The organism is Halomonas saccharevitans (assembly GCF_032333995.1).
GTDB lineage: Bacteria > Pseudomonadota > Gammaproteobacteria > Pseudomonadales > Halomonadaceae > Halomonas > Halomonas saccharevitans.
Map to the genome: position 1 here is coordinate 226,507 of NZ_JAVXUR010000004.1, position 110,540 is coordinate 337,046.

At 67.1% G+C, this 110,540-nt stretch carries 99 protein-coding genes and 7 tRNA genes (1 of these 106 running past the window's edge); 61 read left to right on the forward strand and 45 right to left on the reverse strand.

The features are described from left to right. The 4 genes from guaA to RSO68_RS11505 form a co-directional block, all read left to right on the forward strand. On the forward strand, positions 1-350 hold the end of the coding sequence (gene guaA / locus RSO68_RS11490; RefSeq protein ID WP_315586678.1) for a glutamine-hydrolyzing GMP synthase. It extends 1,228 nt beyond the left edge of the window; 350 of the gene's 1,578 nt are visible here — the last part of the coding sequence; its start codon lies beyond the left edge, outside the window; the stop codon is at positions 348-350. A 365-nt stretch (positions 351-715) separates the two neighbouring features. Continuing rightward, a complete protein-coding gene (locus tag RSO68_RS11495; protein ID WP_315586679.1) occupies positions 716-1,348 on the forward strand; it encodes a hypothetical protein in 633 nt (210 codons plus the stop codon). Further along, a complete protein-coding gene (locus RSO68_RS11500) occupies positions 1,348-1,890 on the forward strand; it encodes an ImmA/IrrE family metallo-endopeptidase (protein WP_315586680.1) in 543 nt (180 codons plus the stop codon). The genes RSO68_RS11495 and RSO68_RS11500 overlap by 1 nt, the downstream gene beginning before the upstream one ends. Beyond that, complete coding sequence (locus RSO68_RS11505; protein ID WP_315586681.1) at positions 1,887-2,960, forward strand: beta family protein; 1,074 nt, start codon at positions 1,887-1,889, stop codon at positions 2,958-2,960. Before RSO68_RS11500 ends, RSO68_RS11505 begins: the two co-directional genes overlap by 4 nt. On the opposite strand, the gene RSO68_RS11510 is transcribed toward RSO68_RS11505, so the two are convergent. Together RSO68_RS11510 and RSO68_RS11515 are read right to left on the reverse strand one after the other, a co-directional pair. Next, positions 2,931-3,563 (reverse strand): sce7726 family protein, encoded by a 633-nt coding sequence (locus tag RSO68_RS11510; RefSeq protein ID WP_315586682.1) that lies wholly within the window; start codon positions 3,561-3,563, stop codon positions 2,931-2,933. The genes RSO68_RS11505 and RSO68_RS11510 overlap by 30 nt on opposite strands. 508 nt (positions 3,564-4,071) lie before the next feature. After that, positions 4,072-4,281 (reverse strand): hypothetical protein, encoded by a 210-nt coding sequence (locus RSO68_RS11515; protein WP_315586683.1) that lies wholly within the window; start codon positions 4,279-4,281, stop codon positions 4,072-4,074. A 238-nt stretch (positions 4,282-4,519) separates the two neighbouring features. On the opposite strand from RSO68_RS11515, the gene RSO68_RS11520 reads away from it, so the two are divergent. Continuing rightward, positions 4,520-4,810 (forward strand): YkgJ family cysteine cluster protein, encoded by a 291-nt coding sequence (locus RSO68_RS11520; RefSeq protein WP_315586684.1) that lies wholly within the window; start codon positions 4,520-4,522, stop codon positions 4,808-4,810. A 109-nt stretch (positions 4,811-4,919) separates the two neighbouring features. Here RSO68_RS11520 and msrQ read toward each other — a convergent pair whose 3' ends face one another. After that, positions 4,920-5,540: a protein-methionine-sulfoxide reductase heme-binding subunit MsrQ gene (msrQ, locus tag RSO68_RS11525; protein ID WP_315586685.1), complete on the reverse strand. Its 621-nt coding sequence runs from the start codon at positions 5,538-5,540 to the stop codon at positions 4,920-4,922. Beyond that, positions 5,540-6,556: a protein-methionine-sulfoxide reductase catalytic subunit MsrP gene (gene msrP, locus RSO68_RS11530; protein ID WP_315586686.1), complete on the reverse strand. Its 1,017-nt coding sequence runs from the start codon at positions 6,554-6,556 to the stop codon at positions 5,540-5,542. The genes msrQ and msrP overlap by 1 nt, the downstream gene beginning before the upstream one ends. A gap of 182 nt (positions 6,557-6,738) precedes the next feature. Here msrP and RSO68_RS11535 point away from each other — a divergent pair, with 182 nt between their 5' ends. After that, complete coding sequence (locus RSO68_RS11535; RefSeq protein ID WP_315586687.1) at positions 6,739-7,185, forward strand: DUF6789 family protein; 447 nt, start codon at positions 6,739-6,741, stop codon at positions 7,183-7,185. Positions 7,186-7,297: 112 nt separating this feature from the next. Here the strand turns inward: RSO68_RS11535 and RSO68_RS11540 are convergent, their stop codons facing one another. Then, complete coding sequence (locus tag RSO68_RS11540) at positions 7,298-8,914, reverse strand: sensor domain-containing diguanylate cyclase (protein WP_315586688.1); 1,617 nt, start codon at positions 8,912-8,914, stop codon at positions 7,298-7,300. 250 nt (positions 8,915-9,164) lie between these two features. Here RSO68_RS11540 and RSO68_RS11545 point away from each other — a divergent pair, with 250 nt between their 5' ends. Beyond that, positions 9,165-9,920 (forward strand): TIGR01458 family HAD-type hydrolase, encoded by a 756-nt coding sequence (locus RSO68_RS11545; RefSeq protein ID WP_315586689.1) that lies wholly within the window; start codon positions 9,165-9,167, stop codon positions 9,918-9,920. Positions 9,921-9,937: 17 nt separating this feature from the next. Here the strand turns inward: RSO68_RS11545 and RSO68_RS11550 are convergent, their stop codons facing one another. Continuing rightward, positions 9,938-11,830, reverse strand: a complete 1,893-nt coding sequence (locus tag RSO68_RS11550) for a methyl-accepting chemotaxis protein (RefSeq protein WP_315586690.1) — start codon at positions 11,828-11,830, stop codon at positions 9,938-9,940. A gap of 314 nt (positions 11,831-12,144) precedes the next feature. Between RSO68_RS11550 and yghU the strand changes: the two genes are divergently transcribed. Together yghU and RSO68_RS11560 are read left to right on the forward strand one after the other, a co-directional pair. After that, positions 12,145-13,014 carry a glutathione-dependent disulfide-bond oxidoreductase gene (gene yghU, locus RSO68_RS11555; RefSeq protein WP_315586691.1) on the forward strand — a complete coding sequence of 290 codons (870 nt, stop codon included), beginning with the start codon at positions 12,145-12,147 and terminating at the stop codon, positions 13,012-13,014. 71 nt (positions 13,015-13,085) lie between these two features. Continuing rightward, a complete protein-coding gene (locus RSO68_RS11560; RefSeq protein WP_315586692.1) occupies positions 13,086-14,366 on the forward strand; it encodes a dicarboxylate/amino acid:cation symporter in 1,281 nt (426 codons plus the stop codon). A 153-nt stretch (positions 14,367-14,519) separates the two neighbouring features. Here the strand turns inward: RSO68_RS11560 and RSO68_RS11565 are convergent, their stop codons facing one another. Beyond that, positions 14,520-15,437 (reverse strand): DMT family transporter, encoded by a 918-nt coding sequence (locus tag RSO68_RS11565; protein WP_315586693.1) that lies wholly within the window; start codon positions 15,435-15,437, stop codon positions 14,520-14,522. A 201-nt stretch (positions 15,438-15,638) separates the two neighbouring features. On the opposite strand from RSO68_RS11565, the gene RSO68_RS11570 reads away from it, so the two are divergent. From RSO68_RS11570 to RSO68_RS11580, 3 genes are all read left to right on the forward strand, one after another. Then, a complete protein-coding gene (locus tag RSO68_RS11570; protein WP_315586694.1) occupies positions 15,639-16,643 on the forward strand; it encodes a putative RNA methyltransferase in 1,005 nt (334 codons plus the stop codon). Next, positions 16,640-16,987: a thioredoxin family protein gene (locus tag RSO68_RS11575; protein ID WP_315586695.1), complete on the forward strand. Its 348-nt coding sequence runs from the start codon at positions 16,640-16,642 to the stop codon at positions 16,985-16,987. The genes RSO68_RS11570 and RSO68_RS11575 overlap by 4 nt, the downstream gene beginning before the upstream one ends. Positions 16,988-17,176: 189 nt before the next feature. Beyond that, complete coding sequence (locus RSO68_RS11580; protein ID WP_315586696.1) at positions 17,177-18,766, forward strand: glutamate synthase-related protein; 1,590 nt, start codon at positions 17,177-17,179, stop codon at positions 18,764-18,766. 54 nt (positions 18,767-18,820) lie between these two features. Here RSO68_RS11580 and RSO68_RS11585 read toward each other — a convergent pair whose 3' ends face one another. The 4 genes from RSO68_RS11585 to RSO68_RS11600 all read right to left on the reverse strand — a co-directional run bounded on the left by RSO68_RS11585 (position 18,821) and on the right by RSO68_RS11600 (position 21,749). Continuing rightward, positions 18,821-19,036, reverse strand: coding sequence for a TIGR02450 family Trp-rich protein (locus tag RSO68_RS11585; protein ID WP_315586697.1), 216 nt, complete (start codon positions 19,034-19,036; stop codon positions 18,821-18,823). 182 nt (positions 19,037-19,218) lie between these two features. Then, positions 19,219-20,217, reverse strand: a complete 999-nt coding sequence (locus RSO68_RS11590) for an NADP-dependent oxidoreductase (protein WP_315586698.1) — start codon at positions 20,215-20,217, stop codon at positions 19,219-19,221. Positions 20,218-20,408: 191 nt separating this feature from the next. Next, on the reverse strand, positions 20,409-20,720 hold the full coding sequence (locus tag RSO68_RS11595) for a hypothetical protein (RefSeq protein ID WP_315586699.1): 312 nt from the start codon (positions 20,718-20,720) through the stop codon (positions 20,409-20,411). Between the two features lie 159 nt (positions 20,721-20,879). Continuing rightward, positions 20,880-21,749: a LysR family transcriptional regulator ArgP gene (locus tag RSO68_RS11600; RefSeq protein WP_315586700.1), complete on the reverse strand. Its 870-nt coding sequence runs from the start codon at positions 21,747-21,749 to the stop codon at positions 20,880-20,882. A 134-nt stretch (positions 21,750-21,883) separates the two neighbouring features. Here RSO68_RS11600 and RSO68_RS11605 point away from each other — a divergent pair, with 134 nt between their 5' ends. Next, positions 21,884-22,498 (forward strand): LysE/ArgO family amino acid transporter, encoded by a 615-nt coding sequence (locus tag RSO68_RS11605; protein WP_089851650.1) that lies wholly within the window; start codon positions 21,884-21,886, stop codon positions 22,496-22,498. Between the two features lie 15 nt (positions 22,499-22,513). On the opposite strand, the gene mltF (RSO68_RS11610) is transcribed toward RSO68_RS11605, so the two are convergent. From mltF (RSO68_RS11610) to RSO68_RS11630, 5 genes are all read right to left on the reverse strand, one after another. Next, positions 22,514-23,920 carry a membrane-bound lytic murein transglycosylase MltF gene (gene mltF, locus RSO68_RS11610; protein ID WP_315586701.1) on the reverse strand — a complete coding sequence of 469 codons (1,407 nt, stop codon included), beginning with the start codon at positions 23,918-23,920 and terminating at the stop codon, positions 22,514-22,516. An 82-nt stretch (positions 23,921-24,002) separates the two neighbouring features. Further along, a complete protein-coding gene (locus RSO68_RS11615; RefSeq protein ID WP_315586702.1) occupies positions 24,003-24,686 on the reverse strand; it encodes a DUF6064 family protein in 684 nt (227 codons plus the stop codon). Between the two features lie 3 nt (positions 24,687-24,689). Continuing rightward, complete coding sequence (locus RSO68_RS11620) at positions 24,690-25,628, reverse strand: aldo/keto reductase (protein ID WP_315586703.1); 939 nt, start codon at positions 25,626-25,628, stop codon at positions 24,690-24,692. A gap of 10 nt (positions 25,629-25,638) precedes the next feature. Beyond that, complete coding sequence (locus tag RSO68_RS11625) at positions 25,639-25,812, reverse strand: hypothetical protein (protein WP_315586704.1); 174 nt, start codon at positions 25,810-25,812, stop codon at positions 25,639-25,641. A 2-nt stretch (positions 25,813-25,814) separates the two neighbouring features. Continuing rightward, complete coding sequence (locus tag RSO68_RS11630; protein WP_315586705.1) at positions 25,815-27,278, reverse strand: dihydrolipoyl dehydrogenase; 1,464 nt, start codon at positions 27,276-27,278, stop codon at positions 25,815-25,817. Positions 27,279-27,510: 232 nt separating this feature from the next. Here RSO68_RS11630 and dbpA point away from each other — a divergent pair, with 232 nt between their 5' ends. The 4 genes from dbpA to RSO68_RS11650 all read left to right on the forward strand — a co-directional run bounded on the left by dbpA (position 27,511) and on the right by RSO68_RS11650 (position 30,761). Further along, on the forward strand, positions 27,511-28,905 hold the full coding sequence (gene dbpA, locus RSO68_RS11635; protein WP_315586706.1) for an ATP-dependent RNA helicase DbpA: 1,395 nt from the start codon (positions 27,511-27,513) through the stop codon (positions 28,903-28,905). 65 nt (positions 28,906-28,970) lie between these two features. Beyond that, a complete protein-coding gene (locus RSO68_RS11640) occupies positions 28,971-29,873 on the forward strand; it encodes a PA4780 family RIO1-like protein kinase (RefSeq protein WP_089851636.1) in 903 nt (300 codons plus the stop codon). 116 nt (positions 29,874-29,989) lie between these two features. Further along, positions 29,990-30,187 (forward strand): tautomerase family protein, encoded by a 198-nt coding sequence (locus RSO68_RS11645; RefSeq protein ID WP_089851634.1) that lies wholly within the window; start codon positions 29,990-29,992, stop codon positions 30,185-30,187. A gap of 139 nt (positions 30,188-30,326) precedes the next feature. Continuing rightward, a complete protein-coding gene (locus RSO68_RS11650) occupies positions 30,327-30,761 on the forward strand; it encodes a DUF4399 domain-containing protein (protein ID WP_089851632.1) in 435 nt (144 codons plus the stop codon). Between the two features lie 73 nt (positions 30,762-30,834). Here RSO68_RS11650 and RSO68_RS11655 read toward each other — a convergent pair whose 3' ends face one another. Next, positions 30,835-31,563 carry a YebC/PmpR family DNA-binding transcriptional regulator gene (locus RSO68_RS11655; protein WP_315586708.1) on the reverse strand — a complete coding sequence of 243 codons (729 nt, stop codon included), beginning with the start codon at positions 31,561-31,563 and terminating at the stop codon, positions 30,835-30,837. A 148-nt stretch (positions 31,564-31,711) separates the two neighbouring features. On the opposite strand from RSO68_RS11655, the gene RSO68_RS11660 reads away from it, so the two are divergent. The 4 genes from RSO68_RS11660 (at position 31,712) to RSO68_RS11675 (ending at position 34,106) form a co-directional block, all read left to right on the forward strand. Beyond that, positions 31,712-32,899, forward strand: coding sequence for a M24 family metallopeptidase (locus RSO68_RS11660; RefSeq protein ID WP_315586816.1), 1,188 nt, complete (start codon positions 31,712-31,714; stop codon positions 32,897-32,899). A gap of 89 nt (positions 32,900-32,988) precedes the next feature. Next, on the forward strand, positions 32,989-33,423 hold the full coding sequence (locus RSO68_RS11665) for an META domain-containing protein (RefSeq protein WP_315586709.1): 435 nt from the start codon (positions 32,989-32,991) through the stop codon (positions 33,421-33,423). Between the two features lie 222 nt (positions 33,424-33,645). Next, on the forward strand, positions 33,646-33,867 hold the full coding sequence (locus RSO68_RS11670) for a hypothetical protein (RefSeq protein ID WP_315586710.1): 222 nt from the start codon (positions 33,646-33,648) through the stop codon (positions 33,865-33,867). 65 nt (positions 33,868-33,932) lie between these two features. Continuing rightward, complete coding sequence (locus RSO68_RS11675) at positions 33,933-34,106, forward strand: hypothetical protein (RefSeq protein WP_315586711.1); 174 nt, start codon at positions 33,933-33,935, stop codon at positions 34,104-34,106. A 42-nt stretch (positions 34,107-34,148) separates the two neighbouring features. Here the strand turns inward: RSO68_RS11675 and RSO68_RS11680 are convergent, their stop codons facing one another. Further along, entirely contained in the window at positions 34,149-35,429 is a 1,281-nt protein-coding gene (locus RSO68_RS11680; RefSeq protein WP_315586712.1) for an MgtC/SapB family protein, read from the reverse strand. Positions 35,430-35,637: 208 nt separating this feature from the next. Here RSO68_RS11680 and RSO68_RS11685 point away from each other — a divergent pair, with 208 nt between their 5' ends. The 3 genes from RSO68_RS11685 (at position 35,638) to RSO68_RS11695 (ending at position 40,635) form a co-directional block, all read left to right on the forward strand. Then, positions 35,638-38,715: a bifunctional diguanylate cyclase/phosphodiesterase gene (locus RSO68_RS11685; protein ID WP_315586713.1), complete on the forward strand. Its 3,078-nt coding sequence runs from the start codon at positions 35,638-35,640 to the stop codon at positions 38,713-38,715. Between the two features lie 190 nt (positions 38,716-38,905). Next, positions 38,906-39,364: a LexA family protein gene (locus tag RSO68_RS11690; protein ID WP_315586714.1), complete on the forward strand. Its 459-nt coding sequence runs from the start codon at positions 38,906-38,908 to the stop codon at positions 39,362-39,364. Further along, positions 39,361-40,635 (forward strand): Y-family DNA polymerase, encoded by a 1,275-nt coding sequence (locus RSO68_RS11695; protein ID WP_315586715.1) that lies wholly within the window; start codon positions 39,361-39,363, stop codon positions 40,633-40,635. The genes RSO68_RS11690 and RSO68_RS11695 overlap by 4 nt, the downstream gene beginning before the upstream one ends. Positions 40,636-40,704: 69 nt before the next feature. Here the strand turns inward: RSO68_RS11695 and RSO68_RS11700 are convergent, their stop codons facing one another. Continuing rightward, a complete protein-coding gene (locus RSO68_RS11700; protein WP_089847308.1) occupies positions 40,705-41,379 on the reverse strand; it encodes a Fe2+-dependent dioxygenase in 675 nt (224 codons plus the stop codon). 147 nt (positions 41,380-41,526) lie between these two features. Between RSO68_RS11700 and RSO68_RS11705 the strand changes: the two genes are divergently transcribed. Next, a complete protein-coding gene (locus RSO68_RS11705) occupies positions 41,527-42,543 on the forward strand; it encodes a hypothetical protein (RefSeq protein WP_315586716.1) in 1,017 nt (338 codons plus the stop codon). Positions 42,544-42,691: 148 nt separating this feature from the next. Next, positions 42,692-43,198, forward strand: coding sequence for a hypothetical protein (locus tag RSO68_RS11710; protein ID WP_315586717.1), 507 nt, complete (start codon positions 42,692-42,694; stop codon positions 43,196-43,198). 232 nt (positions 43,199-43,430) lie between these two features. Here RSO68_RS11710 and RSO68_RS11715 read toward each other — a convergent pair whose 3' ends face one another. From RSO68_RS11715 to RSO68_RS11725, 3 genes are all read right to left on the reverse strand, one after another. Next, positions 43,431-45,866: a diguanylate cyclase gene (locus RSO68_RS11715; protein WP_315586718.1), complete on the reverse strand. Its 2,436-nt coding sequence runs from the start codon at positions 45,864-45,866 to the stop codon at positions 43,431-43,433. 497 nt (positions 45,867-46,363) lie between these two features. Beyond that, positions 46,364-46,439: transfer RNA gene (locus tag RSO68_RS11720), tRNA-Thr, on the reverse strand. A gap of 59 nt (positions 46,440-46,498) precedes the next feature. Further along, positions 46,499-47,314 (reverse strand): acyl-CoA thioesterase, encoded by an 816-nt coding sequence (locus RSO68_RS11725; protein ID WP_089847337.1) that lies wholly within the window; start codon positions 47,312-47,314, stop codon positions 46,499-46,501. Between the two features lie 85 nt (positions 47,315-47,399). Between RSO68_RS11725 and tadA the strand changes: the two genes are divergently transcribed. Then, positions 47,400-47,888 (forward strand): tRNA adenosine(34) deaminase TadA, encoded by a 489-nt coding sequence (gene tadA / locus RSO68_RS11730; protein ID WP_089847340.1) that lies wholly within the window; start codon positions 47,400-47,402, stop codon positions 47,886-47,888. A 14-nt stretch (positions 47,889-47,902) separates the two neighbouring features. Here tadA and mltF (RSO68_RS11735) read toward each other — a convergent pair whose 3' ends face one another. Further along, a complete protein-coding gene (gene mltF, locus RSO68_RS11735; protein ID WP_315586719.1) occupies positions 47,903-49,366 on the reverse strand; it encodes a membrane-bound lytic murein transglycosylase MltF in 1,464 nt (487 codons plus the stop codon). Between the two features lie 157 nt (positions 49,367-49,523). On the opposite strand from mltF (RSO68_RS11735), the gene purL reads away from it, so the two are divergent. After that, positions 49,524-53,459 (forward strand): phosphoribosylformylglycinamidine synthase, encoded by a 3,936-nt coding sequence (gene purL, locus RSO68_RS11740; protein WP_315586720.1) that lies wholly within the window; start codon positions 49,524-49,526, stop codon positions 53,457-53,459. 146 nt (positions 53,460-53,605) lie between these two features. On the opposite strand, the gene RSO68_RS11745 is transcribed toward purL, so the two are convergent. After that, complete coding sequence (locus tag RSO68_RS11745; RefSeq protein WP_089847346.1) at positions 53,606-53,818, reverse strand: hypothetical protein; 213 nt, start codon at positions 53,816-53,818, stop codon at positions 53,606-53,608. Positions 53,819-54,046: 228 nt separating this feature from the next. Here RSO68_RS11745 and RSO68_RS11750 point away from each other — a divergent pair, with 228 nt between their 5' ends. The 8 genes from RSO68_RS11750 to nadA all read left to right on the forward strand — a co-directional run bounded on the left by RSO68_RS11750 (position 54,047) and on the right by nadA (position 60,940). Further along, positions 54,047-54,562 (forward strand): AmiS/UreI family transporter, encoded by a 516-nt coding sequence (locus RSO68_RS11750; protein ID WP_089847348.1) that lies wholly within the window; start codon positions 54,047-54,049, stop codon positions 54,560-54,562. 68 nt (positions 54,563-54,630) lie between these two features. Next, the gene (locus RSO68_RS11755; protein ID WP_315586721.1) at positions 54,631-56,496 is read left to right on the forward strand and encodes a DEAD/DEAH box helicase; all 1,866 of its coding nucleotides are present in this window, start codon (positions 54,631-54,633) and stop codon (positions 56,494-56,496) included. A 146-nt stretch (positions 56,497-56,642) separates the two neighbouring features. Beyond that, complete coding sequence (locus tag RSO68_RS11760; RefSeq protein ID WP_315586723.1) at positions 56,643-57,611, forward strand: segregation and condensation protein A; 969 nt, start codon at positions 56,643-56,645, stop codon at positions 57,609-57,611. Further along, a complete protein-coding gene (gene scpB / locus RSO68_RS11765) occupies positions 57,608-58,513 on the forward strand; it encodes an SMC-Scp complex subunit ScpB (RefSeq protein ID WP_315586724.1) in 906 nt (301 codons plus the stop codon). Before RSO68_RS11760 ends, scpB begins: the two co-directional genes overlap by 4 nt. After that, a complete protein-coding gene (gene rluB, locus RSO68_RS11770; RefSeq protein ID WP_089847356.1) occupies positions 58,510-59,367 on the forward strand; it encodes a 23S rRNA pseudouridine(2605) synthase RluB in 858 nt (285 codons plus the stop codon). Before scpB ends, rluB begins: the two co-directional genes overlap by 4 nt. Positions 59,368-59,448: 81 nt before the next feature. After that, positions 59,449-59,524 (forward strand) — tRNA-Lys (locus tag RSO68_RS11775). Positions 59,525-59,565: 41 nt separating this feature from the next. Next, positions 59,566-59,641, forward strand: a tRNA-Lys gene (locus tag RSO68_RS11780). Between the two features lie 270 nt (positions 59,642-59,911). Beyond that, positions 59,912-60,940, forward strand: a complete 1,029-nt coding sequence (gene nadA / locus RSO68_RS11785) for a quinolinate synthase NadA (protein WP_315586725.1) — start codon at positions 59,912-59,914, stop codon at positions 60,938-60,940. 146 nt (positions 60,941-61,086) lie between these two features. Here nadA and RSO68_RS11790 read toward each other — a convergent pair whose 3' ends face one another. Then, positions 61,087-62,595 carry a M48 family metalloprotease gene (locus tag RSO68_RS11790; protein ID WP_315586726.1) on the reverse strand — a complete coding sequence of 503 codons (1,509 nt, stop codon included), beginning with the start codon at positions 62,593-62,595 and terminating at the stop codon, positions 61,087-61,089. Positions 62,596-62,737: 142 nt separating this feature from the next. On the opposite strand from RSO68_RS11790, the gene RSO68_RS11795 reads away from it, so the two are divergent. Beyond that, complete coding sequence (locus RSO68_RS11795; RefSeq protein ID WP_089847362.1) at positions 62,738-62,983, forward strand: sulfurtransferase TusA family protein; 246 nt, start codon at positions 62,738-62,740, stop codon at positions 62,981-62,983. Next, the gene (locus RSO68_RS11800; protein ID WP_089847364.1) at positions 62,980-64,080 is read left to right on the forward strand and encodes an AI-2E family transporter; all 1,101 of its coding nucleotides are present in this window, start codon (positions 62,980-62,982) and stop codon (positions 64,078-64,080) included. The genes RSO68_RS11795 and RSO68_RS11800 overlap by 4 nt, the downstream gene beginning before the upstream one ends. Positions 64,081-64,155: 75 nt before the next feature. On the opposite strand, the gene RSO68_RS11805 is transcribed toward RSO68_RS11800, so the two are convergent. Further along, positions 64,156-64,629, reverse strand: a complete 474-nt coding sequence (locus tag RSO68_RS11805) for a peroxiredoxin (protein WP_315586727.1) — start codon at positions 64,627-64,629, stop codon at positions 64,156-64,158. A 228-nt stretch (positions 64,630-64,857) separates the two neighbouring features. On the opposite strand from RSO68_RS11805, the gene dapA reads away from it, so the two are divergent. The 4 genes from dapA to purC are packed head-to-tail and all read left to right on the forward strand — an operon-like array spanning position 64,858 to position 68,297. After that, on the forward strand, positions 64,858-65,742 hold the full coding sequence (gene dapA, locus RSO68_RS11810) for a 4-hydroxy-tetrahydrodipicolinate synthase (RefSeq protein ID WP_089847368.1): 885 nt from the start codon (positions 64,858-64,860) through the stop codon (positions 65,740-65,742). Positions 65,743-65,789: 47 nt separating this feature from the next. After that, positions 65,790-66,758, forward strand: a complete 969-nt coding sequence (locus RSO68_RS11815; RefSeq protein ID WP_089847370.1) for a lipoprotein, NlpB — start codon at positions 65,790-65,792, stop codon at positions 66,756-66,758. Further along, positions 66,758-67,543, forward strand: a complete 786-nt coding sequence (locus RSO68_RS11820; RefSeq protein ID WP_315586728.1) for an MBL fold metallo-hydrolase — start codon at positions 66,758-66,760, stop codon at positions 67,541-67,543. The genes RSO68_RS11815 and RSO68_RS11820 overlap by 1 nt, the downstream gene beginning before the upstream one ends. A gap of 40 nt (positions 67,544-67,583) precedes the next feature. Continuing rightward, positions 67,584-68,297 carry a phosphoribosylaminoimidazolesuccinocarboxamide synthase gene (purC, locus tag RSO68_RS11825; RefSeq protein WP_315586729.1) on the forward strand — a complete coding sequence of 238 codons (714 nt, stop codon included), beginning with the start codon at positions 67,584-67,586 and terminating at the stop codon, positions 68,295-68,297. Between the two features lie 67 nt (positions 68,298-68,364). Here purC and tsaA read toward each other — a convergent pair whose 3' ends face one another. Further along, positions 68,365-69,093 (reverse strand): tRNA (N6-threonylcarbamoyladenosine(37)-N6)-methyltransferase TrmO, encoded by a 729-nt coding sequence (gene tsaA / locus RSO68_RS11830; protein WP_315586730.1) that lies wholly within the window; start codon positions 69,091-69,093, stop codon positions 68,365-68,367. 92 nt (positions 69,094-69,185) lie between these two features. Here tsaA and RSO68_RS11835 point away from each other — a divergent pair, with 92 nt between their 5' ends. Further along, positions 69,186-69,758: a GNAT family N-acetyltransferase gene (locus RSO68_RS11835; RefSeq protein WP_315586731.1), complete on the forward strand. Its 573-nt coding sequence runs from the start codon at positions 69,186-69,188 to the stop codon at positions 69,756-69,758. A 39-nt stretch (positions 69,759-69,797) separates the two neighbouring features. On the opposite strand, the gene nadC is transcribed toward RSO68_RS11835, so the two are convergent. Further along, the gene (gene nadC / locus RSO68_RS11840; RefSeq protein WP_315586732.1) at positions 69,798-70,649 is read right to left on the reverse strand and encodes a carboxylating nicotinate-nucleotide diphosphorylase; all 852 of its coding nucleotides are present in this window, start codon (positions 70,647-70,649) and stop codon (positions 69,798-69,800) included. Positions 70,650-70,727: 78 nt separating this feature from the next. Between nadC and ampD the strand changes: the two genes are divergently transcribed. The 6 genes from ampD (at position 70,728) to RSO68_RS11870 (ending at position 78,934) form a co-directional block, all read left to right on the forward strand. Further along, positions 70,728-71,291, forward strand: a complete 564-nt coding sequence (ampD, locus tag RSO68_RS11845) for a 1,6-anhydro-N-acetylmuramyl-L-alanine amidase AmpD (protein WP_315586733.1) — start codon at positions 70,728-70,730, stop codon at positions 71,289-71,291. Between the two features lie 351 nt (positions 71,292-71,642). Then, complete coding sequence (aceE, locus tag RSO68_RS11850) at positions 71,643-74,315, forward strand: pyruvate dehydrogenase (acetyl-transferring), homodimeric type (RefSeq protein ID WP_315586734.1); 2,673 nt, start codon at positions 71,643-71,645, stop codon at positions 74,313-74,315. A 75-nt stretch (positions 74,316-74,390) separates the two neighbouring features. Beyond that, positions 74,391-76,439: a pyruvate dehydrogenase complex dihydrolipoyllysine-residue acetyltransferase gene (gene aceF / locus RSO68_RS11855; RefSeq protein WP_315586735.1), complete on the forward strand. Its 2,049-nt coding sequence runs from the start codon at positions 74,391-74,393 to the stop codon at positions 76,437-76,439. A 236-nt stretch (positions 76,440-76,675) separates the two neighbouring features. After that, positions 76,676-77,332 carry an adenylate kinase gene (gene adk, locus RSO68_RS11860; RefSeq protein ID WP_315586736.1) on the forward strand — a complete coding sequence of 219 codons (657 nt, stop codon included), beginning with the start codon at positions 76,676-76,678 and terminating at the stop codon, positions 77,330-77,332. A 121-nt stretch (positions 77,333-77,453) separates the two neighbouring features. Next, a complete protein-coding gene (tsaB, locus tag RSO68_RS11865) occupies positions 77,454-78,170 on the forward strand; it encodes a tRNA (adenosine(37)-N6)-threonylcarbamoyltransferase complex dimerization subunit type 1 TsaB (protein WP_315586737.1) in 717 nt (238 codons plus the stop codon). Next, positions 78,167-78,934, forward strand: coding sequence for a class I SAM-dependent methyltransferase (locus RSO68_RS11870; protein WP_315586738.1), 768 nt, complete (start codon positions 78,167-78,169; stop codon positions 78,932-78,934). Before tsaB ends, RSO68_RS11870 begins: the two co-directional genes overlap by 4 nt. Before the next feature lie 44 nt (positions 78,935-78,978). Here RSO68_RS11870 and plsB read toward each other — a convergent pair whose 3' ends face one another. After that, positions 78,979-81,432, reverse strand: a complete 2,454-nt coding sequence (plsB, locus tag RSO68_RS11875; RefSeq protein ID WP_315586739.1) for a glycerol-3-phosphate 1-O-acyltransferase PlsB — start codon at positions 81,430-81,432, stop codon at positions 78,979-78,981. A gap of 126 nt (positions 81,433-81,558) precedes the next feature. Here plsB and RSO68_RS11880 point away from each other — a divergent pair, with 126 nt between their 5' ends. Next, positions 81,559-82,680 (forward strand): phospholipase D-like domain-containing protein, encoded by a 1,122-nt coding sequence (locus RSO68_RS11880; RefSeq protein ID WP_089847393.1) that lies wholly within the window; start codon positions 81,559-81,561, stop codon positions 82,678-82,680. A gap of 35 nt (positions 82,681-82,715) precedes the next feature. Here the strand turns inward: RSO68_RS11880 and RSO68_RS11885 are convergent, their stop codons facing one another. Continuing rightward, positions 82,716-83,366 (reverse strand): YecA/YgfB family protein, encoded by a 651-nt coding sequence (locus RSO68_RS11885; protein WP_315586740.1) that lies wholly within the window; start codon positions 83,364-83,366, stop codon positions 82,716-82,718. Positions 83,367-83,468: 102 nt separating this feature from the next. On the opposite strand from RSO68_RS11885, the gene RSO68_RS11890 reads away from it, so the two are divergent. The 3 genes from RSO68_RS11890 to RSO68_RS11900 all read left to right on the forward strand — a co-directional run bounded on the left by RSO68_RS11890 (position 83,469) and on the right by RSO68_RS11900 (position 87,027). Further along, on the forward strand, positions 83,469-84,029 hold the full coding sequence (locus RSO68_RS11890; RefSeq protein WP_315586741.1) for a SprT family zinc-dependent metalloprotease: 561 nt from the start codon (positions 83,469-83,471) through the stop codon (positions 84,027-84,029). Positions 84,030-84,192: 163 nt separating this feature from the next. Beyond that, positions 84,193-86,142: an acetate--CoA ligase gene (gene acs / locus RSO68_RS11895; protein WP_315586742.1), complete on the forward strand. Its 1,950-nt coding sequence runs from the start codon at positions 84,193-84,195 to the stop codon at positions 86,140-86,142. A 222-nt stretch (positions 86,143-86,364) separates the two neighbouring features. Beyond that, on the forward strand, positions 86,365-87,027 hold the full coding sequence (locus RSO68_RS11900; RefSeq protein WP_089847401.1) for a LuxR C-terminal-related transcriptional regulator: 663 nt from the start codon (positions 86,365-86,367) through the stop codon (positions 87,025-87,027). A 187-nt stretch (positions 87,028-87,214) separates the two neighbouring features. Here the strand turns inward: RSO68_RS11900 and RSO68_RS11905 are convergent, their stop codons facing one another. From RSO68_RS11905 to RSO68_RS11920, 4 genes are all read right to left on the reverse strand, one after another. Continuing rightward, on the reverse strand, positions 87,215-91,162 hold the full coding sequence (locus RSO68_RS11905) for a hybrid sensor histidine kinase/response regulator (protein WP_315586743.1): 3,948 nt from the start codon (positions 91,160-91,162) through the stop codon (positions 87,215-87,217). A 69-nt stretch (positions 91,163-91,231) separates the two neighbouring features. Continuing rightward, complete coding sequence (locus RSO68_RS11910) at positions 91,232-91,747, reverse strand: hypothetical protein (RefSeq protein ID WP_089847405.1); 516 nt, start codon at positions 91,745-91,747, stop codon at positions 91,232-91,234. A 114-nt stretch (positions 91,748-91,861) separates the two neighbouring features. Then, positions 91,862-93,658 (reverse strand): sodium:solute symporter family protein, encoded by a 1,797-nt coding sequence (locus RSO68_RS11915; protein ID WP_089847407.1) that lies wholly within the window; start codon positions 93,656-93,658, stop codon positions 91,862-91,864. A gap of 6 nt (positions 93,659-93,664) precedes the next feature. Beyond that, complete coding sequence (locus tag RSO68_RS11920; protein ID WP_138181370.1) at positions 93,665-93,925, reverse strand: DUF4212 domain-containing protein; 261 nt, start codon at positions 93,923-93,925, stop codon at positions 93,665-93,667. A gap of 527 nt (positions 93,926-94,452) precedes the next feature. Here RSO68_RS11920 and RSO68_RS11925 point away from each other — a divergent pair. The 3 genes from RSO68_RS11925 to ttcA all read left to right on the forward strand — a co-directional run bounded on the left by RSO68_RS11925 (position 94,453) and on the right by ttcA (position 97,981). Further along, entirely contained in the window at positions 94,453-96,276 is a 1,824-nt protein-coding gene (locus RSO68_RS11925; RefSeq protein ID WP_315586744.1) for a DUF294 nucleotidyltransferase-like domain-containing protein, read from the forward strand. A gap of 53 nt (positions 96,277-96,329) precedes the next feature. Further along, positions 96,330-96,956, forward strand: coding sequence for a 3'-5' exonuclease (locus RSO68_RS11930; protein ID WP_315586745.1), 627 nt, complete (start codon positions 96,330-96,332; stop codon positions 96,954-96,956). Positions 96,957-97,069: 113 nt separating this feature from the next. Continuing rightward, a complete protein-coding gene (gene ttcA, locus RSO68_RS11935; RefSeq protein WP_315586746.1) occupies positions 97,070-97,981 on the forward strand; it encodes a tRNA 2-thiocytidine(32) synthetase TtcA in 912 nt (303 codons plus the stop codon). 140 nt (positions 97,982-98,121) lie between these two features. On the opposite strand, the gene fnr is transcribed toward ttcA, so the two are convergent. The 11 genes from fnr to ccoN form a co-directional block, all read right to left on the reverse strand. Then, on the reverse strand, positions 98,122-98,865 hold the full coding sequence (gene fnr / locus RSO68_RS11940) for a fumarate/nitrate reduction transcriptional regulator Fnr (RefSeq protein WP_089847417.1): 744 nt from the start codon (positions 98,863-98,865) through the stop codon (positions 98,122-98,124). Positions 98,866-98,987: 122 nt separating this feature from the next. After that, complete coding sequence (gene hemN / locus RSO68_RS11945) at positions 98,988-100,316, reverse strand: oxygen-independent coproporphyrinogen III oxidase (RefSeq protein ID WP_315586747.1); 1,329 nt, start codon at positions 100,314-100,316, stop codon at positions 98,988-98,990. 96 nt (positions 100,317-100,412) lie between these two features. After that, the gene (locus RSO68_RS11950) at positions 100,413-101,111 is read right to left on the reverse strand and encodes a sulfite exporter TauE/SafE family protein (RefSeq protein WP_089847421.1); all 699 of its coding nucleotides are present in this window, start codon (positions 101,109-101,111) and stop codon (positions 100,413-100,415) included. After that, on the reverse strand, positions 101,111-101,326 hold the full coding sequence (gene ccoS, locus RSO68_RS11955; protein ID WP_089847423.1) for a cbb3-type cytochrome oxidase assembly protein CcoS: 216 nt from the start codon (positions 101,324-101,326) through the stop codon (positions 101,111-101,113). The genes RSO68_RS11950 and ccoS overlap by 1 nt, the downstream gene beginning before the upstream one ends. Then, a complete protein-coding gene (locus RSO68_RS11960; RefSeq protein ID WP_315586748.1) occupies positions 101,323-103,803 on the reverse strand; it encodes a heavy metal translocating P-type ATPase in 2,481 nt (826 codons plus the stop codon). Before RSO68_RS11960 ends, ccoS begins: the two co-directional genes overlap by 4 nt. Beyond that, positions 103,804-104,316: a FixH family protein gene (locus RSO68_RS11965; RefSeq protein WP_089847427.1), complete on the reverse strand. Its 513-nt coding sequence runs from the start codon at positions 104,314-104,316 to the stop codon at positions 103,804-103,806. Beyond that, a complete protein-coding gene (gene ccoG, locus RSO68_RS11970) occupies positions 104,316-105,749 on the reverse strand; it encodes a cytochrome c oxidase accessory protein CcoG (RefSeq protein ID WP_315586749.1) in 1,434 nt (477 codons plus the stop codon). Before ccoG ends, RSO68_RS11965 begins: the two co-directional genes overlap by 1 nt. Positions 105,750-105,891: 142 nt before the next feature. Continuing rightward, positions 105,892-106,821: a cytochrome-c oxidase, cbb3-type subunit III gene (gene ccoP / locus RSO68_RS11975; RefSeq protein ID WP_089847430.1), complete on the reverse strand. Its 930-nt coding sequence runs from the start codon at positions 106,819-106,821 to the stop codon at positions 105,892-105,894. Next, positions 106,818-107,030, reverse strand: coding sequence for a cbb3-type cytochrome oxidase subunit 3 (locus tag RSO68_RS11980; RefSeq protein WP_089847431.1), 213 nt, complete (start codon positions 107,028-107,030; stop codon positions 106,818-106,820). The genes ccoP and RSO68_RS11980 overlap by 4 nt, the downstream gene beginning before the upstream one ends. A 2-nt stretch (positions 107,031-107,032) precedes the next feature. After that, on the reverse strand, positions 107,033-107,641 hold the full coding sequence (ccoO, locus tag RSO68_RS11985) for a cytochrome-c oxidase, cbb3-type subunit II (RefSeq protein ID WP_089847433.1): 609 nt from the start codon (positions 107,639-107,641) through the stop codon (positions 107,033-107,035). Positions 107,642-107,664: 23 nt separating this feature from the next. Further along, entirely contained in the window at positions 107,665-109,089 is a 1,425-nt protein-coding gene (gene ccoN / locus RSO68_RS11990; protein WP_089847436.1) for a cytochrome-c oxidase, cbb3-type subunit I, read from the reverse strand. Between the two features lie 295 nt (positions 109,090-109,384). On the opposite strand from ccoN, the gene RSO68_RS11995 reads away from it, so the two are divergent. From RSO68_RS11995 to RSO68_RS12015, 5 genes are all read left to right on the forward strand, one after another. Further along, on the forward strand, positions 109,385-109,987 hold the full coding sequence (locus RSO68_RS11995; protein ID WP_315586817.1) for an alpha/beta family hydrolase: 603 nt from the start codon (positions 109,385-109,387) through the stop codon (positions 109,985-109,987). A gap of 149 nt (positions 109,988-110,136) precedes the next feature. Then, a tRNA-Val gene (locus RSO68_RS12000) sits at positions 110,137-110,212 on the forward strand. A 42-nt stretch (positions 110,213-110,254) separates the two neighbouring features. Beyond that, a tRNA-Asp gene (locus RSO68_RS12005) sits at positions 110,255-110,331 on the forward strand. Between the two features lie 28 nt (positions 110,332-110,359). Continuing rightward, positions 110,360-110,436 (forward strand) — tRNA-Asp (locus RSO68_RS12010). Positions 110,437-110,464: 28 nt separating this feature from the next. Further along, positions 110,465-110,538: transfer RNA gene (locus RSO68_RS12015), tRNA-Asp, on the forward strand. Positions 110,539-110,540: the final 2 nt, after the last annotated feature.

Here is a 110,540-nt window from a genome sequence, read left to right on the forward strand (position 1 = left end):
TGCGCATCCTCGGCGAGGTGAAGAAGGAGTACGCCGACATCCTGCGCGAGGCCGACGCCATCTTCATCGAGGAGCTGCACAACGCCGGCTGGTACCACAAGACCAGCCAGGCCTTCGCCGTCTTCCTGCCGGTCAAATCGGTTGGCGTGGTCGGCGACGGCCGCCGCTACGAGTGGGTGATCGCTCTGCGCGCCGTGGAGACCATCGACTTCATGACCGCCCGCTGGGCGCACCTGCCCTACGAGCTGCTGGAGAAGGTCTCCAACCGTATCATCAACGAGATCACCGGCGTCTCCCGCGTCACCTACGACGTGAGCAGCAAGCCGCCCGCGACCATCGAGTGGGAGTGATGCTAGCTTGATGTAAGTGATTTCCTACAGCTATGTAAGTAAAAAACCCGCCGTTTGGCGGGTTTTTTTATCTTAAGGGTTTTATAATGTGTTCTTTGTCGCTATCTTAGGGGGATCCTGCAAGGTTAAAAGCGAGTGGTAGAGGGTTCAGGACTTGTTATCTATCTTTTTAATCTATTTCATGGTGTTTTTTTTATTTTTTATAAATTATAAATTGTTTGCTCGGTTTGAGGTTGGTGGTGCAGCAAAGCGTTGGGGAAAGTTAAAAGCTGTAATGACGCATTTTGTTGCTGTGCTTTTTTATAAGTGTCGTGTGCCTGTTGTGAGAGGGTTCTGACATCGCCGCGGGGATTGAGGGAAGGGATATGGCATTAGAAAAATCATGCTGCACAACTAGAGTGGCTATTTTAGTTAGTGCTATTTCTTCGTTTGTTATTACCTTGGGTTGGCTTTCGCTATTTGTTTATTTTGGACCTAACCCATTTTCTGACTTCAGTTTTTCTGGGTATTTTCCTCTATCATATGCATCAGAAATAGACAGGCCTGCTACTTATAGCTTTTTGAGCCAGTTGATGGGCAGTGAAAGAGATAGCAATATTCAAGAGCTTTGGGGTTTTCAATCAGGATTGTATCAGACAATTATTACATTTCTGATTGCAATTAACGGTTTGATAGCCGCAATATCAGTTATTTATATAAAAAGTACGTCAGAAGAAAAAGCTGAAGACATAACAAAGAAATATATAGCGAGTGATTATTTTGATGTTTTACTCTCAAGGAAGTTATCGTCATTGAGTGAGAGTACTTTTCAAGAAGCACAAAAAGATTTTGAGAGTTCGGCTGAAAAAATATATGGCGCTCTGGATGCCTTGGAACGGTTGGAAAAAGAAAACGGAGAGCTGAAACAGCAGTTGAGAGTGGTTTCTGAAAAAGTTGCCAAACTTGATGATGGGGACTCTGAGGGTAAGAGTTTTAGCCTGACAAAAGGAGCTAAGTGATGGCGTTTATTAAACGTTCGGAACGGAAAAGCCGAAAGCCACCAGAGTTTGAAGACTTGACGACGCCTGAAGACCTCATCGCTTTGGCTGAAAAAAAAGGCTTAGAAACTAATCCTGTAAGTGTTTCGGAGTTAGCTAGCGAGCTTGGCATATCGGTGCGTTTCGAACCAATGCCTGATGATGATTCAGGGAGCCTTAAGAAAGAAAGAAAAACTGGCAACTGGATTATGACCGTAAACTCTCTGCATCATCCCCATCGTCAGCGTTTTACTATAGCTCATGAAATTGCACATCGAATAAGACATGCGGCTAATAGCGATTCTTTTGAAGACAAAACATTCTTTAGAAATGGTGAAAGTAACTGGATGGAAGCAGAGGCTAACCAGTTTGCCGCTGCACTGTTGATGCCAGAAAAATATTTTAATTATTTCATTGAAAACGAGTCTTCAACAGTAGAAGATGTTGCGAAATATTTTCAGGTTTCATCTATGGCAGTCAGGATTAGAGCGAAGAATCTTGGTTACGAAGGGCATAATTTATGAGTGACTTCCTCTATTTTCCTTTGATAAAGACTAGAGATGCTGAACTGCGTTGCTTTGGTAATATTGACGCCGAGTCATTTGGTAAGATGTTACCAATATATGAGCTGACAAAGTCGCGTAAAACAAAGAAAGCTCCTGATGGCGATATTTATCGGCGTATGAAGCAGATTGGAGAAATACAAGAAGATAGACCGTTTATTCTGGATTTGTGTACGGATAGCAAGTATATAAATCCACAGATTGAACAGTTGCTATCTGAGCAACATGGTTTCAGGGATTGGCAATATTTTATTTTTGATCTCCATAACGACCTTAACATTATCCCAATGGTGCATCTTTACGAGGATGATCAAGGCGTGATGCCAGATGTGGAGAAATTTGTACAAGCAGCATCTCTCCAAACTGATTTTTTAGCAGTACGTATGCCGTATGACCTTGGTGGGGAAGAGATTGGGTATTACCTGAATCCCATTGTCAAAAATATGGCTGATGGCTGTAAATTGTATGTGGTTATAGATGCCGGTTTTGTAAGAGAAGAGCCAGTAAGAAGTGTTGTTGATGCGTTTTTATACACTTGCTCTGGCGTAGAGGCTTTCGAGGAAAAAATAGAAGACGTAGTTATGTTGTGCACCAGTTTCCCTTCTAGTCCGGCTAATGAAGGGGGGGATGACATGGATGGTTCGTTTAGAATCTATGAAGAGGAGATTTTCCAGAAGCTGAAAGGAGATTTTCCGGTTAAGTATGGTGACTACGCTTCGATTAATACTGAGCAGATAGAGATGAAGGGTGGTACATTTGTTCCCAGAATAGATATAGCTTCTTTGGATGGCATGCACTTTACCTATAAAAGGCATCGGCGGCATAGTGGTGGATATGTCCGTTGTGCTAAACACACTTTGAGCGATAGCGAAAATTATACCCCCTTGGGCGTATGGGCTGATGAAGAAATTAGCCGTGCTGCGTCTTCCAAACCTTCTGGTATCAGCCCTGCTTTTTGGATATCAGTGCGCATGAACTATTATATAGAAACTAGGCTAATGTTAAGATCGCGTGAGTGTTTTTTTGATTAGTGTTGATGGTGGTGTTTTTGTGATGGTATAAATATCATCGGCGTTGATGGTGCTAGTGGTTTCTTGCCTCAAGATTCTAGAAACCACCCCATATTTCTCCTCGAAATCCATTCGCGAGATATTTCTTATCTCGCCAACTTTCTTTCCTTTGGCCAAGTTTTCGCAAAGCTCGCTTTTGGATTTTGATTTGTTGTTGCTATTTAATTTCCTTAGTTTGGTGGCGCTGAGTGTGCTAGCTAGTGACAATTTATCATGCATTTTAAAGTGCTTTGACTTTCTCACTTTTATGATCTTTTTGTTCTCTGCCAGCATTATTCCGAATTCTCTAGGTATGCTTTTTCTTACCTCATTTAGGTTTTCTTTTTCGCAAACAATAAAGCAGTAGTCAAAAAATTTTTTGTAGCTTTCAGTTTGGTAGCCGAGTCGTTTCACGTTATCGCTAGAGCCCTTTATCTCAAATGCGCTTAGATAGCCTGATTCTAAAAGTGCTATGTCGGCTCTTCTTTCTCCAAATTGAAAAGGCACCTCAGCACCTAATGTATATTCTTGGTGCTCTTCCATAATGTGTTTTACTAGTATTATTTTTATTTCAAGCTCTGTCATAACGATGTTCTGTGTCTTTGTCTGGATTCTTCATGATATTTTCATTAAATGAATTTTCGTTCGATGGCTTGGGAGGTGTAAGCGCTATGGTATCAGGTATTGAGAATGCTGGGCTACAGTTATTTCAAGTTCCTTGCTTGACTTTATTTTGTTGTTTTCTCTTTTGGTGATAGGGTTTGGTTTGATTTTTATTGGAAGTCGTATGCTTTTTTTCTATATGGCAGTGTGGTGAACCTGTGTTGTCGAAGACGAGCCACTCTCGTCATCCGAACACAGAGTCGCACTAATTATGGAATGGTTGCACTGAAAGTCACATTGGCAGCCGGGAGGACGCCATGATGGCCCTGCGGGGTGATGGCCGGTTTCACTGCCACGTTGGTCATCTGGTTGATACTGGTACTGCTCCTGGCGACGGGTATGTCCCTTGATAAGCTGGATAAACGTCATGACCTAGCAGCCCAAAACCGGGTTGGCGCGGTGTTGCTGTCTCGTGAGCCCGACCGTCAATCTAGTTGCTGATGAGCCATTGACGAAATTTGGGCAGGCTCCGAGCCACCGGCGGCAGGCAGGTTGCCATGATCAGGGCGGATGCGGTGGCGTACAGGGTCCACTCCCCGAGGTCGGCGCGCACCCCCCAGAAGAAGTGCAGCAGTATCAGCCCCAGGATGGGGTAGGAGAGCTTGTGCAGTGGCTTCCAGCGCTTGTCCAGCCGGCGCATTGACCAGCGGTTCGAGGTTGCGCCCAGGGCCGCCAGGCCTATCAGGGCGGGCAGGCCGGCGAGGATGGGGGATGAGGGACAGACTCCCCTTCTGTTACATGGGATGATGGCGGGGTCACGGCCTCCCCGGTCATCTCGTTGGCATGGGTGCTGCGGCCAGCGGCGGGCATCACCCCTTGGGGAGCACTGAGGGCCTGGCCCTTTAACCTCCACGGATCATTAACAGCTTAGTGACCTCATGAATATTCCCATTGAAAACACGTCTTCCTCGGATGTGTCGTGCGCAAACTGCAAGGCGTGCTGCTGTCGCCTCGAGGTCATGATCATTTCCGATACGGGCGTGCCGGAGGAGTTTATCCTGCGCGACCAGTACGGCGGTGAGACGATGAAGCGACTCGACGATGGCTGGTGCGCGGCCTTGGATAGGGAAACCTATATGTGCACCATTTACGAAAACCGGCCGTGGATATGCCGGGAGTTCGAGATGGGCTCTTATGAGTGCCTGGATGAGCGCGTGAAGTTTTTATAAGGCAGGGGTGAACATCTCGCAGGAGCCCCTTGGGGAAAGCCCCCACGTCAGGCCCTGGACGTGGGCACGTTCTCAGGGGCTGATGGTGCCGGCGAGTCCCCGCTGTCCATCAGGCGCTGGCGAGTCGTTGACGCAGCCTGGGAAGGCGGCTGGCCACCGGCGGCAGGCGGGTCGCCATGATCAGGGCAGACGCTGTGGCGTACAGGAACCACTCCCCGAGATCGGCACGCACCCCCCAGAAGAAGTGCAGCAGTATCAGCCCCAGGATGGGGTAGGAGAGCTTGTGCAGCGGCTTCCAGCGCTTGCCGAGCCGGCGCATCGACCAGCGGTTCGAGGTCGCGCCCAGGGCCGCCAGGCCGATCAGGGCGAGCATGCCGACGACAATGTAGGGGCGCTTGACCAGCTCGCTGCCGAGCATGGCCCAGTCGAGCCCCAGGATGAACAGCGCGTAGCTGAGCAGGTGCAGGGTGGCGTAGGCCAGCGTCCAGAGGCCGAGCTGCCGGCGAATCAGCGCAAAGCCCTTCCAACGTGTGAGCTTGGTGAGCGGCGTCAGGCACAGGGTGAGCAGCAGCATCCAGAGCCCCCCCAGGCCGATATTCAGCAGCAGGTAGCGCCCCGGTTCGGGGCCGGCGGCGTTGCTGGCGACCTGCCAGCCCCACATTACCAGGGGCGCCAGCGCCGCCAGGAACACGCCGATGCGCCATAGCTGCCATTTGCGCTGGGCGGCCATCAGAAGTGCTTCCGCAGATCCATGCCCGCGTACAGCTCGGCCACCTCGTCGGCGTAGCCGTTGAACATGCGGGTATCGAGGGTGTTGGGGTTGAACAGGCTGTTGGGCAGGCGCCGTTCGGTGGCCTGGCTCCAGCGCGGGTGGTCGACCTCGGGATTGACGTTGGCGTAGAAGCCGTACTCGTCCGGGGCGATCCGCTGCCAGGAGTTGACGGGCTGCTCCTCCACCAGCGAGATACGCACGATCGACTTGATGCTCTTGAAGCCGTATTTCCAGGGCACCACCAGCCGCAGGGGCGCGCCGTTCTGGTTGGGCAGCTCGCGGCCGTACATGCCGAGTGCCAGCAGCGTCAGCGGGTGCATGGCCTCGTCCAGTCGCAGCCCTTCCACGTAGGGCCAGTCGATCAGCGAGAAGGCGGAGTCTTGGGCGGGCATCTGCTCGGGGTCGACCAGGGTCTCGAAGCGCACGTACTTGGCCTTGCTGGTGGGCTCGGCGCGCTGGATGACGTCGGCCAGCGAGATGCCCAGCCAGGGAATCACCATCGACCACGCCTCGACGCAGCGCAGGCGATAGATGCGCTCCTCGAATCGGGAGGGGCTGGCGAAGTCTTCCAGGTTGAAGCGGCCGCCGTTATTCACCTCGCCGTCGATCACCACGCTCCACGGCTGGGTCTCCAGGCGGTCGGCGTGGCGGGCCGGGTCGGACTTGCTCGAGCCGAACTCGTAGAAGTTGTTGTAGCCGCTGGCGTCGCGGAACGGGGCGATCGCGTCCGTCTCGGGGTCGGCCGGCACGACGGCGCGCCGGCGGGAGCTATCGATCTTGCCCTGCAGCCAGGCCGGAGCGTCGCCGTCGGGTACATCCGAGTAGTCGGCGCTGGCCTTGGCCGTGCCGGAGAGGGCGAGCCCCGCCCCCAGGCCTGCCAGGCCGCCCATGAAGCGGCGACGGGAGAGGTAGACGGATTCCGGTGTCACATCGGATTCGCGCAGGTCGCTGGGCTTGGCGATTTTTATCAGCATGTGATGCCTCCACTGGCGCCGAACGTTGACGCGGCAAGTTTCCGGCATCGTGACACGCGGGCCTCGTCAAACCGCTGACGCCAAGATGACAGCTTTGTAATGATGGCCAGAGGCCGGGGCCCGCATTGCGCCCTCCATCGTGTGGCTACACTGAAAGTCACACCGACATGCGGGAGGACGCCATGAGCAATCGCCTGTTACGCGGGTTGATGGCCGGGTTCACGGCCACCCTGGTCATCTCGCTGATCCTGATTCTGCGCCTGGCGGCGGGAATCATGCCCTGGTACAACCCCATCGAAGTCATGAACCTGGCCGCTCAGGACCTGCTCGGCTCGCCGGACAGCCGGATGCTGGCCTGGGGCATCCATTTCGCCGTGGGTACGCTGATCTGGGGGCTGCTGTTCGCGCTGCTGGTTCCCTACCTCCCCGGTCGCACGCCCACGCGGCGCGGGCTGGAGTTCGGCGTCGGCAGCTGGCTGGTGGTGATGGTCACGGTCTTTCCCCTGGCGGGCTCCGGCTTCTTCGGTCTGGGCCTCGGTCTGGTGGCGCCGCTCTTCATGCTGATTGCCCACCTCGTCTTCGGGGCGGTGATCGGGTCCGTCTACGGCTGGGGGAGGGGCGTGGTCTAGCCTCGGGAAAGGCGGTAATGCGTGGCAGGGCGACGCCGCTATCGCCCTCGGGTAGCGGCGCTGCAAATCGACGCCGTGCGGGCGGCCGCTTGCCTGCGTGAGTCTCGCGTGGCTACCAGCGAGCCGCCACGCAATTTCTGCCGTCGTCTTTAGCCTGGTACATGGCGGCGTCGGCGCGCTGGGTCACGGCCGAAATGTTCGCATCGCTCGGGCGAAAGCGGGTGACGCCGATGCTCACCGTGAAGTGGAAGGGGAGCTCCTGTGCGTCGACCGTTGCCTCGGCGATCCGGCGCAGCAGGCGCCAGGCGACGCTCTCGGCCTCTTCGTGGGCCATGTCGGGCATGATCACCATGAACTCCTCCCCGCCGGTGCGGCAGGGCAGGTCGCTGGGGCGCAGGTTGTCGCGCAGGGTGTTCGCCAACAGTTTCAGGCCCTTGTCGCCCTCGGCGTGGCCCAGGCTGTCGTTGATGGCCTTGAAGCGATCGATGTCGATCATCAGCAGGGCCGCCTCGAACTCCCCGTCCTCGACCGATCGGGCGACCCTCTGGGCAGCCTCCTCGAAGGAGCGGCGGTTGGCCAGCCCGGTCAAGGGATCGGTGCTGGCCTGGTGGGCCCAGAAGGCCTGCTGGCGTTTCTGCCGGGTAACGTCGCGATACGCCCAGAGGTGGCCGTGGTACTCGTCGGCGACGAACAGTGGCGTATAGGCGCGCTCGAGGAAGCGACCGTTGGCCATGGCCAGCAGGTCGCGGGTCTGCTTGCGCCGCGTTACGACGAGCTCCTCGATCCGCGCAACGAAGGCGTCCGGTTCCGTGAAGTATCCCTTGGTGGACTGCGCCGCCTCGCGACAGTCCATTCCGGCGAGGCTCTCGGGAGGCGCCTCGATGCCAAAGAGGTCGCAGAAGGCCTGGTTGGCCACGATGACACGGCGATGCTCGTCCTCGAGCAGCAGCCCGAGATCCAGTCCCTCGATGACCACTTCCAGCTGACGGTGGGAGACGCGCTGTGCGCCCTCCAGCACCTTGCGCGAGGTGATGTCGAGTTCGCCCATCACGATCATCGGCCGGCCCGTCTCGGGATCGGTGGCATGGCACATGTCGACATGGTGCCAGCGCGCGCCATCGTTGAGGCGCATGATCGCTTCCAGCGAGCAGCGTGACTCCTGCTCCAGCTGGGGGAGCAGCCGCTCGGCCAGGTCGCGGTCGGTGAAGCAGTCGTGAAAGGAGGCGAGCGCCCCGCGTGCCTCGAGGGCGGCCGGGTTGCGCACCAGCAGGCGTCCCTTGTCATCGAATACGGAGACCATCATCGACGAGTGCCTGACGGCCTCGAGGGCGCGCAGGCTGGAGGCATCCAGTGAAACGGCGCTATCAACGCCCTCCACCAGCATGCCGCTACGCCCATCGCTCATCACCAGGTGGCTGCAGCGGCAGTGCAAGGAAACGGCCTGGCCACCGGGGTAGAAGCTCCAGTGTTCATCGATCACCTCGCCGCCGGTCAGGCGCGGCAGGTAATCCGCGAGGCGGCGTCGCGTCGCCTCGCTCATCGTCGGGGAGAAATCCCGGTTATAGAGTTCCTGCGGCGCCTCTGCCTCCCAGAATCTCAGCGCCGCGGCATTGGCGTAGCGCATCTTTTCCTGCTCGATATCGAAGATCCAGACGGGGGTATGGAGCCGATCGAGCAGGGCGTCGTCGCCGAAAACCACCGCTTGGGGCGCGTCTTGGAAGATGGTCATAGAAGCGGAAGGCCCTTGGAAGTTGCCGTGATTCTCCGCCACGGACGGTCCATCGTCGCGGATATTTTTCGATTAGCTAACTGTGACATTACCATCGAATGAGCAACGCGGCAGCCACACGCCGCCGCCGCTAACGCGACCCCGATCAACGTTATGGCGATGGCTGACCCGGGCGACGGTCGCCGCGCTGGCGGGCCGATCCCGCCACCAGCGGCTAGGCTGGGGAGGAGTCGCGGCGGAGGAGACGACGATGCTCAAGGCGGTACTGCTCGATATCAGCGGGGTGTTGACCGAGGACGGCGAGGCCCTGCCCGGCGCCGTGGAGGCGGTGGCGCGGCTCGCGTCGAGCGGGTTTCGTTTGCGCTTTCTCACCAACACCTCGCGCAAGACCTCGGCGGCGGTCTGCGAGGAGCTCAAACGCCTGGGTTTCGACGTGGCGCCGGAGCAGGTCTTCACCGCGCCCGGGGCGATCCGCCGCCATCTCGAGCGCCATCGGCTCCGTCCCTATCTGCTGATCCACGAGAACCTTGAGCCGGAGTTCGCCGACCTGCCCGGGGACGCGCCCAACGCCGTGGTGCTCGGCGACGCCGAGCAGCGCCTGGACTACGCCCACCTCGATGAGGCCTTCCGGCTGCTGCTGGAGGGCGCACCGCTGATCGCCGTAGGCACCAATCGCTACTTTCGCGAAAATGGCACCCTGCATCTGGACGCGGGCCCCTTCGTGCGTGCCCTGGAGGTCGCCGCCGGCAGCGAGGCGCGGATTCTCGGCAAGCCGTCGGGCGACTTCTTTCGCGCCGTGCTCGAGGAGGCCGGGGTGGAACCCGGCGAGGCGCTGATGGTGGGCGATGACGTGGAGTGCGACGTGCTCGCGGCCATGGAGGTCGGCCTCGAGGCGTGTCTGGTGCGCTCGGGCAAGTATCGCCAGGGCGACGAGGCCCGGGCGCCCGAGGCCCGCTGCGAGGCGAGCCTGGCCGCGCTGGTCGAGGCGCTGCTCGACGCGCCCTGAGGCGCGCCGGATCGGGCCTAGAACTCCTCCCATTCGTCGGTCTGCGCTGCCGTCACGGGCCTGGCGGCCGGGCGTGCCGCCGGGCGGGCCGCGGGGCGTTGTTCGCTTCGAGGCGCGGCCATCTTCCGCTGCTCCTCGCCGAGCACGAAGGAGTCGACCAGCTGGCTGAGACGCTGGGCGTGATCCTTCATCTCGCCGGCAGACGACGAGGACTGCTGCACCATCGCCGCGTTCTGCTGAGTCATCGTATCCATCTCCGCCACGGCGGTATTGATCTGGCCGATACCGTTGCTCTGTTCCTTGGCGCCGGCACTGATCTCGGCGATGACGTCGGTCACCCGCGCCACGCTTGCCACGATGTCCTTCATGGTCTGCCCGGCGGAGCGCACGAGTTCGGCGCCCGAGTGGGTATGTGACGTCGAGGCATCGATCAGCTGGCGGATCTCCTGGGACGCCTCGCTGGAGCGGCTGGCCAGCGTGCGCACTTCCTCGGCGACCACGGCGAATCCGCGACCGTGCTCACCGGCGCGGGCGGCCTCGACCGAGGCGTTCAGGGCCAGGATGTTGGTCTGGAAGGCAATCGAGTCGATCATCGTGATGATGTCGCTGATCTTCGCCGACGACGCGTTGATGTCGCTCATCGTGCGCTCGACCTGATCCATCGCGGCCTCGCCCTGGCGGGCCACCTCCGCGGTGGACTGCACCAGCTGGTTCGCCTGGGAGGCCGACTCGGCGCTGTGATTGACGGTTGCGGTGATCTCCTCCATGGAGGCGGAGGTCTCCTGCAGGTTGGCGGCCGACTGCTCGGTGCGCGTCGCCAGCTCCTCGCTGCTCTGGCTGATTTCTCCGGCCGCCTGATAGACGCTGTAGGTGGTGCCGCGCACTTCGCGAAGGGTCTGCTGCATGCGCGCCACGAAGGCGTTGAACTGCGTGGCCAGCTCGCTCAGCTCGTCGCGGCCGCTGTCGTTGAGGCGGCGTGTCAGGTCGCCCTCGCCGGCGGCGATGTTTTCCATGGCGGTCACGGTGTTCTTGATCGGGCGGGTGATCGTGCGCGACAGCCAGTAGGCCACGATCATGCCGGCACCCAGCGTCAGCGCGGCGATCAGCAGCGCGGCGTTGCGGGCCAGATCCATGGCGGCGACGTAGTTGGTGCGATCCAGGGCGATCTCGACGACGCCGATGGGCGTTCCCGCGTAGTCCTTCACGACGTGGCCCATGACGGCCAGGGGCGTGCCGTCCCGCTCGGCGTAGTGCATCTCGCTCTCCCCCTCGAAGGCGCCCTGGAGCGTCGAGTCGGGCAGCAGGCCGCTGCCCTCCAGGCTCGAGGCGTAGGATGAGAAGCCGCCGGCTGTTTTCAGGTGCAGCCCGGCCTCGACGCCATACTGATCGGCGAAGCTTTCGAAGAAGCCTTGTCCCAGGCTCATGCCGAATTCGAGCGATCCTACGTGCTCGTCGCGATGAAAGACCGGGACGAGGCCGCGGATGCCCAGCCCCGCCACGCCCTGATCGACGCCCGAGACGGGCGCTTGAGTGCGATTGGTCTCGACGATGGTCGGGCGCAGCGCGCTGAGGTCGTCGCCGAACTTCTCGGGCTTATGGACCCTCAACAGCGAGGTCGCGGGAGGCAGGTGGAACTGGAACTGTCGGACGCCCCCTTCCTTCAGGGTGGCGAAGCCCGGCTCGAACAGCGCGGCGAGCCTGTCCCGATCCTTGCCGGCGAGCGCCGCCTGCACGTCGGGAATGCCGGAGGCCAGGTGACTCATCGAGGTGGCGAGGCGCGCCTCGGCGGCCAGCTTGGCGCTGAAGCTTTCTTGCAGGGACTCGAGTTCACGCTGCTCGGCCTGCTCGATAACGCTTCCGATGCGGTTCAACAGAAACGGGACGATGATGGCAATCGCGAGCAACAACACGACGGCTAGGCTCGCGATGATGCGTAACTTAATGGAATGGTTGTTTAGCTTCATTGGGTTTACCGGGAGTCGTCATAAGCATGGGCGTGACCATCTAGTATTCTTGTTGGCCGGGGAGGGGGAGCTGAATGTAAGTTATTGGAAAAAGCTTATAACTTTATCGGCTTAACTAAAGTTTTCTTTAACGGAAAATGCCCGCTAAGGCGTGATCGCCCCGGGGCACGAGGCAGGCTCCCGCCCGCCACAGGTTGATAGCACGCTAACGCGTCCCCATATCGAACCTCAGCTACACGATTCGCCACCGAGGAGGGCCCATGAGCCAAGGCAATGACTACACTCCGCCGAAGATCTGGAGCTGGGAAAAGGCCAGCGGCGGCACCTTCGCCAGCGTCAATCGCCCCGTCGCCGGGCCCACCCACGACCAGGCGCTGTCGGTCGGGGAGCACCCCTTCCAGCTCTACTCCATGGGCACACCCAACGGCGTGAAGGTCACGGTGATGTTCGAGGAGCTGCTGGCGCTCGGGCACCAGCAGGCCGAGTACGACGCCTGGCTGGTCCGCATCGGCGAGGGCGACCAGTTCGGCAGCGGCTTCGTCGAGATCAATCCCAACTCGAAGATCCCCGCGCTGGTCGATCGCAGCGGCGACGAGCCGGTACGGGTGTTCGAGTCCGGCGCCATCCTGCTGTATCTGGCCGAGCGCTTCGGCGAGTTCCTGCCAAGCGAGCACGGCGCGCGCACCGAGACGCTCAACTGGCTGTTCTGGCAGATGGGCAGCGCACCCTTCCTGGGTGGCGGCTTCGGCCACTTCTACGCTTATGCGCCCGAGCCGCTGGAGTACCCCATCGATCGCTACGCCATGGAGGCCAAGCGCCAGCTCGACGTGCTGGATCGCCGCCTGGCCGAGACGCGCTACCTGGCCGGCGACACCTACACCATCGCCGACATGGCCGCCTGGCCCTGGTACGGCCAGCTGGTGCTGGGGCGTCTTTATGACGCCGCCGAGTTCCTGCAGGTGCAGGAGTACGAGCACGTGATGCGCTGGGCCAAGGAGATCGATGCCCGCCCGGCGGTGCAGCGCGGGCGCATGGTCAACCGCACCTTCGGCGAGCCGGCCATGCAGCTCCATGAGCGCCACGACGCCAGCGATTTCGAGCACAAGACGCAGGACGTTATAAGCTCTTAACCTTCCAGTCGTTGCACACCGAGCGCCGTGGGCCTAAGGTCCGCGGCGCTCTTACTTTTGACGAGGTCCCTATGTCGACGCTCCTGACACCCCTGTGGCACGGCTATCGCGATGCCTCGCTGATCCTGCGCGTGAGCATCGCCCTGGTGCTGGGCGTGGTGGTCGGCCTGGTCGGCGGGCCCACGGTGGCCGAATGGCTGTCCCCGCTGGGTGAGCTGCTGATGCGGCTGTTGAAGTTCATCATCCTGCCCATCGTGCTGTTCACCCTGATGGCCGGGATCAACCAGGGCCGGGCCGGCAGCCTCGGGCGGATCGGCCGCAAGGTGTTTCTCTACTACCTGGCCACCTCGGCGCTGGCCATCGCCGTGGGTCTTGCCGTCGCGACCCTGCTGTCGCCGGGGGAGGGCATGTCGCTCGAGGGCGCAGGCTCGGTCTCGGTGCCCGATAACCCCGGCATCCTCTCGGTGGTGCTTGGCATCGTGCCGAACAACATCGTCGCCGCCTTCGCCGAGCAGGATCTGCTGGGCATCATCTTCGTCGCGATGGTCTTCGGCCTGGCCGTGGCGAAGATGCGCCAGTCCGAGTCCCAGGCGGAACTGGGCGAGAAGCTCTATGGCCTGATCGAGGCGCTCAACGCCGCCACGCTCAAGGTGATGGGCGGCATCCTTCACGTCGTGCCGATCGGGGTCTTCGCCATCGTGGTCGGCACCGTCGCCGAACAGGGCCTTGCGACCCTGCTGTCGCTTGGCGACATGGTGGTGGTGCTCTACCTGGCACTGGGCGTGCAGCTGCTGGTCTACCTCGGCCTGCTCAAGGGCTTCGGCGTGCCGGCGCGGGCCTTCTTCCGCGAGGCGCGCACGCCCATGGCCACCGCCTTCGCCACCCAGAGCAGCTCCGGTACCCTGCCGCTGACCCTGGATGCCGCGAGCCGCCTGGGCCTGCCGCGCAGCCTCTACGGCTTCAGCCTGCCGCTGGGTGCGACGCTCAACATGGACGGGGCGGCGATCCGCATCGCCATCTCGGCGGTGTTCGCCGCCAACGTGATGGGCGCGCCGCTGGACTGGTCGAGCATGCTGCAGATCGTGGTGGTGGGTACGCTGATCTCGGTGGGCACCGCCGGGGTGCCCGGCGCCGGCATCGTGATGATCGCCACGGTGTTCTCCCAGGTGGGCCTGCCCATCGAGGCCGTGGCGCTGCTCACCGCCATCGATGCGCTGGTCGGCATGGGCTGCACGGCGCTCAACGTCACCGGCGACCTGGTCGGCACCGCCGTCATCGGCCGCAGCGAGGGCGAGCGCATCGAGTCTCGCGCCGAGCCGCAGGCGGCGGTCGCCGCTGGCCAGGGCGAGTAGCCCGGCCGCGCCCCGAGGCGGGGCGCACGTCGCGCCAAGGGCCGGGTCGCTCAGGCGGCCCGGCCTTTTTTCGGGCCATCGCAGGTCAGCGTGATACGGGTGAAATTCGCAGGAGCGCTGCCTGCAGCGCGAACCGCCGCGTAGCGGCTCGGCTCAGGCGGGGCTCGGCGCCGGGCGCGTGGCACCGAGTGAGGCCTGCACCATGCCGCTTAAGAGGATCAGCGCGCAGCCGGCCAGCGGCAGCGGCCCCAGCGCCTCGCCGAACAGCGTCCAGCCGAAGATCACCACCGCCACCGGCTCGCAGTAGGCCAGGGTGCCGTAGAGCGCCGTGGGCAGGCGGTTGATCGCCATCACCGCGCACAGCAGCGCCAAAAAGCCGGGCAGCACGCCCGCCGCCACCAGCCATGGCCACTGCCAGGGGGCCGCCGCGAGTCCCTGGGGCTGGCTTAGCGCGAAGGGCAGGATCACCAGCGCGCCGACCGTTAGCTGCCAGAAGGCGCCGGTTGCGTCGTCCATGTCGCGGGGCAGGCGGCGGTTGCAGAGGATGAAGCCGGTGTAGGCCAGCATGGCCAGCAGTGCGAAGCCCAGCCCCAGGGCGTCGCTTCCGCCGTCAAGCTCGAGGCGGAACTCCTGCATCATGGCGAAGCCCAGCAGTGCGGCGCCGATCAGCGCCGTCTGGCGCGGCCCCAGCTTTTCACCGAACAGGAAGTGGGCGACCACCGAGGCGCAGACCGGGGCGAGATAGACCATCAGGATGGCGTTGGCCATGCGGGTATGGTTCATCGCCTGCACGTAGCAGAGCACGAAGGCGGCCAGCAGGGCGCCACTCACCACCACGCTGCGGGCGGGCAGCGTGCGCAGCCCGGCGACGCGGCCGGTCAGCAGCAGGTAGGCGAGCAGGCAGGCGGCGCCGAGGCCGAGCCGGTAGAAGGTGATGCTCTCCGCCGGCAGGCCGGTCACGCGCGAGATGACGCCGATGGTGGCCATGCCCACGGCGGCCACCAGGGCCAGCAGCAGACTGGAGAGGGCCGGGGCGTCGTCGAGGGAGCGGGGGAGTGTCTGGGTCGTCATGGCGGCGGATCGCGTCGAGGGCGGAACGCGGCACGATACCGTTCCCCCCGGGACCTGCCAAGCCGCTCACTATCTAACCGGGATGGCGATGCCGGCCGGCGCGCTCGGCCGCGGGTGAGGATGCTATCATCGCCGTCGATCGATCAGAGCGTGCGAACAGGGCGTTCGAGAGACATTCACCACCGGGCCGAGGTCACCGTCATGAGCAGCACACCCTTCGAGGCACTGGCCTGTCCGCTGGACGGCGAGGCGCTTGAGCGCCGCGATGGCGCCTGGCGCTGCGCCGCCGGGCACAGTTTCGATATCGCCCGGCAGGGCTATGTGCACCTGCTGCCGGTGCAGCAGAAGCGCTCCCGCGATCCCGGCGACAGCAAGGCGATGATCGCGGCGCGTCAGCGCTTCCTCGAGGCCGGCTATTATCGGCCGGTCGCCGACGCGGTCAGCCGCGCCGTGCTGGATGGCGCGGAGCCGGGCACCCTGAACTGCCTCGATGCCGGCTGCGGCGAGGGCTACTACCTGCGCGAGCTGACCCGCGCTTATGAAGAGAGATGTCGCGAGAGGCGTGACGAGGGACTCGAAGGGGCGAGTGATGCGGCGACTGACGAGGCGCCGCCGCTGGGCCTGCTGGGCCTGGATATCTCCAAGTGGGCGGTGCTCGCCGCCGCCCGGCAGGGCAAGCAGGCGGGGATGCCGGCCAGCTGGGTGGTGGGCAGCAACGCCCACCTGCCGGTGCAGACGGGCACGCTGGATCGGCTGCTGTGCCTGTTCGGCTTTCCGGTGGCCGCGGAGTTCGCCCGGGTGATGAAGCCCGGCGGGGTGCTGCTGCTGGCCGAGGCCGGGCCGGATCACCTGCGCGAGCTGCGCGAGATCATCTATCCCCAGCTGAAGCCCGAGCGCACGGAACGGCCTCCGGCGCCGCAGGGCTTCACGGGCCTCGACACCGAGACTGTGCGCTACTCCCTCGCGCTCGAGGGCCCCGCACCCATCGCCGACCTGCTGGCGATGACCCCGCACCTCTATCGTGCCAGCGTCGAGGGCCGGGAGCGGGCGGCGGCGCTCGAGACGCTCACCGTTACCGTTGAGGTGCGGCTGACGCGCTTCGTGCGTGCCGCCAGTGAGGCGCCCGGCGCGTCTCCCGATGCCGCTGATGCGACACCCTACGCGTCACCCGAGCAGGCGCCCGACCCCGGCGAGCCGGCACCGTGACGCCCATCGCGGATCACGACGCCCTAAAGGCCGCCCTGGCCGCGCGCCCGGCGGTGTTGGTGCTCTACGGCGGCCGGGCCTGCGGCGTGTGCCAGGCCATCAAGCCTCGGCTCGCGGCGATGCTGGCCGACGAGTTTCCCCACCTGGAGGCCCTCTACGTCGACTGTCAGGGCGAGGCCACGGCACTGTGCGCCCAGCGGCGCATCTTCTCGCTGCCGGTGGTCGAGCTGTGGTTTCAGGGGCAGCTGTTCGACACCTTCGTGCGAGCCTTCTCGCTCGCCGAGGTGCGTCGCGCCATCCAGCGCCCCTATGCGGCCTTGTTCTTCGCAAATGGATCTCCGTGAACTGAGTGTCGTCGACGGATCATCGCTGACCGAGCGCCGTGGGCCTATCGGGGCCGGCCATCGGGACCGACAGCACGCTTCGATAGTCAGGGCCGATCGGGCGTATCGAGGTCGCGGGGTTTTCGCCGTTCGCGGTAGGTGGCTATCTTGGCAGGGAGTATCGACGTCCAGATCAAGGAGCCCGTGCCCATGAACAAGCCCGTGATAGCCGCCAACTCGCCCGTGACCGTGACCCTGACCAAGGGCAAGGAGTACGCGTTCTGCCGCTGCGGACGCTCGGCCGACCAGCCCTTCTGCGACGGCTCCCACGCCGGCACCGGCTTCACGTCCAAGAGTTTCGTGGCCGAAGAGGACGGCGAGGTCACCCTGTGCCGCTGCAAGCACACCGCCGATGCGCCCTATTGCGATGGCACTCACGCGCGCTTCAGTGATGATCAGGTGGGCCAGGAAGGCCCCGGAGACGACGCCGACCAATCGAGCGCATCGGACGCGTCGGACGAGGCCGGGAGCCAGTCCGAGAGTCAGCCCGAGGCCAGGGCCACCGAGGAGGAGCCCACGGTGGCCTTCATCCATCAGCTGGCCCGCGAGGGGCTCGAGCAGATGGGGCCCCACGGGCCGACCACCGCCATGGGCGTGCCGCGCCACACCCTGCCGCACTGGGATGACCTGCAGATCATGGCCGCCCAGCTGGCGACTCAGCCGCTCGGGGAGGGGGCCGAGGTCGCCACCGAACTGGTGATCGGCCCCGAGGCCAAGAAGCCGCTGAGGCTTTCCATGCCGCTGATGGTCTCGGACATGAGCTTCGGCGCCCTCTCCGAGGAGGCCAAGATCGCCCTGGCCCGCGGGGCCGAGCGCGCCGGCACCGGCATCTGTTCCGGCGAGGGGGGCATGCTGCCCGAGGAGCAGCAGGAGAACTCGCGCTACTTCTATGAGCTCGCCAGTGCGCAGTTCGGCTACGACGAGGCGCTGCTCGAGAAGGTCCAGGCCTTCCACTTCAAGGGCGGGCAGGGTGCCAAGACCGGCACCGGGGGCTTCCTGCCGGGCAACAAGAACACCGGCAAGATCGCCAAGGTGCGCGGCATCCCCGAGGGCGAGCCGGCCGTCTCGCCGCCGACCTTCGAGGATCTGCACTCGGTCGCCGACTTCCGCCACTTCGCGGATCGGGTGCGCGAGCTGAGCGGCGGCATTCCGATCGGCTTCAAGCTCAGCGCCAACCACATCGAACGGGACATCCAGTTCGCGCTCGATGCCGGCGCCGACTACCTCATCCTCGACGGCCGCGGCGGCGCCACCGGGGCGGCCCCGACGCTCTTTCGCGACCACATCAGCGTGCCCACCATTCCGGCGCTGGCGCGGGCCCGGCGCTACCTCGATGAGCAGGGCGCCAGCGGCCGCGTCACCCTGATCGTCACCGGCGGGTTGCGGGTGCCGAGCGACTTCGTCAAGGCCATGGCACTCGGTGCCGACGGCATCGCCATCGCCAACAGCGCCATCCAGTCGATCGGCTGCGTGGCCGCGCGAATCTGCAACACCAACAACTGCCCGGCGGGTATCGCCACCCAGCGCCAGGACCTGCGCCAGCGCCTCGACGTCGACAAGTCCGCCCGCCAGCTGCAGACCTTCCTCGAGTCCTCCGTCGCGCTGATGCAGGTGCTGGCGCGGGCCTGCGGCCACCACCGCCTGGATCAGTTCCATCGCGAGGACCTCGCGACCTGGCAGCGCGAGATGGCCCTGCTCAGCGGGGTCCGCTACGCCGGCGTGCTGGATCCGCGCGGCTGAGGGCCGCAAGGCCATCGAGGCAACACGACGGCCGGGTGCTGATGCACCCGGCGCTTATTTCCAGCCCATCCGCCAGGTGTCGTCTTCCTTGAGGGCTCGCCAGGGCAGGGTGGTCTCGCGGTGGGTGTAGATCGCCTCGAGGATCACCTCGACCACGGTCTCCTCCTCGTCGCGCACGAGCTTCGTCACCAGGAAGTGTTTCTCCTTGTGGCGGGGGTGCACGGCGGTCCACTTGCTGTGGTAAAGCTTCTCGGGATTGATGGCGTTCATGGCCGTCTCCTCGGGGCAGGGCCGTGCGAGCGCAGGCTAGGGCGGTCGCGTGAGCGGGGTGAGGCGCGCGGCGGGGCTGGGTGTCCGACACGTCGAGCGCTTCAGGATCTCAGCCCGAGAGAGGGAAGGCAAAGGGGGCGCCGGCTTGGCCGGCGCCCCCTCTTTGCGTCATGCGATGCGGATCAGAGCCTGACCAGCATCTTGCCGCGGTTGGCGCCCTCGAACAGCTTGAGGAAGGCGTCCGGGGTGCGCTCGAGGCCTTCCTCGACGGTCTCCTCGTAGTCGATCCGGCCGTTCTCGACCTGCGGGCCGACCTCCTCGAGGAACTGCGGATAGTGCGCCCAGTGATCGAAGACGATAAAGCCTTCCATGCGAGCGCGGCGAATCAGGATCATCGCCAGGTTGCCCGGCCCGGCGCTCGGAGCGTCGTCATTGTAGCGGGCGATCATGCCGCACACGGCGATGCGCGCGCCGACCTTCAGGGTGTTCAGCGCCGCCTCGAGGCAGGTGCCGCCGACGTTCTCGTAGTAGACGTCGAAGCCCTCGGGGCAGGCCGCGTTGAGGGCCTCGGTGAGCTGGGGGGCGTTCTTGCCCTTGTAGCTGACCGCCTTGACGCCGTGCGCCTCGAGCCAGTCGAGCTTCTCCTGGGAGCCGGCGATGCCGACCACGGTGCCGCCCTTGGCCTTGGCCAGCTGCACGGCCAGCGAGCCCACCGCGCCGGCGGCGCCGCTGACCAGCACGTTGTCGCCTTCCTGCATCTCGGCGATGCGGTTGAGGCCGGTCCAGGCGGTCATGCCCGGCATGCCGAGCACGCCCAGGTAGGCCTGCTCCGGCACCTCATAGGCGGGCAGGGTCTCCAGCTCGGCGCCGGGCAGCTGGGCGACGTCGCGCCAGCCGCCCATGTGGCGCACCTTGGTGCCCACCGGGAATTCCGCCGCGCGGGATTCGATGACCTCGCCGATGGCCGCGCCTTCCAGCGGCGCGTTGAGCTCGAAGGGCTCGATGTAGGTGGTCACGCCACTCATGCGGCCGCGCATGTAGGGGTCCACCGACAGCCAGCTGTTGCGGACGCGCACCTCGCCCTCGGCGAGCTCGGGCAGCGCCTGCTCGTGCAGTTCGAACAGCTCGCGGGCCGGCGTGCCCTGGGGGTGATCGTTGATGGTGAAGAAGCGAGATTGCATCGTGTGACTCCTGTCGGTGTGCGGGGTACGTGTCGTACTAGACGACCAGTCTAATGCAGAGTGGCGAACGGGCCAAGCCGGTCGGTCTCGATGTCCCGGCGGCGAGGCTTGCCGGGATCGCTCCCCAACGAAAACACCCCATCCGGCGAGGCCGAATGGGGTGCGGTGAGCGCAGCATCGTGCTCATGGCCTCAGCGTTGAGGCTGTTCCTCGAAGAGTTCCGCCTTGGCATCGCGCATGACGTTCTCGCAGGCGGCCTGATGGGCGAACTGGATCAGCAGGCCCTGGGTCACGGCGAAGCCCTTCTCCAGGCAGGTATCGACGTCCTCGCGGCTCACTTCGGGGGTCACGTTGCAGTCAATCTTCAGCGTTCTACCGCCGCCGTCCAGCCGATCGGCGAAGGCCCTGAAGCGCCAGGCCATTCGCTGTTTCCAGCTGGCGGATTCTTCCATGCCCTCGTTGACGCTAAACGTGCACTGCCATTCAGGTTTGTAGACCTTCATGTGAACCTCCCGTGCTGGCTGGAAAGAATGCTCGATCGTGTCTGCTGCTCCCTGCGATAAATATGTTGCTCGATCATCATACAGGCTTTCGCTCGACTGACCATCGCTGCCGCCAGTCGGGCCGGGCGGGTCGTCGCCTCGGGCTCACTCGAGCGCGACTCACTCTAGCCGAACCTCGCTCAGCACCTCCGTCAGCTGCTCCAGCGCCTCGCCGCTGTGTCGCCAGAAGTGCCAGTAGAGCGGCACGGACAGCGCCCGCTCGGGGGCCAGACTGGCCAGCCGGCCTTCCGTCATCAGCGGCGCCACCTGCATGCGCGGCAGCATGCCATAGCCCATGCCGGCCAGCGTCAGGCGCACGAACCCCTCCGACGAGGGGCAGAGGTGGTAGGGAAAGCGGCCGTGGTAGCCGCAGCTCGCCAGGAAACGATGCTGCAGCTGGTCATGGGGGCCGTAGACGATGGCCGGGGCGCGACGGAAGGCCTCGGCCGTCGGCCCCGTCGGGAAGTGGCGGGCGATGTAGTCCGGGGTGGCGTAGGGGTGGTAGACCATGGTGCCCAGCGGCACGCAGCGGGCCCCGGCGATGGGACGGTCGCTGGCGCAGAGGCAGGCCGCCACCTCCCCGTCGCGCAGCCGCTTGAGCCCCACGTCCTGATCCTCGACCACCAGGTCCAGCAGCAGGCCCCGGGCACGACAGAAGTCGCCCACGGCCTCGGCCCACCAGGTGGCCAGGCTGTCGGCATTGAGGGCAATGCGCAGGCGGGGCGCGGCCTCCTCCAGGGTCGGCAGCGTCGTGCGCAGGTCGCGCTCCAGCAGCTGTACCTGCTGGACATGGTTGAGCAGCCGCTGGCCCGCCGGGGTGGGCGCGAGCCGTGGGTGGCGGACCAGCACCGGCTGGCCCAGGCGGACCTCCAGCGCCTTGATCCGCTGGGAAATCGCCGATTGCGAGAGACCCAGCTGCTCGCCGGCGCGCTCGAAGCCGCCGCACTCGATCACCGTGGCCAGCGCCTGGAGCAGCTTGTAGTCAAGCATGGGCCCTCCTTCGGGCAGATGCAGCAGAAGTTCAGTATAAGCAAAGCTGATGTGATATTAGCAGGATGATTTTTATAGATGTGGTGGCATCGCTATGCTGGCCCCTCTCGACGGGATTCAGGAGGGGAAACGCGATGCTGGAGAGCTATGTCACCGGGCTTTTGGTGAGCGGCGGTATCATCATCGCCATCGGCGCGCAGAATGCCTACGTGCTGGGCGTCGCGGTGCGCCGCGAGCACCACTGGTGGTCGGCGGGGCTCTGCATGAGTACCGATGCGCTGCTGATCCTGGCCGGGATGTTCGGGGTCAGTGCGGTGCTTTTGAGCATGCCGAGCGCCCTGGAGGCGCTGCGCTGGCTGGGCGTGGTCTTCCTGACCTGGTTGGCGGCCCAGGCCTTCCTGCGCGCCGCCACTGGCCGTCAGGGGCTCTCCGTCGACGGGGCGAGCGAGCGCAGCCCGAGGCGCGTGCTGCTGGCCACCCTCGCGGTCACCCTGCTCAATCCCCAGGTCTACCTGGATACCCTGCTGCTGATCCCCTCCATCGGCGCCCAGCAGCAGAGTTCAGCCACCTTCGTGGCCGGGGCGGTCACCGCCTCGATCCTCTGGTTCAGCCTGCTGGCCTGGGGCGGCGCGGCGCTCTCCCCCTGGCTCTCCCGGCCGCTCGCCTGGCGGGCGATCGACGGCACCATCGGCGTGATGATGGCGGTGATCGCCGTGCACCTGGCCATCAATTCCCCCGCGACGGCCTGATCGAGGACGCCTGGCCTAGCCTTGCTGGGTGAGGCTCTCGTCCTCGGCGTCCTGGGGTTCCAGGGGAAGCCATTCCACCGCGGCGCTGATGACGTCCAGGTAGTTGCGGATCCGCTGCACGTAGTGCACCGGCTCGTAGCCCCGGGCATAGCCGTAGCGGGTCTGGGGGTAGTAGCGCTTGTCGGCCTTGAGTGGCAGCACCTCCTTCATGTCGGCCCAGGAGTCCGGGTCCTTGCCGAGCTCGCGAGCCAGCTTGCGGGCGTCCAGCAGGTGGCCACGGCCGACGTTGTAGCTGGCCAGTGCCAGGTAAGTGCGGTCCGGTTCGGGGATGGTGTCGGGCAGCCGGTCATGCCGGTCGGCCAGATAGCGGGCGCCGCCGTCGATGGCCTCGGCCGGATCCAGGCGATTGGCGACGCCCAGTGACTTGGCGGTGTTCTGGGTCAGCATCATGATGCCGCGTACTCCGGTGGGGGAGACGGCGCGGGGGTCCCAGTGCGACTCCTGGTAGGCCAGGGCGGCGAGCAGGTCGGCGGGCATGCCGGTCTCGTCGGCGGCGGCGAAGAAGTACGACAGCAGCGAGGGCAGGCGCTCCTCGATGCGCCGGTTCAGGGCCCGCAGGTCGACGAAATCGAAGTCGCCGATGTAGTCGTAGTAGCGGTGCTGCATCGTCTCGACGCTGGCCTCGCCCTCGGGGCTTGCCATCCACTCCCGGGCCTGCGCGGCGAGGGCCTGATGCCCGGCGGACAGGTACCAGCCCAGCCGATCGCCACGGGTCAGGTTCATGGCGACCTCCAGGTGCGGGAAGTGGCGGCGTACCACCTGCACGATGTTGGAGTCGGCCAGGGTGCAGTCGATCTGTCGCTCGGCGACCGCGGCCAGCAGCATCTCGGTGGTGCGCGGATCCTCCGCGTAGGTGATCCCGGTGTGATCGTTGGAGAGGCTATCGAGTCGTTCCGTGTAGCTGGAGTCCTCCGTGACGCGGATCTCGACGTCGGCCATCTCCTCTACCTCGCGGGGCATCGGGCGCATCTCGCGGTGGCACACCAGCTGCTCGACGACGTCGGTATGGGTCGGCCCCTGGCGGAAGCGTTCGTCACGCGAGGGCAGATGGGTCAGGCCGGCGGCGGCCAGGTCGACCGTGTTGCTCTCCAGGGCCTTCAGCACCTCGGCGGTGGAGCCCAGCTGAACCCACTCGACCTGCCAGCCGTTGGCCTCGGCGAAGCCCTCGACCAGATCGTGCTCAGGGCCGGCGGGGGCCTGACGGCGGTCGAGGTAGTAGGTGGTGGCGGCGTTGCGGGTGGCCACCCTGAGCGTCTCGCCGGGGGCGGGCGGCTCGAGCGTGGCGACCGAGGCCTCGTCCGGGCCGCAGGCCTGAAGCATGGCCAGTGGCAGGAGGGCGATCAGCAGGCGGAACCTGGGCATGGGCGATAACTCCTGATCCGCGGGGAAAACGTAAGCTGGACATCAGCTTAACAGCCTCGGCGCGGTGTCCGGTCGGCGCGAGTCAACGCTGTGCGGCAGGCGCCGGCCACCACCGCGCCACCAGGGCCGTGATGACGGCCAGCAGCGGCAGCCAGGCGCCGGGCTCGCCGAGGATGTAAAGGGTGAACCCGCTCTGCAGGCACCAGAGGGCGGGAAGGGCCAGCAGCGCCCAGGCGTGACGGGCCGGTTCGGCCATGGCCATCACGCCCAGGGTGGCGATGGCGAGCGGGTCGGGGGTGAGCCCGAGGATTTCGGCGCCCGCGAGGCCGCGCCCCGTCGCCGTGGTAACCAGCGGATGCAGGAGCAGGGCATAGGCGAAGAGCCCGATGCCCAGGCCGCGCCGCACGTTCCACCGTCGCGGCAGGTGGAGCCCTGCGCGTAGAGTGCTCAGGCCCGCCAGCAGCAGCGCCTGGAGGCCGAACAGCGGGGCGACATAGGCGATGCCCCAGTGGATGGGGGCGTAGCGCTGCCACAGGAAGGCCCAGCCCACGAAGGCCCAGGCCACGGCCAGCAGGGCGACGATCAGGCGAGTGCCCCGCGGGCCGGGGCGTAGCAGGACCGCCAGGGCGACGCCGCCCAGCGCCAGGCCGAGCAGCTGGGCGGGCCACAGGGCCTGGTTGTGCAGCTCGAACAGCCGCGCGTAGACCCGCGGCGAGAACATCAGCAGATCCTCGGGGCGATAGGTCCACCAGGCGCTGCCGCCCATGCCCTAGAGCCCCCGCACGTGATCGGCCATGCGCCGGCGTAGCGCCTCGTCGGGCAGCGGCTCCCGGGCGGCGGCGAGGTTCTCGCGGACATGCTCGACCTGTGTGGTCGCGGGGATGGCGCAGGTGATCGCCGGGTGGGAGATGATGAACTTGAGGATGAACTGCGCCCAGGTCTCGGCGCCGATCTCGGCGGCCCAGGGCGGCAGTGGCTTGCCCGCCAGGCGCCGGATCAGGCGCTTGCGCTGGAAGGGGCGGTTGGCGATCACGCCGATGCCGCGTTCCCGGGCCAGCGGCAGCAGGCGCCGTTCGGCCTCGCGGTCGACGATGTTGTAGGTGAGCTGGACGCTGTCCAGCGACACCCGGCGCAGGATGTGTTCCACCTCGTCGTGGCGTCGCCCGTGGGAAGTGGTGATGCCGAGATGGTGCACCTCGCCGGTCGCCTTCATCGCCTGCAGGGTCTCGAGGTGACCCTCCCAGCCCCGCAGGTTGTGGACTTGCAGCAGATCGAAGCGCGGCACCCCCCAGGCCTGGCGGGAGGCCTCGATCTGCTCAGGCCCTGCGTCGCGGCTCGAGGTCCAGACCTTGTCGGCGGCGTAGACGCGCTCGACGGCCTGGAGCTGCTTCAGGGCGTGGCCGATCGTCGCCTGGGACGTGCCGTACATCGGCGAGGAGTCGATCAGGCGCCCTCCCGCGGCGAAGAAGGCCGCCATGACCGCGGTACAGGCCTCGAGCAGCAGCGGATCGTCGCCGACGTTGAAGGTGATCCAGCTGCCCAGGCCCACCCGAGGCAGCGCCACGCCTGTGCCGGGCAGCGTGCGGGTCAGCGGCTCGGCCGACCGTGCCAGTGCGCCGGGCAGCGCCGAGGCGGCCGCCGCGGCGAGCAGGCCGCGCAGCAGCCGGCGGCGGGACAGGAGGAGTCGAGGCGGAAGCGGCAGGGCCATGGGGCGCTCCTTACGACGGCGGGGCCATCCCGGTCGGCGTTGCCTGCCACTCCTCCAACCGCTCCCTAAGCGCCTCGGCGGCGGACGCCGCCGCGATCGATGACGCGATGGCAGAGGTGATGGCAGAAGTGATGGACGAGGTGATGGACGAGGTGATGCCAGAGGTGATCCGTCGTGGCGTCATGCTCAGTCTCCCGGGCCGCACTCCATGCAGCGTTCGATGATCGCCGGCCCCTGGCGCAGGCTGGCATTGAGGTCTCGCAGGGCGCTGCGCAGGCCCTCCTCCAGCACCGGGTGGTAGAAGGGCATCTCGAGCAGGCGGCCCACGCTGCACTTCTGCTCCAGCATCCAGGCCAGCAGGTGCGCCAGGTGCTCGACCCGCGGCCCAAACAGCTCGGCGCCCAGGAACTGGCCCGAACCGTGCTCGGCATACAGGCGCATCAGGCCGCGATTCTGGCGCATTACCACGGCTCGCCCCTGGTCCTCGAAGGAGGCCTCGCCGGTGGCGATACAGTCGTCGCCGAACTGGCGCACGAGCTCGCCACGACTGGCGCCGACGGTGGCCATCTGCGGCTCGGTGAAGACCACCGCCAGGGGCACGTGGCGGTGGCCGGCGCGCAGCTCCGGATAGCGCCCGGCGTTGTCGCCGGCGATGCGCCCCTCGGCGTTGGCCTCGTGCAGCAGCGGCAGCGCCTGGTTGGCGTCGCCGGCGATGAAGACATGGCCCGGGCTCTCATCGGCGTTCACGCACTGCAGGGTGAAGCGGTGAAAGCGCGGCACGCCCTGGTCGTCCAGCGCCAGGCCGGCCCGCTCGAGATCGAGCCGATCGAGGTTGGGCTGCCGGCCGGTGGCGGCGAGCAGGTAGTCGAAGCGCTCGGTGAGGCGCTCGCCGGTGTCGCGCTCGAGGAAGGTAATTGCCACGGCGTCGCCGTTGCGCTCGATCCGCTCTACCTCGGCGTCGGGATCGACGTAGAACGTCTCGTTGAAGGTGCGCTCCGCGTAGGCCCGCACGGTCTCGTCGCGAAAGGGCCCCAGGGCGCCGCCGACGCCGAACACCCGCAGGCGCACGCCCAGCCGGTGCAGCGCCTGGCCGAGCTCCAGGCCGATCACCCCGGGGCCGAACACGGCCACCGACTCGGGGAGGTCCACCCAGTCGAAGACGTCGTCGTTGACGATCAGCCGGTCGCCGGCCGCCGCGAAGAAGCCCGGCCAGGTGCCCCGCGAACCGGTGGCGATGACGATGGTGCGGGCCGTTACCCGGGTGTGCTCGCCGACGATCAGGGTGTGCGGGTCGGCGAAGCGCGCGTGGCCCTCCAGGCGGTTCGCCTCGCCGAGGCGCTCCACCGTCCCGAGCACGCCCTCCACGAAGCGGTCGCGTTCGCGCCGGACGCGCTCCATCACGGCGCGCCCGTCCACCTCGACCGGGCCCACCCGGACGCCGAAGCCGTTGGCCTCGCGAGACTGATGGGCGGCCTCGGCGGCGGCGATCAGCAACTTGGAGGGCATGCAGCCCACCCGGGCGCAGGTGGTGCCGTAGGCGCCGCCCTCGATCAGCAGCACGCTGTCGCTGTGCTTGCGGGCGGCGTGCCAGGCGCTCAAGCCCGCGCTGCCGGCCCCAATGATGGCGATCTCGACCTGTCGCTCCTGCATCTGTTCTCCCCTCTGGTGGCGACATCTCTCCAGTCACTATGGCACGCCCGAGCCGGATGGACGCCGAGGCTCGTTGTCGCGGAAGAACGCGCCGCCATGGGCTTGCGGGCGAAGGGCGGCACTTTCTGCTATGCTGGCCGACTTTCATCCTCGCTCCCGTGGTCCCGGGCGGGCGGCGCCCGCCGTCATCGCGCCCCGTCACGCTGCCCGCCTTTTCTTGCAGGTCTAATACGTGTCTGATTCCTCTGCCGATTTCGCCGCGCTGCTGCTGGCGCCGGAACTGCTGTCCAACCTCGCCACGCTTGGCTATCGCACCATGACGCCGATCCAGGCCGAGAGCCTGCCGCCGATGCTGGCGGGTCGCGACGTGATCGCCCGGGCGAAGACCGGCTCGGGCAAGACCGCGGCCTTCGGCCTGGGCCTGCTCTCGCGGCTGACCCTCACGTCCTCTCGGGTGCAGGGGCTGGTGCTCTGCCCGACCCGCGAGCTCGCCGACCAGGTGGCCGGCGAGCTGCGCCGCCTGGCGCGCAGCCTGCCCAACGTTAAGGTGCTGACCCTGTGCGGCGGCGCCCCCCTGGGGCCGCAGCGCGCCTCGCTGGAGCATGGCGCGCATCTCGTCGTCGGCACCCCGGGGCGAGTGGAGGAGCACCTGCGCAAGGGCACGCTCGATCTCTCCGAGCTCGAGACCCTGGTGCTGGACGAAGCCGATCGCATGCTCGACATGGGCTTCCAGGCCGCCATGGAGGCGATCATCGCCGAGACCCCGGCGCGCCGTCAGCTGCTGCTGTTCAGTGCCACCTATGCCGAGGCCATCCGGCCCATCGCCGAGAGGCTGATGCGCGAGCCGGTCACGGTGGAGGTCGACGAGCCCCACGACGACACCACCATCCGCCAGCACTTCTATCGGGTGGCCGACGAATCGGCGCGCTTCGAGGCGCTGCGCCGCCTGCTGCTGCAGGTTCGGCCCGAGTCCAGCGTGGTGTTCTGCAACACCAAGCGCGAGACCGACGAGGTCGCCGAGGCCCTGAACGACGCGGGCTTCAGCGCCCTGGCGCTGCACGGCGACCTGGAGCAGCGCGATCGCGATCGCCTGCTGGTGCTGTTCGCCAACGGCAGCGCCTCGATCCTGGTGGCCACCGACGTGGCCGCCCGCGGGCTCGACATCGCGTCGCTGGATGCGGTATTTAACTACCGCATCGCCCGTGAGCTTGAGGTGCACGTCCACCGCATCGGGCGCACCGGTCGCGCCGGCGGCTCCGGGGTGGCCTGTACCCTGGTGGCCGACCAGGAGGAGTACCGGCTGGCACGCCTCGCCGACTTCCTCGGCGAGACCCTCGCCCCGGAGCCGCTGCCCTCCCGCGCGGTGCTGGAGCGCTCGCCCTTCACGCCGGCCATGGCGACGCTGGAGCTCGGCGGCGGCAAGAAGCAGAAGGTGCGCCCCGGCGACATCCTTGGCGCCCTGACCGGCGAGGGCGGGATCGCCGGCGATCAGGTGGGCAAGATCAAGGTGCTGGCCAACAGTGCCTACGTGGCCGTGCGCCGCGACGTTGTCGGGGCGGCCCTCGACCAGCTGGCCAATGGCCGGATCAAGGGACGCAGCTTCCGGGCCCGTCGCATCCGCCGCTGACCGATCCTGCAACGCGATTCGCCCGGCGCATACCCAGCCGCCGGGTTCTATGCCAACGTGGTGACATGAAGATACCCAAGAGATTACAGCCGCTGGTCGAAGATGGCCTGATCGACGAGGTCGAAGGCCAGCTGATGAGTGGCAAGGAAGCCCAGGTGTTCGTGGTGCGCTCCCACGGCGAGCGGCGCTGCGCCAAGGTCTTCAAGGAGGCCAAGCAGCGTAGCTTCAAGCAGGCCGTGCAGTATCAGGAGGGGCGCCGCGAGCGCAACAGCCGCCGCTCCCGCGCCATGGCCAAGAAGACCCGCTACGGCCAGAAGGAGCAGGAGCAGGCCTGGCTCAATGCCGAGGTCGATGCCCTCTACCGGCTGGCGGCCGCCGAGGTGCGGGTGCCCAAGCCCTTTGGCTTCATTGACGGCGTGCTGTTGATGGAGATGATCACCGACGCCGAGGGGCTGACTGCCCCGCGGCTGGACGACGTGACCCTGACGGCCGACGAGGCCCGGGCCCACTACGCCAAGGTGATCGGCGACGTGGTACGCATGCTCTGCGCCGGCCTGGTGCATGGCGATCTGTCCGAGTTCAACGTGCTGCTCGCCGCCGACGGCCCGGTGATCATCGACCTGCCCCAGGCGGTGGATGCCGCCGGCAACAACAGCGCCGCCTGGATGTTCGAGCGCGACGTCGACAACATGCGCCGCTACTTCGGCCGCTTCGCCCCGGAGCTGCTGGTGACCGACTACGGCAAGGAGATCTGGTCGCTCTTTGAGGCCGGTGATCTGCATCCGGAGAGCGAGCTGACCGGCTGCTTCGAGCACGACACCCGCGAGGTCGACGTGGACGACCTGATGACGGTGATCGACGACGTGCGCGAGGAGGAGGAAGAGCGACGGGCGCTCCTCAGCGGCGAACGAGACGCCGGCGTGGCCGAGGCCGCGGCCGACTGGCGAGCCGACCACGACGAGTCGTGACGGTCGCCTGAGCGCCCGCTGTCCACGAGACCATGAAACCCGCCGCGAGGCGGGTTTCTGCTATCTTGGACGCTCATTTCCCCCCTCACTCATCTTTCACCCCTAAGGAGCCGAGCATGCCCATCGTCACCGTTCAGCAGTTTCCCCGCAGCGTGGCGCAAAAGCGTGAGCTGGCCCGGCGCATCACCGAGGCGTTCGAGGAGGTCTACGGCAACTCGGCGGAGTCCGTGCAGGTGTTCTTCAACGAGGTGGACGGCGAGCACTGGGCCCGCGGCGGCAGGCTGGGCTGCGACCGCGAGGACGGCCCGCGCTGAGCACGCTGGTGCGATGGTTTCCCTCGTCGTGTCTGCGCCGGGAATGTTCGACTAGGCTGAGTGGGCGGCAGGGCCGCCGTCCGAGCCGGAAGCCCTGCCGTTTCTCACTATCGTATGTCGATGGACAAGGAGACGCGTCATGAACAAGTGGATAGCGGGCCTGGGGCTGGCCGGCAGCCTGCTGCTGGCCTCGGCGGCCATGGCTCAGACGGAGCGCAGCGCGGCCCCCGAGGGCAGCGAGGTCTACTTCATCTCACCCGAGGCAGGGGCGAGCGTCGAGAGTCCCGTCACCGTGCGCATGGGCCTCTCGGGCATGGGCGTGGCGCCCGCCGGCACGGCGCGTGAGGGCACCGGCCACCATCACCTTCTGGTCGACACGCCGCTGGACGAGGTGGATCTCGACCAGCCGCTGCCGGCCAGTGAGACCCTGCGCCACTTCGGCGGCGGCCAGACCGAGGTCGATCTCGAGCTCGAGCCGGGCGAGCACACCCTGCAGTTGCTGTTCATGGACGCCAACCATGTCAGCTTCGACCCGCCGGTGACCTCCGAGGCCATCACCATCACGGTGGAGTGATACACCGGCCGTCGGGCGCCCACCGGAGACGTCAGGTGCCAGACGGGGCCCCGCCCACGGCCCGAATGGCGCTTTAGCCCCGGCCCTCGATCTCGGCGTTGTGGTAGACGTTCTGCACGTCGTCCAGGTCGTTCAGGGTGTCCACCAGCTTGTCGAACAGCGCCACGTCGTCGCCGTCGACCGGGGTCATGGTCTGGGGCACGAACTGGATCTCGTCGACCTCGAACTCGATTCCGTCGAAGGCGTCGAGCAGTGCCTGCTTGGCCTTGGCGTACTCGGTGTGGGGGGCGAAGACGGTGATCTGGCCCGCCTCGTTCTCGATGTCGGTGACGTCGACATCGGCCTCCATCAGCGCCTCGAGGGTGGCCTCCTCGTCATCGCCCTTGAAGGCGAGGATGGCGCAGTGATCGAACATGTGGCTGACGCTGCCCGGGGTGCCGAGCTTGCTCTTGGCCTTGGTGAAGCAGCCGCGCACGTCGCCGAAGGTGCGGTTCGGGTTGTCGGTCAGGCACTCGACGATGACCATGCAGCTGCCCGGCCCGAAGCCCTCGTAGCGGGCCGTGGAGAAGTCCTCGCCGCCCACGCCGCTGGCCTTGTCCAGGGCCTTGTCGATGACGTGGGACGGTACCTGGTCCTTCTTGGCGCGCTCGATCAGGCCGCGCAGGGCCAGGTTGCCCTCGGGATCGATGCCGCCCTGCTTGGCGCAGACGTAGATCTCGCGACCGTACTTGCTGTACACCTTGGTCTTGGCGTCGGCCGTCTTGGCCATGGATTCCTTGCGGTTCTGGAAGGCCCTGCCCATTGCATTGTCCTATGGCGTCGAAATTCGTGGCTGGATTCTACGAAACCGACGCGGACGGTAACAGGGATATTTTGCCCATCGCGCCTCCGTTGTGACGGCCGTCATGGCTACACTGCCAGTGACCCCGCCGACCCTGGAGCCTCACCGGATGGACCACCACGCCTACCGCCATGCCCTGGCCGAGTGCCTCGCCGAGCGCGAGCTGCCCTTCGTCCCCGAGGAGTTCGATTCCCGTCGTCGCCGCGTGCGACAGGCCATGCGCGGCGCCGGGCTCGAGGCGCTGCTGCTCACCGACCCCGCCGACATCTTCTACCTGACGGGCTACCACACCTTCGAGGTCTCGGTGCACACCTGCCTGGTCGTCTCGGCCGAGCGCCTGGTGCTGCAGGTGCCCTCCATTGAGACCGGCCCGGCGGTGGTTACCGCCCGGGTGGACGAGATACTGGGCTATCGCTGGGAGGGCATCGAGGAGGTGATCGAGCCGCTGGCCGAGGTGCTCGCGCCCTTCCAGGCCATCGGCCTGGACGCCTTCGGGGCCGGCCTGCGCCACGGCGTCATCCGTGCGCTGCAGGCCCGGCTCGGGGTCGAGCGCTTCCGCGATGACGGTGGCGAGCTGCTCGATCGCCTGCGCATCGTCAAGACGCCGGCGGAGCTCGACTGCCTGCGCGAGAGCGCGCGAATCACCTCCATCGGCCTGCGGGCGGCCATGGCGGCGATCGCTCCCGGCGTCACCGATAACGAGGTGGCGGCGGAGGGGAGCCGCGCCCTGCTGGCCGCCGGCAGCGAGTTCATGAGCCTGCAGCCCATCGTGACCAGCGGTCGTCGTATCAGCATCATCCACGTCAATCACAAGCGAAACGTGATCGCCGCGGACGAACCGGTGTTCCTGGAGTTCGGCTCCGCCTACCACCGCTATACTGCGCCGATGATGCGCACCGCCGTGGCCGGCCGGGCCAGCGCCGAGATGCAGGCGCTGCGCGATGTCTGTCGCGGCATGTTCGAGGCGCTGGTCGCCACCATGCGGCCCGGCCGTACCTTCGACGAGGCGGCCCGGGCGGCCGAGGCCGTGCTGGCCCCCCATGCCGACCGGGCCTTCTTCTCCGGCGTGTTCGGCTATGCGGTGGGGGCCCAGTTCCCGCCCAGCTGGGTCGAGGGTACGGGCTACATCGCCCGCGGCCAGGACCGCGAGTTCGAGGCCGACATGGTCTTCCACCTGCCGCTCTGCCTGCGCCTGCCGGGGCAGTGGGGCATCGGCCTGAGCGATACCGTGCGCGTCACCCCCGACGGGGGAGCGCCGCTCACCGACAATGACTGGCAGCTTCAGGAGCAGTCTTGAGCGGCGAGCGCGGGCCTGCGGCCGCGGGCACGGAACCTTACGGATATGAGCGGTCTGAGCGAAGTCACTTCATCCTCAAGGAGCAACGCATGAAACGGATTATCCAGGTATCGGGAATGCTGCTGGTGGCGCTGCTGCTGGCGGGATGTGCGGCCGCCGAGCGCACGGTCGACGAGCCGCTGGTAAACACCTACTGGAAGCTGACGTATCTCGGCGACGCACCGGTCACGGTGGTCGAGCAGCAGCGCGAGGCGCACTTCGTGCTGCATACCGACGAGCAGCGTGTGATGGGCTCCACCGGCTGCAATCGCATGACCGGCCAGTATCGGCTGGAGGGCGATGCCTTGAGCTTCGCGAAGCTGGCGAGCACTCGCATGGCCTGCCCGGATGGCATGCAGACCGAGCAGGCCTTCCTGAACGCGCTGGACCAAGTAGCCGAGTGGCGGGTCGAGGGCCAGCAACTCACGCTGCTCGACGCCGACGGCGAGGTGCTGGCACGCCTCGAGGCGGTGCACCTCACCTGAGTCGACGTCATGGTCGGTCGTTCGTGGCCGCCATGGTGGTCCACCCGTCGCCGTAGGGGCGAGATGCTCGGGGGCACGCCCGAGACGATCGCTCATGCGGTGTCGAGGCGGTGTTGAGTAAGCGGTGAGGACTACACTGCAGGCGAGGGGGATGTCTCCCTCTCGCCGCGTTCCGGCACCGCCCGGTGCCGGATGCTCGCTATCCCTGTGGTGGAGGGTGTCATGACTCAGACCGTTACGGCTGCCTATGGCAGCATCGACAAGGCCGCCAATGCCTTCGATGAGCTGGTCTCCGAGGGCTTTCCCCGGGAGACGCTGTTTCTCGACAGGCAGAGCAGCGAGGTCAAGGTGATCGTCCCCGAGGCGTCGCAGCCGGAGGCGGAGGAGATCCTCAATCGCCACGGCCCCGATGAGGTCTCGGCCCGGCCCTACGAGGCTACCTAGCGCCCGACCCGCCGGCGAAGGTCTTCATCCCCTCCGCGCCCCGGACCATGACCAGGCACTCGAGCATGACGGAGCTTCGCTATCTCACCACCTGGTGGTTCGAGGCGCCCCTCGACCGCGTCTACCGCACGCTCGCCGAGCTGATGTTCGCCTGGAACCACCATGCCGTGATGCGCGATGGCGCCGAGGGCCTGGCCCGATGGCTCGATGTGCCGCTGCTCGCGATCGATCGGCAGTGAATCGCGGGGTCGGCATCCCATGGCCGCCCGAGGGCTCGGCGTTCACGCAAGCCAGGCCAGCGCCAGGCCCACCGCCATCGAGGCGACCATCGGCAGGGCGACGCGCAGGCCGAGTCGCCGCGTGCCGAAGGCGGTGGCCAGCCCCGACTTGAAGAGGTTGTTGACCGCGGCGGCGATGATGATGCCCAGCACCGCGGTGGCGGGGGCGATCCGCTCCAGCGACATGCGGGTCAGCGAGAGGGTGATGGCATCCACGTCGGCCACCCCCGAGGCGGCCGCCAGCAGGTAGATGCCGGCCTCGCCGAGTCCATCGCGCAGCCACTCGCCGAGCAGCATGATCAGCGCGAGCAGGCCGCCAAACAGCAGCGCGGTGCGCAGCTCCAGGGGGTTCTGAATCGGGGTCGGGCTGTCGACCCTGAGGGTACGACGATGGCGGCGCCAGAGGTGCAGCGCCGGCAGGTAGAGCAGCAGGCCCATTGCCGCGATCGGCAGCAGCAGGCGGGGCAGCAGGCCCGGGCTGATCACCGCGGCATAGATCAGGATCCGCGGGAACATGGTGCCGCAGGCCACCAGGATGCCGGCGGCCAGCATCGCCTCGACCTCCTGGCTCTGGCGCGACAGCCGGGCGAAATGCAGGGTCAGCGCCGTGGAGGAGGAGAGGCCGGCGAACAGCCCGGTGAAGAGGATGCCCTTCTCGGTTCCGCCCACGCGCATGGCGAAGTAGCCGACGAAGGAGATCGCGGCGATCAGCACCACCATCCACCAGATCTCGTAGGGGTTGAGCGCCTCGCCGGGCCCGAGGCCGCGGTCGGGCAGCAGCGGAAGCATCACCACGCTGATCAGCAGCAGCTTGAGACCGGCGTCGAGCTCGTGGGCCTGCAGCTTGTTCAGCAGGCCATGGATCTCGTGCTTGTTGTCGAGGATCACGGCGGTGATCACCGCGCCGGCGGTGGCCAGTGCCAGGTCGATCGCCACCGCCACCGCACCGAAGCAGAAGGTCAGCAGCAGCCCCACCAGACCGGTGATGCTGTAGTCGTGGTGCTGGCTCAGCCTCGCCCACCAGGCGACCAGGCCGGTGGCGGCCAGGGCCAGGAAGATCAGCGGGAAGGCCCAGTTGCTGACGGCCTCCGACAGCAGCGCGGCGATGCCGCCGAGCAGGCCGACCAGCGCGTGGGTGCGGATGCCGGCGATGCGCTCGCCGGATTGCTGCTCCCGGGCGACCCAGCCGCGTTCGATGCCGATCAGGGCACCCAGCAACAGCGCCACGCCCAGGCGCAGTGCGGGTTCGTTGGCGATGAGAAAGTCGCTGGCGACATCGTCCATGGCGAGGGCGTCCCCGTGTCATCCGGTGATCGACGGATGCCTTCAGGGTGGCCGCTGCGCGCCGTCGCTTCAACGTCGGGCCGCCAGCGTGCGCAGCGCGTCGAGCGCACGCCGGGGGTGGTCGGGTTGGATCGAGGGAAGACAGCCCTCCACAATCCATTACACTGGGGGTGCCTTACCGGCGTATAAGACAAGGATATCGGGCGGCATGAAGGACTCTCCACGCATGGCCGGCAGGCGACACGGCTGGCCTCGGCTGAGCGCCATCGGCACCTACCTCATGGCGCTGGTGGCGCTGGCCATTTTCCTGGCCTGGGTGCTCATCGATCATCGCCAGCGCGCGATCGACGGCGCCGAGGCGCGCGTCGAGGCGCGGGCCGACCTCGTGGCCGAGTGGGTGAGCACTACCTTCGCGGTGGGTGAGCAGGCTCTCGCCGACCTGTCGCCGCTGCTCGAGCGGCGCCTGGCGGAGGAGGAGTCGGCGTTGGCGCCGACCGATATCGAGGCCCTGCTGGCCGAGCGGCGGGATCGCTTCGCCTTCATCGACGAGCTGAGCCTGGTCGACGCCGCAGGGCGCGTCGTGGCCTCCTCGGCGTCCTACTGGCCCCCCGGCCATGACCTCAGCGGACGCGCCTTCTATCTCGCCATGCGCCGTGATGGCCGCCTCGACTCCCTGGTGACCCCGCTCTACTGGTCGCCCTTCGCTGAGACCCATCACCTCGTTCACGTGCGCCGCCTGCGCGGGCCGGACGGTCGCTTCCAGGGCCTGGCCGTACTGCGCCTCGATCCGACGATCTTCGCCACGTCGCTTTCGCGGCTGAGCATGACGCCGGGGGAGAGCATCGCCATCCTCGATACCGAGATGCAGCTGATCGCCCGCCGGCCTGCCTTCGACGGCGGCGGGGCCACGGACAGGCTCGGCGTGCGCGTCCGTGAGCCGCTGACCCAGGCCTTCCTGGCGAGCGGCGAGGCCGCGACGGTGCAGCGCATCGTCTCGCCGCTGGACGGCCACGAGCGGCTCTATGCCCAGCAGCGCGTGACCGACCTGCCGCTGCTGGTGGTGGTCGGTGAGAAGCTCGAGGTGCTGCTGGCGAACTGGTGGCAGCGGCTCTGGCTGCTGGGCGGCGTCTTCCTGGTGGTGGTCGTGCTGGGCGGGTGGCTGCTGCGCCACTATCTTGGCCTGCGATGGCTCGAAAGCGAGCTGCGCTGTCGTCTCGAGGAGCGCGAGCAGGCGCGGCGCGCGGTGCTGGAGCGCGAGGCGCGGCTGCAGGCCCTGGTCGGCTCGATCCAGGACATGATCTTCGTCTTCGATGCCGAGGGACGCTTCGTCTACGTGCATGCCGTGGACCGCGACCAGCTGGTCGGCGACGCCGAGGCGCTGCTGCAGCACCACTACCGCGAGGTCCTCTCGGCGGACGTGGCAGACCAGCTCGATCGCGCCCTGGAGGCGCTGCGGGCCAGCGGTGATCCGGTGGACATCGACTATCGCGTCACGCTTGCTGGCGTGCCGCGCGACTTCCACGCGATCTTGAGCCCGCTGGACGAGGGAGGCGCCTTCAGCGGCGTGCTGGCCGTGGTGCGCGAGGTCACCGACGTGCGCGCCACCGAGGCCCAGCTGCGTATCGCCGCCATGGCCTTCGAGACGCACCTGGGCATGCTGGTCACCGATGAGCGAGGCGCGATCCTGCGGGTCAACGAGACCTTCACCCGCATCACCGGCTATTCGGAGGCGGAGGTGCTGGGCCGCAATCCGGGCATGCTCCGCTCCGGTCGTCACGACGACGACTTCTATCAGGCGCTCTGGGAGAGCGTGGAGCAGCATGGTAGCTGGCAGGGCGAGATATGGAACCGTCGCAAGAACGGCGAGATATTCCCCGAGTGGCTGACCATCAGCGCGGTGCGCAACGATGCCGGCGAGCTGACCCACTACGTGGCCACCTTCAACGACATCACCCGGCGCAAGGCGGCCGAGGAGGAGATCCACCAGCTCGCCTTCTTCGATCCCCTGACCGGGCTGCCCAATCGGCGGCTGATGCTGGATCGCCTGGCCAGTGCGCTGAAGGACAGCTATCGCAGCGGCCAGTTCGGTGCGCTTTTATACCTCGACCTGGACAACTTCCAGCGAGTCAACGATACCCGAGGGCACCTGATCGGCGACGACCTGCTGCAGCAGGTCGCCATGCGGCTGGATCGGGTGCTGCGTGAGACCGACACCCTGGCGCGGCTGGGGGGCGACGAGTTCGCGCTGCTGCTGCACGACCTGGGTCACGATCAGGTTCAGGTGGCGGTGGTGGCCGAGCGCATTGCCCACAAGCTGCTCGGCGCGCTGCAGGCGCCGATGCGCCTGGCGGGCGGAGAGCTTTCGGTGACCGCGAGCCTCGGCATCACCCTCTATCGCGACCGCGAGACGACCCTGGAACAGGTCCTCCAGCAGGCCGATATGGCGCTCTACAAGGCCAAGGAGGCGGGCCGCGATACCCTGCGCTTCTTCGACCCGGCCATGCAGGCGCAGTTGCAGCGGCGCGCCCAGCTCGAGGCCGACCTGCGCCAGGCGCTGTCGAGGGACGAGTTCCGGCTTTATTATCAGCCCCAGATGGGCGCCGATGGCCAGATGATCGGTGCCGAGGCGCTGCTGCGCTGGGCACACCCCGCGCGCGGCATGGTCTCGCCCGGCGAGTTCATCCCCCTGGCCGAGGAGAACCGGCTGATCGTGCCCATCGGCGGCTGGGTGCTGGAGACCGCCTGCCGGCAGCTGGCGGCCTGGGTCAGGGATCCGGCAATGGCCGACCTGACGCTCTCGGTCAACGTCAGCCCCGAGCAGTTTCGCGAGCCGGAGTTCGCCGAGCGGACCCTGGCCATCCTGGCGCGTACCGGGGCACCGCCATCGCGCCTCAAGCTCGAGGTCACCGAGAGCCTGTTCGTCCATGATCGCGACGAGTCTCGCGAGACCATGCGGCGCCTCAAGGAGCACGGGGTAACCTTCGCCCTGGACGATTTCGGCACCGGCTACTCCTCGCTCTCCTACCTCAAGCGCCTGCCGCTGGACCAGCTCAAGATCGATCAGTCCTTCGTGCGCGACCTGCTGGAGGACGAGGCCAGCGCGGCCATCGTCGCCAGTACCATCGCGCTCTCCCGCAGCCTGCAGCTGGAGGTGCTCGCCGAGGGGGTCGAGACCGAGGCCCAGCGGGCCTGGCTGATCGCGCACGGCTGTGAGGCTTTCCAGGGCTATCTCTTCAGCCGGCCGGTGCCGCTCGAGGAGCTTGCGGCGACGTGCCAGGCCACCTGATCCGTGCCCCGCGACGCGGTGCAGCGGGCGGCCCCACTGGGCCGCCCGCTGCCGTTGGAGGCCGGCGAAGCGTCGCTCCTTCGGGTGCCGGCAGGCCTTTTCGGTGCGCTCGTCAATATGCGGGGGGACTTGCCAGATGGGAGGGAAGTGGCGAATACTGTACATGAATACAGTATAACTGGAGGTGCCCATGAGCTCGCCGACGCCTACCGCCGTGCGGCCGATCGGCCGCGCGGTGGCGCTGCCGGGAGCGGCGACGCAGCCGCTGATGGGGTGTCGGGTGCGGGCCGGCTTCCCTAGCCCCGCCGACGATCACCTGGACGTGGAGATCGACCTGCATGCCCACGTGGTGCGCCGCCCGGCCGCCACCTACTTCGTGCGCGCCGAGGGCGACTCCATGCTCGGCGACGGCATCCACGACGGCGACCTGCTGGTGGTGGACCGCAGCCTGGAGCCGCTGCCCGGGCGGGTGGTGGTGATCGCCGTGGATGGTGAGCCCACCGTGAAGCGCCTGGAGCGCCGCGGCGAGCGGACCTTCCTGGTGGCCAGCAACCCGCGGTTCGCGCCGATCCCCCTGGCCGGGCGCGAATGCCAGGTGTGGGGCGTGGTCACCCACGTGCTCCACGCCCTGCCGGGGGGCGAGTCGTGATCGCGCTGGTCGACTGCAACAACTTCTACGTCAGCTGCGAGCGGGCCTTCGCTCCGCGCCTGGAGGGTCGGCCGGTGGGCGTGCTCTCCAACAACGACGGCTGCGTGGTGGCGCGCTCCAACGAGCTCAAGGCGCTGGGGGTGGCCATGGGGGCGCCCCTGCACCTGCTGCCGCCGGCCATCCGCCGCCAGGCGGTGCTGCTCTCCAGCAACTATGCGCTCTACGGCGACATGAGCCGGCGGGTCAATCGGATCCTCGATGAGTTCTCGCCGGACGTGGAGGCCTACTCCATCGACGAGAGCTTCGTGGGCTTCACCGGTTTCGCGGCGGACGGCCTGGAGGCGCATGCCCAGCGGCTGCGCGAGACGGTGCGCCGGGATACCGGCATCCCGGTCTGCGTGGGGCTGGCGCCCACCCGGGTACTGGCCAAGGTGGCCAATCACGCGGCCAAGAAGCAGGCGGCCTTCGAGGGCGTCTGCCGGCTCGAGGCCGACGCCCCGGCCACCCGTGCGCTGCTCGAGAGGCTGCCGGTGACCGAGCTGTGGGGCGTGGCGCGACGCACCGCCGAGCGGCTGGCGCTGATGGAGATCCACACCGCCTGGCAGCTGCGCGAGGCCGATCCCAAGCAGATCCGCCGCCACTTCTCGGTGGTGCTGGAGCGCATCGTCTGGGAGCTGCGCGGTCGCCCGGCCATCGTGCTCGATGACCTCGACGCGCCGCGCCAGCGCATCATGGTCTCGCGCTCCTTCGGGCGGCTGACCGGGGCCTTCGCCGACCTGCAGGAGGCGGTGCGCCAGCACGCCGCCCGGGGCGCCGAGAAGCTGCGCGGCCAGGGCAGCCAGGCCCGCGCGGTGATGGTCTTCCTGCGCACCAACCCTCACCAGATCGGCGAACGCCAGTACCGCAACAGCGCGGTGGTGCCGCTGCCGGCTCCCAGCGATGACAGCCGCACGCTGCTCGAGGCCGCCGCCCGGGGGCTCGAGGCGATCTTCCTCGAGGGGCCGCGCTACCAGAAGTGCGGCGTGATGCTGCTCGACCTGGTGGAGGCCGACCGCCATCAGCTCTCGCTGCTGGCGCCGCGCAGCGAGGCCGAGCGTGGCCGCAGCCAGCGGCTGATGGCGGCGGTGGACCGGCTCAACCGCGAGATGGGGCGCGATACCGTGCGCTTCGGCCTGCCGCGTGCGGGCACCGCCTGGGCGCTGCGCTGCGAACGGCGCACACCGCGCTACACCACCCGCTGGGACGAGCTGATGCGCGTTCGCACCGGCTAGGCGCCCGCTGGCGTGTCGGCGCCTCAAGTGTCGGCCCGTATTCGCCTCAGGTGTCGGCCCACACCCGCCTCAGGTATCGGCCCACATCCGCAGCAGGTTGGCGAGGCTTTTGGAAAGGGTGTCGAAGGTCGGCGTCTTGCCGCTCTCCTCGAAGAGGCGGCGGCGGGTGCTGTCCAGGTCGAAGAGCACCTCCCGCTGCTGGGGATCGCGGACCAGGCTCTGCGCCCAGCCGACCGCCGCCAGGCGCTCGCCCCGGGTGACCGGCTCGACCCGGTGCAGGGTCGAGGAAGGGTAGAGCACCAGCGAGCCGGCCGGCAGCTTGAAGGTCTGCTCGCCGCCGGTGGTCTCGATCAGCAGCTCGCCGCCGTCGTAGGCGTCCGGATCGCCGAGAAAGAGGGTGAAGGAGATGTCGGTGCGCATGGCGCCGGCGGGGCTCCCCATGATGGCATCGTCGACGTGGTTGCCGTAGCTCATGCCCGGCTCGTAGCGGCTGAACATCAGCGGCTTCATGCGCCGCGGGCGTACCGCCATCTGGAACAGCGCATGGCGCTGGAGATGGTCGGTCACCTCCTCGCGTAGTGCGCTCACGGCGGGATGGCTGCCCTCTGCCTGGCGGTTGTGCTTGACCGTTCGAGCATGCCAGCCGGCGGTCTCGCGACCGTCCTGGAAGGGCGTATTGGCCAGGGTGGACTGGATCCGCTGAAGCAGTTCCTCGGGGATGATCTGGGCGATGCAGAGAATCACGATCGACTCCATTCGGGTGGGGGCGGCCCCAGTATATCTGAATGAAAAGGATTTGCGTTCACTGCCTGGCCGGTACTATCGTTTCGTCGCGGTGTCTGCCGCCCACATTCATGTACGAGACTCATGCAACGAGAGGAAGCACGCATCATGGCCACTACCCGCACCAAGCTCTGGATCGGCGTCGGAACGAGTGTCCTGCTGGGCACGGCGAGCGCCGGCTGGGCCGACAGCGTCGAGGCCCACGAGGGCGAGATGAACGCCGCCGAGCAGAGCCACCACCACGAGGGTGGCGAAGGCGGCGAGCAGAGCCAGCACCATCAAGGCGGCGAAGGCGGCGAAGGCGGTGAAGGCGGCGAAGGCGGAGAAGGCGGCGAAGGCGGTGGCCTGGGCCCCGATCCGCTGGCGGTCTTCTCCGGCTGGGATGCCGCTCAAGGCGGTGAAGGCGGTGAAGGCGGTGAAGGCGGTGAAGGCGGTGAAGGCGGTGAAGGCGGTGAAGGCGGAGGGAACGCCTCCGCGCCCGGGGATAACCCCGGCGTCACCTACACCCGCCTGGCCATGATGCAGGGCCACCTCGAGGTCGCCCGTGAGCTCTATCGCCAGGGCGAGCAGGACGCCGCCGTGGTGCACTTCGCACATCCGCTGGACGAGCAGTATCCGTCCGTGGAGTCGGCCCTGGCGTCCCGGGGCGTCGACGAGGCCGTTCATTCCTCGCTCGAGACCCTCGAACAGGGCGCCCGCGAGGGGCTGGCCTGGGAGGCCCTCGAATCACGCTATGCCGAAGTCGAGACGACGCTCGAGGAGGCCATGGCCACCACCGAGGCGTCGCTGCTTCAGGATCCCGCCTTCGTCAGCCGAGTGCATCGCGCCCTGGTCACCGCCTCGCTGTATGAGTACGCCGAGGCCGTCGAAGAGGGCGAGTTCACCAACGTCGTCGAGTATCAGGACGGGCGCGGCATGATGCAGGTGGGACGCCAGCTGCTCGAGCGCCAGGGCGAAGTGTTCGGCGCGAGAGATGACGCCGAGGGCTACCAGGCCCTGCTGAGCGCCTACGACGAGGTGCTGCAGGCATGGCCCTCGGCCGAGGCACCGGCACAGCCGGCGGTGAGCTTCGGTGAGCTCTCGGGTGCCGTCTTCCGCCTCGAGCAGCTGCTGGGCGACTACTGAGGCACGATCCGCCGCCGTCATGCCGCGGGCACGGCGGCGGTGTGCCGTAGGCGACGATATCGCCGACGCGTGATGTCAGCGAACGCCCATCCGACGCATGGTACCCCTGGCAGGCTGCTAGCCTGTGGAGTCTGCCAAGGAGGACAGCATGCGATACACCGCGATGGCTCTGCTGGTACTGCCGCTCATGGGGCAGGCGCAGATCATGAAATGCCCGGATGGCTCATACAGCGACCGCTGCCCGGGAGGCGAGGCCTTCCAGGGCGGTGGTATCTCCCACTATGCCGCTCCCGAGCCGCGTTCGTTGGCCCCGCCGCTGGAAACTCGGCCCGACACCGACCGCTCCCGCGCCAGGGACGGTTTCGCTGGCAGCACCCTGTCGCGCCCGACGCCGGGTCCAAGCTCGGTGGCCGAGCGCGCCCAAGGCATGGGCATCAGCCGCAACGAACTGGTCAAGGCCCGCAGCCGCGGCACCATCCTGATCGGCATGGAAGAGAAGGACGTGATCGATATCCTCGGTCAGCCGGACGACGTGGATATCAACGGAGGATATGGTTCCCGCTGCAAGACGATGCGTTGGTACAACCGTCGAGACGACTTGCCCGATTACGTCAGCACCTGCGATGGTCGGGTCGATTACTTCAGCAACGGGTAACCACCGGCTCATTTCTTCTCGCCGCCTGCCACCTATTGGCTACCTAGAGGCCAAGTAACGAAAAACGGCCACCACCCCGATGGGCGAGTTGATGTGCGGCGACCTCGCTTCCATTTCCGGTTTGCTGCTAGAGTTGAAGCCTGCCGTTACGGGCGCGGTACAGAATGATAGCCGTTACCTGTTGTACCAACTCGTAGTCGCCTGACCCTATGCCTTGGCTATGTGCCCGACCCTACGTTGAGACTCGATTGCGACCGTTGGCTTTGGCCCTGTAGAGAGCTTCGTCTGCTTGTTTCAACAGGTCGTCGAAACTCATGTCCGGTTGCAGGGTCGCCACGCCGATGCTGACCGTGCAGGAGATGTGGGTGCCGTCATATGGAACCTGCGCATCCTGCACCGCCTGTCGCAGACGTTCCGCCAGTATCTCTACCCCTTCTGTTAGCGCATATGGCAGAACGGCAACGAACTCTTCCCCACCAAGGCGACCCAGGAGGTCGCCTGTCCGGCAGGTGTCACGCATGATCCAGGCGAGCGTGCGCAGCACCTTGTCTCCGCCGGCGTGTCCGAACGTATCGTTGATCTGCTTGAAGTGATCGCAGTCGATCATCATGACCGAGAGTGGGTGCTGGTGACGACGAGCGTTGGCCAGGTACCCCTCCGCCTCTTCGATCACGACCCGTCGGTTGTTCAAGCCGGTGAGATGATCCGTGCTGGCTGCCTCCTTCAGTGCCGCTTCGGCCTGCTTGAGCGCGGTAATGGACTCGTGGCTCACGACCACGCGGCCGCTGCCGTCGCTCATCGGGACCACCTTCATGCGAAACCAGCACTCTCCCTCCGATCTCTGAAGCGAGTAGATATGCTCGAGCTCATCCAGCGTGCCTGCGATCACCGCGGAAAGGTCTGCGGCAACTGAATCCGCACTCTCTGTGCGCTCATCCTGGGTACTGTTACAGATTTCCAGGTAGTCCTGCCCGACGAAGCGGCTAGTGTCATTTGAATCGTTATCCCGCGCTAATCGGTGCCATGCGGCGTTGACACTGACGATCTCTCCCCCGGGGGAGACGATCGCAATGGCCGAGGACACCGAGTTCAGTACGGCTTGGGAAAAGCGCTGGCTCTGCTTGACACGCTCGTGCGCATGAGCGGATCGCCTGATGGCTCGTAGCTGAGCAAGCATTACTGCCATCAGGAGTGAGAGGAGCAGCGCCAGGATGGATGTGGCGTGCAGAAACTGGCGCTCGAAAAGTGCTATTAGGTGATCCGTGCCCAGAACGGTATTGATGACGAAGGGTAGGTTGTCTGAAGCCAAGTAGTAGGCGAGCTTTTGCTCACCATCATAGGGCGAATAGCCAAGGAATGTGCCGGTGGGATTTTCGTGGATAAGGTTAGTGTAGATCGGGTGCTGGTCGAGGTGCTGACCGGCGATGTTGGGCAATAGCGGCTCTCGCATTAAGAGCTTGCCGTCGCGACGCCACAGGCCTACCGCCGCGCCGGGGCCGAGGTCGAGCGAGCGGTAGAACGACCGGAAATAGTCGATCTCCAGCGACGCGAGAATGACGCCGGCAAAGTTGCCGTCGTTGTCCGTTAGTCGGTGGCTATAGGTGAAAATTGGTTTGCCCGAGGTGCCGGCAGCGATCAGCTCACCCAGGTGCCGACGCTTGCCGGCCTGGTGCGCCTGAAAGTATTCGCGAAAGCTGTAGTTGCCGCTGGGTGGCGGAAACTGCTGGGTAAATGAACGAAACTCGCCCTCAGCATCGAAGATGAGTAGCGCACTGACCTGCGGGAGCGCGTCGGCCATCGCCTTGAGAGCGCGCCATTCGCGCTTCGATTTCGTGACCGATGCCAGGCCATCGGTGGCTACTTGGCGTGCAGTGTCAACGAAAAGCAGGTCGATCGGGTCCAGGCTTCGGTAGACATGCTCCTCGAGCACGCGCGAGACGTTTGCCGCCAGTTGCACCGACTCCTTTCGGATGGTCCGGCTCTCCAGGTTGGTAAAGTAGGCCCAGCCCAATACGCAGATGACGGCCATGAGGCCATACGAGCTCAACACCAGCTTTGGTGCTTTGTCCGTCAGCTTTCTCAACGTGTGGATTGAGTGGCTTAGCAGCGCCAGGGCCAGCAGTGACTGAAGCGCCGCCGTTTGCGGTGGAAGCGAGAGAAGAAGTATTCGATCGGCGGGGTTTTGCAGCCAATAGGTGTAGATGGCCAGCTTGTAGAGACATGTGAGTAGGGCGACGACTGCTGCTACGACTGTAACTGTGACGCGACGGCGTGTCGCAGCCTGGAGGCCCAGGGTGCCGACTGCCAAGAACAGGAACGTGAATACGGATGGCGGCGACAAGGATTCTGCACCGTATAACGCGGGCCAGCCGGTCATGGTGTGGCTCAGACTCCAGAGAACGACGAGCAGAACGAGCGAGCTTGTCAGCAGTGACACCCGTTTCCAGACACCAGCGAAGAACCCGGATATGGCAGCAATACCCGTGAGAGCCAGCGCGATGCCGCCGAGGAACTCCGTTGCTAGACCGCTCTCGGCTAGGGGGAGGCGCAGCACCGGAAACGAGAGCCACCAACTGCCTGCTACGATTGCACCACCGAGACCTCCACTGACTGCTAGGGCTATTGCCAGACGGAATGCGAAGTGCTGGTAGCGCGAGTTAAAGGACATCAGACGCTCATTGGGTATCGTTTGTGTTTGATTCGGTCAGTCTGATTATCGGCAAAGAGTGAATTTTCTTGACAGTCATTCACTTCGCCGTTGGCCTCGCTTGCCTTCAATATTGCCCAGCGGCGCATGTTCCGTCAGGCAGTTCACTGGGATCGTGCCGCGTGCCTGCTAGCGCCAGCCACGCGTGACGTTCTGCCCGCTGGTGGTCAAAAAACCACGCACGGGCAGGGGAGGGGCGGTCTGGTTCTTGGGGCGCTAGCCTCGCTACCGGAACGGCACCTTTCCCTTATCGCTAACCCAGTTTTCCCAGTGAGGGCGTGGGCGGCTGGTGTCGGGCAGGTAGCAGGGCAGCGTGGGCGAGGTGCGCCCATCTGCCTACCGGTTGTTACCTGGCTCGTCCGATTCCGCCGGCTGCTACCTATTTGCTACCTAGAGGCCAAGTAACGAAAAACGGCCACCGCCCCGATGGGCGACGTGGCCGTTCCTCATGATCTTTCTGGTGCCGCAAAGAGGAGTCGAACCTCCGACCTACGCATTACGAGTGCGTTGCTCTACCAGCTGAGCTATTGCGGCGGCAGGGGCAGGATAGCGCCGGGCCCCATGCGCTGCCAAGTCAGGAGGGTGACTGAGGGTCAGGAGCGCAGCCGGGTCAACCCTTCCTGGGCGCTGGAGGCGACCAGTCGACCCTGGCGATCGTAGAGGCTGCCGCGGGCGAAACCTCGCGCTCCGCCGGCCCAGGGGCTGTCCATGTCGTAGAGCAGCCAGTCGTCGACCCTGACGTCGCGATGGAACCAGAGGGCGTGATCGAGGCTGGCGATCTGCAGCCGCGGATCGCGAAACGCGATGCCGTGGGGTACCAGCGAGGTGGTCAGCAGGTTGAAGTCGGAGCTGTAGGCGAGCAGGCTGCGCTGCAGCGCCTGGTCGTCGGGCAGCTCGCCCACCAGGCGGAACCACAGGCGCTTGCGGGCCGCCTCGCCGGGCTCGGCGCTCTCGTCGATGCGCAGGAACTCGATGGGGTGGCCAGGGAAGCGCTCGAGGCGGGCGTCACCCTCTTGAAGCGTCTCGGGAGTGGGCACCGCAGGCGCCGTGGTCTGGTGGGTGATGCTCTCCTCTTCGCCCTGGAAGGAGGCGCTACAGAAGAAGATCGGCCGCCCCTTCTGGATGGCGGTGATCCGGCGTGTGGTGAAGCTGCCGCCATCGCGCACCGCATCCACTTGGTAGACCACCGGACGGTGCGGGTCTCCTGGGCGCAGGAAGTAGCCGTGCTGGGAGTGGACCCGTCGGCTCGGGTCGACGGTCTGGCTGGCGGCCGAGAGGGCCTGGCCCAGCACCTGGCCGCCGAACAGCTGGGGCAGGCCCAGATCCTGGCTGCGGCCGCGAAACAGGTTTTCCTCCAGGGCCTCGAGACCGAGCAGGTCCACCAGGGCGTTCAAGGCATCGGGTGTCATGGTTCCTCCGGGCGGTGGCGTGCAGGGACGCCACCGATATCATACGATCGTCTTAATGCCATCCAGTCTACGGGAGTTCCGCACAGTGCGCAGCGACGAGTTCTACATGCATCGGGCGCTGGATCAGGCCCGGCGGGGCCTGGACGCTGGCGAGGTGCCGGTGGGCGCGGTGGTGGTGGACGCCGCGGGCGAGGTCGTCGGCGCCGGCTTCAATGCGCCGGTGGGCGGCCACGATCCCAGCGCCCACGCCGAGATCCAGGCGCTGCGCGCCGCCGGCGAGCGGCTCGGCAACTACCGGCTGGACGGCTGCACCCTCTACGTGACCCTCGAGCCCTGCCTGATGTGTACCGGGGCGATCATCCATGCTCGCCTGGCCCGTGTGGTCTACGGTGCGGCCGAGCCGCGCAGCGGCATGGTGGAGTCGAAGGCCAATCTCTTCGCTCAGCCCTGGTATCACCACCGCGTGACGGTAGAGGGCGGCGTGCTGGCCGCCCGCGCCGCCCGACTGCTCAAGGCGTTCTTCGCCGCCCGCCGGGGCAGGGCGGGGCAGAACGGCGAGGGCGAGGCCGGCTAGATGGGGTTACACAACTAGAGCACCGGGGGTACCTGCTCGAAGAGTTCGGTGTCGGCCCGGTCAGGCAGCCGTGCATTGAGCTCGTGGAACTGCTCCTGGCTGCGATCGAGGTAGGCCAGTATCTCGTAGTAGCGGCGGATGTTGCGCACGTAGATCACCGGCTCGCCGCCTCGGGCATAGCCGTAACGCGTCTTGCTGTGCCACTCGCGCTCCTGGAGCAGCGGCAGCGAGTCGCGCACATCGCGCCAGCGGTCGGGATCGCCGCCGCGCATCTCGGTGATCTTGCGGGCGTCGTAGAGGTGACCGAGGCCGACGTTGTAGGAGGCCATGGCCATGAACAGGCGGTCGTCGCCTTCGATCGATGCCGGCAGGCGCTCCTCGATCTGGCGCAGGTAGCGGGCGCCGCCGTGGATGCTCTGGGCCGGGTCGAGGCGGTTGTCGACGCCGAGGTCGCCGGCGGTGGCGTTGGTCAGCATCATCAGGCCGCGCACCCCGGTGGGGGAGGTGGCGCGGGGCTCCCAGTGGGACTCCTGATAGCCCAGCGCGGCCAGCAGCTTCCAGTCGAAGCCGGTGTTGCGGGCGGCCTCGCGGAACAGCTCGCCGTAGCGGGGCAGACGCTTGCGGGCATGGGCGATGAAGGTGCGGGCGCCCACGTACTCGAGGTAGTCATCGTGACCGAAGTAGCGGGCGACGAGGGCGTCGAGCTCCTCACTCCGACGCAGCGCGTCGAGGAAGCGATTGGCTTCGCCGACCAGCCCCAGTCCGCGGCCGGCGGGGAAGGCCCAGGCCAGGGAGAGCGGCTTGCCGAGGGTGAAGCCGTCCTCGACCTCGGGGAAGAACAGCCGGTTGAGACGGAACTGATGCTCGAAGATCACCGCGGCATCCAGGGTGCCACCGGCCACCTGGCCGAGCAGCTCGGCCACCTCCAGCTCGGCAGACTCCTTCCAACTCAGCCACGGGTGCTCCACCTGCAGCTCGCGCAGCACACGGCCGGTACCGGAGCCGCGCAGGGTGCCGATCTCCAGCCCCTTGAGCTCCTCGATCTTCTCCGGCGGATGCAGGCCGCGACGATAGACCAGCAGGGGCTGCAGCGGCATGATCGGTCGGCTGAACAGCACGCCCTCGAGGGTCGGGTCCAGGGGCAGGGCGGCCGCGCCCAGGTCACCCTCCTCACGCACCGCCTCGATCACGTCGGGAATGTGATGGTCGGCGTCCAGGGTCAGGCTGACGCCCAGATGATTGGCGAAGCGCCGCACCAGCTCGTATTCGAACCCGGTGGGGCCCTCCCGCCCTTCGTAATAGGTGGTGGGGGTGTTGCGGGTATGCACGCTGAGGAAGTCCCGGGCGAGCACCTCCTGCAGGTGCGCCCCCTGTGGCGTGCCGCCATGGTGGGGCAGCAGCGCCAGCAGCAGGGCGCTGCACAGCAGGGCGGTCCCGCGCCAGAGGCGCCGGGAAGAGACGGTCGCGAATGCGGGCATAGGGGCGGTGTGCGGCGAAGAGACCTTCAACCATAACCAGCTGATCGATGGCTGTCACCTCTGCCGATTTCTCGCGCCCGGCGCTTTCCAGTATCATGTGCGCTCGTTGCCGCCGGCCGCGGCCCCGAATTCCCCCCTGTATCAGAGGCTCCAGGATATGCTCGAACTGCGAGGCGCGCCCGCCCTATCTGCTTTCCGTCATGCCAAGCTGCTGGACGCCCTGCGCGCATCCGTTCCCGAGGTCGAGTCCCTGCAGGCCGACTATGTCCACTTCGTCGACCATGACGGCGACCTGGACGAGGGTGAGCGGCGCCTGCTGGAGCAGCTGCTCGACTACGGCCCCGCGCGCCAGGACGCGTCCCATGGCGACGGCCAGCTGTTCCTGGTAGTGCCGCGCATCGGCACCCAGTCCCCCTGGTCCTCCAAGGCCACCGACATCGCCCACAACTGCGGGCTTACCCGGGTGCGGCGTATCGAGCGCGGCATTGCCTATCGGGTCCGGGTGGCCGGCACCCTCGCCGAGGCCGCCTTCGAGGGCCTTCAGGCGGCCCTGCATGACCGCATGACCGAGACCGTGCTGGCCGATGCCTCCGACGCCGCCCGGCTGTTCGCCCACCACGCGCCGGCACCGCTGGGTAGCGTGGATCTCCTCGAGGGCGGCCGCGAGGCCCTCGCCGTCGCCAACGTCGAGCTGGGGCTGGCGCTGGCCGAGGACGAGATCGACTACCTCTGCGAGGCGTTTCGCGAGCTGGGCCGTAACCCTGCGGACGTCGAGCTAATGATGTTCGCCCAGGCCAACTCCGAGCACTGCCGCCACAAGATCTTCAATGCCGACTGGCTGATCGACGGCGAAGCCCAGGAGCGCTCGCTGTTCAAGATGATCAAGAACACCCATGAGTGCTCGCCCGGCGATATCCTCTCCGCCTACAGCGACAACGCGGCGGTGATCCGGGGCTCGGAGGCGCCGCGCTTCTACCCCGCGTCGCTGGCTGGCCAGGGCGACGAGCGCGCCGTCTACGGCGCCACCCAGGAGCCGATCCAGATCCTGATGAAGGTGGAGACCCACAACCACCCCACGGCCATCGCGCCGCATCCGGGGGCGGCCACCGGCGCCGGCGGCGAGATCCGCGACGAGGGCGCCACCGGCATCGGCGGCAAGCCCAAGGCGGGCCTGACCGGCTTCACCGTCTCCAACCTGCGCATCCCCGAGTTCGTGCAGCCCTGGGAGGCCTTCGACTACGGCAAGCCCGAGCGTATCCAGTCGGCCCTACAGATCATGCTCGAGGGCCCGATCGGCGGCGCCGCCTTCAACAACGAGTTCGGCCGCCCGAACCTCGCCGGCGTCTTCCGCACCTACGAGCAGGACGCCCTGGGCCGCGACGGCATCGAGCGGCGCGGCTATCACAAGCCGATCATGCTCGCGGGCGGCTACGGCAACATCCGCGATGGCCACGTCCAGAAGGGCGAGATCCCCGTCGGCGGCAAGCTGATCGTGATGGGCGGCCCGGCGATGCTGATCGGCCTCGGGGGCGGCGCCGCCTCCTCCATGGCCTCCGGCGCCTCCAGCGCCGATCTGGACTTCGCCTCGGTGCAGCGCGGCAACCCCGAGATGGAGCGCCGCGCCCAGGAGGTGATCGATCGCTGCTGGGCGATGGGCGACGACAACCCGATCCGCTTCATCCACGACGTCGGTGCCGGCGGGCTCTCCAACGCCCTGCCCGAGCTGGTCAAGGACGGCGAGCGCGGCGGGCTCTTCGATCTGCGCGCCGTGCCCAACGCCGAGCCGGGCATGAGCCCGCTGGAGATCTGGTGCAACGAGGCCCAGGAGCGCTACGTGCTCGCCGTGGCCCCCGAGGCGCTGGCGACCTTCGAGGCGCTCTGCGCCCGCGAGCGCTGCCCCTATGCCGTGGTCGGCGAGGCCACCGAGGCCCACCACCTGGCGGTGACCGACGGCCACTTCGAGAGCCAGCCGGTGGATCTGCCGATGAGCGTGCTGTTCGGCAAGCCGCCGAAGATGCAGCGCGAGTTCAGCCGCCAGACCAACACCCTCTCCGGCGTGATGCTCGACAACCTCGACCTGCGTGAGGCGATGGACCGGGTGCTGCGTTTGCCCGCCGTGGCCTCCAAGAGCTTCCTGATCACCATCGGCGACCGCTCGATCACCGGCCAGGTGGCCCGTGACCAGATGGTTGGCCCCTGGCAGGTGCCGGTGGCCGACGTCGCCGTGACCACGGCGAGCTTCGATACCCATGCCGGCGAGGCGATGGCCATGGGCGAGCGTCCGCCGGTGGCGCTGATCGACCCCGCCGCCAGCGCGCGCCTGTCGGTAGCCGAGGCGATCACCAACCTGGCCGCCGCGCCGATCGAGAAGCTCGAGGACATCAAGCTTTCGGCCAACTGGATGAGCGCCGCCGACCATCCCGGCGAGAACCAGGCGCTGTATGACGCCGTGCACGCCGTGGGCATGGAACTGTGTCCGGCGCTGGGCATCGCCATCCCGGTGGGCAAGGACTCGATGTCCATGCGCACCGCCTGGCAGGAGGACGGCGAGGAGAAGAGCATCACCTCGCCGCTGTCGCTGTCGATCACCGGTTTCGCCCCGGTCACCGACGCCATGAAGACGCTGACCCCCCAGATCGACCTGGAGCAGGACGAGTCCGACCTGCTGCTGATCGATCTGGGCGGTGGCAAGAACCGCCTGGGCGGCTCGGCGCTGGCCCAGGTCTACGGCCAGGTGGGCGACGAGTGCCCGGACCTGGACGACCCCGAGGACCTGCGCGCCTTCTTCACCGTGATTCAGGGGCTCAACGCCGAGGGCAAGCTGCTGGCCTACCACGACCGCAGCGACGGCGGCCTGCTGGTGACCCTGCTGGAGATGGCCTTCGCCGCCCACACGGGCCTGGAGATCAAGCTCGACTGGATGATCGATGAGCCCGTCGACGCCCTCAACGCGCTGTTTGCCGAGGAGCTCGGTGCGGTCATCCAGGTGAACCGCCAGGACACCGAGGAGGTGCTGGCGCAGTTCGCCGCGGCGGGCATCGAGACCTGCGGCGTCATCGCCCGGCCGCGCTACGACGACCAGGTGCGCGTCACCCTGTTCGAGGAGCCGCTGCTGGAGACCACCCGGCTGCTGGCCGAGCGCACCTGGGCCGAGACCAGCTATCGCCTGCAGGCGCTGCGCGACAACGCCGAGTGCGCCAAGAACGAGTTCGACGGCCTGCTCGACGGCCGCGACCCGGGTCTCTCGGCCCAGCCGAGCTTCGACGTCGACGAGGACATCGCCGCGCCCTATCTTCAGGCACCCCAGATCAACAAGACCCGTCCGGCGGTGGCGGTGCTGCGCGAGCAGGGCGTCAACGGTCAGCTGGAGATGGCCTGGGCCTTCGACAAGGCCGGCTTCGAGGCCGTCGACGTGCACATGAGCGACATCCTCGAGGGGCGGGTGAGCCTCGAGGCGTTCAAGGGCCTGGTGGCCTGCGGCGGCTTCTCCTACGGCGACGTGCTGGGCGCCGGCGGCGGCTGGGCCAAGTCGATCCTCTTCAACCCCCGCGCCCGTGAGCAGTTCGCGGCCTTCTTCGAGCGCGACGACAGCTTCTCGCTGGGCGTGTGCAACGGCTGCCAGATGCTCGCCCAGCTCAAGGCGCTGATCCCGGGCGCCGAGGCCTGGCCGCGCTTCGTGCGCAACGAGTCCGAGCAGTTCGAGGCGCGGGTCTCGATGGTGCAGGTGGAGGAGAGCCCGTCGATCCTGCTCGCCGGCATGCAGGGCTCACGCCTGCCCATCGCCGTGGCCCACGGCGAGGGCCGGGCCGAGTTCCGCGACAGCGCCCACCTGCGAAGCCTTCAGGGCAGCGGCCAGGTCGCCCTGCGCTTCCTGGACAACCACGGCCAGGTGACCACCCGCTATCCGGCCAACCCCAACGGCTCGCCCTCCGGCATCACTGGCCTGACCACGCCGGACGGCCGCGTGACCATCATGATGCCGCACCCGGAGCGGGTCGTGCGGGCGGTGACCAACTCCTGGCGCCCGGCCGAGTGGACGAAGGACGGCGCCTGGATGCGCCTGTTCCGCAACGCCCGCACCTGGCTCGGCTAATGTGCGAGCTCCGGCGACGCTCGCGCCGTCGCTAAAACGCCAACGCCCGGGACCTGGTCTCGGGCGTTGGCGTTTTTACTGAGGCCTTCTGTCGCCGGTCTTATGGCGTCGCCGACCCTCGCGTCAGTACGCGGCGAGGCGGGGGTTCAGCCGCGTCCGTCCTCCTCGGCATCGTGGCGGTGAAGCTGTGCCTCGAGCTCCTCGATGGCGTGGCGGAACTGCGCCTGAAAATGATCGAAGCGTCCGAAGTCGTAGTCGCATTCGGCGCAATGGACGTGGTACTCGTCCTTGCGGCCGGGCGGGAATCGCTTCATGCGATGGCCGCACTTGGGGCATTCCGGGCTGGTCTTCACTTTCATGTGCGCCTCTCCTGTATTGGCGATGGGGGATCGGATAATCCGTGTGTCCCTTCTAGATATCAGGGTGAAAGGCCGCGAGGTCAAGGGCTCAGCTTCCTCGGCCGTGTCGCAGGAAGGAAATGAAAAATAATTCCATTGCTTGTTGCCTTGCCGATCGGGCCGGTCTATAAGAGCGCTCGGGGCGGTCGGCACGGTGTCGGGTGCCGCTATCGAGGGGGCGAGACGACGATGCATGAGGGGCTGAGCCTGCTCTACGTGGGCGCGGTGCTGGTGCTCAACGGCCTGTGGATGATGGGGCGTATCGAGGATCGCGAGATCCAGGTAATCAACTTCTTCGTCGGCGGGGTGAGCCTCGCCGTGGCCGCCTACGCGGCCTTCGGCCCCGGGGCCGATGCCGCCAGCGTGCGCACCGCGGCCATGACGCTGCTGTTCGCCCTGACCTACCTCTGGGTGGCCATCAATCGCCGCAACGGCAGCTCCGGTCACGGCCTGGGCTACTTCTGCCTGTTCGTGGCGCTCACCGCCCTGCCCACCGGGCTCTTGCAGCTCGCGGTCGCCGAGGGGCTGTGGGGCTGGTGGTTGGGCGCCAACTGGCTGGCCTGGGCGTCGCTGTGGTTCGGCTTCTACCTGATGCTCTGCCACCGCCCGCACCTGAAGCCGCTGATGGCACGCACCTCCCTGACCCAGGGGCTGGTGACCGCCTGGGTGCCGGGCTACCTGCTGCTGCAGGGCCTGATCAGCTGAGCGCACCGGGTGCCTGACGCGGACGACGCCGCCCGGTAGGATGGCGGCTTCGTCGACAGGAGGTGTCCATGCACGAGACGTCCGTGCCCCAGCTGCGCCCCTATCAGCAGGCGGCCGTCACCCGGGTGGTCGAGCACTTTCGAGCCTCCGACGAGCCCGCGGTGGTGGTGCTGCCTACCGGCAGCGGCAAGTCGCTGGTGATCGCCGAGCTGGCGCGCCTGGCTCGGGGGCGAGTGCTGGTGCTGGCCCACGTGCGCGAGCTGGTCGAGCAGAATCACGCCAAGTACCAGGCCTACGGCCTCGAGGCCGATATCTTCAGCGCCGGGCTGGGACGCAAGGAGAGCGGCCGACAGGTGGTGTTCGGTTCGGTGCAGTCGGTGGTGAGGAACCTCGAGCGCTTCGACGCTCCTTTCGACGGGCAGGGCGCCTTCACCCTGCTGGTGATCGACGAGTGCCACCGGGTCTCCAGCGAGAAGGAGGCGAGCTACCGCCGGGTGATCGATCGGCTGCGCCAGGCCAATCCGCGCCTCAAGGTGCTGGGGCTGACCGCCACACCCTACCGGCTGGGACAGGGCTTCATCTACCACCGCCACCACCACGGCATGGTGCGCGGCGACGAGACGTGCTTCTTTCGCGACTGCGTCTTCGAGCAGCCGCTGCGCCTGATGGTGCGCCAGGGCTACCTGGCCGAGCCCCGGCGCGTCGATGCCGCGGTGGAGCGCTACGACTTCTCCCGGCTTTCGCCGGCCGCCAGCGGGCTCTTCCGCGAGGAGGAGCTCAACCGGGTGGTCTCGGGCCACCGCGCCACCCCGGGGATCATCGCCGAGGTGATCGAGCGCGCCCGGGAGCGCCAGGGCGTGATGCTGTTCGCGGCAAGCGTAGCCCACGCCGAGGAGATACTGGGCTACCTGCCGGCCGGCGAGGCGGCGCTGATCACCGGGGCGACCCGCTCGGCCGAGCGCGAGCGGATCATCGCCGCCTTCAAGGCGCGCGAGATCAAGTACCTGGTCAACGTGGCGGTGCTGACCACCGGCTTCGATGCCCCTCATGTGGATTTGATCGCCATCCTGCGCCCCACCGAGTCGGTGGGGCTCTACCAGCAGATCGTCGGTCGCGGCCTGCGCCTCTCGCCGGGCAAGGCCGACTGCCTGATCCTCGACTACGCCGGCAATCCTTGGGACCTTTATGCCCCGGAGGTGGGCAGCCCCAAGCCGGACGGTGATAGCGAGCCGGTGCAGGTGCCGTGCCCCGAGTGCGACCACCCCAACCTCTTCTGGGGCAAGCGCGACGGCGAGCTGGTCATCGAGCACTTCGGGCGGCGCTGCCAGGGGCTGGTGCCTTCTCATCGCGCCCGATCCCGCGCGGAAAGCGTAAATTCAGACTATCGCGCCCGACCCCGCGCGAACGAGACGACGTCAAAAGCGGCGGCGCCCGCGATGGAGCAGTGTGCGTTTCGCTTCCGCTTCAAGACCTGCCCCGACTGCGGCGCCGAGAACGACATCGCCGCCCGGCGCTGCCATGGCTGCCAGGCGCTGCTGGTGGATGCCGACGACAAGCTCAAGGAGGCGCTCAAGCTGCGCGACGCCCGGGTGCTGCGGGTCGGCGGAATGCAGCTCGAGGCCACCGTCAACGGCCGCGGCATGGCCCGCCTCAAGGTCACCTACCACGACGAGGAGGGCGTGACTCTCGCCGAGTGGTTCGCCCTGGAGACCCCGGCTCAGCGTGGCGCCTTCGCCGCGGTCTTCCTGCGTGATCACCTGCGCGCGCCGGGCACTCGCTGGTCGCCGACCACGCCTGAGGAGGTGATCGCCGAGCAGCGCCGGCTGCGCGCGCCGGACTTCGTGGTGGGTCGCAAGGTGGGGCGCCACTGGCAGGTGCGCGAGAAGCTGTTCGACTACGTTGGGCGCTATCGCAAGGCCGAGTCGCTGTCATGAGCGCGTTGGCGTAAGAACTGTCATCAGAGCGGCCGTCAGGGCGGTTTTGGGCGCCTCGGCGTGCGGCGGCGATTACCCACCCGGCCTCGAAGTTGCTAGACTGCACGGTCGATCATCCGCCGTGCAGTCGAGAGGCCAGGCCCCGCGTGAGCGATACGCCCCAGAGTGAAGCGCCCGAGCGGGCCGACAGCGATGCCGCCGAGGCGCCGGACGTGCAGGCCGACGTGCTGGGCCGCCTGTTCGACGAGCCGATCACCGAGCTGCCGGAGGATCTCTACATCCCGCCGGAGGCGCTGCGGGTCTTCCTGGAGGCCTTCGAGGGGCCGCTGGACCTGCTGCTCTACCTGATTCGCCGCCAGAACCTGGATATTCTCGCCATCGACGTGGCGGCCATCACGCGCCAGTACATCGAGTACGTGGAGCTGATGAAGGCCATGGAGATCGAGCTGGCCGGGGAGTACCTGCTGATGGCGGCGATGCTCGCCGAGATCAAGTCGCGCACCCTGCTGCCGCGCCCGCCCAAGGAGGGCGAGGAGGACGACGAGGAGGATCCGCGCGCCGAGCTGATCCGCCGCCTGCAGGAGTACGAGCGGCTCAAGAATGCCGCCGAGGCGCTCGCCGAGCTGCCGCGCCTGGGCCGCGACTGGTTTCCGGCGCGAGCCGCGCTGCCGGCCCTCGAGGCGCGGGTGATCCACCCGGACGTGGAGCTTGGTGAGCTGCTCGGCGCGCTGGCCGGCATCCTGCGTCGCGCCGAGCTCAACCAGGCCCACCAGATCAGCCGCGAGGGGCTCTCGACCCGAGAGCGCATGCTTTCGATCATGGCGAAGCTCTCGCGGGAGCACTACACCCCCTTCGAGGCGCTGTTTACCCTCGAGGAGGGGCGCGCCGGGGTGGTCGTGACCTTCATGGCGATTCTCGAGCTCGCCAAGGAGGCGATGCTCGAGATCGTCCAGAACGCCCCGCTCTCGCCGATCCACGTGCGGGCGCGGCTGGACGAGGAGGCGGCCTTCGAGGAGGAGGCCCTGGAGGACGAGGCGGGCGACGAGAGCCCTTTCGATGAGAGCCCCTTCGACGACCCTCGCGACGATGACCACGACGGGAGCGAACCGGCATGACCGCCATGGAATCCCCCAATGTCCTGGACGATATTCTCGAGGCGGCGCTGCTGGCGGCCGGCGAGCCGCTGGGGCTGGATCGCCTGGAGGGGCTCTTCGACGACCATGAACAGCCGCCGCGTCGCGCGCTGCGCGACGCCCTCGAGCGGCTCGGCCTGCGCCACGAGCGCGGTGCCCTGGAGCTGCTCGAGACCGCCTCAGGCTACCAGCTGCGCATCCGTCCGCGGCTCTCGCCCTGGGTGTCGCGGCTGTGGGACGAGCGCCCCCAGCGCTACTCCCGGGCGCTGCTCGAGACCCTGGCGCTGATCGCCTATCGCCAGCCGGTGACCCGCGGCGACATCGAGGAGGTGCGCGGGGTCTCGGTGAGCGGCTCGATCATGCGCACCCTGCTCGATCGCGGCTGGGTGCGCGTGGTGGGCCACCGCGACGTGCCGGGCCGCCCGGCGGTCTATGCCACCACGCGCAGCTTCCTCGACGACTTCGGCCTGCGCACCCTCGACGAGCTGCCGCCGATGCACGAGCTCAAGCAGTTCGAGGAGCCGACCCTCGAGGAGGAGGCGCCGCCGCCCCAGCACGACCTGCTGGCCCAGGCCGACGCGCCGGTGGATGACGCCGACGCGGAAGACGAGACCGACGACAAGACTGACGACGGGTCAGATGACGAGACGCCACCGCCCGAGGAGGGCGGTGAGGTCGATGCCGAGAGCGCCGAGACGGTCTCGGAGACGACCAATACGACGGCCGGGAGGGCCGACGACGACCACGCCGGGACGGCGTCCGAGCGGGCAGGGCTGAGCTTCGCCGATCTGGAGGCTCGCCTGTCCGAACGTGCCCGTGGCCGCGTCGACGATGACGCTGCCCCGGGGACGGAATCCACATCCAGTGAGAACGATGACCGATGAGCACTACCACCGAGAAACTGCAGAAGGTCCTGGCCCGCGCCGGGCTGGGTTCGCGCCGCGAGATGGAAACGGCCATCGCCGACGGCCGGGTCAAGGTCAACGGCAAGGTGGCGACCCTGGGCGATCGCATCGAGATGCGCGACCGGGTGGCCCTCGACGACCGCCCGGTGACCCTGCGCGCCGCCGAGGACGTGCCGCGTCGGGTGATCATGTACAACAAGCCCGAGGGTGAGCTCTGCACCCGCAAGGATCCCGAGGGGCGCCGCACCGTCTTCGATCGCCTGCCACGCCTCAAGGGCGAGCGCTGGATCGCCATCGGCCGCCTGGACATCAACACCAGTGGCCTGCTGCTGTTCACCACCGATGGCGAGCTGGCCAACAAGCTGATGCACCCCTCCACCCAGGTGGAGCGCGAGTACGCCGTGCGCGTCATGGGCGAGGTCACCCAGGCCCAGGTCAAGGCGATGGTCGAGGGCGTGATGCTCGACGACGGTCCGGCGAATTTCACCGACGTGCAGGAGTTCGGCGGCGAGGGCATCAACACCTGGTTCCACGTGGTGATCATGGAGGGACGCAACCGCGAGGTGCGGCGGCTGTGGGAGTCCCAGGGACTGACCGTGAGCCGCCTCAAGCGGGTGCGCTACGGCAACATCTTCCTCGACAAGCGGACCAAGGCCGGGGAGTGGGTGGAACTCTCCCAGGACGAGATCGATGACCTGGCCACGACGGCCGGCCTTTCGGCGCGCAAGGTGCCGGAGTTGACCCCGGACGAGAAGAATCGCTGGAGCCGCGACAAGCACAAGCGCCGGCCGGTGCAGGCCATGCGCAAGCCGAAGAGCCAGCGTAATCGGTGACCCGCGCCGTTCTCTTCGACCAAAGGCAAAAATCGCTTGCCATCACGGGGGCGGATCAGTAATATCTGCACCCGTTCGGAAGGGTCGTTAGCTCAGTTGGTAGAGCAGTTGGCTTTTAACCAATTGGTCGTAGGTTCGAATCCTACACGACCCACCATCCGAACCTGTGACCATGGCGACTGAGCCGCCATGTGTCCTGGGTCGTTAGCTCAGTTGGTAGAGCAGTTGGCTTTTAACCAATTGGTCGTAGGTTCGAATCCTACACGACCCACCAGATTCAGCGCCCCCGCTTCCCTTGGAAGCGGGGGCGTTCTGCGTTGGGGCGCCAAACGGCGGGCGAATCGCGCCACGCAGTGCCGCACTGCGAGACTTTCTCCCCGGAATCGAACAAAGGGCGGGCATTCTGGTCTAGAATGGCGTTGGGTCGGCCATCGCGACAGACGCAGCGGTTGACCCTCTGGCGTGTGGCCCCGTGCGGAGTGCACGAGCGGCGACACCTGGTGCATTGCAGGGGGAGCCCCTGCCGGTCACAGTGGTAGACACGATGACGATCATGACTTCCCGTGCCGATCTGCGCGAGCAGCTGGCACGCACCTACTGCCCCACCCGCATTCCCGCCGAGGATGAGGCGCGCATCGACGAGATCAAGGCGCTCCTCGAGGCCAATAATGCCGTGCTGGTGGCGCACTACTATACCGACGATGCCATTCAGCAGCTGGCCGAAGAGACCGGCGGCTGCGTCGCCGATTCCCTGGAGATGGCGCGGTTCGGCGCTCGCCACGAGGCCGATACCCTGGTGGTGGCCGGCGTGCGTTTCATGGGCGAGACGGCCAAGATCCTTTCGCCCGAGAAGCGCGTGCTGATGCCGACCCTGGAGGCGACCTGCTCGCTGGACCTGGGCTGCCCGGCCGACGAGTTCAGCGCCTTCTGCGATGCCCATCCCGACCGCACCGTGGTGGTCTATGCCAACACCTCCGCGGCGGTGAAGGGGCGGGCCGACTGGGTGGTGACCTCGTCCATTGCCGTGGACGTGATTGAGCACCTCCAGGCGCGCGGTGAGAAGATCCTCTGGGCTCCGGACAAGCACCTCGGCGGCTACATCCAGAAGCAGACCGGCGCCGACATGCTGCTCTGGGACGGGGCCTGCATCGTCCACGAGGAGTTCAAGGCCAAGGGCGTCGAGGACTTGAAGTCGCTCTATCCCGATGCCGCGGTGCTGGTGCATCCGGAGTCGCCGGCCTCGGTGGTCGAGCTGGCCGACGTGGCGGGCTCCACCTCCCAGCTGATCAGCGCGGCCAAGGAGCTGCCCAACGAGCGGCTGATCGTCGCTACCGACCGCGGCATCTTCTTCAAGATGCAGCAGGCGGTGCCGGAGAAGACGCTGTTTGAGGCGCCCACCGCCGGCAACGGCGCGACCTGCAAGAGCTGCGCCCACTGCCCGTGGATGGCGATGAACGCCCTGGATAACCTGGCCGGCGCGCTGCGCCAGGGTACGGGTGAGGTGTTCGTCGATGATGCTCTGCGCCTGGCCGCCCTCAAGCCCCTGGAGCGGATGCTGAACTTCAAGAAGTAAGCGTCGAGCTGCCAGCGCCCAGCCGCTCGTTGACGGGCGACAGGTGCGAGGGAGCAAACGAGAAACCCCACCGGATGTTGAGTCTGGTGGGGTTTGTTCGTTGATACCAGCCATGGCCATGACATCATTTTCTGCGGCGCGCGGCGCTATCGAAACTCCTCCAGCGTCTCCCGATAGCCGATGAAGTCCTCCCGGCGCCGCTCGATCGCGCTGGCCGCGGCGGGATCGCCCCGGCGCTCGGCGACCTCCTTGGCCACCTCGAGCTGGCGGATGGCCCGGTCGATGCGGCCGGTGAGCTGCAGCTGCTCGGCGCGGGCCAGATGGCCCCAGGCTTCCCGGCCGCTGCGCCCGGCGGCCTCGGCGAGCAAGGTGAACACCTGGGGGTCCTCGGGGCGGCGCTCGGCCAGCTCGCGCAGCACCCGGTAGGCCTCGTTGGGATCGCGCTGCAGCAGCGCCTCGCCGAGCAGTCGGCGGGTCGGCGCGTAGTCCGGCATCAGCCGCAGCTGACGCCGGCTGCGTGCGATGGCATCGTCGGTGCGGCCGGCGTCGAAGGCCACCTGGGCCGCGGTGGCGGGCAGCATGGCGAGGTCCGGGTGCGCGCGGGCCAGGGCGTCGAGGGCGGCGAGCGCCCCGTCGGTGCGACCCGCCCGGGCGTCGATCAGTGCCGCCAGGTAGCGGCGCGCCGCCGCGGGGGCCTGGTCCTGGGTCAGCCGGGTAGCGGCCTGCTGGGGATCGCGGTCGTGGATCGCCAGCAGGGCGCGAGCCCTCACCAGCGCGTACTCGAGCGGCTCGTCGCGCGGCGTTGACACGGGCGTCTGGTCGGCGCGAGCCTGGGTATCGCTGATGCGCGACTCGGTCATCGGGTGGGAGAGCAGGAACTCCGGCGGGTTGCCGCCCTGCAGGCTGACCATGCGCTGCATGGCGCGAAACATCTCGACCATGGCGCCCGGGTCGTAGCCGGCGCCGGCCATCGCCTGCAGGCCGACGCGGTCGGCCTCCTGCTCGAAGCGCCGCGAGTAGCGCAGCTGATCCTGGATGAAGGCCGCCTGGGTGCCCATGGCGGCGGCGATGCCGGCATCGCCGCCGCCCCCGGCGGCGATCAGCATGCCGGCCAGCATGGCGGCCATGGTCGGGATCTGGGTCTGCTCGGCGCGCTCCCGCCCGCGGGCGTAGTGGCGCTGGGCGAGGTGGCCAAGCTCGTGGGCGACCACCGAGGCCAGCTCCGCCTCTTGCTCGGCGAAGGCGAACAGCCCGGCGTTGACGCCGATCACCCCGCCCGGCACCGCGAAGGCGTTGAGCAGTCGACTCTCCACCAGGGTGACGACGGTGCTCGCCTGGGTGAGCCCGCTGTGGGGCAGCAGGCGGGCCACCAGCGATTCCACGTAGTCCTGGGCGATGGCGTCCTGCCACTCGGGCGCCCGGGCGCGGAACTGGCGCAGCCAGGCGCGTCCCAGGCGCAGCTCCTCGCCGCTGATCGCCTGGCTGCCGCTGTAGGTAAGGCTCGGCAGGCCGTAGTCGCCGTTGGCGATCGGGGTGCCGCCGCGGTCGGTCAGGCCGGGCGCCTCGAAGCGATCCGTGGACTGGGCCTGGACCGGCAGGGCGAGCGCCAGGCAGAGGGCGCTGGCGGTGAGGCAGGTTCCGGTTCGACGCAGCATGGCCATCCTCGTCACGGGGCGAAAGCAGGGGCGGGCGTTGGGCTTCGACATTGATTCGGTCCGCAAAGTGCCTTTAAATCGCAGGAACTTGCGTGTGGGCTCGCCGGCCTGCACGACTCATTGCATTCTCCCGGGAGACAACATGGCGCTGCAACCCGACGACCTGCTCGATGCCCGCGGTCTTCCCTGTCCGCTGCCGCTGCTCAAGGCCAAGCAGGCCCTGTCACGCCTCGCGCCCGGCCAGCTGCTCGAGATACGGGCCACCGACGCGGGCTCCTGGCGCGACTTCGAGACCTTCGTGGCCCAGAGCCCCCACGAGATGCCGGCCAGGGAGGAGCGGGGCGAGGTCTACCACTACTGGATCCGCAAGGGGGCATCGCCTTCATGACCTTGAGGTCGGTATTCCGTGGTTGGATAGAGCACTACTTCTCCGACGAGGAGGCGGTGATCCTGCTGGTGGTCCTGGCGCTCGGCTTCGCCGTGGTGGTCTTTATGGGCCACATGCTGGCGCCCTTCCTCACCGCGCTGGTCATCGCCTTCCTGCTGCAGGGGGCGGTGAACGGCCTGACGCGTCGCCGTGTGCCCCACCTGCTGGCGGTGATCCTGGTCTTCCTGGGATTCATCGGCGTGCTGCTGGCCATGGCGCTGATCCTGATGCCGCTGATCTGGACCCAGCTGGTCAACCTGATCCAGGAGACGCCGCGGATGTTCGCCAGCGGCCAGCAGCTGCTCGACGATCTTCAGGCGCGCTACCCGCAGCTGGTGACGCCGGATCAGATCCAGAACTGGATCGGCATGGCCGGGCGCGAGGTGACTCAGCTCGGCCAGCGGGCCCTGACGCTCTCGCTGGCCTCGCTGGGCAACGTCCTGGCGCTGATCATCTACCTGGTGCTGGTGCCGATCCTGGTCTTCTTCATGCTCAAGGATCGCGACCGCCTAGTGGGCTTCACCGTCTCGCTGCTGCCCCAGCGGCGCGACCTGATGACCCGCATCTGGCAGGAGATGGACGACCAGATCGCCAACTACGTGCGCGGCAAGTTCACCGAGATCATCATCGTCGGCAGCGTGGCGTTCTTTACCTTCGCCTTCTTCGGGCTGCCCTACACGGCGCTGCTGGCCGTGCTGGTGGGACTGTCGGTGCTGGTGCCCTACATCGGCGCCGCGGTGGCCACGCTGCCGGTGGCCGCGGTGGCCGGCTTCCACTTCGGCATCAGCGACCAGTTCCTCTATGTGATCGTGGCCTACGGCGTGATCCAGGCGCTGGATGGCAATGTGCTGGTGCCGGTGCTGTTCTCCGAGGCGGTCAACCTGCACCCGGTATCGATCATCCTGGCGGTGCTGTTCTTCGGCGGCATCTGGGGCTTCTGGGGGATCTTCTTCGCGATCCCCCTGGCGACCCTGCTCAAGGCGCTGGTCTACGCCTGGCCGCGCGGCATCCAGCAGCGCCACCGCCGGGAGGCGCCGGAAACGCCCGTCGAGCCGTGAGGCGACCCGCCCGGGCGTGACGCGCCCGCTCCCCGCTGCCTCAGTATCGACCGAGGGGGCGGTAGGGCGACGGATTCAGCCGGCGTGCAGGGCCTGTGCCGCTTCGAGGACCTCCTCGACGTGACCCTTGACCTTGACGCCGCGCCACTCGCGGGCGAGCCGGCCCTCGGCATCGATCAGGAAGGTGCTGCGCTCGATGCCCAAGTGCTCCTTGCCGTAAAGCTTCTTCAGCTTGATGACGTCGAACAGTCGGCAGACGGCCTCGTCCTTGTCGGAGATCAGCGCGAAGTTGAACCCCTGCTTGGCCTTGAAGTTCTCCTGGGCGCGGATGCCGTCCCGGGAGACGCCCAGGATCACGGTATTGGCGGCCTCGAAGGCCTCCTTGCGATCGCGGAAGTCGCCGCCCTCGGTGGTGCAGCCCGGGGTGCTGGCCTTGGGATAGAAGTAGATCACCACCTGCCGGCCGCGCAGCTCGGAGAGGGTGAGGGTGGACTCGCCGGTGGCGGTGGCGGTGAAATCGGGGACGGGCTCGCCGAGGCTGACGCTCATGAAACGACTCCTTGTGAGGGTGGCGTGGGACGGTGAAACACCGCCGGTCGGACGGGGTGAGTCGGACCAGCGAGCGTCGATTACACGCAACCCCGGGCGAACTGTAAAGTCGCGGCTGTACAGGCTCTCGAGGCCTGAGTACCATTTGGCCCCTGGCCCCGGGGCAGGTCCCGGCGCTTCCGGGGCCTGTGGGCCGTGAATGCAGGTGAATCGAGAGGAATCGAGAGGATGATCACTGGTAGTATCGTCGCGCTGGCGACGCCGATGAAGGTCAACGGCGATATCGACTGGGAGGCCCTGCGTCGCCTGGTGCACTTTCACCTCGACAATGGCACCGATGCGATCGTGGCGGCCGGCACCACCGGCGAGCCGACGACCATGTCCTTCGCCGAGCACTTCGATGTCATCCGCACCGTGGTGGAAGAGGTCGACGGACGCATTCCGGTGATCGCCGGCACCGGCTCCAACAACACCACCGAGGCGGTCGAGCTGACCCGCTACGCCAAGGAGGTTGGCGCCGACTACTGCCTGACGGTCGCGCCCTACTACAACAAGCCGACCCAGGAAGGCCTGTTCCAGCACTTCAAGGCCATCGCCGAAGCCAGCGACCTGCCGGTGATCCTCTACAACGTGCCGGGCCGCACCTGCTCCGACATCTACAACGAGACCGTGATGCGTCTCGCCGAGGTCGACGGAATCATCGGCCTCAAGGATGCCACCGGCAACCTGGAGCGCGCCGAGGACCTGATCGCGCGTCTCAAGGGCAGCGACTTCATGCTCTATTCCGGCGACGACGCCACCGCCTGCGACTTCATGCTGATGGGCGGCCACGGCGACATCTCGGTGACCGCCAACGTCGCCCCGCGAACCATGCACGAGCTGTGCAGCGCCGCCGTGGCCGGCGACGTCGACAAGGCCCACCAGATCAATACCCGCCTGATACCGCTGCATACCAACCTGGGCGTCGAGTCCAATCCGATTCCGGTCAAGTGGGCGCTGTATCGCATGGGCTATGTGGAGCCGGGCATCCGCCTGCCGCTGACCTGGCTCTCAGAGAAGTACCACTCCACCGTCAGCGAGGCCCTTCAGCTGGCGGGGATGATCGACGACTGAGCGGTGCTCGGCACCGCACTCCGCACAACACGAGGCAAGGTGGACGCATGAACTCTGCGCTGAAAGGGATGCTGGTGGCGACGATCGCGCTGGCCACGGTCGGTTGCGCCCGTGATGGCTACTATCACGATCGCAACCTCGACTACGCCGAGGCCGAGGAGACGGCGCCCCTGGTGCTGCCGGAGGCCCACAACTCGGCGCGCTTTCGGGACGCCATGCCCGTGCCCGAGGTAAGCGGCGCGCGTCCCGCCACGGACGGCGTGGTGGAAGCGCCGCTGCCCCAGGCCCTGTCCCCCGGGCGGGCCCGGGGGCGCGGCTACGTGGAGCGGCGCGAGATCGGCAGCGATGCCTGGCTGGTGGTGGGCGCCGAGCCGGCTTCGGTGTGGCCGGAGCTCGAGCGCTTCGTGCGGGGACGCGGGCTGGACGTCGTCGCCCGTGATCCGAGCCGCGGGGTGCTGTCGACCGAGCAGTCCCGTCTGAGCGTTCGCCAGGGGCTGCGCCGCGGCGACAGCGAGCTGCACTGTGAGCGCGGTGGCGTCGTCGACGCGGGCTGCCTGCGGGCCCTGGAGCGCCACTTTCAGTCGCTCAGCGCCTCGGCAAGCGCCGCGTCGCTGACCGCCCAGCGGCCCGAGGTGCAGGACCGCGCCCAGTTCGCGCAGCGCGGCGATGACTGGCAGGTGATCCTGCCCTACGACATCGATCGCCTGTGGGCCGAACTCAGCCACCAGCTGGAAAACGATTTCGTCGTCGAGGGTCGCCGCGAGCTGCGCGAGCGCGATCCGAGCGCACACACCTTCCTGGTCGGCTATTTGACCCGGGAAGGGCGCGAGCAGGGCCTGCTGAGCTCGCTGGCCTCCCTCGAGCTCGGCGCCGAGCCGCAACCGGTGCGGCTGACCCTCGAGGCGCGTGGCCCCGAGGAGACCGTGCTGCGCGCGATGGGCGTCGGCGAGGACGGTTCGCTGCCCGAGGAGGACCAGCGCGAGCTGCTCGAGCGGGTGGCAGGCCTGCTGCGCTGATGAGCGACACGGCGTCGGGTGGCCTGACCTTCGCCTCCCTGGGCAGCGGCAGCAAGGGCAACGCCACCCTGGTCAGCGACGGTGAGACGCATCTGCTGGTCGACTGCGGCTTCGGCCTGAAGGAGACCGAGCGCCGCCTGGCCCGACTGGGCCTGCATCCCCGCCAGCTCGACGCCGTGCTGGTGACCCACGAGCACGGTGATCACATCCGCGGCGTCGGGCCCCTGGCGCGGCGTCACCAGGTGCCGGTCTACCTGACGCCGGGCACCTGGCTGTCGGGGCGCCTCGGCGAGCTGCCGCACCGCCACTGGATCACCCCCCAGGCCAGGTTCGCCGTCAAGGGGCTCTCCATCGACCCGATCACCGTGCCCCACGACGCCCGCGAGCCGGTGCAGTTCGGCATCGCCGGCGGCGGTCGCCGGCTCGGCCTGCTCACCGACCTCGGGCATCCCAGCGCGCATGTGGTCGAGGCCTTCGCCGGCTGCGACGGCCTGGTGCTGGAGTGCAATCACGACCGCCGGATGCTCGCCGAAGGGCCCTATCCCGCCAGCCTCAAGCGCCGAGTGGGCGGCGACTGGGGGCACCTGGCCAACGTCCAGGCGGCCTGGCTGCTGCAGCGGCTGGGGCTCGATCGCCTGCAGCGCATCGTCTGCTCGCACCTGTCCGAACACAACAACCGCCCCGAGCTGGCCCTGGAGGCCCTGGTGCCCCTGCTCGACGGCGACGACTCCCGGCTGATGATCGCCGCCCAGGATGATGGCCTGGCGTGGCAGACCCTCGGCTGACCGACCATCCTTACCCGTATCCTCGCCTCTGGAGGCTCCCATGGAAAAGCGCCAAGAACTCTTTGCCGGCAAGGCCAAGTCGGTCTATGCCACCGATGATCCGGACCGCCTGATCCTGCACTTCCGCAACGACACCAGCGCCTTCGACGGCCGTCGCGTGGAGGCGCTCGAGCGCAAGGGGCAGGTCAACAACCGCTTCAATGCCTTCATCATGGGCAAGCTGCAGGACGCCGGGATCCCTACCCACTTCGAGAGCCAGCTTTCCGCCGACGAGTGCGTGGTCAAGAACCTCGAGATGATTCCGGTCGAGTGCGTGGTGCGCAACATCGCCGCCGGCAGTCTGGTCAAGACCCTCGGCGTCGAGGAGGGCCAGACCCTCACTCCGCCGACCTTCCAGCTGTTCCTGAAGAATGACGAGCTCCACGACCCGATGATCAACGAGTCGCTGGCCGAGACCTTCGGCTGGGCTAGCCCTGAGCAGCTGGTCGAGATGAAGGCGCTGACCTTCCGGGTCAACGAGGTGCTCAAGGCGCTGTTCGAAGAGGGCGGCATGCTGCTGGTGGACTACAAGCTCGAGTTCGGGCTCTTCCACGGCAAGATCGTGCTGGGCGATGAGTTCTCGCCGGACGGCTGCCGTTTGTGGGATGCCGAGACCCGCGAGAAGCTCGACAAGGACCGCTTCCGCCAGGGGCTTGGTAACGTGATCGAGTCCTATGAGGAGGTTGGTCGGCGGATCGGCATCGACTTCGACTGAGTCCGGCCATTGCACCAATGCGTGTCATGACGAAGGGCCCCGCGGGGCCCTTCGTCGTTGCTGGCCTTCAGGCCGGCGCGATCTCGATGACCTCCAGGCGCGTCTCGCCCCTGGCGTCGGTGCGCGCCTGGAAGCGCACGTCCACGTCGCGCAGGCGTACCCCGTAAACACGTTCCTCGGCGCCACGGCGATAGGCCGGGCGCGGGTCCTGGGCGAGCACCTCGCGGATCAGCTCGCGCAGGCTGTCGCCGTCCTCCCGGCGCGCCAGTACCGTCTCGGCGGCGGGGGAAAAACCCACCGCCAGCGTGGGCGGCGCCTCGGGGGCGAAGCCGGCGCGCGCCTCGGGGCGCGACTCCGCCCAGGGCAGATAGGGCTTGAGGTCGAGCACCGGCGTGCCGCTGACCAGGTCGGCGCCGCGCAGGGCCAGGCGCACGCCGTCGGCGGTGTCGATGTCGACCAGCTCCACCAGCGAGAGCCCCAGACGGTTGGGGCGATGGGTGCTGCGGCTGGCGAAGACGCCTACCCGGGCGTTGCCGCCCAGGCGCGGCGGGCGCACCAGCGGCGTCCAACGCTCGGGGCTCTGGTGGAAGACGAAGGTCAGCCAGAGGTGGCTGAAGGCCTCGAGGCCCCGCACCGTCAGCGGATCATCGAAGGGTGGCAGCAGCACCAGGCTCGCCCGGGCCGTGTCGGCGAGCCCCGGCTGGCGCGGAATGCCGAACTTGTCCGGGAAGTCGCTCTCGATGACGCCGATGGGCGTCATGGTGAAGGCCTCGGGCGGGGCGGGGCGGTCGTGCATGGCGGATCCTTGCGCTTTTCCGTCGCGGGGATTGGCCCCGAGGCAGGGCTTGGGTAGTCTGCTGGCTGACCATCATCGCAGGAAGCTCACGCATGCGTCATGCCGATCACCCCAACGCCGGCGCCGAGCCGCCCTCTGAGGCGCTCCCCGGGGCGCTCCCCGGGGCGCGCCGCGGCCCGCGCATCGTCTACCGCACGGCTCGCGCCCGCGACGCCGCCGACCAGGCCGAGGTCTTTCATCACGCCGTGATGCAGGGTGCCGCGGGGCACTATACGCTGGCCGAGCGTGAGGCCTGGGCGATGGCCCTGCCGCGGGACGCCAGTGCCTGGTCGGCGCGCCAGGCGCTCTTCACCACCCTGGTGGCCGACTGCGAGGGGCGCTGCGTGGGCTTTCTCGAGCTGGATCTGGCCGAGGGCCGGATCGAGACCCTCTATGTCTGGCCGTCGCTGGGGCGGCGCGGCATCGGCTCGACGCTGCTGGTGCATGCCGAGCGGATGTTGCTGGAGCAGGGAGTGAGCCGCGCCCGCATCGAGGCCAGCGCCGTGTTGGCCGATGGCCTGGTGCACCGCGGCTGGCAGCAGCGGGGCGACGACTGGGTCGAGCGCGGCGGCGAGCGGCTCTATCGCCAGCGCCTGGAGAAGCGTCTGGTCGCCGTCGAGACCTGAAACCGCCTCTCGGCTGCCCCTCGTCGCCTATGGCGTGCCTCAGCCCGGCTGGTCGATGAAGCGCATCGACAGATCGATGGCCTTCAGGTCCTTGGTCAGCGCGCCGCTGGAGATGCAGTTCACCCCGGTCTCGGCGATGGCGCGCAGGGTGGTCTCGTCGACGTTGCCCGAGGCCTCCAGGGTGGCGCGCCCTGCGTTGCGGGCGACCGCCTCGCGCATGTCGTCGAGGCTGAAGTTGTCGAGCATGATGACATCGGCGCCGGCGGCCAGCGCCAGGTCGAGCTCCTCGAAGGTCTCCACCTCCACCTCCACCGGCAGGTCACGGGCGATGTCCCGGGCCTCCTTCACCGCCGCTTCGATCCCCCCGCAGGCGGCGATATGGTTCTCCTTGATCAGGAAAGCGTCATAGAGGCCGATGCGATGGTTATGCCCACCGCCGCAGGTCACCGCGTACTTCTGCGCCAGGCGCAGGCCGGGCAGGGTCTTGCGGGTGTCGAGCAGGCGCACCCCGGTGCCCTCGAGCAGGTCCACGTAGTGGCGGGTGCGGGTCGCCGTGGCCGAGAGGGTCTGCAGCAGGTTGAGCGCGGCGCGCTCGCCGGTGAGCAGGCTGCGCGCCGGCCCCTCCAGCTCGAGGAAGGCCTGGCCGGCCTCGAGGCGGTCGCCGTCGGCGGCCTGCCAGTGCAGGCTGACCCGGGGGTCGAGCCGCCGGAAGAGCTCATCGACCCAGGCCACCCCGCAGAGGATCGTCGCCTCGCGGGTGATCACCCGCGCGCGGGCCATCTGCTTCTCGGGAATCAGCTGGGCGGTGATGTCGCCGGGGCCGACGTCCTCGGCCAGCAGCCGAGCGGCACTGTCACGGATCTCTTCGGCAATGGCGTCCTGATAATGCATGGCGGGTCCATCTCTGTGCGGGGAAGCTTGAGCGGGTCATTATAGGGGAAACCCATGCATCGACGTCAGGGAAAAACCATGCGCATCGACGACGGCTGGCTGGCGCCCGCCCGGCGGCTCGCCTCGCCCAACCAGGACGCTCGCCCGGCGGGGGAGGTCTCGCTGCTGGTGCTGCACTCGATCAGCCTGCCGCCGGGGGAGTTCGGCGGCGAGCATATCGAGCGGCTCTTCACCAACCGGCTCGATCCCGCGGCGCACCCCTTCTTCGCCGCGATCGCCGAGCTGCGCGTCTCGGCGCATCTGCTGATCCGTCGCGACGGGGAGTGCGTGCAGTTCGTGCCCTTCGCGGCCCGCGCCTGGCACGCCGGCCGCTCATGCTGGCAGGATGGCGCCCATGAGCGACGCGCCTTGAACGATTTCGCCGTGGGCATCGAGCTGGAAGGCGACGAGGTGACGCCCTACACCGGCGCCCAGTACCGGGCCCTGGCAAGCGCCACGGCGGCACTGCTGGCGCACTATCCGGCGCTCACGACGCGCCGCATCACCAGCCACGCCCGGGTGGCCCCTCTGCGCAAGACCGATCCCGGCCCCGCCTTCGACTGGGCCTATTTTCGCCAGGAGCTTGGAAAAATACGTACTTAGGCACCAAATTTGGCGGAGAGGCGTGGCGGAAGGGGCATTCCATGCGCCTGGCCTGTTCATCGATGGGTAGTCGTCTTACAGGGGTAGGGTTCGCATGGCCTGACGGAGGTGAGCGGCGCTAATTCCCTGCGCTGCGGTGCAATATGTTGTATTTGAAAAATATTTCCACTCTATCTTGAATTGGCAGAAGCCAGCGTTTACGGTATCTTCGCGCCATCAGCAGCGGCACCCTAAGCACTGTCTTGTAAAACAACTACAGGTCTGACGCGTTGGGGCGCCGATCCCGATCATGAGTGCCATTTCGCCCCTCTGCGGGGCCGCAGTTCCCCACCGTCATTCGGAGAGACGTCTATGAGTCTGGAAACAAGAGAAGATCTCGATCCGGTCGAAACCACGGAATGGCTGGATTCCCTGGAATCGGTCCTGGATCGCGAGGGCGAGGATCGTGCCCGGTACCTGATGACTCGCCTGGCCGACCGGGTGCGGCGCGATGGCATGCAGGTGCCCTTCTCGGTGACTACCCCGCATCGCAACACCATTCCGGTGCACCGCGAAGCGCCGATGCCGGGCGACCTGTTCATGGAACGTCGAATCCGCTCGCTGATTCGCTACAACGCCATCGCCCAGGTCATCCGCAACAACCGCGCCAACCCGGGTCTGGGCGGGCACATTGCCAGCTTCATGTCGGCGGCGACCCTGTATGACGTGGGCTTCAACCACTTCTTCCGCGCCCCGAACGGCGACTTCGAAGGCGACCTGGTCTACATCCAGGGTCACGTGGCGCCGGGCGTCTACGCCCGCGCCTACCTCGAGGGCCGCCTCACCGAAGACCAGATGGACAAGTATCGCCAGGAGGTGGACGGTGACGGCCTCTCGTCCTATCCGCACCCCTGGCTGATGCCGGACTTCTGGCAGTTCCCCACGGTATCCATGGGCCTCGGCCCCATCCAGGCCATTTACCAGGCCCACGTGATGAAGTACCTGGATTCCCGTGAACTCAAGAACATGCACGATCGCAAGATCTGGTGCTTCATGGGCGACGGCGAGTGTGACGAGCCGGAGTCCCTCGGTGCCATTCACCTGGCCAGCCGCGAGAAGCTCGACAACCTGATCTTCGTCATCAACTGCAACCTGCAGCGTCTCGACGGCCCGGTGCGCGGCAACTCGCGGATCATGGACGAGCTCGAGGGCGTCTTCCGCGGCGCCGGCTGGAACGTGCAGAAGGTCGTCTGGGGCCGTCTGTGGGATCCGCTCTTCGAGAAGGACACCAAGGGCATCCTGCAAAAGCGCATGGATGAGGCGGTCGACGGCGACTACCAGAACTACAAGGCCAACGGCGGCGCCTATACCAAGGAGCACTTCTTCGGGAAGTACCCGGAGACCGCCGAGATGGTCAAGGACATGTCCGACGAGGACATCTGGAAGCTCAATCGTGGCGGCCACGACCCGTTCAAGGTCTATGCGGCTTACCACGAGGCGACCCAGAACCCCAACGGCCGTCCCACCGTGATCCTGGCGCACACCGTCAAGGGCTACGGCATGGGCGGTGGCGATGGCGAGGCCGCCAACGAGGCGCACCAGGTCAAGACCATGGAGTACGAGGCGCTGCGTCGTTTCCGCGACCGCTTCGGCATCCCGCTGACCGACGAGCAGCTCAAGGAGGTGCCGTACTACAAGCCCGAGGACGACTCCCCGGAGCTCAAGTACATGCACCTGCAGCGTGAGCGCCTGGGTGGCTACCTGCCGAGCCGTCGCAACGACTTCGAGTCGCTGCCGATCCCTGAGCTTACGGACAAGACCTTCGCCTCACAGACCGGCGGTTCCAAGGGTCGCGAGGTCTCCACCACCATGGCCTTCGTGCGCATCCTGAACGGCCTGGTCAAGGACAAGAAGATCGGCGACCGCGTGGTGCCGATCATTCCCGACGAGGCGCGTACCTTCGGCATGGAGGGCATGTTCCGCCAGCTCGGCATCTACACCTCGGAAGGTCAGAAGTACGAGCCGGTGGATAAAGGCCAGATCATGTTCTACCGCGAGGATCAGAAGGGCCAGATCCTCGAGGAGGGCATCACCGAGGCCGGCGCCATGTCGGCGTGGATCGCCGCCGCGACCTCCTACTCGAACAACGCCACGACGCTGCTGCCGTTCTACGTCTACTACTCGATGTTCGGTTTCCAGCGCATCGGTGACCTGGCCTGGGCCGCCGGCGACATGCAGGCGCGCGGCTTCATGGTTGGCGGTACCGCCGGTCGCACCACCTTGAACGGTGAGGGGCTGCAGCACCAGGACGGCCACAGCCACCTGCAGGCGTCGATGATCCCGAACTGCCGCAGCTACGATCCGACCTATGCCCATGAGGTGGCGGTGATCGTCCAGGACGGCCTGAAGCGCATGTTCACCGACAAGGAGAACTGCTTCTACTACCTGACGGTGATGAACGAGAACTACGAGCAGCCGGTCATGGAGGAAGTGCCCGCCGCCGACATCATCAAGGGCATGTACCTGCTGCGCGAGACAAAGGGCAAGAAGGGCCGCGTGCAGCTGATGGGCTGTGGCACCATCCTGCGCGAGGTCGAGGCGGCCGCCGAGATGCTCGCCGAGGAGTGGGGCGTGGGCGCCGACATCTGGAGCGTCACCAGCTTCAACGAGCTGCGTCGCGAGGCCCTGGAGATCGACCGTCAGGCCTTCATCAACCCCGAGTCCGAGGCGGTCAAGCCCCACGTCACCGCCTGCCTGGAGGGCCGTGAGGGTCCGGCGATCGTCTCCACCGACTACATGAAACTGTTCGCCGACCAGGTCCGCGCCTGGGTGCCGACCGACTATCATGTACTCGGGACCGACGGTTACGGCCGCTCCGACACCCGCGAGAAGCTGCGTCACTTCTTCGAGGTCGACCGTCGCTTCGTTACCGTGGCCGCGCTCAAGGCGCTGGCCGACCGTGGCGAGCTGGATCGCAAGGTCGTCGGCGAGGCGCTCAAGAAGTATGGCATCGATCCGGCCAAGCCCAACCCGCTTGCGGTGTGAGGCGTCGCCCGAGCGATTCGGTGGCATGGCGGGCCCGCGGGCCCGCCCCCGTCAAGAGTTTGAAGGAGCGCGACCTTGAGTAGCGAAATCATCAAAGTTCCGGACATCGGTGGCGATACCGATGTCGAGATCATCGAGATCGCGGTGGCCGAGGGCGACGTCATCGCCCCCGAGGACACCCTGATCACGCTGGAATCCGACAAGGCCAGCATGGACGTGCCGGCGCCCAAGGGCGGCAAGGTGCTGAAGGTCCTGGTCAAGGAGGGCGATACCGTCTCCGAGGGTGACGACATCGTCGAGATCGAGGCCGAGGGTGGCGGCGACGCCGACGCCGGTGGCAAGGAAGAGGCCGAGAAGGCCCCCGAGCCCCAGAAGGCCCCCGAGCCCGCGCCGGAGAAGCCCGCGGCCAAGAAGAGCGGTGGCAAGCAGACCGTCGAGATCAAGGTGCCCGACCTCGGCGGCTCCGCCGACGTGGAGATCATCGAGGTGGCGGTAGCCGCGGGTGACCAGGTCGACGCGGAAGACACCCTGATCACCCTGGAGTCCGACAAGGCCTCCATGGATGTGCCGAGCCCTCAGGCCGGCAAGCTGGTCACGCTCACCGTCAAGGAGGGCGATACCGTCTCCGAGGGTGACGTCATCGGTACCATGGAAGTCGAAGGCGCGGGTACCGGCGAGGGTGGCGGTGACGCCGAGCCCGCCGAGTCGGCACCCGCGCCGGCCGAGAGTGCCCCGCAGGAGGACGCCCCGGCCGAGCAGGATGAGAGCGGCGGCGAGCCGGAGCGCAAGGAAGTGCGCGTGCCGGACCTCTCGGGTTCCGCCGACGTGCCGATCATCGAGATCGCCGCCAGCGCCGGCGACGAGGTCGACGAGGAAGATCCGCTGATTACCCTGGAGTCTGACAAGGCCTCCATGGACGTGCCCAGCCCCTACAAGGGCAAGCTGCTCGAGCTGACCGTCAAGGAGGGCGATACCGTCTCCGAGGGCGACCTGATCGGCTATATCGAGGTGGCCGGCACCCCGGTGGCCGGCACTCCGGTCGCGGGTAGCAAGCCCGCCGCCAAGCCGGCGGCGAAGGCGCCCGAGCAGACGGCACAGAAGAAGCCCGAGCAGAAGTCGCAGGCGCCGGCCGCGAAGTCGTCCGGCACCCCCGCCGGTTCGCCGAGCCCCGAGGCGCAGATGGCCGCCCACAAGCCGCGCGACGGCAAGCTGGTGCACGCCGGTCCGGCGGTGCGCATGCTGGCCCGCGAGCTGGGCGTCGATCTGGGGCTGGTCAAGCCCAGCGGCCCCAAGGAGCGCGTGCTCAAGGAGGACGTCCACGCCTACGTCAAGCAGGTCATGGACGGCAAGGCCCAGACGCCCGCCGCGGCACCGGCTGCCGCCGGCAGCGGCATTCCGCCGATCCCGGATCAGGACTTCAGCCAGTTCGGCGAGGTGGAAGAGAAGCCGATGGGTCGCCTGATGAAGATGGGCGCCACCAACCTGCATCGCAGCTGGGTCAACCTGCCCCACGTCACGCAGTTCGACGAGGCGGACATCAGCGAGCTCGAGGCCTTCCGCAAGTCGATGAAGGCCGAGGCCGAGGCGCAGGGCGCCAAGCTCACGCCGCTGCCCTTCCTGATCAAGGCCTGTGCCTTCGCGCTGAAGAAGTACCCGCAGTTCAACGTCAGCCTGAAGAGCGACGGCGAGACGATCGTGCACAAGAAGTACGTGCACATCGGCATCGCCGTGGACACTCCGGACGGCCTGATGGTGCCGGTGATCCGCAACGCCGACCAGAAGTCGCTGATCGAACTGGCCAAGGAGTCGGTGGAGCTGGCCGGCAAGGCGCAGTCGAAGAAGCTCAAGCGCGACGAGATGACCGGCGGCTGCTTCACCATCTCGAGCCTGGGCTCCATCGGCGGCACCGCCTTCACGCCGATCGTCAACGCCCCGGAGGTTGCCATCCTCGGCATCTCCAAGGCGTCGATGAAGCCGGTGTGGGACGGCGCGGCCTTCCAGCCGCGGCTGATGATGCCGCTGTGCCTCTCCTACGACCACCGGGCGGTCAACGGCGCCGACGCCGCGCGCTTCACTGCCTTCCTGGGTCAGGTGCTGACGGACATCCGTCGACTGCTGCTGTAAGTCGCTCCCTGCCACCGACAACGGCGCCGCGAGGCGCCGTTGTCGTTTGTGGGCCCCGCTCGTGTAGGGCAGACCAAAGTGCAACTTGGTCGCAGGGGCTTGATGCCGCACCCTTTTTTCTCTCTTTAGCGACGCGAATCCGGGCCCTTCGCTTGTCTGCGCCCGGCGGCGCGGTTATCGTTCGCTTCTTACCTTTCTTCCTCTATCCGCAATACACACTTCTAAGGAGCAGTCAGATGCGTTTGATCCTTTTGGGCGCCCCGGGTGCCGGCAAGGGTACTCAGGCCCAGTTCATCTGCGAGCGTTTCAACATTCCGCAGATCTCCACCGGCGACATGCTGCGCGCCGCGGTGAAGGAGGGCAGCGATCTGGGGCTCAAGGTCAAGGAGATCATGAACAGCGGCGGCCTGGTGTCCGACGACATCATCATCGCCCTGGTCAAGGAGCGCATCAGCCAGCCCGACTGCGCCAACGGCTTCCTGTTCGACGGCTTCCCGCGCACCATCCCGCAGGCTCAGGCCATGCGCGATGCCGAGGTGAAGATCGATCACGTGCTGGAGATCGCCGTCGATGACGAGGAGATCGTCAAGCGACTGGCCGGCCGCCGCGTCCACCCGGGCTCGGGTCGCGTCTACCACCTCGAGTACCAGCCGCCGAAGGAAGAGGGCAAGGACGACGTCACCGGCGAGGCCCTGATCCAGCGCGACGATGATCGCGAGTCCACGGTGCGCAACCGCCTGGCGGTCTACCACGAGCAGACCGCGCCGCTGGTCGACTACTACCAGCAGTGGGCCGAGGAGGCGCCCGAGGCGGCCCCGGCCTACCATCGTGTCGAGGGCGTGGGCAGCATCGACGACATCACCGGTCAGGTGATCGAGGCCCTCGAAGGCTGAGTCTCGCTTCCAGTCTCATTCGTGCACTGCACGTCGCCGAAGGCCCGCATGCGCGGGCCTTCGTCGTTGGCGGCGGCGCGCGTATAATGCGCGGACATTTCTCGCCACGACGTGATCTCCCATGCCGATCCTGCTGGCCCTGGACGCTTCCTCGAGCGCCTGTTCCGCCGCCCTGCTGAGCCGCCGTGACGGCCATGCCGACGAACTGATCTCACGCTTCGCCCTGACCCCGCGGGAGCACACTCGCCGCCTGCTGCCGATGGTCGACGAGGTGCTCGCCGAGGCGGGCCTGGCGGCCTCGGCGCTCGACGCCGTGGCCTATGGCCGGGGTCCCGGCTCCTTCACCGGACTGCGCATCGCCGCCGGCGTCGCCCAGGGGCTCGCCTTCGGCCTCGACCGCCCGATGGTCGGCGTCTCGACACTTGAGGCGCTGGCCCTGGGCGGGCATCGCCGCCATCACTATCGCCGGCTGATCACCGCCCTGGACGCCCGCATGGGCGAGATCTACGTGGCCGCCTGGCAGTGTCGCGACGGTCGCGTGCTGCCGCTCTCACAGGAGGCAGTGATGCCACCCTCGCGGCTCTGCCTGCCCGATCTCGAGGACAGTGCTCAGGGTGACGCCGACTGGGTCGGCATCGGTTCCGGCTGGAATCTTCGCGAGCAGATGAGCGTCGAGGTGCAGGCGGGGCTCGGTCTGTGCCTGCCCGAGGTGGAGGCCGAGGCCGCCGACATGGCGCTGCTGGCCATGGAGGCCCTGGCGCGGGGCGAGGCCCGCCCGGCCCACGAGGTGCAGCCGGTCTACCTGCGCGATCAGGTCGCCTGGCAGAAGAGCCGATGAGCGGCGTGGCGGTGCGGGAACCCGACCTGTATCCGCTCGCCCGGCGCCTGGGGCTGCCCACGGTCGATGAGGGCGGGACGGACAAGCCTGAACTGACCCTGGCCCGCCGCGACGACCGCCTGGTGCTGGCCGGCGACCCGCGCCGCTACGGCCACCCGCTGGCGGTGGACTTCGTCAGCGGGCGCGCCGCCCATCGGCGGCGCTTCGGCGGCGGTCGAGGCCAGCTCATCGCCCGCGCCTGCGGCCTGGCCAAGGGCGTCACGCCCTCGGTGGTGGATGCCACCGCGGGGCTCGGCCGCGACGCCTTCGTGCTGGCGAGCCTCGGGGCCGAGGTGCTGCTGATGGAGCGGGTCGCGGCGATCTTCGCGCTGCTCGAGGACGGCCTGGCGCGGGCGCTGGCCGATCCCGAGACCCGCGACATCGCGGCACGCATGCACCTGGTGCATGGCGATGCCTCCCGCGAGCTGGCGACCCTGGTGGCGAGCGCCGGCGTGGCCCCTGAGGTGATCCATCTCGACCCGATGTTTCCCCACCGCGAGAAGTCCGCGCTGGTCAAGAAGGAGATGCGCCTCTTCCGCTCCCTGGCCGGCGACGACCCGGACGCCCCGCGGCTGCTCGAGGCGGCGCTGGACGTGGCGACCCACCGGGTGGTGGTCAAGCGCCCGCGCAAGGCACCGCCCCTGGCGGGCCCGCCGCCGCGCCATGTCATCGAGGACAAGACCAGCCGTTACGACCTCTACGTGCATCGCCGCTTGGGCGCCTGAGCTCAGTCCTCGCCTCTCCCCCTTCCTCTTTCATTCGTCACCTCTTAGCCTTCACCCCGGCGGCTGACCAGCTGCAACCGATGGCGCAGCGCCGGGTCGAACAGCGCCCGGCTGTGCCGGGCCGCCTCGCGCAGCGCCTCGCCGAAGGTCAGGCGGCCGTCATCGGTGGCGAGCCATCCGCAGGCCGCGAGGCTCTCCACCAGGCCGGCGAACAGCCGCGCATCGAAGAATTCCGGGGCGTCGCGTCCCGAGAGCAGGGCCAGCCGTTCGGCCAATAGCCGGCTGCGCTCGGTGAGCGCCTCGGCGGTGAAGTGCCCCGAGGGTTCGCTCAAGAGCACCGAGAGCAGCAGGTAGCCCCGCTCCAGCGAGGGCTGCATCAGCGCACCGAGCATGTCGAGCTGCTCCCCGGCCGCCAGCGACTCCCGGGGCCGCCGCCAGCCCTCGTCCTCGCGCTCCAGGAGGCCCTGTTCGACCAGCGCCTCGAGCATCGCGGCGAGATCCTCATGCAGCGCCGGCGCGGGCTCGATGGCGAGCTCCCGGGCGAGTATCGGCCAGCCGGGGCCGAGCAGGGCCGCGAGGTCGTCCAGGCGATGGCAGGCCTGATGACGAAAGGCGAAGGCGGTGAGGCCGGCCAGGGCGAAGAGGTGCAGCACGTTGTTGCGGTACCAGCCCAAGAGCCCGGCCTGGCGCGCGTCGGCGACGATGATGTCGCCCAGCGGGTGGGGGTGGCGGCCGATCATGCCGAGCGCGGCCACCTGATCGATCCACGCCTCGGGCGTGCCCGTCGGCAGGCTCGCGTCGCGCCCGCCCGGCAGGCGCCGCTGCAGGGCCACCAGCAGCGCCAGCTGCCGGGTCAGCAGCCCGGCCTCGATGGCGCGGTGGGGGGTGGCCAGCAGCACCAGGGCGACCAGGTTGACCGGGTTGAGCGCGGCGGCGGCGTTGATGCGCTGCGAGAGGGTCTCGCCGAGCGCCGGCACGACCCTATTGAGCCAGGCCGGACGTGGCGCCTCGGGCGCCTGCCGCCAGCCCGGCACCTGGGCGTCGAGGAAGGCGGAGAGCGACAGCGGCTCGCCGACGTTCACGTCCACCCGCCCATGGGGCTGGCGCAGCCGACTCGTCACGCCGAGCAGTGCCAGCGGCGACTCCCTGCGCTTGTCGGCCCCGCGCATCTCGCGCTGGTAGCTGGCGTTCTCGAGGATGCGCTCGTAGCCGAGGTAGACGGGCACGAAGAGCACATCTCGGCCGCCCTCCCGTCGGCTGCGCAGGAAGGAGCGCAGGGTCATGGCGAGCATCCCCGGGCGGGCCGGCAGCAGGCGGCCGCTGCGCGAGCGTCCCCCCTCCATGAAGTATTCCAGGGGGTGGCCCCGCGACAGCAGGCGGTGCAGGTATTCGTTGAACACCGCCGCGTAGAGGCGATTGTCGCGGAAGCTGCGGCGCATGAAGAAGGCGCCGCCGCGGCGCAGCAGCGGGCCGATCAGCGGCATGTCGAGATTGCGCCCGGCGGCGATGTGCGGCGGCATCAGCCCCTCGCGGTAGAGCGCGTAGGAGAGCAGCAGGTAGTCGATGTGGCTGCGGTGGCAGGGCACGTAGACCAGGGTGTGATCGCCGGCCAGGGCCTTGACCCGCGACAGGCCGCGCACCTCGACGCCGTCGTAGAGGCGGTTCCACAGGCGACGCAGGGCGCCTGCCATGAAGCGCATCACCGGGTAGGTCATGTCGGAGGCGATCTCGCGGCCGTAGCGGCGGGCGCGTCGGGCGATCCGCGGCCGCGTTGCTTTCTCGGCCGCGGCCACCTCTCCGATGGCACGCTGCACTTCGGCGCTGGCCACCACGCCGTCGATCAGTGTGCGCCGGTGGGAGAGGTCGGGGCCCAGCACCCGGGTGCGGGTGCGTCGAAAATGCCCTCGTAAGAGCCTGGCCACCTTGCGATTGGTGAGCGCCGGGTCGCGGTCGTCATTGAGCTCGGAGAGGCGCAGCGGCGTGCCGAACTGCACCTCGACGTCGCGCCCGTTGACCGCCACCGAGAGCAGGCGGCGCAGCCGCCCGGTGAGTCGCCAGCTATCGGCGGCCAGCAGCTGCCAGACGCCGAAGCGCTTGCCCGGGGCGCGTCCCCAGAAGACGCTCACCGGCACCAGCTGCGCATCGTGCGCGGGATCGCGGCGGTACTGCTCGATCAGCGGCTGGAAGGGCGCCGCCGATCGCCGTCCGCGGCGCCAGAGGCGTCGCCCCGGGGCGGGCAGCGCCAGGCAGGCGGGCAGGGTCACGCTCCCTACGCGGCGTTGGCCGCCGGCCGCCGGCAGGTCATGGGCGCGGGCCAGGGTCTCCAGCAGCAGGGTGTCGGAGAGCGCCGGGCGCGACAGCACGTAGAGCACCGGCAGCGTCGGTTCCAGCGGCAGCGCATCGGGTGCGGGCTCGATCAGTCGGATCTGGCACCCGCGGGACATCAGCTGCGTGAGCGGTGCGCGCAGCGCGCCGGCGAGCATGCGTGCAAGGCCCATCCGTTTGCCTCGACCGGAAATGAATCCTCAGTATAACGCCCCCAGATGCGGCGGGCAGCGGGCGGCCTTTTCCCCGAGCGGTAAACATGCGTCAATGCCGTAACGGACGGAGACAGGGGCGATGCCATGCACGGCATGTGGCGAGACGGCAATCACTTCGCACTGCTGCCCGAGGCGTCGCGCTTCCTGCCGGCGATGTTCGAGGCCGTCGATCGGGCGCGCCACTTCGTGCTGATCGAGCTCTATCTGATGGAGACGGGCCGGCTGGCCACGGCCCTCACCGAGGCGCTGCTGCGGGCCGCCGAACGCGACGTGTCGGTGATGCTGCTGCTCGACGGCTACGGCGCCATGGGCCTCGACGAGGCCGATCGCCAGCGCCTGAAGGCCGGTGGAGTGGCGCTGCGCTTCTTCAATCCCCTGGGGTTCGAGTCGCCGGTGCGCAACCTCACTCGGGATCACCGCAAGCTTGTGGTGGTCGATGGCGCCGAGGCCTTCACCGGCGGCTTCGGTGCCGTAGACGAGTTCCTTGATGCCTGGTATGAGGTCGCGGTGCACATCGAGGGGCCGGTGGTCGCCGACTGGGTGCGTCTGTTCTGTCGGGTCTGGGACTCGCCGCTGAGCCGTGGCCCCGGTGCGCCCTCGCTGGTGCGGGGGATCGAGCCTTCGCCGCGCCGCGACGAGGGCTATCACGGCATGCGCGGACGCGTGGTATGGGGCCAGGGCTATCGCTACCAGGCGATCCGCCATTCCCTGCATCGTCGGGTCGCGGCGTCAGAGCGGCGCCTGTGGATCTGCACGCCCTACTTCGTGCCCACGCTCACCCTGCGTAATCGCCTGGCGCGGGCGGCGCGGGGTGGGGTCGATGTGCGGCTGCTGCTGCCCGGCAAGACCCACGACCACCCCGGCGTGCGCTATGCCGGCCAGCGCTTCTACGGCCGGCTGCTGCGTGCCGGGGTGCGGATCTTCGAGTTCCAGCCCACCTTCATCCATGCCAAGTTCTCGCTGGTCGACCACTGGGTCAGCCTCGGCTCCTGCAACTTCGACCACTGGAGCCTGCAGTGGAACCTGGAGGCCAACCAGGAGGTGGACGATGCCCGCTTCGCCGCCGAGGTCGCAGAGCTCTTCGAGCGCAACTTCGCGACCAGCGAGGAGATCGACTCCGAGGCCTGGTCCCGACGACCGCGCTGGCAGCGTTTCAAGGAGTGGCTGTTCGGCCTGGTGGACGGCCTGCTGACGCGGCTGACCTAGCGTCGTGCCGGGCGCCCAGCCCCGGCGCCCGGCGTTTACCGCTTGCCCTTGCCGCGATCGGCGGGCGCCTTGCGCCGCGGCTTGGGCTTGGGCGTCTCCGGCGGCACGCGGTAGTGCAGGTAGAGATCCAGCAGCAGCTCCGGCAGCTGGCCGACCAGGCTCTCCAGCCGCGCCTGGTCGCCGGCCAGCTCGGCCATGTCCGGCTCGTCCTCGAACAGCCCCGAGAGCAGCATGAAGGGCAGCAGCAGGGTGGCGGCGGCCTCCTCGTCGTCGTCGAACCAGGCGGCCTCGTCGAGGAACACGCCCTCCATGAAGCCGGCGCACCAGTCGCCGATCGGCGTCTCCTCGGGCGGCACCTCGCCCAGTTCGAGCTCGAAGGGCAGCTCGGGCAGCCCGCCGCCCTCCAGCACCTCGATGGCCTTGGCGCGCAGGCGCTCCAGCAGTCCGAGGATCGCCTCGCGCTCGGCGTCGTCCTCGAAGGTCGGCTCGCCGTGGAAGAGCTCGGCGACCCAGGTTGCCGCCGGCACGTCGCGCGGGGCCACCGCCAGCGCCACCAGGAAGCCGTGGGCGCCGATTAGGTCCAGGGCGTCGGCATCGACGCGCTCGGAGTCGAGGAAGTCATCCAGCAGATCGAGCTCCTGATCCTCGAGTAGCGGCTGGGGGAGGGGCGTTTCGGCATCGGACATGACGGCTCTCGCAGGGAAGGGGTGCAGGGTAAACGGGGTGGCGCCGCGGGCGCGGTGCCCTGGGCTTGTCGTGTCGAGACAGAGCGGCCATTCTAGCATCCCATGATGGCTCCCGCGCTTTCCGACCCCGACACCGCCCGGCTCGACGCCCTCGAGGGCGAGGCCCTGCACCGTGCCCTGCTCGACCGGGTCGAGGCGGCCTGGCAGCTGTGCCGCGAGGTACACCCGGCCCTGCCGCGCCCGGCGGTGTGGCTGGACCTGCGCGGCAAGTCGGCCGGACAGGCCCATTTCGGGCGCGGCGGGCTGCGCTTCAATCCGGTGCTTTACGAGGAGAACCGCCGAGCCTTCCTGGTCGAGGTGGTGCCCCACGAGATGGCGCACTGGCTGGTGCATCACCTCGAGGATGGCGGTCGGGCGCGGCCCCACGGTCGCGAGTGGCAGACCGTGATGCGGCGTCTCTTCGGACTTCCCCCCAGCACCACCCACCGCTTCGATACCGGGCGGGCGAGCCCCGCCCCCTTTCGCTACCGCTGCGCCTGTCGCGAACACGGCTTCACGGCGCGTCGCCACGCCCTGGCCCGTCGCGGGAGCCGCTATCGCTGCCGCCACTGTGCTCAGACCTTGGTCTATTGCGGCCGGCAGGTGTTTGAAAAGACCGTTTAAGTCATTGTTATAAAAAAGAAATTTGATCATACCAATGTCTAAAGGGAAGGCCGCGCCGGGACGTATATGCTGGTGGGCAGTTCTATGGAACCGGCACGTCCAACATCCGCGCGGCCGGCAACATCCACCTGGAGGGCGCATCCTCCCGGACAGAGGCATATCCATGACCGAGCATCAGAACGTCTACCCGGTAAGCGACGACTTCGCCGCCAAGGCCAACGCCGACAAGGCCACCTACGAGGCCATGTACCGGCAGTCGGTGGACGACCCGCAGGGGTTCTGGGGCGAGCAGGCCAAGAGCCTGGAGTGGTTCAAGGCGCCCACCAAGATCAAGCACACCTCCTTCGACGCGCATAACGTCGACATCCGCTGGTTCGAGGACGGTACCCTCAACGCCAGCGTCAACTGCCTCGATCGTCACCTCGAGGTCCGCGGCGACCAGCCGGCAATCATCTGGGAAGGCGACGATCCCAAGGACGACAAGACCCTCACCTATCGCGAGCTCTATGAGCAGACCTGCCAGCTGGCCAACGGCTTGAAGGAGCTGGGGGTCGGCAAGGGTGACGTGGTCACGCTCTACATGCCGATGATTCCCGAGGCCGCGATGGCGATGCTGGCCTGTGCCCGCATCGGTGCGGTGCACTCGGTGGTCTTCGGTGGCTTCTCGCCGGATGCCGTCGCCCAGCGGGTGGTCGGCGCCCAGTCCAAGCTGATCATCACCGCCGATGAGTCCGTGCGCGGCGGCAAGCAGGTGCCGCTCAAGGACAACGTCGATGCCGCCCTGACCCGCGACGGCACCGAGGTCTGCGAGAGCGTGCTGGTGGTCAAGCGCACCGGCGGCGAGATCGACTGGAAGGACGGCCGCGACGTCTGGTATGAGGACGTCGTCGCCAAGCAGTCCACCGACTGCCCGGCCGAGGAGATGAGCGCCGAGGATCCGCTGTTCATTCTCTACACCTCGGGCTCCACCGGCGCGCCCAAGGGCCTCAAGCACACCACCGGCGGCTACCTGCTGCACGCCTCCATGACCCACCGCTACGTCTTCGACTATCAGGACGGCGAGGTCTACTGGTGCACCGCCGACGTGGGCTGGGTCACCGGCCACAGCTACATCGTCTATGGTCCGCTGGCCAACGGCGGCACCACCCTGATGTTCGAGGGCGTGCCCAGCTATCCGACCCATGGCCGCATGGGTGAGATCGTCGACAAGCACAACGTCAGCATCCTCTACACCGCTCCCACCGCGGTGCGGGCCCTGATGGCGCATGGCGACGACGTCATGGCCTCCAGCCAGCGCGACAGCCTGCGCCTGCTCGGCTCGGTGGGCGAGCCGATCAACCCCGAGGCCTGGGAGTGGTTCCATCGGGTGATCGGCAATTCGAAGTGCCCCATCGTCGATACCTGGTGGCAGACCGAGACCGGCGGCATCATGATCGCCCCGCTGCCCGGCGCCACGGATCTCAAGCCGGGCTCCGCGACCCTGCCGTTCTTCGGCGTGATGCCGGCGCTGGTCGACAACGAGGGCAACGAGCTCCAGGGCGCCGCCGAGGGCAACCTGGTGATTCTCGACTCCTGGCCGGGCCAGGCGCGCTCCATCTGGGGCGATCACGATCGCTTCGTGCAGACCTACTTCTCGACCTACAAGGGCATGTACTTCACCGGTGACGGCTGCCGCCGCGACGAAGACGGCTACTACTGGATCACCGGCCGCGTCGACGACGTGCTCAACGTCTCCGGTCATCGCATGGGCACCGCCGAGATCGAGTCCTCGCTGGTGGCTCACGAGGCCGTGGCCGAGGCAGCCGTGGTCGGCTTCCCCCACGACATCAAGGGCCAGGGCATCTATATCTACGTGACCCTGGGCGACGGCTTCGAGGAGAGCGACGAGCTCAAGAAGGAGCTGACCAAGTGGGTGCGCAAGGACATCGGGCCGATCGCCTCGCCGGACGTCATCCAGTGGGCCCCGGGGCTGCCCAAGACCCGCTCGGGCAAGATCATGCGCCGCATCCTGCGCAAGATCGCCGCCAATGAGTGTGACGGCCTGGGCGACACCAGCACCCTGGCGGATCCCTCGGTGGTCGACGAGCTGATCGAGCATCGCGCCAACCGCTGAGGGCAGCGCCCCAGATGTGACAGCAGAAACCGAGCCGGCCCCACGGGGCCGGCTTCTTCGTGTGCGGTCGATGAAGGGTAAAGGGCCGGCGATAGCCGATAAGCGCCTCATTGTTTCTCGCCTCTTGGGAATCGCCTAGGCCATGGGGTAACATGCGATAACAAATCGAGAGCCCAGCGTGGCGGTCGTCGGTCCGCCGCTCGAGGAACCGGAGGAAGATCCATGGCCTTTGCCCAGAAATTCATCGTTGCCGATGACCATCCGCTGTTCCGCGCGGCCCTGACCCAGGCCCTGCGCCAGCTGGCGCCCCAGGCCGAGATCGTCGAATCCGATACCATGGAGGCCACTACCGACGTGGTCACCCGGCATCCCGATGCCGACCTGATCCTGCTGGACCTGCACATGCCGGGCGCCCATGGCTTCTCCGGCCTGATTCAGCTGCGCGGCCAGACGCCGGACATCCCGGTGGCGGTGGTCTCGGGCAGCGATGAGGTCTACGTGGTGCGCCGCGCCATCGACTATGGCGCCTCGGGCTTCATTCCCAAGTCTTCCTCCCTGCAGCTGATCGCCGAGGCGGTAGGCGAGATCCTCGACGGCGAGGTATGGCTGCCGGCCGAGATGGCCGACGCCCTGGGCGAGGCCAACGAGGACGAGACCAAGTTCGCCGAGGCGATTGCCTCGCTGACCCCGCAGCAGTTCCGGGTGCTCAACATGCTCACCGAGGGGCTGCTCAACAAGCAGATCGCCTATGAGCTGAGCGTCTCCGAGGCGACCATCAAGGCCCATGTCACCGCCATCCTCAGAAAGCTCGGCGTGCACTCCCGCACCCAGGCGGTGATCGCCGCCCAGAAGCTTGAGGTCGAGCCGCCCAAGGTCGAGTCCTGACTCGGGGCGTTCACCCGCCACGCGCCGCCCGCACGACAACGCCCCGCCGGATTGCATCCGGCGGGGCGTTTCGTTTCGGGGTGTGTCGTAGAGCGGGGTGTGTCGTTAAACGCGGCCTTTCATCGGCGGTTTTTATTGACGCGGCTCGCCGCCGCGTCGCTCGCGGATCGTCATGGCGCTAACGGCACTAGGAGTGTCGCTCCGCGCGGCTGGCCTGCAGGGTGCGGGTGAGCAGGGCGCGCAGGGCGGCGGGGCGCACCGGCTTCAACAGCAGCTGATAGCCCGACCGCTTGACCTCCTCGGCGACCTCCTCGGTGCGATCGGCGGTAATCACGATGCCCGGTACGGCCTCCTCCAGCCGGTCGCCGAGGGCCTCCAGGGCCATCAGGCCGGTGACCTCGTTGTCCAGATGGTAGTCGGCGAGGATCGCGTCCGGGGCGCCGTCCAGGTGGCGCAGCACGGATTTGGCGCCGCCGATGGTGGTGGCCGTGAAGACCTCACAGCCCCAGCCCGAGAGCATCGCCTTCATGCCCTCGAGAATCAGCGACTCGTTGTCGATGCACAGGATGCGCGTGCCGTCGAGCTTGTTGCCGGCCCGCTTCGGGGCGGCGTCCTCGGCCTGCTGGGTCGCGGTGCGCGGTGCCACGGTCGGTACGCTGACCGAGAACATGGTGCCCACCCCCTCCCAGGAGCGCACCCGGATGGGGTGGTCGAGCACCCGGGCCATGCGATCTGCGATGGAGAGCCCGAGTCCCAGGCCCTTCTCGCTCTCCTTGTGCCGGGTGGCCTGATCGAGGCGCCGGAACTCCTGGAAGATCTCGGTCTGCTTGGCCTCGGGAATCCCCGGGCCCGAGTCCCAGACCTCGATGGTGAGCCGTTCGGCGTGGCGGCGACAGCCCAGCAGGACGCGGCCCGCCTGGGTATAGCGGATGGCATTCGACAGGAAGTTCTGGACGATCCGGCGCAGCATCTGGGCATCGCTGTCGACCCACTGGCCGGTCGGCACCACCACCAGGTCCAGGCCGCGCTCCTCGGCCATCACCGCAAACTCGGCGCGCAGCGGCCGGATGATGTCGGCCAGGGCGAAGTGGCTGCGCCGCGGCGTCAGCGCGCCGGCATCGAGCTTGGAGATGTCGAGCAGGGTGCCGAGCAGCTCCTCGGCGGCCTGCAGGGAGTTGTCGATATGGCCGATGGTGCGCTTGGTGTCGTCGGCGTCCATCTGCTGGGCCAGCGCCGAGGTGAAGAGCCGCGCGGCGTTGAGCGGCTGCAGCAGGTCGTGGCTGGCCGCGGCCAAGAAGCGCGTCTTCGAGGCGTTGGCGTCCTCGGCGAGCTGCTTGGCCTGGCGCAGGGCCAGCTCGGCCTCGGCGCGCACCCGGTTCTCCTGGCGCAGCGCGGCATTGGCCTCGGAGAGTGCCTGGGTGCGCTCGCGCACGCGCTCCTCGAGGGTCTCGTTGGTCTCCTTGAGAGCGATCTCGGCCCGGCGCCGCTCGGTGATGTCCTGATAGAGGGCGAAGAAGCCGAGTATCGCCCCGCTGTCGCCGAAGTGCGGCGTGTAGGTGACCAGCATGTAGCGCCGCGCCTCGCCGATGGGCAGTGAGACCTCGAAGCTGACCCGCTCGCCGGCCAGGGCGCGCTCGATCCAGGGGGCCCGCTCGTGGGCCATGTCGGGCGCGATGGCCTCGTCGATGCGCTTGCCGATCACCGCATTGCGGTCGATGCCGAAGGCCTGCTCGTAGGCGCGGTTGGTGAAGAGGTAGCGACACTCCTTGTCGAAGTAGGCGATCAGCGCCGGCACGTTGTCCGTGTAGATGCGGATGTTGTTCTCCGAGCGGATCAGCGCCTCCTCGATGCGCTTCTGCTGGGTGATGTCCTGATAGGTGTAGACGAAGCCGCCGCCCGGCATGGGGTTGCCCTGCACCTCCAGCACGCTGCCGTCCTGGCGGTAGCGCACGTAGCGGTGGGGCTGGCCCTCGCGGATGTTGTCGATCAGCAGTCGCACGTGCTCCTCGGGGTCGCCGGGCCCGTATTCGCCGTTGTGGGCGTTGTAGCGAAAGATCTTGTCCATCGGCGCGCCGACCCGGATCAGGTGGTCGGGGAAGCGGAACAGCTCCAGGTAGCGCTGGTTCCACACCACCAGGCGCAGGTTCTGGTCGACCACGCTGATGCCCTGGTTGATGTTCTCGATGGTGGCCTGCAGCAGGGCGCGGTTGAACTCCAGCACCTGGGAGGCCTCGTCGACGATCGAGATCACGTCGGAGATGCCGATGCCGCGGCCCTGCAGGGCGGAGTTGACGACGATACGCGCGGAGGAGGCGCCGAGCACCGAGGCGAGGAAGCGCTCGGTGAACTGGATGACGTCGATGGAGGCCCGGGTATTGTCCTCCAGCGGCTTGCCGGTGCGCCGGGCATAGTCGTCGAAGGCGCGGCTCACCTGGCCGGCGCCCAGGAAGCGCTCGCACAGCACCTTCAGGTCGCCCACGGTGGTGGCGCCGGTCCAGGGGCGGTTCACCGAGGTCTGGCGGGTCTCGACGCTGTCGACGAACAGCGAGGCTTGGATGCGCTCGACCACCCGCTGGGGGGTCATCTGGGAGACGAAGATGTAGCAGAAGAGGTTCACGCCCAGCGAGAGCATCACGCCGTGGGTGAAGCTGTCGCCGACGTTGAGGCCGAACAGCGAGGTGGGGGCCAGCCAGGCGATGTCCAGCGGGCCGCCGTGGGCCCAGTCGACCGGCAGCACGCCGGTGGTGATCATGGTCGGCATCAGCAGGCTGTAGGCCCAGATGGCGAAGCCGGCGTTCATGCCGACGATCACCCCGAGCCGGTTGCCACGCTTCCAGTAGAGGCCGCCGATCAGCGCCGGGGCGAACTGCGCCGCGGCGGCGAAGGACAGCATGCCGATGTTGGCCAGCGAGCTGAACTCGCCGATCAGGTGATAGACGCCGTAGGCCATCGCCAGGATCACCACGATGGTGATGCGCCGGGCGCGCAGCACCAGTCGGCCGTAGTCCCGCGGCTTGGTATCGAACCAGCGCAGGCGAAACAGCGCCGGGATGACGATCTCGTTGGAGATCATGATCGAGACCGCCACGGCGGCGACGATCACCATGCCGGTGGCCGCCGAGAAGCCGCCGATGAAGGTCAACAGCGTCAGCCAGGCGTTGTCGGCCGCCATCGGCAGGGCCAGCACATAGGTGTCGGGCTCGATGCGGCTCTCGGAGAACACGGTCAGGCCGGCCGCGGCGATCGGGATGACGAAGAAGGCGAAGGCCAGCAGGTAGAGGGGGAAGAGCCAGCGCGCCTTGGTGGCGTCGTCGCGGTGGATGTTCTCGACCACCGCGACGTGGAACTGGCGGGGCAGACAGAGGATCGCCAGCATGGCCAGCAGGGTCTGGGCCCAGAAGCTCTGGCCGAAGTCCTGATCGGCGAGCTGGCGCTGCAGCGCCAGCTGCTCCTCGGCGCGGCCCAGAAGGTCGCCCAGGCCGTCGAACATGCCCCAGGTGACGTAGGTGCCGAGCGCCAGGAAGGCCACCAGCTTGACCAGCGACTCGAAGGCCACGGCGTGGATCAGCCCCTCGTGGTGCTCGGTGGCATCGGTGTGGCGGGTGCCGAAGAGGATGGCGAAGGCGGCCATCACCAGTGCCACGTAGAAGGCGGTGTCGCCGAACAGCGGGGCCCGGGTGATGTCCGAGGCGGCGGTGATCACGCTGAAGGAGGTCGCGACCGCCTTCAGCTGCAGGGCGATGTAGGGCAGGGTGCCGATCAGTGCCACGAGGCTCGCGAAGGCCGCCAGCGACTGGGTCTTGCCGTAGCGCGAGGCGATGAAGTCGGCGATGGAGGTGACGTTCTGGTGCTTGGCGACGCGGATCATCTTGGCCAGCACCGGCCAGAACAGCAGCAGGGTGAGGATCGGGCCGACGAAGATGCTGGCGAACGACCAGCCGGACGTGGCCGCCTGTCCCACGGCACCATGGAAGGTCCAGGAGGTGCAGTAGATGGCCAGCGCCAGGCTGTAGATCACCGGCCGGCGTCGGCTCGCCCCGTGCTGGCGAGCGTGGCGATCGCCGCGCCAGGCGATGGCGAACAGCACGGTGATGTACAGCAGTGAAACGACGATCAGCAGCCAGCCGGCGAACATGCACTCAACTCCCTTCCGAAGACGCCCATTCTAGGGCAAGGCCGGTGCGTGGGGCAGCCGCCTCGGGGGTCAGGCCCGCGGGCAGAGCACCCCGTAGAGCGGGGCGGACGCCTCGAGGCGACGCATTTCCTCGGTGCCGGGCGTTCGCGCCTCGCCCTCGAGGGGCAGCATTTCCCGAGTCGCGCAGTTCATCAGCCAGGCCTGGTGGCTCACCTGATCCACGTACTCCTTCTCGAAGCGATAGAGGAGGAACTCGACCAGCCGCTCGCCGTCGGCCCGGCTCACCGCCAGCTTGTCCTGCTCGACGATGGTGAAGGCCGTGGTCATCGGAAAGAGGAAAGTCCAGGGACGCCAGAAGACCTGGCTCTGCTTCACGTCGACCACCTCGGCCGAGTCGGGCAGCTGCTGGCGCTTGTGCTCGAACCAGGAGTACTCGTGATGGATCTGGTAGGCCAGCATGCCGAGGCCGGCGCAGACCGGGACGATCCAGCGCGGCAGGCGCTTGCCGCTGGCCAGGCGCAGGATCAGCCCGACCCCCGCGGCGCCGAGGCCGGCGAAGACCGCCGCAATCAGGTGCCAAATCATAGATCATTCATCCTTAAAGCAATCGGGCTTCCCTGAGGAAGCCCGATCGGTGAGGTTGTGCGGCCCGGACTGGCCGGGCCAGGGGGCCATTATGGCCCAGAAGGTCCTGAGACGTCAGTGCCCGGTGGCGATACCCGCGCCCTTGGGATAGCGAACGCTCTCTACCAGGTCCTGGATCTCCTGCGGAGGCTCCTCGGTGGCGTTGGAGACGGTGAAGGCGACCGCGAAGTTGAAGATCGCGCCGACCGCACCGAAGGAGAGCGGTGAGATGCCCAGAATCCAGTTATCCGGCGTGTTGGGCAGCATGTTGGTCTCCGGGATGAAGAACCAGCCCAGGTAGGTGAAGATGTAGAGCAGGGTCGTGCCGAGACCGGTCAGCATGCCCGCGACGGCGCCCTTGTTGTTCACCCGCTTGGAGAAGATGCCCATCATCAGCACCGGGAACAGAGAGGCACCGGCGATCCCGAAGGCCAGGGCCACCGTCTGCGCCGCGAAGCCGGGCGGGTTCAGGCCGAGGTAAGTCGCCAGCAGGATGGCGCCGCCCATGGAAATACGCGCCGCCAGCATCTCGCCCTTCTCGGTGATCTTCGGGTTGATCATGGTCTTGATCAGGTCGTGACTGATGGCCGAGGAGATGGCCAGCAGCAGGCCGGCGGCCGTGGACAGTGCCGCGGCGATACCACCGGCGGCGATCAGGCCGATGACCCAGCTGGGCAGGTTGGCGATCTCGGGATTGGCGAGCACCAGGATGTCGTTGTTGACGTTGAGCTCGCTGCCGTTCCAGCCGCGCTGTTCGGCGGTGTCGGCAAAGGCCTCGCTGCTGTCGTTGTAGACCTGGATGCGGCCGTCGTTGTTCTTGTCCTCGAACTGGATCAGGCCGGTCTCTTCCCAGGTCCGCACCCACTCGGGACGCTCCTCGTAGCGGATCGGGTTGGTCGCGGCGTCTTCATAGCTTTCCACCTGGCCGGCCATGTCCGGATAGACGGTAGTCATCAGGTTCAGGCGAGCCATGGAACCCACGGCGGGCGCGGTCAGGTAGAGCAGGGCGATGAAGACCAGGGCCCAGCCGGCGGACCAGCGCGCATCGGCCACCTTCGGCACGGTGAAGAAGCGGATGATGACGTGGGGCAGGCCCGCGGTACCGACCATCAGCGACAGGGTGAACAGCACCATGTTCAGCTTGTTGTCGACGTCGGCCGTGTAGTCGCGGAAGCCGAGCGCGTTGACCACGTCATCCAGCTTCTCGAGCAGCGGCACGCCGGATTCGGTGTGGGTGCTGAACATGCCCAGCCCCGGGATCGGGTTACCGGTCAGCTCCAGGGCGATGAACACCGCCGGGATGGTGTAGGCGATGATCAGTACCACGTACTGGGCGACCTGGGTATAGGTGATGCCCTTCATGCCGCCGAACACGGCATACAGGAAGACGATGAAGGCGGCGATCCAGATGCCCCAGGTGTTGCTGACCTCGAGGAAGCGCGAGAAGGCCACGCCGGCACCGGTCATCTGGCCGATGACGTAGGTGATCGAGGCCACGATCAGGCAGATGACCGCAACCAGGCGGGCGGTGTTGCTGTAGAAACGGTCGCCGATGAAGTCTGGCACCGTGAACTTGCCGAACTTGCGCAGGTAGGGCGCGAGTAGCATGGCCAGGATGACGTAGCCGCCGGTCCAGCCCATCAGGAAGGTGGAGTTGGCATAGCCGCCGGAGGCCAGCAGGCCGGCCATGGAGATGAAGGACGCCGCGGACATCCAGTCGGCGGCGGTGGCCATGCCGTTGGTGATCGGGTGAACGCCGCCGCCGGCGACGTAGAAGTCCTTGGTCGACCCGGCGCGGGCCCAGATCGCGATGCCGATGTAGAGGGCGAACGAGGCCCCTACGAACAGCAGGTTGATGGCAAACTGACTCATGCTGGCTTACTCCCCGAGTCCGAACTGTTTGTCGAGACGGTTCATCTTCCAGGCGTAGAAGAAGATGATCGCGATGAAGGTCAGGATCGATCCCTGCTGGGCGAACCAGAAGCCCAGGTCCGTTCCTCCTACTGGAATGCCAGCCAGTAGCGGGCGAAACAGGATGGCGCAGCCGTACGACACGAAGGCCCAGACGATCAGGCACCCCGTAATCAGGCGTACGTTCGCCTTCCAGTAAGCAGCGGCATTAGACTTGTCGTCTGCCATAGTGTTGCTCTCCACTTGTTGTTGAGATTGGAAAGTTGCCCGGAGCGTTTGCATCACTCATCAGGACAGTCGTGCCGACGGAACAGCCTCGATGGCGGAGTCTGAGCTGGCCTGTCATCGGGTGGCCCGCGGCCGGTCGTGGTGAAGTGTCGACGCGGGAATGCCCTGTATGGCTCATTCCCAAGTCTGGGCAGCAAACGCCGAAAATAAATCCCAGACTTTCGTATCATGATGAAAAATCGGCACAGGGTGTTTTTGTTAATTGTCTTGTAATCAAGTGTTTACGTTATTATTTAGAAGGCGTTTTTATTCTCTTCGGGGCGTGCATAGGACGATGGTATAGCCTCGAAATGCCACCGGGTCGAGGGGTGTCGAAGGGCAGTGTTTGACGATGGTCTAAGACGACCAGGTTAGGACGATTGTCTAGGTCTTTATACCGCACCGACTTTGCTATCTTAAAGGCTTGCTGGACGCCGAGTGCACCGAGGTCAGCGGGGTGGTGAACGCCGCGCAACGAGGACAGCCCCATGGTCGATGTAGAACTTTCCCATCCCCCCTTCACCTTCCTCGACGAGGAAGGCCGCGAGCGCGTTCGCCGCAGCATCGACCTGGCCTATTTCGACCGCGAGGAAATCATTCTCGATGCCGGCCAGGCTGGGGAATATCTCTTTCTGATTCACAAGGGCGAGGTCGCCGAGCTGGACCCGACCCTGCCCGGCGCTCAGTCGCATATCGGTCACTACACGGCCGGCGACCTGTTCGGCGCCATCAGCATCCTCAACGGCAAGAGCCGCTATCGCTTCCGGGCCGAACAAGAGAGCCTCTGCTACCTGCTGCCCAAGGGGGGTTTCAAGCAGCTCTGTACGGCCTATCCGGCCTTCGCCGAGTTCTTCCGCCAGCGCCTGGCCCAGAAGACACGCCTGCTCACCGAGCGCCGCGCCGAGGGCGGCGTCACCATGGCGGGCTTCATGCTGGCTCGCGTCAGCGAGTGCATGCGTTCCCCCCTGCTGGTGGCGGCCAGCACCAGCCTGGCCGAGGCGGTACATACCCTGAATGACAGCCACGCCGACAGCCTGCTGGTCGAGGGCGAGCAGGGGCCGGGCATGGTCACCAAGACCGACCTGCTCAACGCCCTGGTGCTCGAGGGCCTGACCCAGCAGAGCCCGGTGCAGGACGTGGCGCACTTCGCGCTGATCACGGCGACGCCCGAGCAGTACCTGTTCGAGGTGCTGGTCCAGATGACCCGCTGCAAGGTGGAGCGCGTCGTGGTCATGGAAGGCGACCGGCCCTGCGGCGTGGTCGAGCTGACCGATGTGCTCAGCTACTTCTCCAGCCGCAGCTACGTGGTGAGCCTGCAGGTGGAGCAGGCGGACAGCCTCGAGGCGCTGTCCGCCGCCAGCCGTCGCACGCCGGAGCTGGTCAAGGCGCTGATGGCCCAGGGCGTCAAGCTGCGCTTCGCCATGGGGCTGTTGGCGGCGCTCAACGGGCGCATCATGAACAAGGCCTGGGGATTTCTGATCGACGAGCAGTATCACTCGGAGAGCTGTCTGATCGTGATGGGCAGCGAAGGGCGTGGCGAACAGATCCTCAAGACCGACCAGGACAACGGCCTGATAGTGGCCGACGAACTCGACTGGCCCGACTGCCAGGCGCAGATGCAGCGCCTCACCGAGACGCTGATCGAGTTGGGCTACCCGCCCTGCCCCGGCGACATCATGGTCTCCAACCCCGAGTGGGTGGGCACCGAGAGCCAGTGGCGCGAGCGCATCGCGCAGTGGGCGGCGAAGCGCGACGGCGAGAGCCTCATGCGCCTGGCGATCATGCTCGACGCCCATGCGGTGGCCGGCAACGCCTCGCTGCTCGAGCGGCTGCGCGAGGAGCTCTTCGAGCGCTGCAGCCGCGACGAGATCCTGCTCTCCTACTTCGCCCGCACCGCGCTGCGTTTCTCCACGCCGCTGACGCTGTTCGGGTCGCTGAAGAAGCCTCAGCACGGAGTGGACATCAAGAAGGGCGGCATCTTCCCCATCGTCCACGGGGTACGCACCCTGGCACTCGAGCGGCGCATCACCGCGACCTCCACCCTGGAGCGGCTGGGCGCGCTGGTTGCCGACGGCCGGCTGGAGGAGCGTTTCGCCGAGGACCTGGGCGAGGCCCTGTCGCTGTTCACCGAGCTGAGGCTTCGCCAGCAGCTCGAGCGCCTCGATGACCCTGAAGGCAAGGGCGAGGCGCCCGACCGGGTGGTGGTGCAGGAGCTCTCCTCCCTGGAGCGGGACCTGCTCCGCGAGGCCCTGCACATCGTCAAGGAATTCAAGCAGCGGCTGTCGCACCGTTTCCACCTCGAGTACTCCTGACGCACCACGCGTCTCGACGCTGCTCGATCCACTCAACAACAGGAGGTGGCCTGATGCTAAGGGCCCTGCGCCGCGCCGCGGATCGACGCCGTCAGATCGACGGCGATCACGGCTGGCTCTTCGCGCCCTATACCGGCGAGGAGCTGGTCGCCATCGACTGCGTGACCACCGGCCCCGACCCGCGTCGGGCCGAGCTTTTGTCGCTGGCGGCGGTGCGCCTGTGCGGGGATCGCGTCCTGACCAGCGACTCCCTCGACCTGCGGCTGGCGTGTCCCTCCAGCCTCGGTGGCGATTCGATCCGCCGGCACGGCCTGCGCGGCATCGACCTGGCGGAGGGGGCCGGCATCGACGAGGCGCTGGCACAGTTCCTGGACTTTGTCGGCAATCGCCCGCTGATCGGCTGGCGCCTGGACGACGACCTGACGCTGCTCAACCGCTACCTTCGGCCGCGCTTCGGGTTCGACCTGCCCAACGCCTGCATCGACGTGGCTCAGGCCTACTATCGCCGGCTGCGTCGCAGCCATCCCGAACTCGTTACCCGGCCGCGCTTCGAGCAGGTGGCCGAGCGCCTGGGGGTGCCGGTGATGGGGCGGCACACGGCGCTCGGTGACGCCGTGACCACGGCGCTGATCCACCTGCGCCTGACCCGCAGCCCGCCCGAGATTGAACGTTTCTGCTGATCGCCGCGTGTCTATTGATCGCTTCGATACGGGCGGCCCCGCGTCGCCTGTCGGCGGCGAGAATGGTAGGATAGCGCCCGCCATTTTCCAGCCGCCCAGGCAGCGCCGATACCATGCCAGACGCCCTGATGTTCGATCCCCGCGACACCGCCCCGCGGCCCGTCGCCGACCCCGCGACGCCTCCCTACGAGCTCGACGCCTCGGAAAAGCGCGCCTTCAACAAGCTGCAGAAGCGGCTGCGTCGCCAGGTGGGCAACGCCATCATCGATTACGGGATGATTCATGAGGGAGACCGGGTGATGGTCTGCCTCTCCGGCGGCAAGGACAGCTACACCCTGCTGGAGATCCTGCGCAACCTGCAGCGCAACGCGCCGGTGAACTTCTCCCTGGTGGCGGTCAACCTGGACCAGAAGCAGCCCGGCTTCCCCGAGCACGTGCTTCCCGAGTACCTGGACAGGCTCGACGTCGAGTACCACATCCTCGAGCGCGATACCTACTCGGTGGTCAAGGAGAAAACGCCCGAGGGCAAGACCACCTGCGCGCTCTGCTCGCGGCTGCGGCGCGGCTCGCTTTACGGCTTCGCCGAGGAGATCGGTGCCACCAAGGTGGCGCTGGGCCACCATCGCGAGGATATCCTCGAGACGCTGTTTCTCAACATGTTCTTCGGCGGCAGCCTCAAGGCGATGCCGCCCAAGCTGCTCTCCGACGACGGCCGCAACATGGTCATTCGTCCGCTCGCCTACTGCCGGGAGGCCGACATCGCCGAGTTCGCCCGGCGCATGGAATTCCCGATCATTCCCTGCAACCTCTGCGGCTCCCAGCCGAACCTGCAGCGCCAGGTGGTCAAGGAGATGCTGGCCGAGTGGGAGGCGTCGCATCCGGGGCGGCTCGAGAGCATGTTCAAGGCGGTCACCAACGTGGCGCCCTCCCAGCTGGCCGACCGCGAGCTCTTCGATTTCGCGGGCCTCGAGGAGAAGCAGGCGCGCCTCAATGCCGACCGCATCGCGCTGCACAACGAGCTCTGAGCGGCCAATCTGATAGCGCCGAGCGGCTCACTGAAGGGCGGCAGTCTTAAAACAAGGAACCCCATCGGAGACGAGCTCCGATGGGGTTCCTTGTTAGTGACTGATTCGTAGCGGCTTGGTCAACCTGCTGCTTGGCGCTGCTAGCGGCAGCCTTCCTGTTCGGCCACCTCGATCAGCGATTCCAGGTCGAGGATGTTCACTTCGCGGCCGGACACGGCCACCAGGCCCTGGGACTGGAAGCGACTCAGGATGCGGCTGACGGTCTCCACCGCGAGCCCCAGGTAGTTGCCGATGTCGGCCCGCGACATGGACAGCCGGAAGCTGTAGGGCGAGTAGCCACGCCGCCGGAAGCGGTCGGAGAGGCTGGTGAAGAAGGTCGCCAGGCGCTGGTCGGCGGTCTTGCGCGACAGCAGGCGCATCATGCGGCGATCGTCACGCATCTCCTTGCTCATGCTGCGGTAGAGCTGGCCGCGCAGCTCCGGCAGGGATTCGGAGAGGGCGTCGAGGCGATCGAAGGGGATCTCGCAGACCGTGGTGGTCTCAAGGGCCACCACCGTGCCTGGATAGCGCTCCTCGTCGATGCCGTCGAGGCCCACCAGTTCGCTGGGCAGGTAGAAGTTGGTCAGCTGGTCCTCGCCGCTGCCCTCGGTGGTCACCTGCTTGAGGCTGCCCGAGCGCACCGCGAAGACGCTGGTGAAGTGAGTGCCCTGGCGGAACAGTGCCTCGCCCTTCTTCAACGGCGGTCGGCGGCGGATGATGGCCTCAAACTGATCCATGTCCTGCACTTCGAGCGCCAGCGGCAGGCAGAGCGAGCTCAGGCTGCAGGTCTGGCAGCGAGTCTCGTTCAGCAGTGCGCGGCGCCTGCCGGTTGCGGGGTCGGGCATGCTCTCCTCCATGGATGATGGCTCAGTGCTCATTATGGGGGATAGTCGCCCACCGGCAAAGCACCGCTTAACACCTCGTCGCTGAACTTGGCATTCGGGGCGTGGCATTCAGGGCCTGGCATTCAGGACGCGGCGGGGTAGGCGTCGAAGGCCGCCGCCAGCTGACGGATCAGCAGGCGACCGGTGGGCGTCACGCGCCACTGTGCGCCCCGGCACGCGATCAGGCCCTGCGACTCGGCGCGGGCCAGGCGCGCCAGCGGTCCGGCGAGATGGGCCTCGGCGTCCAGGCCGAAGGCCGCGCCGAGCTCCGCCAGGTCGAGATGGAGATCGCACATCAGCCTCTCGATGGCAGCGCTTCGCAGCCGATCGTCCAGGCTCAGCCGATGGCCGACGGCGGTGGGCAGCTCCCCCCGCTCGAGGGCGGCCTCGTAGTCCTCAAGCTTCTGCGGGTTGCGAACGTGCAGGTCCTCCAGGCGGGAGACGGCCGTGACGCCCAGGCCCACCAGGTCGTGGCGGTCTCGCCCGGTCACGAGGGCCCTGGCCAGGCGGTCGTCGCCGCGCACGAAGCGGTCGTGGCCGAGATGCACGTAGCCCGCGGCGGCGAGCCGCTCGATGGCCGCCTGCAGCATTCCCTGGACCTCCAGCGGGGCGGGCAGGTCCTCGGGGCGGATCTGGCGCTGGTGGGGAAAGCGCTCGGGGTGGTGCTGGTACTGAAACAGCGACAGCCGCGACGGTGCCATGGCGATGACCTGATCGAGCGTGGCGACGAAGCCGCCAAGGGTCTGGCGGGGCAGGCCGAGAATCAGGTTCAGGTTCACGGAGTTGAAGCCCAGCCGGTCCGCCTCGTCGAGCAGCTGTTCGGTCAGGCCGCGGCCCTGCTGGCGATTGATCGCCCGCTGGACCTCGGGATCCAGGTCGAGCACCTCGAGGCTCAGTCGGTTGAAGCCCAGGGCCTCGAGATGACGCAGGGTGAAGACGTCGGCCTCCCGGGGGTCGATCTCGATGAGGTACTCCCGGTCGCGATCGCCGGCCAGCCGGAAGCGGGCATCCAGCCGATCGATCAGGTCGCCCATCTGGTTCAGGGTCAGGAAGGTCGGCGTACCGCCGCCCCACTGCAGGGAGCGGACCTCCCGGCGAGCGTCCAGATGGCGACTGGTCAGCACCATCTCGCGGTCGAGTCGAGTGAGATAGGCCTCGGTCAGTCGGGTGTCCGAGGTGGTGACCGGCCGACGGGTGCAGTGGTAGCAGGCCTGCTGGCAGAAGGGCAGATGCACGTAGAGCGACAGCGGACGCGCCGCGGCGTTGCTGTGCTCGAGTGCCTGGCGGTAGTCCTCGGCGCCAATGCCGTCGCCCATCGCCTGGGGCGTGGGGTAGAAGCCATAGGCGGGAGCCGGCGAAGCCGCCGCGAAGGGGGCGTCGCTAGCGGGTGCGGTTGACGCGCGAGGGGGCATGGTCGGCCCTCCGGAGGGAAACATGCCTTTATGCTAGCGAGGCGCCAGTTTTGCCGCGTTGAGCTGCGTCAAGCGAAGCCGCGATCGGCGGAGTCGTCAGTGCATCGTCGCCCCGGGCAGCAGCGTCCACAGCTGCCAGAGGGCGAAGGCGATGATCGACAGCGCGGACAGCGTGCGGGTGGCCGGATGGCGAATCAGGGCGCCGAGCTGGCGCGCGGCGAGGCCGGTGGCCAGCAGGGCCGGCAGGGTGCCGAGGCCGAAGGCGCCCATCAGGGTCGCGCCCCGCCAGGGATCGGCGATGGCCAGGCTCCAGGCGAGCATCGAGTAGACCAGGCCGCACGGCAGCCAGCCCCAGACGGCGCCCAGGGCGAACGCCTGGGGCACCCGGACCACCGGCATCAGCCGCCGCCCCACGGGCTCGAGGTGGCGCCACAGGCGCCTGCCGACCGCTTCGACCTTGAGTAGCCCCTTCCACCAGTCGGCGATGTAAAGCGCCATCAGGATCAGCATTACCGCGGCCAGGCCCTGCAGCACCAGGCGTGCCTGGGGACTCAGGGCGATCAGCGTACCGAGCCCCGCCACCAGGGCGCCGGCCATCATGTAGCTCGTGATGCGCCCTAGATTGTAGCCGAGCAGCAGCCCCGAGAGTCGGGCCGGGCTTCTCATGCTGGGCGGCACGGCGAAGGTCAGGGCGCTCATGATGCCGCCGCACATGCCGATGCAGTGGGCGCCGCCGAGCAGGCCGAAGACGAAGGCCGCCGCCAGCGGGGGAAGGTCGAGTCCGGTGGGGTCCATCAGTTGCGGCGATCCTCGTCCCGGGGCGCGTCGGCGCCGGCATCGCCGTCCGATGGGGCGCGCGGGCGGTCGTTTTCGTCCTCGTCGAAGAGGATGCGGTAGGCGGGACCCTCGAGGTCCTCGAACTGGTCGTGCTTGACGGCCCAGAAGAAGGCCCAGACCGCCAGTCCCAGCAGGATCAGCGAGAGGGGGATCAACAGGTAGAGAATGCTCATGCGTTTACCAGCCTGGGGGAGTCGGTGCCGGTGGGCCGTTCAGGCCCGGTGCGGGTCAGGCGCAGGGCGTTGCCGACGACGACCAGCGAGCTCGCCGACATGCCGATGGCGGCGAGCCAGGGGGGCACGAAGCCCATTGCCGCCAGGGGCAGCGCCGAGACGTTGTAGATCAGCGACCAGGCCAGGTTCTGGCGGATGATCCGCCGGGTGGCACGGCTGGTCGCGATGGCCTCGACGATACGCCCCAGCCGAGGGCCCAGCAAGACGGCGTCGGCGCGGGTGCGGGCGAGGTCGGTGGCGCCGTTCATGGCGATGGCCACGTCGGCCCCGGCCAACACCGGCACGTCGTTGATGCCGTCGCCCACCATGGCCACCCGCTCACCGTCGGCCTGCAGTGCCTGGATGCGTGCCAGCTTGTCTTCCGGGGAGGCCGCCGCCTGCCAGGTCGCGATACCCAGGCGTCCGGCCATGGCCGCCACCGCCGATTCGGTATCGCCGGAGAGCAGCTCCACCGCGAGGCCGCGCGCCTTCAGGGCCTCGACGGTCTCTCGAGCATCTTCGCGAAGCTGGTCGTGGAGGGCGAACCAGGCGCGTGGTGTGCCGTCCTCGGCCAGCAGCAGCCACTGGCCCTCACCGGGGGCCTCGGGCGTTGCCTCGGGCGCGGCGAAGGCGGGGGTGCCGAGGCGCCAACGGCGCCCGTCGATGTGGCCCTCCAGGCCCCGGCCGGGGCGGCTGAGCACCTCGTCGGCGCTGATGTCGGCCTCGCGGAAGGGGCGGAAGGCGCGGGCGATGGGGTGCTCGGACTGGGCCTCCAGGGCGGCCGCCAGGGCACGCGCGCGCGCTTCGTCGAGGGTGTCGCCGACCGGGCGAGTCTCCACCAGGCTCATCTCGCCACTGGTCAGGGTGCCGGTCTTGTCGAAGATCACCCGGTCCAGCTGCGACAGCGCTTCCAGGGCGTCGGCGCGGGTGATCAGCACGCCGCGTCGGTGCAGCCGGCCGTGGCCGGCGGTCAGGGCCGTGGGGGTGGCCAGCGCCAGGGCGCAGGGGCAGGTCACCACCAGCACCGACAGGGTGACCCAGAGCATGCGGTCGGCATCGATGAACCACCAGGCGACGGCCACGCCGACGGAGATCAGCAGCACCTGCAGCACGAAGTGGTGGGCCATGCGCGCCGCCAGCTGGGCGATGCGCGGCCGGCTGGCGAAGGCGCGATCGGTGAGGTCGACGATGCCGGCGACCCGCGCATCGCGGCCGGCATGGGTGACGCGCACCGTCAGCGGGCTCTCGATGTTCTGGCTGCCGCCGGTGACGCGATCGCCGATCCGTCGAGTCACCGGCAGGTACTCGCCGGTGAGCATCGATTCGTCGAGGCTCGACTCGCCGCTCTCGATCACGCCGTCGGCCGGCACGCCGTGGCCGGGCTTGATCAGTACCCGGTCGCCCGCGGCGAGCTCGCTGGAGGGTAGGATGCGCTCCTCCCCGTCCTCGGTGAGGCGGATCGCCGAGAGGGGCAATACGCCTGCGAGGGCGTTGCCGCTGTGGCCGCTGCGGCGCCGGGCGCGCACCTCGACATAGCGGCCGAACAGCAGGAAGAAGGTGAACATCGCCACCGAATCGAAATAGACGTCGCCATGCCCGACCACCACCGCATAGCCGCTGGCCAGGTAGGCGCCACCGATGGCCAGCGATACCGGCACGTCCATGCCCAGGGTGCGGGTCTTCAGGTCACGCAGGGCATTGGTGAAGAAGGGCTGCGCCGAGAAGAGCACCACCGGGGTGGCCAGCGCGAAGGAGAGCCAGTGGAAGAGGGCATCGAAGTCGGCGCTGAGATCGCCGGGGTCGGCCACATAGATAGGGATCGAGAACATCAGCACCTGCATCATCGCCACCGCGGCGACGATCAGTCGGCGCACGTTCATGCGCTCCTCGTGCTGCAGCCGGCTCTGGGCCGCATCGGGCTCGTAGGGCTGTGCCGGATAGCCGATGGCGGCCATCTCGGCGAGGATCCGCGACAGCGCTACCCGCTCGGGATCCCAGCTGACGCGCAGGCGATGGTGGGAGAGGTTGACGGCGCTGGCCTCGATGCCGGGAAGGGCGTTGAGGCGGTGCTCGATCAGCCAGGCGCAGGCCGCGCAGGTGATGCCGTCCACGGCCAGAGTGGCGTGCACTCCGCCGCCCTCGCCGTCGGGATGCACGAAGCGTGCCTGCAGGCCGGGGTCATCGAACACCGCCCAGGTCTCGGCCTTGACCGCCTGGCGATCGTCCGGCCGCTCGGGCAGCTCGGTGCGAAAGCGGTAGTAGCTCGCAAGGCCCCCGTCGACGATGGCGTGGGCCACGGCCTCGCAGCCGGGACAGCACAGCGGCCGGCGTTCGTCGTCCAGGGTGATCGACCAGGGTGCGCCCGCGGGCACCCGGTTGCCACAGTGGTAACAGCCGGGGGCCTCGGTCGTCGGGGAGGATGTCGCGGTCGCGGTCATCTAGATGCCGGGAGAGAGCGAGATCTCGCCTTCCGTCGGGAAGTGCGCCTCGCCGGTCAGGCGCCACTCGGCGTCCCGGCCCTCGGCCGGTTGCAGGTGCAGGTACCAGCGATATTCAAGCGTCTGATCGATCGACGTCACGTAGCGCCCGTCGCGCACGTGCTCCAGCACCATCGAGCGATCGCGGCTGCTCTCGGTGGGAAAGATCAGATCGAGGTAGAGCCGCTCCGGCTGGCGCTCACCCGCCAGGTCGATGACGATGTCGCCGGTGCGCGGGTCGGCGCGCATGACCGCCTCGAGGCCCAGTTGGCGAGCGTGCTCCTGCTTGGCCAGCTGTTCGTTGATGGCCAGCCCCTGCTTGTAGTAGTCCTGCTCCACCGTACCGTCGTAGAAGTGAATCGACAGCACCAGGTAGGTGATGCTGAAGGTTACCGACGAGGCCAGCAGGCCGATCAAGAACCACGGCCAGAACTGCTTGTACCAGGGGGGGATGCTCTCGGGTTCCGCACTCATCAGCGGGTCTCTCCTAGGAAACGGCTGTCACGTTCGATGGCGATGTCGGCGTCCGTGGCCTCCAGGCGCAGGATGATCTCGGCGCTGGGCCGGTCGATGGACTCGGGCGGTACGCTGGCCTGGATCACCAGCTGACGCGATTCGCTGGCCGGCACGCTGATCTCGTGGGTATCCAGGGTCAGGCCGGGCAGGCCGGAGGCCTCCAGGCGGTAGCTGTGCGGCCGATCGTCGAGGTTACGTACGATCAGGGTGTAGACGTTGCTGATGCGGCCGTCCTGAGTCGTCTGGAACAGCTGGTTGCGCTCGCGCTCGACGTCGAAGTCCAGCGGCGTGCGATCGGCCACCGCCCAGGCGAAGACGCCGATCATCACCAGCAGGGCGGCGAGATAGCCCATCAGGCGCGGGCGCAGGATATGCGTCGGCTTGCCCTCCAGGGCGTTCTCCGTGGTGTAGCGGATCAGGCCGCGGGGATAACCCATCTTGTCCATCACGCTGTCGCAGGCATCGATGCAGGCCGCGCAGGTAATGCACTCGTACTGCAGGCCGTCGCGGATGTCGATGCCGGTGGGGCAGACCTGCACGCAGAGGTCGCAGTCGATGCAGTCGCCGTGGCCGGCAGCTTGCGCCTGCTCGTGACTTAGCGTCTTCTTGCGCGGGCCGCGGGGCTCGCCGCGGGCGGCGTCGTAGGAGACGATCAGGGTGTCGCGGTCGAACATCACCGACTGGAAGCGGGCGTAGGGGCACATGTAGATGCACACCTGCTCGCGCAGCCAGCCGGCGTTGAGGTAGGTGAAGACCAGGAAGAAGCCGACCCAGAAGTAGGACCAGCCGTGGGCCTCGAGGGTCGGTAGCTCCACGACCAGGTCGCGGATCGGCGTGAAGTAGCCGACGAAGGTGAGGCCCGTGGCCAGGGCTATCAGCAGCCAGATGGCGTGCTTGGCGCCCTTGCGCCACAGCTTGTCGCGGGTCATGGACTGCTTGTCGAGCTTGATGCGGCGGTTGCGCGAGCCCTCCAGGCGATGCTCGACCCAGATGAACAGGAAGGTCCAGACGCTCTGGGGACAGGTGTAGCCGCACCAGACGCGCCCGGCGAACACCGTGATGAAGAACAGGCCGAAGGCGCAGATGATCAAGAGCCACGAGAGCAGCATGAACTCCTGAGGATAGAAGGTCGCCGAGAAGATGTGAAATTCCCGGCCGGGGAGGTCGAACCAGATGGCCGGGCGGTCGCCCCAGGGCACCCAGGGAAGCAGGAAGAAGGCCAGCATCAGGGCCCAGTTGGATCCGCGGCGCAGGCGCTGGAAGAAGCCCTTGATCTCGCGGACATAGATATGTCGCCGGCTTTGGTACATGTGCTGGGTGACCGCCTCGTTCGGCGCGTGCTGCTGCACCGGATCCGGGGTGACGTCGTGGGTCGGGATCTTCTCGCTCATGGCAGGCTCGTGGCTGGCAAGGAGGGGAGGGCCGTCGGGGGTAACCCGCTGCGGACAATCAACATTGTATCGGCGTGGCCGCATAACGAGAAAGGGTGCGACCGGAGGCCGCACCCTTTGCATGCCGTCATCGATCGCAGGCTCAGTCCTCGCGGCTCAGGCCGTAGACGTAGGCGGCGACGAGGTGGACCTTGTCCTCACCGATGTAGGCGGCCTGTGCCGGCATGTGGCCGTTGCGGCCGTTACGCAGGGTCTGGCGTACCGAGTCGGCGAGCGACTGCCCCGGCGCCTGGTAGAGCCAGGCATCGTCGGTCAGGTTGGGCGCGCCCAGCGCCTGGTTGCCGGTGCCGTCGGGCATGTGGCAGGCGGCGCACACCGAGGCGAACACGCTGGCGCCCTGTTCGGCCCGCTCGGCATCCTCGGCGTTGCCGGAGAGCGAGAGCACGTGCTGGGTCACGTTCTCGATGTTTTCGCTGCCCAGCTGCTGCCAGGACGGCATCAGGCCGTTACGTCCATTGTTCAGAGTATGGACGATGTTTTCCGGCGCGCCGCCGTACAGCCAGGCATCGTCGGTCAAGTTGGGGAAGCCGTAGCCACCCTTGGCGTTGGAGCCGTGGCAGATCGCGCAGTTGTTGAGGTAGATGCGCTCGGCGACCTGCATGGCCTCGCCGTCCTGGGACAGCTCCGGGATCGGCACTTCCTGGTACTGGGCGAAGATCGGCGCGAAGCGCTCCTCGGCGCGGGCGACCTCTTCCTCCCACTGGCTCTCCTGGCTCCAGCCCAGCAGGCCGGAGAAGTTGCCGAGGCCCGGGTAGAGCACCAGATAGCCCAGCGAAAAGATCACGGTGCCGACGTAGAGCTGGAACCACCAGCGCGGCAGCGGGTTGTCGTACTCCTCGATCCCGTCGGCGGCGTGGCCCGTGGTGTCGACGTTGCCCTCGGCATCCGGGGTCTTGTCGGTCTTGCGGTTGGCGAAGAGCAGCCAGGCACTGATGCCGATGGTGCCCAGCGTGATGACGATGATCCAGGCGCTCCAGAAGCTGGAAAGGGAGTCACCCCAAAAATTGTTCATGTGTTCCTCTCTCCCTTGTCGTGTCGGGAATCGGCCTCTCGGGAGGCGTTCTGGTCACGGTGCGGCGGTTCATCCTCATCGGCGAAGGGCAGGTTGGCCGCCTCGTCGAAGTCCGGCTTGCGTCGCTTCGAGTAGGCCCACATGGTGAGCCCCGCGAAGGCGATGATCAGCAGGATGATGATCACCCCGTTGACGATCCCGTTATCCATGATCAGCGCGAATCCTTGAGCACGGTGCCGAGCTGCTGCAGGTAGGCGACCAGGGCGGTGATCTCCCGCTCGCCGCGAACCTCCTCGCTGGCGTTGGCAATCTGCTCGTCGGTGTAGGGGACGCCCAGCGTCTGCATGACGCGCATCTCGTCGTCGATGCGCTCGCCGCTCAGCGTGTTCTCGAACAGCCACGGGTAGGCCGGCATGATCGACTCCGGCACCACGTCACGCGGGTTGTAGAGGTGGGCACGGTGCCAGTCGTCGCTGTAGCGGCCGCCGACGCGGGCGAGGTCCGGCCCGGTGCGCTTGGATCCCCACAGGAAGTTGTGCTCGTAGACCTGTTCGCCGGCCACGCTGTAGGGGCCGTAACGCTCGGTCTCGGCGCGGAAGGGGCGCACCATCTGCGAGTGGCAGCCAACGCAGCCCTCGCGACGATAGACGCCGCGACCCGCGAGCTCCAGGGGGGAGAGAGGCTCGAGGCCCTCGACCGGCTCGGTGGTCTGCTTCTGGAAGAACAGCGGCACGATCTCCGCCAGGCCCCCGAAACTGATCACTACCAGGATCAGCACGGCGAGCAGACCGACGTTCTTTTCGACTATCTCGTGTCTCATTGGTGTCTCGTTCCCTGGTTGGCTCAGGCGGTCTGCGGAATCGGCTGACGGGCGCCTTCACCGCGCCGCACGGTCATGTACACGTTGAAGGCCATGATCAGCATGCCGGCCACCCAGCACAGGCCACCGATCAGTCGCACGATGTAACCCGGGCCGCTGGCTTCCACCGACTCGACGAAGGTGTACATCAGGGTGCCGTCGGGGTTCACGGCGCGCCACATCAGACCCTGCAGGATGCCGTTGACCCACATGGCGGCGATGTAGAGCACGGTGCCGATGGTCGCCAGCCAGAAGTGCACGGCGATCAGGTTCACGGAGTGCATCTCGGTGCGGCCGAACAGGCGCGGGATCAGGTGGTACATGGAGCCGATGGTGATCATCGCCACCCAGCCCAGGGCGCCGGCGTGGACGTGACCGATGGTCCAGTCGGTGTAGTGGGAAAGGGCGTTGACGGTCTTCACCGCCATCATCGGGCCCTCGAAGGTGGACATGCCGTAGAAGGACAGGGCCACCACCAGGAAACGCAGGGTCGGGTCGGTGCGCAGCTTATGCCAGGCGCCGGAAAGGGTCATCATGCCGTTGATCATGCCGCCCCAGGAGGGCGCCAGCAGGATGATCGACAGCACCATGCCGAGCGACTGGGTCCAGTTGGGCAGCGCCGTGTAGTGCAGGTGGTGCGGGCCGGCCCACATGTAGACCATGATCAGCGCCCAGAAGTGGACGATGGAGAGGCGATAGGAATAGACCGGCCGCTCCGCCTGCTTGGGCACGAAGTAGTACATCATCCCCAGGAAGCCGGCGGTCAGGAAGAAGCCCACCGCGTTATGGCCGTACCACCACTGGGTCATCGCATCGATGGCGCCCGCGTAGAGCGAGACCGAATAGGTCGAGGTCACCGGGATCGAGGCGCTGTTGACGATGTGCAGCACGGCCACGGTGATGATGAAGGCCGCGAAGAACCAGTTCGCCACGTAGATGTGGGAGGTCTTGCGCAGCTTGATGGTCCCCAGGAAGACGATGGCATAGCTGATCCAGACTACGGCCAGCAGGATGTCGATCGGCCACTCGAGCTCGGCGTACTCCTTGGTGCTGGTGAGGCCCAGCGGCAGGGTGACCACCGCGGACAGGATCACCGCCTGCCAGCCCCAGAAGGTAAAGGCGGCCAGCTTGTCCGAGAACAGTCGTACCTGGCAGGTTCGCTGCACGACGTAGTAGGAGGTGGCAAACAGCGCCGAGCCGCCGAAGGCGAAGATCACGGCGTTGGTGTGCAGGGGGCGCAGGCGGCCGAAGCTCGTCCACGGCAGTCCCAGGTTCAGTTCCGGCCATACCAGCTGCGAGGCGAGGACGACACCGAGGGCCATGCCCACGATGCCCCACACCACCGTCATGATCGCGAACTGCCGAACTACCTTGTAGTTGTAGGTCGGGTGTTCAAATGCTGTGCTCATGTCAGGTTCCCATCGAACGCGGTTTGGGGGTGTCCCGCGGCATTCTGCCTCGGGGTGACCTCCGCAGGATGATGCAGGTCTTTAACCAAGGGTGATTCTAGCGCAGGCGTGCGGCAAGCTGAACATGTCAATGTGTTGATTTATGAACTCGAGGAGGCCTAAATTGTCGGACCGTTTTTGTCGGGTTTTGCCGTCGATCGACCGCTTGACGCTGTCCCAGCGGCTACGCGATGGCGAGCAGGGATGCTGGAATATTGCCGGGCTCGGTCCGCTGGAAGTCCACGGTGAAAGCCGTGTGGGGCGTCTGCTTATCGCCCACGGGGCCGGAGCGGGCCAGGATTCAACCTTTATGCAACGGTTGCGCGAATCCCTCGCCACCGTCGGCGTCCAGACTCTGGCTTTCGAGTTCGATTACCTGCAGACGATGCGCCGCGAAGGGCGCCGTCGTCCTCCGCCGCGGGTTGATCGTCTGGTCGACGAACTGTCCCTATGGTGCGACAGCGTGTCGCACTGTGACCTTCCGCCACCCTGGCTGGGGGGCAAGTCCATGGGCGGTCGCGTGGCCAGCATGCTGGCGGCGCAGGCCTCCCACCGAGCGTCCGTTCGGGGCCTGGTGCTGTGCGGCTACCCCTTTCATCCCCCCGGCAAGCCGGAGCGACTGCGCCTCGCCCACTGGCCGTCGCTCGCCTGTCCGACCCTGGCGGTGCAGGGGACCCGTGATCCCTTCGGCACCCGCGAGCAGGTCGTCGGCTATGCGCTGCCCGAGGTGGCACGTCTGCACTGGCTCGAGGACGGCGATCACGACTGGCAACCTAGGCGCGCCTCGGGTCGCGATCAGGCGGCACTGATCGTCGAGGCGTCGGAGGCGATCGCCGCGTTTATGCGCGACCATTCATGAGCAAAAATGCTGAAGGCCGCGTGGCGCGGGCGGTGTGGCCAAGTGGATGAAAGGGTGGCGATTCTTCTTCACGAAAAGGTTCACGATGGCAGCGCAAAAAGCGTTGACATTGATCGGGCCCCCTGTAGAATGCAGCGCCACGTGACCGGGGGTGGTTAGCTCAGCTGGGAGAGCACCAGCCTTACAAGCTGGGGGTCACAGGTTCGAACCCTGTACCACCCACCATTGCCACGGCAATGACCCGATTACGTAGTAGAAGATAGCAGCGGACCGGTAGTTCAGTTGGTTAGAATGCCGGCCTGTCACGCCGGAGGTCGCGGGTTCGAGTCCCGTCCGGTCCGCCAACATCTTCTTTGTCGCAAGTCGTCTTGCGGACCGGTAGTTCAGTTGGTTAGAATGCCGGCCTGTCACGCCGGAGGTCGCGGGTTCGAGTCCCGTCCGGTCCGCCAACATCTTCTTTGTCGCAAGTCGTCTTGCGGACCGGTAGTTCAGTTGGTTAGAATGCCGGCCTGTCACGCCGGAGGTCGCGGGTTCGAGTCCCGTCCGGTCCGCC

Coding starts and splice junctions, on each gene's coding strand:
- RSO68_RS11725 (WP_089847337.1), bottom strand. CDS start 47,314: ATGACACCCGATGCCTTGAACGCCCTGGTGGACCTGCTCGGTCTCGAG.
- ampD (WP_315586733.1), top strand. CDS start 70,728: ATGCGCATCGACGACGGCTGGCTGGCGCCCGCCCGGCGGCTCGCCTCG.
- RSO68_RS11920 (WP_138181370.1), bottom strand. CDS start 93,925: ATGGCAGACGACAAGTCTAATGCCGCTGCTTACTGGAAGGCGAACGTA.
- fnr (WP_089847417.1), bottom strand. CDS start 98,865: ATGCCCGACCCCGCAACCGGCAGGCGCCGCGCACTGCTGAACGAGACT.
- RSO68_RS11750 (WP_089847348.1), top strand. CDS start 54,047: ATGCATGAGGGGCTGAGCCTGCTCTACGTGGGCGCGGTGCTGGTGCTC.
- RSO68_RS11540 (WP_315586688.1), bottom strand. CDS start 8,914: ATGACCATCTTCCAAGACGCGCCCCAAGCGGTGGTTTTCGGCGACGAC.
- plsB (WP_315586739.1), bottom strand. CDS start 81,432: ATGGGCCTTGCACGCATGCTCGCCGGCGCGCTGCGCGCACCGCTCACG.
- purL (WP_315586720.1), top strand. CDS start 49,524: ATGCTCGAACTGCGAGGCGCGCCCGCCCTATCTGCTTTCCGTCATGCC.
- ccoS (WP_089847423.1), bottom strand. CDS start 101,326: ATGAGCATTCTCTACCTGTTGATCCCCCTCTCGCTGATCCTGCTGGGA.
- nadC (WP_315586732.1), bottom strand. CDS start 70,649: ATGCATTATCAGGACGCCATTGCCGAAGAGATCCGTGACAGTGCCGCT.
- RSO68_RS11625 (WP_315586704.1), bottom strand. CDS start 25,812: ATGACGCCACGACGGATCACCTCTGGCATCACCTCGTCCATCACCTCG.
- acs (WP_315586742.1), top strand. CDS start 84,193: ATGACCGAGCATCAGAACGTCTACCCGGTAAGCGACGACTTCGCCGCC.
- RSO68_RS11980 (WP_089847431.1), bottom strand. CDS start 107,030: ATGGATAACGGGATCGTCAACGGGGTGATCATCATCCTGCTGATCATC.
- RSO68_RS11925 (WP_315586744.1), top strand. CDS start 94,453: ATGGTCGATGTAGAACTTTCCCATCCCCCCTTCACCTTCCTCGACGAG.
- RSO68_RS11680 (WP_315586712.1), bottom strand. CDS start 35,429: ATGGACGATGTCGCCAGCGACTTTCTCATCGCCAACGAACCCGCACTG.
- RSO68_RS11585 (WP_315586697.1), bottom strand. CDS start 19,036: ATGAACGCCATCAATCCCGAGAAGCTTTACCACAGCAAGTGGACCGCC.
- RSO68_RS11535 (WP_315586687.1), top strand. CDS start 6,739: ATGAGCAATCGCCTGTTACGCGGGTTGATGGCCGGGTTCACGGCCACC.
- RSO68_RS11880 (WP_089847393.1), top strand. CDS start 81,559: ATGCACGGCATGTGGCGAGACGGCAATCACTTCGCACTGCTGCCCGAG.
- purC (WP_315586729.1), top strand. CDS start 67,584: ATGGAAAAGCGCCAAGAACTCTTTGCCGGCAAGGCCAAGTCGGTCTAT.
- RSO68_RS11745 (WP_089847346.1), bottom strand. CDS start 53,818: ATGAAAGTGAAGACCAGCCCGGAATGCCCCAAGTGCGGCCATCGCATG.
- RSO68_RS11870 (WP_315586738.1), top strand. CDS start 78,167: ATGAGCGGCGTGGCGGTGCGGGAACCCGACCTGTATCCGCTCGCCCGG.
- RSO68_RS11645 (WP_089851634.1), top strand. CDS start 29,990: ATGCCCATCGTCACCGTTCAGCAGTTTCCCCGCAGCGTGGCGCAAAAG.
- ttcA (WP_315586746.1), top strand. CDS start 97,070: ATGCCAGACGCCCTGATGTTCGATCCCCGCGACACCGCCCCGCGGCCC.
- ccoN (WP_089847436.1), bottom strand. CDS start 109,089: ATGAGCACAGCATTTGAACACCCGACCTACAACTACAAGGTAGTTCGG.
- RSO68_RS11495 (WP_315586679.1), top strand. CDS start 716: ATGGCATTAGAAAAATCATGCTGCACAACTAGAGTGGCTATTTTAGTT.
- RSO68_RS11650 (WP_089851632.1), top strand. CDS start 30,327: ATGAACAAGTGGATAGCGGGCCTGGGGCTGGCCGGCAGCCTGCTGCTG.
- RSO68_RS11815 (WP_089847370.1), top strand. CDS start 65,790: ATGAACTCTGCGCTGAAAGGGATGCTGGTGGCGACGATCGCGCTGGCC.
- adk (WP_315586736.1), top strand. CDS start 76,676: ATGCGTTTGATCCTTTTGGGCGCCCCGGGTGCCGGCAAGGGTACTCAG.
- RSO68_RS11910 (WP_089847405.1), bottom strand. CDS start 91,747: ATGATTTGGCACCTGATTGCGGCGGTCTTCGCCGGCCTCGGCGCCGCG.
- RSO68_RS11960 (WP_315586748.1), bottom strand. CDS start 103,803: ATGACCGCGACCGCGACATCCTCCCCGACGACCGAGGCCCCCGGCTGT.
- RSO68_RS11510 (WP_315586682.1), bottom strand. CDS start 3,563: ATGACAGAGCTTGAAATAAAAATAATACTAGTAAAACACATTATGGAA.
- RSO68_RS11715 (WP_315586718.1), bottom strand. CDS start 45,866: ATGTCCTTTAACTCGCGCTACCAGCACTTCGCATTCCGTCTGGCAATA.
- RSO68_RS11605 (WP_089851650.1), top strand. CDS start 21,884: ATGCTGGAGAGCTATGTCACCGGGCTTTTGGTGAGCGGCGGTATCATC.
- RSO68_RS11640 (WP_089851636.1), top strand. CDS start 28,971: ATGAAGATACCCAAGAGATTACAGCCGCTGGTCGAAGATGGCCTGATC.
- yghU (WP_315586691.1), top strand. CDS start 12,145: ATGAGCCAAGGCAATGACTACACTCCGCCGAAGATCTGGAGCTGGGAA.
- scpB (WP_315586724.1), top strand. CDS start 57,608: ATGACCGCCATGGAATCCCCCAATGTCCTGGACGATATTCTCGAGGCG.
- mltF (WP_315586719.1), bottom strand. CDS start 49,366: ATGCCCGCATTCGCGACCGTCTCTTCCCGGCGCCTCTGGCGCGGGACC.
- RSO68_RS11615 (WP_315586702.1), bottom strand. CDS start 24,686: ATGGGCGGCAGCGCCTGGTGGACCTATCGCCCCGAGGATCTGCTGATG.
- RSO68_RS11675 (WP_315586711.1), top strand. CDS start 33,933: ATGACGGAGCTTCGCTATCTCACCACCTGGTGGTTCGAGGCGCCCCTC.
- RSO68_RS11570 (WP_315586694.1), top strand. CDS start 15,639: ATGAGCAGCACACCCTTCGAGGCACTGGCCTGTCCGCTGGACGGCGAG.
- RSO68_RS11835 (WP_315586731.1), top strand. CDS start 69,186: ATGCGTCATGCCGATCACCCCAACGCCGGCGCCGAGCCGCCCTCTGAG.
- msrP (WP_315586686.1), bottom strand. CDS start 6,556: ATGCTGATAAAAATCGCCAAGCCCAGCGACCTGCGCGAATCCGATGTG.
- aceE (WP_315586734.1), top strand. CDS start 71,643: ATGAGTCTGGAAACAAGAGAAGATCTCGATCCGGTCGAAACCACGGAA.
- RSO68_RS11710 (WP_315586717.1), top strand. CDS start 42,692: ATGCGATACACCGCGATGGCTCTGCTGGTACTGCCGCTCATGGGGCAG.
- RSO68_RS11690 (WP_315586714.1), top strand. CDS start 38,906: ATGAGCTCGCCGACGCCTACCGCCGTGCGGCCGATCGGCCGCGCGGTG.
- RSO68_RS11580 (WP_315586696.1), top strand. CDS start 17,177: ATGAACAAGCCCGTGATAGCCGCCAACTCGCCCGTGACCGTGACCCTG.
- RSO68_RS11800 (WP_089847364.1), top strand. CDS start 62,980: ATGACCTTGAGGTCGGTATTCCGTGGTTGGATAGAGCACTACTTCTCC.
- dapA (WP_089847368.1), top strand. CDS start 64,858: ATGATCACTGGTAGTATCGTCGCGCTGGCGACGCCGATGAAGGTCAAC.
- RSO68_RS11660 (WP_315586816.1), top strand. CDS start 31,712: ATGGACCACCACGCCTACCGCCATGCCCTGGCCGAGTGCCTCGCCGAG.
- RSO68_RS11755 (WP_315586721.1), top strand. CDS start 54,631: ATGCACGAGACGTCCGTGCCCCAGCTGCGCCCCTATCAGCAGGCGGCC.
- RSO68_RS11685 (WP_315586713.1), top strand. CDS start 35,638: ATGAAGGACTCTCCACGCATGGCCGGCAGGCGACACGGCTGGCCTCGG.
- hemN (WP_315586747.1), bottom strand. CDS start 100,316: ATGCCCCCTCGCGCGTCAACCGCACCCGCTAGCGACGCCCCCTTCGCG.
- nadA (WP_315586725.1), top strand. CDS start 59,912: ATGACGATCATGACTTCCCGTGCCGATCTGCGCGAGCAGCTGGCACGC.
- RSO68_RS11500 (WP_315586680.1), top strand. CDS start 1,348: ATGGCGTTTATTAAACGTTCGGAACGGAAAAGCCGAAAGCCACCAGAG.
- RSO68_RS11505 (WP_315586681.1), top strand. CDS start 1,887: ATGAGTGACTTCCTCTATTTTCCTTTGATAAAGACTAGAGATGCTGAA.
- ccoO (WP_089847433.1), bottom strand. CDS start 107,641: ATGAGACACGAGATAGTCGAAAAGAACGTCGGTCTGCTCGCCGTGCTG.
- RSO68_RS11565 (WP_315586693.1), bottom strand. CDS start 15,437: ATGACGACCCAGACACTCCCCCGCTCCCTCGACGACGCCCCGGCCCTC.
- ccoG (WP_315586749.1), bottom strand. CDS start 105,749: ATGAGCGAGAAGATCCCGACCCACGACGTCACCCCGGATCCGGTGCAG.
- RSO68_RS11590 (WP_315586698.1), bottom strand. CDS start 20,217: ATGCAATCTCGCTTCTTCACCATCAACGATCACCCCCAGGGCACGCCG.
- RSO68_RS11655 (WP_315586708.1), bottom strand. CDS start 31,563: ATGGGCAGGGCCTTCCAGAACCGCAAGGAATCCATGGCCAAGACGGCC.
- RSO68_RS11930 (WP_315586745.1), top strand. CDS start 96,330: ATGCTAAGGGCCCTGCGCCGCGCCGCGGATCGACGCCGTCAGATCGAC.
- RSO68_RS11705 (WP_315586716.1), top strand. CDS start 41,527: ATGGCCACTACCCGCACCAAGCTCTGGATCGGCGTCGGAACGAGTGTC.
- RSO68_RS11520 (WP_315586684.1), top strand. CDS start 4,520: ATGAATATTCCCATTGAAAACACGTCTTCCTCGGATGTGTCGTGCGCA.
- RSO68_RS11900 (WP_089847401.1), top strand. CDS start 86,365: ATGGCCTTTGCCCAGAAATTCATCGTTGCCGATGACCATCCGCTGTTC.
- RSO68_RS11620 (WP_315586703.1), bottom strand. CDS start 25,628: ATGGCCCTGCCGCTTCCGCCTCGACTCCTCCTGTCCCGCCGCCGGCTG.
- ccoP (WP_089847430.1), bottom strand. CDS start 106,821: ATGAACAATTTTTGGGGTGACTCCCTTTCCAGCTTCTGGAGCGCCTGG.
- RSO68_RS11790 (WP_315586726.1), bottom strand. CDS start 62,595: ATGCTGCGTCGAACCGGAACCTGCCTCACCGCCAGCGCCCTCTGCCTG.
- RSO68_RS11545 (WP_315586689.1), top strand. CDS start 9,165: ATGCTCAAGGCGGTACTGCTCGATATCAGCGGGGTGTTGACCGAGGAC.
- RSO68_RS11965 (WP_089847427.1), bottom strand. CDS start 104,316: ATGAGTGCGGAACCCGAGAGCATCCCCCCCTGGTACAAGCAGTTCTGG.
- RSO68_RS11890 (WP_315586741.1), top strand. CDS start 83,469: ATGATGGCTCCCGCGCTTTCCGACCCCGACACCGCCCGGCTCGACGCC.
- RSO68_RS11795 (WP_089847362.1), top strand. CDS start 62,738: ATGGCGCTGCAACCCGACGACCTGCTCGATGCCCGCGGTCTTCCCTGT.
- msrQ (WP_315586685.1), bottom strand. CDS start 5,540: ATGGCCGCCCAGCGCAAATGGCAGCTATGGCGCATCGGCGTGTTCCTG.
- RSO68_RS11515 (WP_315586683.1), bottom strand. CDS start 4,281: ATGCGCCGGCTGGACAAGCGCTGGAAGCCACTGCACAAGCTCTCCTAC.
- tsaB (WP_315586737.1), top strand. CDS start 77,454: ATGCCGATCCTGCTGGCCCTGGACGCTTCCTCGAGCGCCTGTTCCGCC.
- RSO68_RS11630 (WP_315586705.1), bottom strand. CDS start 27,278: ATGCAGGAGCGACAGGTCGAGATCGCCATCATTGGGGCCGGCAGCGCG.
- RSO68_RS11820 (WP_315586728.1), top strand. CDS start 66,758: ATGAGCGACACGGCGTCGGGTGGCCTGACCTTCGCCTCCCTGGGCAGC.
- mltF (WP_315586701.1), bottom strand. CDS start 23,920: ATGCCCAGGTTCCGCCTGCTGATCGCCCTCCTGCCACTGGCCATGCTT.
- RSO68_RS11950 (WP_089847421.1), bottom strand. CDS start 101,111: ATGGACCCCACCGGACTCGACCTTCCCCCGCTGGCGGCGGCCTTCGTC.
- RSO68_RS11600 (WP_315586700.1), bottom strand. CDS start 21,749: ATGCTTGACTACAAGCTGCTCCAGGCGCTGGCCACGGTGATCGAGTGC.
- RSO68_RS11665 (WP_315586709.1), top strand. CDS start 32,989: ATGAAACGGATTATCCAGGTATCGGGAATGCTGCTGGTGGCGCTGCTG.
- RSO68_RS11560 (WP_315586692.1), top strand. CDS start 13,086: ATGTCGACGCTCCTGACACCCCTGTGGCACGGCTATCGCGATGCCTCG.
- rluB (WP_089847356.1), top strand. CDS start 58,510: ATGAGCACTACCACCGAGAAACTGCAGAAGGTCCTGGCCCGCGCCGGG.
- RSO68_RS11885 (WP_315586740.1), bottom strand. CDS start 83,366: ATGTCCGATGCCGAAACGCCCCTCCCCCAGCCGCTACTCGAGGATCAG.
- RSO68_RS11915 (WP_089847407.1), bottom strand. CDS start 93,658: ATGAGTCAGTTTGCCATCAACCTGCTGTTCGTAGGGGCCTCGTTCGCC.
- RSO68_RS11805 (WP_315586727.1), bottom strand. CDS start 64,629: ATGAGCGTCAGCCTCGGCGAGCCCGTCCCCGATTTCACCGCCACCGCC.
- RSO68_RS11595 (WP_315586699.1), bottom strand. CDS start 20,720: ATGAAGGTCTACAAACCTGAATGGCAGTGCACGTTTAGCGTCAACGAG.
- RSO68_RS11905 (WP_315586743.1), bottom strand. CDS start 91,162: ATGTTCGCCGGCTGGCTGCTGATCGTCGTTTCACTGCTGTACATCACC.
- tsaA (WP_315586730.1), bottom strand. CDS start 69,093: ATGCACGACCGCCCCGCCCCGCCCGAGGCCTTCACCATGACGCCCATC.
- RSO68_RS11670 (WP_315586710.1), top strand. CDS start 33,646: ATGACTCAGACCGTTACGGCTGCCTATGGCAGCATCGACAAGGCCGCC.